General features: G+C 64.2%; 99 protein-coding genes, 1 tRNA gene, 2 pseudogenes and 1 riboswitch (1 of these 103 running past the window's edge). Of the genes and pseudogenes, 55 read left to right on the forward strand and 47 right to left on the reverse strand.

Annotation, left to right across the window (positions count from 1 at the left end; genetic code table 11):
- From MF134_RS17345 to MF134_RS17355, 3 genes are all read right to left on the reverse strand, one after another.
- On the reverse strand, positions 1-1035 hold a 1035-nt coding region (locus MF134_RS17345), incomplete at its 3' end, for a HAMP domain-containing protein (protein ID WP_255340743.1).
- A gap of 187 nt (positions 1036-1222) precedes the next feature.
- Positions 1223-1804, reverse strand: coding sequence for a hypothetical protein (locus tag MF134_RS17350; protein ID WP_255340744.1), 582 nt, complete (start codon positions 1802-1804; stop codon positions 1223-1225).
- A 279-nt stretch (positions 1805-2083) separates the two neighbouring features.
- Positions 2084-5887 carry a hydantoinase B/oxoprolinase family protein gene (locus tag MF134_RS17355; protein ID WP_255340745.1) on the reverse strand — a complete coding sequence of 1268 codons (3804 nt, stop codon included), beginning with the start codon at positions 5885-5887 and terminating at the stop codon, positions 2084-2086.
- A gap of 241 nt (positions 5888-6128) precedes the next feature.
- On the opposite strand from MF134_RS17355, the gene MF134_RS17360 reads away from it, so the two are divergent.
- From MF134_RS17360 to MF134_RS17370, 3 genes are all read left to right on the forward strand, one after another.
- Positions 6129-6275 carry a hypothetical protein gene (locus tag MF134_RS17360; protein ID WP_255340746.1) on the forward strand — a complete coding sequence of 49 codons (147 nt, stop codon included), beginning with the start codon at positions 6129-6131 and terminating at the stop codon, positions 6273-6275.
- Between the two features lie 100 nt (positions 6276-6375).
- The gene (locus MF134_RS17365; RefSeq protein WP_255340747.1) at positions 6376-7479 is read left to right on the forward strand and encodes a carboxynorspermidine decarboxylase; all 1104 of its coding nucleotides are present in this window, start codon (positions 6376-6378) and stop codon (positions 7477-7479) included.
- A gap of 34 nt (positions 7480-7513) precedes the next feature.
- Positions 7514-8758, forward strand: a complete 1245-nt coding sequence (locus MF134_RS17370) for a saccharopine dehydrogenase family protein (protein ID WP_255340748.1) — start codon at positions 7514-7516, stop codon at positions 8756-8758.
- 81 nt (positions 8759-8839) lie between these two features.
- On the opposite strand, the gene MF134_RS17375 is transcribed toward MF134_RS17370, so the two are convergent.
- Positions 8840-9226, reverse strand: a complete 387-nt coding sequence (locus MF134_RS17375; RefSeq protein ID WP_255340749.1) for a hypothetical protein — start codon at positions 9224-9226, stop codon at positions 8840-8842.
- A gap of 191 nt (positions 9227-9417) precedes the next feature.
- Between MF134_RS17375 and MF134_RS17380 the strand changes: the two genes are divergently transcribed.
- The 3 genes from MF134_RS17380 to folD all read left to right on the forward strand — a co-directional run bounded on the left by MF134_RS17380 (position 9418) and on the right by folD (position 13884).
- A complete protein-coding gene (locus MF134_RS17380) occupies positions 9418-11247 on the forward strand; it encodes a radical SAM protein (RefSeq protein ID WP_255340750.1) in 1830 nt (609 codons plus the stop codon).
- Positions 11248-11406: 159 nt separating this feature from the next.
- A complete protein-coding gene (locus MF134_RS17385; RefSeq protein WP_304363808.1) occupies positions 11407-12858 on the forward strand; it encodes an alanine/glycine:cation symporter family protein in 1452 nt (483 codons plus the stop codon).
- 120 nt (positions 12859-12978) lie between these two features.
- Positions 12979-13884, forward strand: a complete 906-nt coding sequence (gene folD, locus MF134_RS17390; RefSeq protein WP_255340751.1) for a bifunctional methylenetetrahydrofolate dehydrogenase/methenyltetrahydrofolate cyclohydrolase FolD — start codon at positions 12979-12981, stop codon at positions 13882-13884.
- Between the two features lie 256 nt (positions 13885-14140).
- Here folD and MF134_RS17395 read toward each other — a convergent pair whose 3' ends face one another.
- The 6 genes from MF134_RS17395 to MF134_RS17420 form a co-directional block, all read right to left on the reverse strand.
- Positions 14141-15433 (reverse strand): lytic murein transglycosylase, encoded by a 1293-nt coding sequence (locus tag MF134_RS17395; RefSeq protein WP_255340752.1) that lies wholly within the window; start codon positions 15431-15433, stop codon positions 14141-14143.
- Positions 15430-16212, reverse strand: coding sequence for an enoyl-CoA hydratase (locus MF134_RS17400; RefSeq protein ID WP_255340753.1), 783 nt, complete (start codon positions 16210-16212; stop codon positions 15430-15432). The genes MF134_RS17395 and MF134_RS17400 overlap by 4 nt, the downstream gene beginning before the upstream one ends.
- Positions 16213-16336: 124 nt before the next feature.
- Positions 16337-16963, reverse strand: a complete 627-nt coding sequence (locus tag MF134_RS17405) for a hypothetical protein (RefSeq protein WP_255340754.1) — start codon at positions 16961-16963, stop codon at positions 16337-16339.
- A gap of 305 nt (positions 16964-17268) precedes the next feature.
- The gene (locus tag MF134_RS17410) at positions 17269-17415 is read right to left on the reverse strand and encodes an ABC transporter (protein ID WP_255340755.1); all 147 of its coding nucleotides are present in this window, start codon (positions 17413-17415) and stop codon (positions 17269-17271) included.
- A 381-nt stretch (positions 17416-17796) separates the two neighbouring features.
- The gene (locus tag MF134_RS17415) at positions 17797-18396 is read right to left on the reverse strand and encodes a hypothetical protein (protein WP_255340756.1); all 600 of its coding nucleotides are present in this window, start codon (positions 18394-18396) and stop codon (positions 17797-17799) included.
- Positions 18397-18623: 227 nt separating this feature from the next.
- Positions 18624-19007: a hypothetical protein gene (locus MF134_RS17420; protein WP_255340757.1), complete on the reverse strand. Its 384-nt coding sequence runs from the start codon at positions 19005-19007 to the stop codon at positions 18624-18626.
- A 362-nt stretch (positions 19008-19369) separates the two neighbouring features.
- Between MF134_RS17420 and MF134_RS17425 the strand changes: the two genes are divergently transcribed.
- Entirely contained in the window at positions 19370-19717 is a 348-nt protein-coding gene (locus tag MF134_RS17425) for a hypothetical protein (RefSeq protein WP_255340758.1), read from the forward strand.
- Between the two features lie 170 nt (positions 19718-19887).
- Positions 19888-20526: a bifunctional nicotinamidase/pyrazinamidase gene (gene pncA / locus MF134_RS17430; protein ID WP_255340759.1), complete on the forward strand. Its 639-nt coding sequence runs from the start codon at positions 19888-19890 to the stop codon at positions 20524-20526.
- 22 nt (positions 20527-20548) lie between these two features.
- Here pncA and MF134_RS17435 read toward each other — a convergent pair whose 3' ends face one another.
- Entirely contained in the window at positions 20549-20731 is a 183-nt protein-coding gene (locus MF134_RS17435) for a hypothetical protein (RefSeq protein WP_255340760.1), read from the reverse strand.
- A gap of 396 nt (positions 20732-21127) precedes the next feature.
- Entirely contained in the window at positions 21128-22120 is a 993-nt protein-coding gene (gene cysK / locus MF134_RS17440) for a cysteine synthase A (RefSeq protein ID WP_255340761.1), read from the reverse strand.
- A gap of 431 nt (positions 22121-22551) precedes the next feature.
- On the opposite strand from cysK, the gene MF134_RS17445 reads away from it, so the two are divergent.
- Positions 22552-23361 (forward strand): GGDEF domain-containing protein, encoded by an 810-nt coding sequence (locus MF134_RS17445; RefSeq protein ID WP_255340762.1) that lies wholly within the window; start codon positions 22552-22554, stop codon positions 23359-23361.
- A 42-nt stretch (positions 23362-23403) separates the two neighbouring features.
- On the opposite strand, the gene dut is transcribed toward MF134_RS17445, so the two are convergent.
- The 4 genes from dut to ubiE form a co-directional block, all read right to left on the reverse strand.
- Positions 23404-23862, reverse strand: coding sequence for a dUTP diphosphatase (gene dut / locus MF134_RS17450; protein WP_255340763.1), 459 nt, complete (start codon positions 23860-23862; stop codon positions 23404-23406).
- The gene (coaBC, locus tag MF134_RS17455; RefSeq protein ID WP_255340764.1) at positions 23859-25079 is read right to left on the reverse strand and encodes a bifunctional phosphopantothenoylcysteine decarboxylase/phosphopantothenate--cysteine ligase CoaBC; all 1221 of its coding nucleotides are present in this window, start codon (positions 25077-25079) and stop codon (positions 23859-23861) included. Before coaBC ends, dut begins: the two co-directional genes overlap by 4 nt.
- Positions 25080-25358: 279 nt before the next feature.
- On the reverse strand, positions 25359-26942 hold the full coding sequence (gene ubiB, locus MF134_RS17460) for a 2-polyprenylphenol 6-hydroxylase (RefSeq protein WP_255340765.1): 1584 nt from the start codon (positions 26940-26942) through the stop codon (positions 25359-25361).
- Positions 26943-26983: 41 nt separating this feature from the next.
- Entirely contained in the window at positions 26984-27763 is a 780-nt protein-coding gene (ubiE, locus tag MF134_RS17465; RefSeq protein ID WP_255340766.1) for a bifunctional demethylmenaquinone methyltransferase/2-methoxy-6-polyprenyl-1,4-benzoquinol methylase UbiE, read from the reverse strand.
- 137 nt (positions 27764-27900) lie between these two features.
- On the opposite strand from ubiE, the gene mutM reads away from it, so the two are divergent.
- From mutM to MF134_RS17500, 7 genes are all read left to right on the forward strand, one after another.
- Positions 27901-28794, forward strand: coding sequence for a bifunctional DNA-formamidopyrimidine glycosylase/DNA-(apurinic or apyrimidinic site) lyase (gene mutM, locus MF134_RS17470; RefSeq protein WP_255340767.1), 894 nt, complete (start codon positions 27901-27903; stop codon positions 28792-28794).
- Positions 28795-28963: 169 nt separating this feature from the next.
- Entirely contained in the window at positions 28964-30733 is a 1770-nt protein-coding gene (locus MF134_RS17475; protein WP_255340768.1) for a putative bifunctional diguanylate cyclase/phosphodiesterase, read from the forward strand.
- Between the two features lie 336 nt (positions 30734-31069).
- Positions 31070-31843, forward strand: a complete 774-nt coding sequence (locus MF134_RS17480) for an enoyl-CoA hydratase (RefSeq protein ID WP_255340769.1) — start codon at positions 31070-31072, stop codon at positions 31841-31843.
- 201 nt (positions 31844-32044) lie between these two features.
- Positions 32045-32314 carry a 30S ribosomal protein S20 gene (gene rpsT, locus MF134_RS17485; protein ID WP_255340770.1) on the forward strand — a complete coding sequence of 90 codons (270 nt, stop codon included), beginning with the start codon at positions 32045-32047 and terminating at the stop codon, positions 32312-32314.
- A gap of 897 nt (positions 32315-33211) precedes the next feature.
- Positions 33212-33646 (forward strand): rhodanese-like domain-containing protein, encoded by a 435-nt coding sequence (locus tag MF134_RS17490; protein WP_255340771.1) that lies wholly within the window; start codon positions 33212-33214, stop codon positions 33644-33646.
- Between the two features lie 74 nt (positions 33647-33720).
- Entirely contained in the window at positions 33721-35205 is a 1485-nt protein-coding gene (gene dnaA, locus MF134_RS17495) for a chromosomal replication initiator protein DnaA (protein ID WP_457590023.1), read from the forward strand.
- Positions 35206-35238: 33 nt separating this feature from the next.
- Positions 35239-36519 carry an NAD(P)/FAD-dependent oxidoreductase gene (locus tag MF134_RS17500; RefSeq protein ID WP_255340773.1) on the forward strand — a complete coding sequence of 427 codons (1281 nt, stop codon included), beginning with the start codon at positions 35239-35241 and terminating at the stop codon, positions 36517-36519.
- 13 nt (positions 36520-36532) lie between these two features.
- On the opposite strand, the gene MF134_RS17505 is transcribed toward MF134_RS17500, so the two are convergent.
- From MF134_RS17505 to MF134_RS17525, 5 genes are all read right to left on the reverse strand, one after another.
- The gene (locus MF134_RS17505; RefSeq protein ID WP_255340774.1) at positions 36533-37477 is read right to left on the reverse strand and encodes an ABC transporter permease; all 945 of its coding nucleotides are present in this window, start codon (positions 37475-37477) and stop codon (positions 36533-36535) included.
- The gene (locus tag MF134_RS17510) at positions 37474-38523 is read right to left on the reverse strand and encodes an ABC transporter permease (protein WP_255340775.1); all 1050 of its coding nucleotides are present in this window, start codon (positions 38521-38523) and stop codon (positions 37474-37476) included. Before MF134_RS17510 ends, MF134_RS17505 begins: the two co-directional genes overlap by 4 nt.
- On the reverse strand, positions 38523-40064 hold the full coding sequence (locus tag MF134_RS17515; RefSeq protein ID WP_255340776.1) for an ABC transporter ATP-binding protein: 1542 nt from the start codon (positions 40062-40064) through the stop codon (positions 38523-38525). Before MF134_RS17515 ends, MF134_RS17510 begins: the two co-directional genes overlap by 1 nt.
- Before the next feature lie 290 nt (positions 40065-40354).
- Positions 40355-41347 carry a BMP family protein gene (locus MF134_RS17520; protein ID WP_255340777.1) on the reverse strand — a complete coding sequence of 331 codons (993 nt, stop codon included), beginning with the start codon at positions 41345-41347 and terminating at the stop codon, positions 40355-40357.
- 120 nt (positions 41348-41467) lie between these two features.
- Positions 41468-42763 carry an amidohydrolase family protein gene (locus MF134_RS17525; RefSeq protein ID WP_255340778.1) on the reverse strand — a complete coding sequence of 432 codons (1296 nt, stop codon included), beginning with the start codon at positions 42761-42763 and terminating at the stop codon, positions 41468-41470.
- A 238-nt stretch (positions 42764-43001) separates the two neighbouring features.
- On the opposite strand from MF134_RS17525, the gene MF134_RS17530 reads away from it, so the two are divergent.
- Positions 43002-46046, forward strand: coding sequence for a vWA domain-containing protein (locus tag MF134_RS17530; protein WP_255340779.1), 3045 nt, complete (start codon positions 43002-43004; stop codon positions 46044-46046).
- 105 nt (positions 46047-46151) lie between these two features.
- Here MF134_RS17530 and MF134_RS17535 read toward each other — a convergent pair whose 3' ends face one another.
- The gene (locus MF134_RS17535; protein WP_255340780.1) at positions 46152-48134 is read right to left on the reverse strand and encodes a putative bifunctional diguanylate cyclase/phosphodiesterase; all 1983 of its coding nucleotides are present in this window, start codon (positions 48132-48134) and stop codon (positions 46152-46154) included.
- Positions 48135-48626: 492 nt separating this feature from the next.
- Here MF134_RS17535 and MF134_RS17540 point away from each other — a divergent pair, with 492 nt between their 5' ends.
- The 3 genes from MF134_RS17540 (at position 48627) to MF134_RS17550 (ending at position 50409) form a co-directional block, all read left to right on the forward strand.
- Complete coding sequence (locus MF134_RS17540; protein WP_255340781.1) at positions 48627-48839, forward strand: hypothetical protein; 213 nt, start codon at positions 48627-48629, stop codon at positions 48837-48839.
- Positions 48840-49085: 246 nt separating this feature from the next.
- A complete protein-coding gene (locus tag MF134_RS17545; protein WP_255340782.1) occupies positions 49086-49649 on the forward strand; it encodes a DUF992 domain-containing protein in 564 nt (187 codons plus the stop codon).
- 142 nt (positions 49650-49791) lie between these two features.
- Complete coding sequence (locus tag MF134_RS17550; RefSeq protein WP_255340783.1) at positions 49792-50409, forward strand: ribonuclease D; 618 nt, start codon at positions 49792-49794, stop codon at positions 50407-50409.
- Positions 50410-51488: 1079 nt separating this feature from the next.
- Here the strand turns inward: MF134_RS17550 and MF134_RS17555 are convergent.
- Positions 51489-52316, reverse strand: coding sequence for a metallophosphoesterase family protein (locus tag MF134_RS17555; RefSeq protein ID WP_255340784.1), 828 nt, complete (start codon positions 52314-52316; stop codon positions 51489-51491).
- Positions 52313-53107: a 4'-phosphopantetheinyl transferase family protein gene (locus tag MF134_RS17560; RefSeq protein ID WP_255340785.1), complete on the reverse strand. Its 795-nt coding sequence runs from the start codon at positions 53105-53107 to the stop codon at positions 52313-52315. The genes MF134_RS17555 and MF134_RS17560 overlap by 4 nt, the downstream gene beginning before the upstream one ends.
- A 78-nt stretch (positions 53108-53185) precedes the next feature.
- Between MF134_RS17560 and MF134_RS17565 the strand changes: the two genes are divergently transcribed.
- On the forward strand, positions 53186-53386 hold the full coding sequence (locus tag MF134_RS17565) for a DUF2905 domain-containing protein (RefSeq protein ID WP_255340786.1): 201 nt from the start codon (positions 53186-53188) through the stop codon (positions 53384-53386).
- 20 nt (positions 53387-53406) lie between these two features.
- Here MF134_RS17565 and MF134_RS17570 read toward each other — a convergent pair whose 3' ends face one another.
- The 3 genes from MF134_RS17570 to MF134_RS17580 all read right to left on the reverse strand — a co-directional run bounded on the left by MF134_RS17570 (position 53407) and on the right by MF134_RS17580 (position 58177).
- Positions 53407-54414: a zinc-dependent alcohol dehydrogenase family protein gene (locus tag MF134_RS17570; protein WP_255340787.1), complete on the reverse strand. Its 1008-nt coding sequence runs from the start codon at positions 54412-54414 to the stop codon at positions 53407-53409.
- A 221-nt stretch (positions 54415-54635) separates the two neighbouring features.
- Positions 54636-56030 carry an ammonium transporter gene (locus tag MF134_RS17575; protein WP_255340788.1) on the reverse strand — a complete coding sequence of 465 codons (1395 nt, stop codon included), beginning with the start codon at positions 56028-56030 and terminating at the stop codon, positions 54636-54638.
- A 236-nt stretch (positions 56031-56266) separates the two neighbouring features.
- On the reverse strand, positions 56267-58177 hold the full coding sequence (locus MF134_RS17580) for a feruloyl-CoA synthase (protein ID WP_255340789.1): 1911 nt from the start codon (positions 58175-58177) through the stop codon (positions 56267-56269).
- A 167-nt stretch (positions 58178-58344) separates the two neighbouring features.
- On the opposite strand from MF134_RS17580, the gene MF134_RS17585 reads away from it, so the two are divergent.
- The 5 genes from MF134_RS17585 to MF134_RS17605 all read left to right on the forward strand — a co-directional run bounded on the left by MF134_RS17585 (position 58345) and on the right by MF134_RS17605 (position 61250).
- Positions 58345-59139: a crotonase/enoyl-CoA hydratase family protein gene (locus MF134_RS17585; protein ID WP_255340790.1), complete on the forward strand. Its 795-nt coding sequence runs from the start codon at positions 58345-58347 to the stop codon at positions 59137-59139.
- A 4-nt stretch (positions 59140-59143) separates the two neighbouring features.
- Entirely contained in the window at positions 59144-59671 is a 528-nt protein-coding gene (locus MF134_RS17590; protein ID WP_255340791.1) for a MarR family winged helix-turn-helix transcriptional regulator, read from the forward strand.
- A gap of 24 nt (positions 59672-59695) precedes the next feature.
- Complete coding sequence (locus MF134_RS17595; protein WP_255340792.1) at positions 59696-60562, forward strand: amidohydrolase family protein; 867 nt, start codon at positions 59696-59698, stop codon at positions 60560-60562.
- Positions 60563-60646: 84 nt separating this feature from the next.
- Entirely contained in the window at positions 60647-60937 is a 291-nt protein-coding gene (locus tag MF134_RS17600; protein WP_255340793.1) for a ribbon-helix-helix domain-containing protein, read from the forward strand.
- Positions 60924-61250 carry a type II toxin-antitoxin system RelE/ParE family toxin gene (locus MF134_RS17605; protein ID WP_255340794.1) on the forward strand — a complete coding sequence of 109 codons (327 nt, stop codon included), beginning with the start codon at positions 60924-60926 and terminating at the stop codon, positions 61248-61250. The genes MF134_RS17600 and MF134_RS17605 overlap by 14 nt, the downstream gene beginning before the upstream one ends.
- On the opposite strand, the gene MF134_RS17610 is transcribed toward MF134_RS17605, so the two are convergent.
- Positions 61180-61350 carry a hypothetical protein gene (locus MF134_RS17610; RefSeq protein ID WP_255340918.1) on the reverse strand — a complete coding sequence of 57 codons (171 nt, stop codon included), beginning with the start codon at positions 61348-61350 and terminating at the stop codon, positions 61180-61182. The two genes, MF134_RS17605 and MF134_RS17610, sit on opposite strands and share 71 nt — an antisense overlap.
- On the opposite strand from MF134_RS17610, the gene MF134_RS17615 reads away from it, so the two are divergent.
- The 8 genes from MF134_RS17615 to MF134_RS17650 all read left to right on the forward strand — a co-directional run bounded on the left by MF134_RS17615 (position 61349) and on the right by MF134_RS17650 (position 70875).
- On the forward strand, positions 61349-63232 hold the full coding sequence (locus MF134_RS17615; RefSeq protein WP_255340795.1) for a DNA polymerase III subunit gamma/tau: 1884 nt from the start codon (positions 61349-61351) through the stop codon (positions 63230-63232). The two genes, MF134_RS17610 and MF134_RS17615, sit on opposite strands and share 2 nt — an antisense overlap.
- 95 nt (positions 63233-63327) lie before the next feature.
- Positions 63328-63651 carry a YbaB/EbfC family nucleoid-associated protein gene (locus tag MF134_RS17620; protein WP_255340796.1) on the forward strand — a complete coding sequence of 108 codons (324 nt, stop codon included), beginning with the start codon at positions 63328-63330 and terminating at the stop codon, positions 63649-63651.
- A gap of 18 nt (positions 63652-63669) precedes the next feature.
- Complete coding sequence (gene recR / locus MF134_RS17625; protein WP_255340797.1) at positions 63670-64275, forward strand: recombination mediator RecR; 606 nt, start codon at positions 63670-63672, stop codon at positions 64273-64275.
- A gap of 167 nt (positions 64276-64442) precedes the next feature.
- A tRNA-Ala gene (locus MF134_RS17630) sits at positions 64443-64518 on the forward strand.
- 760 nt (positions 64519-65278) lie between these two features.
- A complete protein-coding gene (polA, locus tag MF134_RS17635) occupies positions 65279-68218 on the forward strand; it encodes a DNA polymerase I (RefSeq protein WP_255340798.1) in 2940 nt (979 codons plus the stop codon).
- A gap of 323 nt (positions 68219-68541) precedes the next feature.
- The gene (locus MF134_RS17640; RefSeq protein WP_255340799.1) at positions 68542-69804 is read left to right on the forward strand and encodes a PAS domain-containing protein; all 1263 of its coding nucleotides are present in this window, start codon (positions 68542-68544) and stop codon (positions 69802-69804) included.
- 49 nt (positions 69805-69853) lie between these two features.
- Entirely contained in the window at positions 69854-70558 is a 705-nt protein-coding gene (pyrF, locus tag MF134_RS17645; protein WP_255340800.1) for an orotidine-5'-phosphate decarboxylase, read from the forward strand.
- A gap of 23 nt (positions 70559-70581) precedes the next feature.
- Complete coding sequence (locus MF134_RS17650) at positions 70582-70875, forward strand: DUF1330 domain-containing protein (protein WP_255340801.1); 294 nt, start codon at positions 70582-70584, stop codon at positions 70873-70875.
- Positions 70876-71011: 136 nt separating this feature from the next.
- Here MF134_RS17650 and MF134_RS17655 read toward each other — a convergent pair whose 3' ends face one another.
- The 9 genes from MF134_RS17655 to glf all read right to left on the reverse strand — a co-directional run bounded on the left by MF134_RS17655 (position 71012) and on the right by glf (position 80798).
- A complete protein-coding gene (locus MF134_RS17655) occupies positions 71012-73165 on the reverse strand; it encodes a sodium-translocating pyrophosphatase (RefSeq protein ID WP_255340802.1) in 2154 nt (717 codons plus the stop codon).
- A gap of 162 nt (positions 73166-73327) precedes the next feature.
- Positions 73328-74575, reverse strand: a complete 1248-nt coding sequence (locus MF134_RS17660) for an MFS transporter (RefSeq protein ID WP_255340803.1) — start codon at positions 74573-74575, stop codon at positions 73328-73330.
- Positions 74572-75063, reverse strand: a complete 492-nt coding sequence (nusB, locus tag MF134_RS17665; RefSeq protein ID WP_255340804.1) for a transcription antitermination factor NusB — start codon at positions 75061-75063, stop codon at positions 74572-74574. The genes MF134_RS17660 and nusB overlap by 4 nt, the downstream gene beginning before the upstream one ends.
- Positions 75064-75065: 2 nt before the next feature.
- A complete protein-coding gene (locus tag MF134_RS17670; protein ID WP_255340805.1) occupies positions 75066-75515 on the reverse strand; it encodes a 6,7-dimethyl-8-ribityllumazine synthase in 450 nt (149 codons plus the stop codon).
- Between the two features lie 134 nt (positions 75516-75649).
- On the reverse strand, positions 75650-76261 hold the full coding sequence (locus MF134_RS17675) for a riboflavin synthase (protein WP_255340806.1): 612 nt from the start codon (positions 76259-76261) through the stop codon (positions 75650-75652).
- On the reverse strand, positions 76261-77406 hold the full coding sequence (gene ribD, locus MF134_RS17680; RefSeq protein WP_255340807.1) for a bifunctional diaminohydroxyphosphoribosylaminopyrimidine deaminase/5-amino-6-(5-phosphoribosylamino)uracil reductase RibD: 1146 nt from the start codon (positions 77404-77406) through the stop codon (positions 76261-76263). The genes MF134_RS17675 and ribD overlap by 1 nt, the downstream gene beginning before the upstream one ends.
- The gene (gene nrdR, locus MF134_RS17685) at positions 77396-77914 is read right to left on the reverse strand and encodes a transcriptional regulator NrdR (protein WP_255340808.1); all 519 of its coding nucleotides are present in this window, start codon (positions 77912-77914) and stop codon (positions 77396-77398) included. The genes ribD and nrdR overlap by 11 nt, the downstream gene beginning before the upstream one ends.
- Positions 77915-78108: 194 nt before the next feature.
- Positions 78109-79425, reverse strand: a complete 1317-nt coding sequence (glyA, locus tag MF134_RS17690; protein ID WP_255340809.1) for a serine hydroxymethyltransferase — start codon at positions 79423-79425, stop codon at positions 78109-78111.
- 251 nt (positions 79426-79676) lie between these two features.
- Positions 79677-80798 carry a UDP-galactopyranose mutase gene (glf, locus tag MF134_RS17695; RefSeq protein ID WP_255340810.1) on the reverse strand — a complete coding sequence of 374 codons (1122 nt, stop codon included), beginning with the start codon at positions 80796-80798 and terminating at the stop codon, positions 79677-79679.
- Between the two features lie 237 nt (positions 80799-81035).
- Between glf and MF134_RS17700 the strand changes: the two are divergent.
- Positions 81036-81849, forward strand: a pseudogene (locus MF134_RS17700) (IS5 family transposase).
- Positions 81850-82470: 621 nt separating this feature from the next.
- Here MF134_RS17700 and MF134_RS17705 read toward each other — a convergent pair.
- From MF134_RS17705 to MF134_RS17715, 3 genes are all read right to left on the reverse strand, one after another.
- Complete coding sequence (locus tag MF134_RS17705) at positions 82471-82719, reverse strand: hypothetical protein (RefSeq protein WP_255340811.1); 249 nt, start codon at positions 82717-82719, stop codon at positions 82471-82473.
- Positions 82720-82893: 174 nt separating this feature from the next.
- The gene (locus MF134_RS17710; protein WP_255340812.1) at positions 82894-84684 is read right to left on the reverse strand and encodes an SH3 domain-containing protein; all 1791 of its coding nucleotides are present in this window, start codon (positions 84682-84684) and stop codon (positions 82894-82896) included.
- Positions 84685-84785: 101 nt separating this feature from the next.
- Entirely contained in the window at positions 84786-85073 is a 288-nt protein-coding gene (locus MF134_RS17715; protein ID WP_255340813.1) for a hypothetical protein, read from the reverse strand.
- A 379-nt stretch (positions 85074-85452) separates the two neighbouring features.
- Between MF134_RS17715 and MF134_RS17720 the strand changes: the two genes are divergently transcribed.
- Positions 85453-86139, forward strand: coding sequence for a hypothetical protein (locus MF134_RS17720; RefSeq protein WP_255340814.1), 687 nt, complete (start codon positions 85453-85455; stop codon positions 86137-86139).
- A 19-nt stretch (positions 86140-86158) separates the two neighbouring features.
- Here MF134_RS17720 and MF134_RS17725 read toward each other — a convergent pair whose 3' ends face one another.
- The 3 genes from MF134_RS17725 to MF134_RS17735 all read right to left on the reverse strand — a co-directional run bounded on the left by MF134_RS17725 (position 86159) and on the right by MF134_RS17735 (position 88554).
- Positions 86159-86800 carry an MBL fold metallo-hydrolase gene (locus MF134_RS17725; protein ID WP_255340815.1) on the reverse strand — a complete coding sequence of 214 codons (642 nt, stop codon included), beginning with the start codon at positions 86798-86800 and terminating at the stop codon, positions 86159-86161.
- A 94-nt stretch (positions 86801-86894) separates the two neighbouring features.
- Positions 86895-87575, reverse strand: a complete 681-nt coding sequence (locus tag MF134_RS17730) for a spermine/spermidine synthase domain-containing protein (protein WP_255340816.1) — start codon at positions 87573-87575, stop codon at positions 86895-86897.
- Positions 87576-87663: 88 nt separating this feature from the next.
- Positions 87664-88554, reverse strand: a complete 891-nt coding sequence (locus MF134_RS17735; protein ID WP_255340817.1) for a branched-chain amino acid aminotransferase — start codon at positions 88552-88554, stop codon at positions 87664-87666.
- A gap of 199 nt (positions 88555-88753) precedes the next feature.
- Here MF134_RS17735 and MF134_RS17740 point away from each other — a divergent pair, with 199 nt between their 5' ends.
- From MF134_RS17740 to MF134_RS17750, 3 genes are all read left to right on the forward strand, one after another.
- The gene (locus MF134_RS17740) at positions 88754-89305 is read left to right on the forward strand and encodes a MarR family winged helix-turn-helix transcriptional regulator (protein ID WP_457590020.1); all 552 of its coding nucleotides are present in this window, start codon (positions 88754-88756) and stop codon (positions 89303-89305) included.
- On the forward strand, positions 89302-90027 hold the full coding sequence (locus MF134_RS17745; RefSeq protein ID WP_255340818.1) for a response regulator: 726 nt from the start codon (positions 89302-89304) through the stop codon (positions 90025-90027). Before MF134_RS17740 ends, MF134_RS17745 begins: the two co-directional genes overlap by 4 nt.
- 272 nt (positions 90028-90299) lie before the next feature.
- A complete protein-coding gene (locus tag MF134_RS17750) occupies positions 90300-91595 on the forward strand; it encodes an ATP-binding protein (protein ID WP_255340913.1) in 1296 nt (431 codons plus the stop codon).
- Positions 91596-91611: 16 nt separating this feature from the next.
- Here the strand turns inward: MF134_RS17750 and MF134_RS17755 are convergent, their stop codons facing one another.
- Entirely contained in the window at positions 91612-92727 is a 1116-nt protein-coding gene (locus tag MF134_RS17755; protein WP_255340819.1) for an FAD-dependent oxidoreductase, read from the reverse strand.
- A gap of 242 nt (positions 92728-92969) precedes the next feature.
- Between MF134_RS17755 and metH the strand changes: the two genes are divergently transcribed.
- From metH to MF134_RS17825, 14 genes and pseudogenes are all read left to right on the forward strand, one after another.
- Entirely contained in the window at positions 92970-96767 is a 3798-nt protein-coding gene (gene metH / locus MF134_RS17760; RefSeq protein ID WP_255340820.1) for a methionine synthase, read from the forward strand.
- Between the two features lie 254 nt (positions 96768-97021).
- The gene (locus tag MF134_RS17765) at positions 97022-97837 is read left to right on the forward strand and encodes a ferredoxin--NADP reductase (protein ID WP_255340821.1); all 816 of its coding nucleotides are present in this window, start codon (positions 97022-97024) and stop codon (positions 97835-97837) included.
- A 698-nt stretch (positions 97838-98535) separates the two neighbouring features.
- Positions 98536-99300, forward strand: coding sequence for a septum site-determining protein MinC (minC, locus tag MF134_RS17770; RefSeq protein WP_255340822.1), 765 nt, complete (start codon positions 98536-98538; stop codon positions 99298-99300).
- Between the two features lie 34 nt (positions 99301-99334).
- Positions 99335-100150, forward strand: coding sequence for a septum site-determining protein MinD (gene minD / locus MF134_RS17775; protein WP_255340823.1), 816 nt, complete (start codon positions 99335-99337; stop codon positions 100148-100150).
- Positions 100147-100410, forward strand: a complete 264-nt coding sequence (minE, locus tag MF134_RS17780) for a cell division topological specificity factor MinE (protein WP_255340824.1) — start codon at positions 100147-100149, stop codon at positions 100408-100410. Before minD ends, minE begins: the two co-directional genes overlap by 4 nt.
- Before the next feature lie 72 nt (positions 100411-100482).
- Positions 100483-100632, forward strand: coding sequence for a hypothetical protein (locus MF134_RS17785; protein WP_255340825.1), 150 nt, complete (start codon positions 100483-100485; stop codon positions 100630-100632).
- Between the two features lie 250 nt (positions 100633-100882).
- A riboswitch (cobalamin riboswitch) is annotated at positions 100883-101140 on the forward strand.
- Positions 101141-101170: 30 nt separating this feature from the next.
- Positions 101171-101347 carry a CbtB domain-containing protein gene (locus MF134_RS17790; RefSeq protein WP_255340826.1) on the forward strand — a complete coding sequence of 59 codons (177 nt, stop codon included), beginning with the start codon at positions 101171-101173 and terminating at the stop codon, positions 101345-101347.
- A gap of 77 nt (positions 101348-101424) precedes the next feature.
- The gene (locus MF134_RS17795) at positions 101425-102171 is read left to right on the forward strand and encodes a CbtA family protein (protein WP_255340827.1); all 747 of its coding nucleotides are present in this window, start codon (positions 101425-101427) and stop codon (positions 102169-102171) included.
- Positions 102168-102698: a bifunctional adenosylcobinamide kinase/adenosylcobinamide-phosphate guanylyltransferase gene (cobU, locus tag MF134_RS17800; RefSeq protein ID WP_255340828.1), complete on the forward strand. Its 531-nt coding sequence runs from the start codon at positions 102168-102170 to the stop codon at positions 102696-102698. The genes MF134_RS17795 and cobU overlap by 4 nt, the downstream gene beginning before the upstream one ends.
- A 35-nt stretch (positions 102699-102733) precedes the next feature.
- A complete protein-coding gene (cobW, locus tag MF134_RS17805) occupies positions 102734-103828 on the forward strand; it encodes a cobalamin biosynthesis protein CobW (RefSeq protein WP_255340829.1) in 1095 nt (364 codons plus the stop codon).
- A gap of 7 nt (positions 103829-103835) precedes the next feature.
- Entirely contained in the window at positions 103836-108089 is a 4254-nt protein-coding gene (gene cobN, locus MF134_RS17810; RefSeq protein WP_255340830.1) for a cobaltochelatase subunit CobN, read from the forward strand.
- 31 nt (positions 108090-108120) lie between these two features.
- Positions 108121-108573, forward strand: a complete 453-nt coding sequence (locus MF134_RS17815; protein WP_255340831.1) for a GNAT family N-acetyltransferase — start codon at positions 108121-108123, stop codon at positions 108571-108573.
- A 38-nt stretch (positions 108574-108611) separates the two neighbouring features.
- Positions 108612-109220 (forward strand): cob(I)yrinic acid a,c-diamide adenosyltransferase, encoded by a 609-nt coding sequence (cobO, locus tag MF134_RS17820; RefSeq protein ID WP_255340914.1) that lies wholly within the window; start codon positions 108612-108614, stop codon positions 109218-109220.
- A 188-nt stretch (positions 109221-109408) separates the two neighbouring features.
- A pseudogene (locus MF134_RS17825) lies at positions 109409-109540 on the forward strand (cob(I)yrinic acid a,c-diamide adenosyltransferase); the annotation flags it as partial.
- A gap of 174 nt (positions 109541-109714) precedes the next feature.
- On the opposite strand, the gene MF134_RS17830 reads toward MF134_RS17825, so the two are convergent.
- The 3 genes from MF134_RS17830 to rpsO form a co-directional block, all read right to left on the reverse strand.
- Positions 109715-110278, reverse strand: a complete 564-nt coding sequence (locus tag MF134_RS17830; protein ID WP_255340832.1) for a GNAT family N-acetyltransferase — start codon at positions 110276-110278, stop codon at positions 109715-109717.
- A gap of 265 nt (positions 110279-110543) precedes the next feature.
- Complete coding sequence (gene pnp / locus MF134_RS17835) at positions 110544-112682, reverse strand: polyribonucleotide nucleotidyltransferase (RefSeq protein WP_255340833.1); 2139 nt, start codon at positions 112680-112682, stop codon at positions 110544-110546.
- A gap of 295 nt (positions 112683-112977) precedes the next feature.
- Positions 112978-113247: a 30S ribosomal protein S15 gene (rpsO, locus tag MF134_RS17840; RefSeq protein WP_255340834.1), complete on the reverse strand. Its 270-nt coding sequence runs from the start codon at positions 113245-113247 to the stop codon at positions 112978-112980.
- Between the two features lie 300 nt (positions 113248-113547).
- Here rpsO and dnaN point away from each other — a divergent pair, with 300 nt between their 5' ends.
- Complete coding sequence (dnaN, locus tag MF134_RS17845; RefSeq protein WP_255340835.1) at positions 113548-114672, forward strand: DNA polymerase III subunit beta; 1125 nt, start codon at positions 113548-113550, stop codon at positions 114670-114672.
- Positions 114669-115343: the 5' portion of a DNA replication/repair protein RecF gene (gene recF, locus MF134_RS17850; RefSeq protein WP_255340836.1), read on the forward strand. 468 nt of this gene lie beyond the right edge of the window; 675 of the gene's 1143 nt are visible here — the first part of the coding sequence; its start codon is at positions 114669-114671; its stop codon lies off the right edge, out of view. Before dnaN ends, recF begins: the two co-directional genes overlap by 4 nt.

Here is a 115343-nt window from a genome sequence, read left to right on the forward strand (position 1 = left end):
GACGTTGATTTCCGAAAGGCCGGTGCGGATCGCCCCGATCGTGCCGACCACATGGCCGATCGCCCCTTCGAGCGCCTCCACCGAAGCGTTGAACTTCGCCCGGATCGGTTCGAATTCCGGCGCAATCTTGCCCGACATGCGAACCGTCAGGTCGCCGGAGGAGAGCCGGTCGAAGCCCGCCTCGACCATTCCGACGAAGACCCGCAGGTCTTCCGCCTTGGCGTTGTCGAGCGCCGCCTGACGCTGCTTGGCCTCTTCCTGGCTGATGCGGGAGGCTTCCGCCTCCTTCTCCAGACGCTCCTGCTCGATCGCCTGCGCCTTGAAGGTCTGCACCGCGGCAGCCATCGACCCGATCTCGTCGCCGCGCCCGAGATGGGGAACCGCGATCGTCTTGTCGCCGGCCGCCAGGGCGGACATGACTTCAGTCGTCTGACGGATCGGACCGGTGACGCTGCGTCGCAAGAAAAAGACGACGATCCCGACCACAAAGGCGGCGATGACCGCGCCGATTAAAGTGCCATGCACGATCTTCTGGTCCGCTGTCGCTTCCAGATGGGAGAAATCCCAGGCTGTCACGAGCGTACCGATCGGCTTTTCGGTTCCGCCGATAGGTGTGGCGACAATGAAATGCCCGTCGCTCCAGGTGGACCTCACATTCTCCACACCGTCCGAGACAACGGTGAGATCGCCAACGCTCGGCAGTTCCTCATGGGCGAAGCTCGTCAACGGCGCGCCATCGCGATCGAGTACGAGCACATCCGACAATCCGCTCGCCTTGTCAGCGGCCAGTTCTGCATAGACATTCTCGACGACTTCGGTCTTGCCCCATTTCACGCCGCCCGCCATCTGCTCGGCCATCTGGCCGACGATGATCCCCACCGATCCCTCGGCCTGTCCGTAGAGACTGCTTTTCAACTGCTGCAGCTCGAGAGCGACCAGAGCGGCAATCCCGACCAGGACCGGAATGACGGTCACGGCCGCCGCTTTCACGGTGAGCGAGCGCAGGCCGGATGAAGTGTTCGAAGTTTTCGACATGGGGTAACGCCTGTTGTCATAAGCACCGAGCCGTCCACACCGGCGGGACGACCCGACACCGGTGGCGGACGCGTATTACGGTTCGCGCGAAAATGAGGTGCGGCGCGGCTGGCCGCTCATGCGCCGACGCGCGTCCGGCTTTCTCGGCCTGCGCATCGGCGCTGTTCTATGCCCTCGAGGAGCCCGCTCAGAGGTCGAGCATGTCCAGATTGACGCCGACCGTCGCGGCGCCGATCGCCTCGCCCGTCTCTGGATCGAGGATGGTGAAGCTCGCCTGGGACTGCAGCATCTGCGTGGATTCGTCCTGTTCGATCTCGTCCACGAAGACAGCCTCGCCACCGGTGCCGAAAGTCTTCTGCCACTTGGCCTCGTCGCCCTGCCAGTAGTCCGAGGTCGGATCGCTCTGGCCGACATTGAGACCGCGCGCATCCATGACGAAGACCTCGGTCAGGAGGCCCTGTTCGTCGTCGCGCACCTTCTGGAGATATTTCGAGGCCGCCGACTGGAGCGTCTCGTCGATCAGCTCGCCGCCGCCGGCATCGACCTCGGCGCGCCATTTCTGGTCCAGCGCGTCGATATCGGCCTGGGAATAGGACACGGTCTTCGCGTTCTGCGCCTTGATCGCGGAAACCAGGACGGGATCGGTCAAGACGGCCTTGAGCTTGCCGTTCACCACATCGAGAACCGGCGCCTCATGCGGACCGGCGGCGAAGGCCGTCGTTGCGAAAGCCAGCGCGGCCACGGCGCCAAGCACAGATTTGCCATTCATCATTCAGTTTCCCCTCTCGGCATTTTCATGCAGATATCGTTCGTGAGATTTACTATCACCCGTATGTGGCGGGCAGAAGCAATCCGAGATTTGGGGAAAAGAATGAAGATTCTACTTCGATTTCATCGCGGAAATCTGCTTTGAAATTTTAATTTGATTGCAGTCGAAACTAGCATTCTGGCTGATGAAAGCTGGGACAGTCGAAGCTTCTCTTGGCGGAGCGAAAACTGCTCTTCGGCTCCGCTATTAGCCAAGCTCTCTGGCCCTTTTGGAGCGTTGCTACGCTCTCCCATAACCGCCAGACGTCGGCGTGGTGACGATCACCGCCTCACCGGCAGCAAGCGACGTCTGGTCGCAGGCGGCTAGCGCCTCCACGCGGCCGTCGCGCCGCCGCACCTCGGTGCGGCCCGTCGCGCCGTCCGCTCCTCCGGCGATTCCCCGCGGTGGCAAAGACCGGTGGGAGGACAGGATCGCGCAGTCCATCTCTTCGAGAAACCGGATCGTGCGCTTCGTGCCGTCGCCCCCGCGCTTGTCGCCGTCGCCGCCCGAACCTTTGCGGATGTGAAAGTCCTCGAGCACCACCGGATAGCGCATTTCGAGAATTTCCGGATCGGTGAGCCGGGAATTTGTCATGTGGACGTGGACACCGGCCGTTCCGGCGAACGTCCGGCCGTCATTCATCCGGCCCGCCGGTGAGCCGGAACAGATCGTCTCATAGTATTGGTAGCGGTCGTTTCCAAACGTCAGGTTGTTCATCGTCCCTTCGGAATTGGAAAGCGCGCCGAAGGCAGCGAACAGCGCATTGGTGACGTGCTGGGAGGTTTCGACATTGCCGGCGACGACGGCCGCCGGGTACTCGGGCTTCAGCATCGAGCCATCGGGCACGACGATCGTCACGGGCCTGAGGCAGCCGGCATTCATCGGGATCGGCTTTTCGACCATCACCCGGAAGACGTAGAGGACCGCGGCTCGGGTCACCGGTTCGGGGGCGTTGAAATTGTTCTCGCGGGATTCAGAAGTCCCGGTGAAATCCACCGTCGCTTCGCGCTTCGCCTTGTCGACCGAGACCTTCACCTTGATCACTTGGCCGGTGTCGGTCGGATATTCGAAGGCGCAGTCTTCGAGCGTGTCGATCAACTCGCGCACGGCTTCGGCCGCGTTGTCCTGGACAAAATCCATATAGGCCTGGACGACGTCGAGCCCGAAGGTCTCGACCATCTTGCCGAGTTCGGCGACGCCCTTTTCGTTCGCCGCGATCTGCGCCTTGAGATCGGCGATGTTCTGCTCGGGGTTGCGCGCGGGATAGGAATGGTTGGTGAGAACGCGGCGGAGTTTCTCTTCCTGGAATTCGCCTTGGTCGACGAGCTTCAGATTGTCGATCAGCACGCCTTCTTCATCGACCTTGGTGGCACGCGGGGTCATCGAGCCCGGTGCGACGCCGCCGACATCGGCGTGATGGCCGCGGGAGGCGACGTAGAAGAGGATGCGGGGTTGCCCACCCTTCCCCTTGTGGGGAGGGTCGGACCGTAGGTCCGGGGTGGGGGTCTCCTGCGCGGGCTCTCCCCCCACCCGCCGCTCCGCGGCGACCTCCCCACGAGGGGGAGGTGGGGTGCTTGCACTATCCGCCAAATCCGAAAACACCGGCGTCACCACCGTGATGTCCGGCAGATGCGTGCCGCCATTATAGGGCGCGTTCAGCGCGAAGACGTCGCCCGGCCGGATTTGCCCCTCGTTCTGGGCGATGATCGCTTCGACCGAGCGGTCCATGGAGCCGAGATGCACCGGCATGTGGGGCGCATTGGCGACGAGTGCGCCCTTGGCGTCGAAGACCGCGCAGGAGAAGTCGAGCCGTTCCTTGATGTTGACCGAGGACGCCGTGTTCTGGAGGGTCACGCCCATCTGCTCGGCGATCGACATGAAGAGATTGTTGAAGACTTCGAGGAGCACCGGATCGGCGCCCTTGCCTTCCTTGCCACCTCCCGTCCCGAGAGCTGCAAGGCGCGGCTTCGCCTCGACGCGGGTCAGGAGCACGTCGTTCGCCGGTGTCGCTTCCGCCGCCCAGCCCGGCTCGACGACGATGGTCTGGTTCGGCTCGACGATCAGCGCCGGGCCCTTCACCTTGGCTCCGGGACCGAAATGCTCGCGGCGGATGATGGTGGCTTCGCGCTCGCTTCCGTCGGTGAAGAAGGCGCCTGTTCCGGCCTCCGCCTCGTTCGAAGCTTCCTTGGTCAGGGCCGGCTCGCCGGTCTTGTCCTCGGGCGTTTCCGTGGTCTCGACAGACACGGTCTCGACCGTGATCGCGCGACCAGGATAGACGAAACCGAACTGCGCCTTGTGCGCCGCTTCGAAGCCCGCGCGGGCGTTTTCGATGGATCCGTCATAGGGGACGGGAAGCGTCGTGTCGGTGCCGTCATAGCGGAGTTGCAGGAGCACTTCCGTCGCATGGCCACCGGGCGCGACGCCTTGCGCTTCGATCTCCTGAGCCGTTTCACCCGCCAGACGCTCGGCCAGACGTTCGATCTCGGACTTCGCGTCGTCGGCAAGCGGCGTCACCAGCGCCTGGGAGCGGCTGGCGAAGAGCGATGACAAGCCAATGCCGTAGGCCGACAAGAGGCCCGACATCGGATGAACGAGCACGCTCTCCATCGACAGGGCGTCGGCGACGAGGCAGGCATGCTGGCCGCCGGCGCCGCCGAAGGAATTCAGAAGATATTTCGAGACGTCGTAGCCGCGCTGGACAGAGATCTTCTTGATGGCGTTCGCCATGTTCTCGACGGCGATGGTGAGGAACCCCTCGGCAATGTCCTCCGGGCTGCGCCCGTCCCCCAGCCGCTCGGCCAGTTCGCCGAATTTCTGGCGCACCACATCCACGTCGAGCGGCTGATCCTGGTTCGGCCCGAAGACAGCGGGAAAGAGTTCCGGCTTCAGCTTGCCGAGCATGACGTTGGCATCCGTTACCGTCAGCGGTCCGCCCTTGCCATAGGCGGCGGGACCGGGATGGGCGCCGGCCGAGGCCGGGCCGACCTGAAAGCGCCCCTGATCGACGGACAGGATCGAGCCGCCGCCTGCCGCGACCGTATGAATGCGCAGCATTGGCGCGCGGATGCGCACGCCGGCGACTTCGGAATCGAGCGCGCGCTCGTAGGAGCCGGCATAATGGGTGACGTCGGTCGAGGTGCCGCCCATGTCGAAGCCGATCACCTTGTCGAAGCCCGCGATCTTTGCGGTTTCCGCCATGCCGACGACGCCGCCGGCCGGGCCGGACAGGATCGCGTCCTTGCCCTGGAACATCTCGGCTGCCGTCAGCCCCCCCGATGACATCATGAACTGCAGTGAGGGGGCATCCTCGTCGCCCGTCTCGGCGCCGAGCGCGCTCGCGACCTTGTCCACATAGCGCCTCAGGATCGGCGTCAGATAGGCGTCGACCACCGTCGTGTCGCCGCGCCCGACGAGCTTCACCAAAGGCGAGACCTCGTGGCTCACGGAGATCTGCCGAAAACCGGCGCTTTCGGCGAGCGTCTTCGCCCGCCCCTCGTGCTCCGGATAGCGCCAGGAATGCATGAAGACGATGGCGACAGCGTCGATCCCGTCTGCCTTTGCGGCTTGCAATGCCTCGAGCGCTTGCGCCTCGTCGAGCGCCACCTCTACCGTCCCGTCCGCAAGCACGCGCTCCGGCACCTCGGCGACGCGCTCATAAAGCTGTTCGGGCAGGATGATTTCCTTGGCGAAGATGTCCGGTCGGGCCTGATAGGCGATGCGCAAGGCGTCGCGGAAGCCGCGCGTGATCAGGAGAAGCGTGCGGTCGCCCTTGCGCTCCAGCAGCGCGTTGGTCGCAACCGTGGTGCCCATGCGCACCGTGCCGATGCGCATGGGCGGAATGGCGGCACCGGTCATGACTCCGAGGGTCTGGCGAATGCCTTCCAGCGCCGCGTCGTCATAGGCACCGGGGTTTTCCGACAGCAGCTTGCGGGGGTGGAGAACACCTTCCGGATCGCGACCGATGACGTCGGTGAAGGTGCCCCCGCGATCGATGAAGAAATCCCAGCGCCCGGCCGCCGAACCGTTCTGACCTTCGCCCTGCATGGAGGCACCTCATCCTGATATATAATTCATCGATAATTTATCGGTATATTCTCACCGTGTCCATGAACTGTCCAGCGCGATCCACTTTCGCCTGCCTTCTCAGCGCCTTGGCGAGCCCAGCGCAAGCTCGCGCCCGTAATCTGCTCCCACTTCCAAAATCATCGCCGAGCCCCTTTGCCGAAACCGCTCTGGGCTTTGCACTCAGGCCTTCGAGAGATGATCTCCGGAGGAGGAAAGAAGCATGTTGTCTCAGATCGCAACCTATTCCGACCGCTCCCTGTTCGACCGAACCATTCTCGGCATCTCCCTGTCCGGCGCGGCCGTGATGGCGGCAGGCTGGAGTTGGCTGATCCTTTCGGTGATCTTCGGCGCGGTCGGGCTCATCTGAACACTTTCCACGCCATCTGCCTCCCGACCTTGCATCCCCGGGCCCCCTCGCCTAGACAGCGGCCCGGCTTCTGGACGAAGACAAGCGATGCGGGCGGGCGATGGCCGAGCTTCGGACACCCTATTATCTGATCGACAAGGCGCGGCTTGTTGAAAACATGCGCGTCATGGACCGCGTGCGAAAAGAGTCCGGCGCCAAGGTCCTGCTGGCGCTGAAATGCTTCGCCTCATGGGCGGTGTTCGACCTGATGTCCGAGCACATGGACGGCACCACCTCGTCCTCGCTGAACGAGGTGCGCCTCGGACAGACCCGGTTCGGCGGCGAGACCCACGCCTATTCGGTCGCCTATGCCGATCACGAGATCGACGAAGTCGTCTGCCATGCCGACAAGATCATCTTCAACTCGATTTCCCAGCTGACGCGCTTCGAGGCCCAGAGCGCTAACCTCATCCGCGGCCTGCGCCTCAATCCGGGCGTCAGCACCTCGGAATTCGATCTCGCCGACCCGGCTCGCCCCTTCTCGCGGCTCGGCGAATGGGACGCGGAGAAGGTCGCCGGCGTCATCGACAAGATTTCCGGCTTCATGGTCCACAACAACTGCGAGAACGCGGATTTCGCGCTGTTCGACCGCATGCTGGGCCAGATCGAGGAAAAGTTCGGTCATCTGTTTCACAAGGTGAACTGGGTGAGCCTCGGCGGCGGCATTCATTTCACCGGCAAGGATTATCCAGTCGAAGCCTTCAGCCGCCGGCTGAGGGCCTTCGCCGAGACCTATGGCGTCCAGGTCTATCTGGAGCCCGGGGAAGCGGCGATCACCAGGACGACGACGCTGGAAGTCACGGTGCTCGACCGGCTCTTCAACGGCAAGGAGCTGGCGATCGTCGATTCCTCGGTCGAAGCCCATATGCTCGACCTACTGATCTACCGCGAGAGCGCGAAGATGGGGCCGAACACCGGCGATCATCGCATCATGATCTGCGGCAAATCCTGCCTCGCCGGAGACGTGTTCGGCGAGTTTTCCTTCGAGCGCCCCTTGGAAATCGGCGATCGCATCTCCATTCAGGATGCAGCCGGTTACACCATGGTCAAGAAGAACTGGTTCAACGGCGTCGCCATGCCGGCGATCGCGGTGAAAGAACTCGACGGCACGGTTCGCGTGGCCCGCGAGTTTTCTTACGAAGACTACGAACGAAGCCTTTCATAGGCGAAACGAGCCTTTGCGGGGAGATCCAGGCCTCATGAAATCCAACGTCCTGATCATCGGCGCCGGCGGCGTGGCGCAGGTGGTGGCGCATAAATGCGCCCAGAACAACGACCGTTTCGGCGATCTTCACATCGCCTCGCGCACGGTCTCGAAATGCGAGGCGATCGTCCAGTCCGTGCGCGACAAGGGCGCCATGAAACAGGACGGCGTCTTCCAGCCGCATCAACTCGACGCCACGGATGTCGCAGCAACGGCGGCGCTTATCGAGAAGACCGGCGCGAAGATCGTCATCAATGTGGGTTCGGCCTTCGTCAACATGCCGGTGCTCTCGGCCTGTATCCAGACGGGCGCCGCCTATATCGACACGGCGATCCACGAGGATCCCCTGAAGATCTGCGAGACGCCGCCCTGGTACGGCAATTACGAATGGAAGCGGCGGGACGAGGTCGAGAAGGCCGGCATCACCGCGATCCTCGGCGCGGGGTTCGATCCGGGCGTCGTCAACGCCTATGCAAGGCTCGCCGAAGACGAGTATCTCGACGAGATCACCTCGATCGACATCGTCGACGTCAACGCCGGCACCCACGGCAAGTGGTTCGCGACGAATTTCGACCCGGAGATCAATTTCCGCGAGTTCACCGGTGTCGTCTATTCCTGGCAGAACGGCGCCTGGCAGACCAACCAGATGTTCGAGATCCCGCGCGAATGGGATCTGCCGGTGGTCGGCAAGCGGCCGACCTACATGACCGGGCATGACGAGATCCATTCGCTCTCGGCCCGCTATCCGCAGGCCGACGTCCGGTTCTGGATGGGCTTCGGCGAACGCTATGTGCAGGTGTTCACGGTTCTGAAGAACCTCGGCCTCTTGTCGGAGCAGCCGATCGAGACCGCCGAGGGCCAGCAGGTCGTCCCGCTGAAGGTCGTGAAGGCCTGCCTCCCCGACCCCGCCTCGCTGGCACCCGAATATGAGGGCAACACCTGCATCGGCGATCTCGTGAAGGGCAAGAGGGACGGCAAGGACGCCGAAGTCTTCATCTACAACGTCGCCGACCACAAGGTGGCCTATGAAGAAGTGGGCAGCCAGGGGATCAGCTACACCGCCGGCGTGCCGCCGGTGGCTGCGGCTCTTCTGATCGCCGACGGCACCTGGGACGTGAAGAAGATGGTCAATGTCGAGGACCTGCCGCCGAAGCCCTTCCTTGAGCTCCTCGGCAAGATGGGTCTGCCGACGCAGGTGAAGGTGAACGGCGAGGAGGTTGCCGCGGACCTCGCCGCATGAGGATTCAGATTCGGGCTGAAATACAAAAAAAGGGCGGGCCCGAACGTGGGTCCGCCTTTTTTTCAATTGGAATGCGTTTCTTCAGAACGGCTTGGCGAGCATGAGCCAGTAGGTGATGGCGACGAGGACGAGCATGAGCACTGACAGTCCTGCCGCCATGCCCTTGCTGCCGGCGGCAAGCGCCCGCCGGCTGCGGGCGCCGGCGATCGGATAGGCCACGAGCACGGCGATCCCGACCCAGGTGAAGACCGCGCCGAACCAGGCCGGCGCCATCAGCGCAAGGATCAGGCCGAGAAGCCCGACGAGGCTCGTGAGCGCGACCGCGCCGATATAGACGGCCTTCTTGACGCCGCCCATCGTCGCCTGCCCAGCGGATGGCGTGGCCAGCGCGACACCGCCCCATGCGAGCGTCAGGAGTAGCGCCAGCATTGCCAGGCCACCATGGGCCTTCACCAGAATCTCGTACATGGGTCTCCCCCTTCCCGCCTGCTTTCCCCCGAGCGTTAGGCGACTTGGCCTTTCAAGACAATGGCTCCCGACGCGCTCGAAAGATAGGATCGGGCTGGCGGCGGGTGCTGGGTGCGTCTCGCGATCCCGCGCCGCGTGACAGTGGCGCTTTCGCTTCGCGCCTCGCGCGGATGTCCTAAGGAGCCTTGCCTATGGCCTTTGCCGGCGAATTGATCTGCGATCCGGCCTTGACGGTGCCGGAGCTCGTCTCCATCGAACTCACCAATCGCTGCAACAAGGGGTGCCCGTTCTGCTACAATCACAGCACGCGCCACGGCGAAGTTTCCTGGACAGTCGAAGAACTGACCGCCTTCATCGCGGACTGCGCAGCCCATGGAACCAGGGCGGTCTCGTTCGGCGGCGGCGAACCGCTGCAGTTCGAAGGCCTGCTCGCCGTTCTGGACGCGACGCGGCACATGCTCTTTCGCTCACTGACCACGAACGGCCTGCTGCTCGATGCCGCCTGGATCCGGACCCTTGCAAAAGCCGGGATCGAGAAGATCCACGTCTCCATCCACTTTCCGCATGTGAGGCGCGAGGTGAGCCGTGTCATACGGCAGGTGAAAGCGCTGGAGGAAGCGGGGATTGCCTCCGGCATCAATCTTCTGGTTCCTCATGCCCATGTCGATGCCGCCCGAAGCGCAGCCGCGCTTGTCGAGGACGCCGGCATCGGCCGCGATCGCATCGTCCTCCTGCCGGAGCGCGGCGAGGCCTTCATGGCGCTCGAGACGATCGCGGAAATCGCCAAGGATCGCCCGTTCCAATCCATGAGTTGCCTGAAGTGCTGCCAGATGGATCCCCGCTTCGCCTCGGTCGGCTGGGACAAGCGTGTCGGCTGGTGCTCCTATACACCGTCGCGGCGCAAGCTGGAAACGCTGGATGCACATGGCCTCAGCGAGGCCCTTCGGCCGCTCGATCTCGCCTATTGCGGCCCTGCAACTCTCGACGCGCCGACTGCAAGAGACATCACGCTTCACCCCCATGATGATGCTGCCGCGTCTCGAACCGAGAGCAGAGGTCGGGTCGCACAGCCGGTCGGCGCAGCGCTGCCTGAAACCCATTGTCGTACTCGGGAAAGAGTCTCGCGCGCCGACTATCCCGCTGCCCACTCGCAGATGACCTATTGGTTCGGAGCCGATGCCGACGGTCAGATCGCGCTCTTCGATCCCTATGACCAGGCCCCGGTCCCCGGAGGGGCCGCGCAGTTCACGGACATCCCCCGCTTCTTCGACGGCCTGACGGCGGACGCTTCCGGCTGCCGCCCGCTTCATCTCGACGCCTCGCCGGCGCTCGACTTCTTCCGCGGCAAGCGACTCGAAATCCCCCGGACGGACACCGATCCTTCGGCGGGCTGGGAGTTCTACGAGAACGTCCTCATGTGGGTGGACGACATGGCCGCCTTCACGGCCGCCTTGCGCAATCCGCCCGTCGAACCTCTTCCCTTTCTTCCCGCACCTCCTCGAGAGGTGGATGCCGCCGCTCCGCCGCACGACCAGCCGATTGCGAACACCGCCTATCCGATCCGGTTTTCGGGCCAGCCGAGCTTGCTCCACTTCGCCGAACTGTCGCTGCGCGATCTCTGGCATCTTCGCGATCAGGGCGTCATCGATTCCTTCTTTTTCGATGGGGATTCCGCCAGGCGCGATCCATCATGGCGGCCATTCTTCGGCCTGGAACGGTTTCACGTCCCGACCATGGAGTGCGCCCCCTATGTGAGGAGCGATCGCCGACCCGTCGAAACCCTGACCCTGGAGGTGCTTGGACAGGATGGTTTCGCGCCGAGCGGACTGGTCCACTTTCCCGAGATCCGTTTCGCCGAGGCACAGGAGTTTCAGCCGGCCGTGCTCGTTCCCTGCTCGTCCTGGGGCAACGGCACCGTCCGCCTGATCGACGGGACGCGCGATCGCCTGGACAGGGTCGTCCTCCCGCAAAGTGCTCCAAGGCGTGCGGCCACCGCGTTGAAAACCAGGCCCGCTCCCTGAACCGAACCCGGCTTCAGTCGGGACCGGAGCAGGCGCGATGTCCTCACCGATTCCCGGAAAATTCGGCCGCGCGCATGGACTATTTAGCCGCCTGCACTCAATCTCATTCCTGTCACAATTGGAATCGGCCAGGGATCTGGCGGCAACGGAGACGCGTGGATGGCGTATATCGACCCCATTATCGATTTCATGAACAACATCTTCTGGGGCTACGTCCTGATCTACGGCCTGCTCGGGGTTGGCGTCTTCTTCACGCTGAGGCTCGGCTTTCTCCAGTTCCGCCATTTTCCCGAGTTCTTTCGCGTCGTGAAGGGCAGCAGCTCGACCGACAAGGCAGGCATCACGCCCATCCAGGCATTGACGGTCTCGCTGGCGAGCCGCGTCGGCACCGGCAATCTCGCCGGTGTCGCCGTCGCGCTGACCCTCGGCGGTCCGGGCGCGATCTTCTGGATGTGGATGGTGGCACTGGTCGGCATGGCGACGGCCTATGCGGAATCGACCCTCGCCCAGCTCTACAAGGTGCGCAATGCCGAAGGGCAGTATCGCGGCGGACCGGCCTTCTACATCTCGCACGGGCTTGGCCTGCCCTGGCTCGGCGGGGTGTTTTCGATCTGCCTGATCCTCTCCTTCGGCCTCGTCTTCAATGCGGTTCAGGCGAATTCGATTGCAGACGCTGTCGAAGCCGCCTTCGGGTTCGAGAAATACTGGATCGGCATCGTGCTTGCCGCTCTCGCCGGCATCGTGATCTTCGGCGGCATCCGGTCGATCGCTCGGGTGGCGGAAGTGATCGTCCCGTTCATGGCCGTCGCCTACCTCCTCGTCGCGATCTATGTCCTGGCGGTCCACATCACCGAAGTTCCCACCATGCTGTGGCTGATCGTGCGGGACGCCTTCGGCCTGGAGGAAGCCGTCGGCGGTGTCACGGGCGGCCTGGCCGCTGCCATGCTCAACGGCGTCAAGCGCGGCCTGTTCTCCAACGAAGCCGGCATGGGCTCGGCGCCGAACATCGCCGCGGTCGCGACGCCCGACCCGCACCACCCCTCCTCGCAGGGTCTGGTGCAGGGGCTTGGCGTCTTCATCGACACGCTTCTGATCTGTACCGCGACGGCGCTGATGATCCTCCTGTCGGGTGTCTACGAAGCCGGGCCCGACGCCGTCACCGGCACCGAACTGACCCAGACCGCCCTTTCCGCGCATACCGGCGAGTGGGGCACCTATTTCGTCGCGATCGCGATCTTCTTCTTCGCCTTCACCTCGATCATCGGCAACTACTCCTATTCGGAGAACGCGCTGACCTTTCTCGGTGCCGGCAACAAGGTGGGGCTCACGATCATGCGGATCGCCGTGCTCCTGATGGTGATCTGGGGCTCGGTCCAGTCGGTCAGGACGGTGTTCAACACCGCCGACGCCTCCATGGGCCTGATGGCGACGATCAACCTCATCGCGATCGTGGCGCTCTCCGGCACGGTCGCGAAGCTCACGAAGGATTATTTCCGCCAGAAGAAGAGCGGCATGGAGCCGATGTTCGACAATGACGACTATCCCGAACTGCGGGGCAAGATCGACGGCACGATCTGGACCCCGCACGGGGATATCGTGCGCAAGTCCTGACCTGCTCCATTTTCGGAGTTGAAGCGGGCGGACCCTCCGACCGGGTTCGCCCGCTTTTCATTCGCTCCTCCCCCCTCTATGACCGGGCTCATCGCAAACGGACAGACGAGGAGGCTCATCTTGGCAGAGGCAAAGCGGATCGACGGCAAGGCGGTATCGGCGCGCATCATCGAGACCGTCAAACAGGCCACCGCCTCCCTGACGGCAGAGACGGGCACCGTGCCCGGGCTCGCGGTCGTCATCGTCGGCGAGGATCCGGCAAGCCAGGTCTATGTCGGCTCGAAGGCTCGAACCGCCAATGAATGCGGCTTCAAGTCGATCAAGCACGAGCTTCCCGCCGAGACGAGCGAAGAGACGCTTCTGAAGATCGTCGGCGACCTCAACGCCGATCCGTCCGTCCACGGCATTCTCGTGCAATTGCCGCTGCCGGACCACATCGACGAAGCCAAGGTGATCCAGACGATCGACCCGGACAAGGATGTCGACGGCTTTCACCTGATCAATGTCGGCCGCCTGTCGACGGGCCAGCTCGACCAGGCCTTTGTGCCCTGTACGCCGGCGGGTTCGATGATCCTGATCCGCGAGGTTCTGGGCGATGATCTTTCGGGCAAGCATGCGGTTGTCGTCGGGCGCTCCAACATCGTCGGCAAGCCGATGGCGCAGCTTCTGCTTTCCGCCAATGCCACAGTGACCATCGCCCATTCGCGCACGAAGGATCTGCCGGCCATGTGCCGCAGCGCCGACATTCTGGTCGCGGCCGTGGGCCGCCCGGAGATGCTGACCGGCGAGTATGTGAAGGAGGGCGCGGTCGTCATCGATGTCGGCATCAACCGGATCCCGGCACCCGAAAAGGGCGAAGGCAAGACCCGCCTCGTCGGCGACGTGAACTATTCCGAAGCCGCCGAGAAGGCCAGCGCCATCACGCCCGTTCCGGGCGGTGTCGGACCGATGACCATCGGGCTCCTGATGGCAAATACGCTCCGCTCGGCCTGCCGTACGGCCGGCAAGGAACCACCGAAAATCTGAGAACGAAAAACTGCGCGAGGGCACTCGGGTCCAAGTGCTGGGGAAGGATGGACGGTCCGGTCTTGAGACCGAACCGTCCGAGTCGCCTCCCCGGCAACTCCCGCCGCGGCAACGCCAATGGAGTCGCTGCTCTCCTTGGGCTTTTCCACGTTCAATCCAATACCCCGGGTTCCCGCCCTGCGATAGAGACGGAAAAACGCACTCCAAAGCTTTTGGAAACTCTCGTTAAGAAAGTCCTACCAGCCGAGAGTTGGCCTCACAGTCGGTTCGCCAGCGCACGCGTCGGCCAGCAGGTCTCGGGCAGGCCAAGCCGCGCTTCCGCTTCGCCGATCGAACGGCGCGTCTTGAAGCCGGCGAGACCATCGGCTCCGCCGACATCGTGGCCGAGGGCGATCAGCTTCTTCTGCATGCGGTAGACATCGCCCCGGGTGAGACGATCCGTCCTCTGCCAGCCTGTCTTGAGCGGCCCTGCCCCGATGATGCGATCGGCGACATGCCCGACGAACAGGGCGTAGAGGTCGGAATTGTTGTATTCCTTGATCACGTAGAAATTCGGCGTCGCGATGAAGGCCGGGCCGAAACGCCCGGCCGGCATCATCAGATGCCCCTGCCTCGCGCGCTCGTGGTCGGGGAACGGACGTCCCGAGACTCGCTGCACGCCGGCCTCCACGAAACTCTCGATCGGAATGCCGCGATCCGGCCCCTCGTTTCGGCAGGAGACGTTCGGCGGAACGATCGCCTCGAAACCCCAGTCGCGCCCGGTCTGCCAGCCAGCCTCCTTCAGATAGTTCGCGATCGAGGCCAGGGTGTCGGGCACCGAACCCCAGATATCCTTGCGGCCGTCGCCGTCGAAATCGACGGCGCGCGCCAGGAACTTCGAGGGCATGAATTGCGGCTGACCCAGCGCCCCGGCCCAGGACGACTTCATCTCCCCCACCTTCAGATGGCCGTCGGCGACGATCTGGAGCGCGGCGAGAAGTTCCTCTCGAAACATGTCCTTGCGACGGGACAGATAGGCCTTGGTGCCCAGAACCTCGAACGCGTTCATCGGGATCTTGGCCCGACCAAACGCCGATTCCCGGCCCCAGATCGCCAGGATGATCGGCGCCGGCACGCCATAGCGCGCCTCGATCTGCTGTAGCAGCGTTCTGTTCTGCTGATAGAGCTTGCGCGCGATCGCCGCGTTGCCGGACACGGCGCCCTCGGAGAGATAATCTGCGCCATTCTTGAACTCGGCCTGGAAGTTGATCTCCTCGACCGTGTTCTTGCCGCCGGGCAGGACGAGATCGGGAAGCTTCAGGTTGGGCGAGACGTTGCGAAAGGCCGCCTCGAAGACCGGACGCGGAACGCCCCGCGCCCGGGCCGCCGGCCAGATGTCCCGCTCGAGAAACGTCCGGAAACCCGCGTTGAGCGATTGGGCGCGCGGCGACACGACTGCTGCGAGAATCACGAGAACGGCGAGGGTGAGGCGATAGAATTGCTTGGTCATGCCGCAGTGATAGCGGCGATCCCGAATCAGGAAAACCCGTTCTGCGGCAGCGGCGATCACCGTCCCTTGAAAGCCGGCCGGCGCTTCTCGAAAAAGGCTTCCACCGCCTCGCGGAAATCCTCGCTCATATAGGCTCTGAGTATCAGGTCGCGATCTTGAGCACCGCTCCCCTCCATGCGCAGTCGCAGAAGAGCGTCCTTGGTTGCGGCCAGCGTGACGGGGCTGAGCGTCTCGATCTGCCCGGCTAGGCGCTGCGCTTCCGCGATCAGCGCCTCGCGATCGGGACAAAGCCGGCTGACGAGCCCGGCAGCCAGTGCCGATTCGGCGTTCATCAGTTCGCTCGTGAGCAGCATGTCTCGCGCCCGTCCCTCCCCCACCAGGGCACAGAGGCGGGAAAGGTTGGCGATCGAAAGCGCATTGCCGAGGGTGCGAGCGATGGGAAAGCCGAAGCGCAGATCGGCTGTGGCAATCCGGATATCGGCTGCACAGGCGATCGCCGCTCCGCCGCCGGTCGCGGCTCCCGCCATCGCCGCGATGACGGGGACCGGACAGCGCTCGATCGCGCCGAACACCCGGTCCATGAGGGCTTCATAGGCCAGAACTGCAGCCTCGTCCCGCACCTGGCGAAAAACGTTGATGTCCGTGCCGGCTGCGAATGCCCGCTCCCCGGCGCCGGCGATCACCATGCAGCGGATATCCCCGCCCGCCTCGATCGCCTCGCAGTGCTCGGCGAGCCGCTCATACATGTCGAGCGTCAGCGCGTTCATCGCGTCCGGGCGGTTGAGCGTGAGCCAGGCCGTCCTGCCGCGAAGTTCGAAGAGGAGCGTGTCGTCGCTCATCCTTGTCCACCCTGCATCTTCAGCCTCTTTCCGCAACATCTCCGGACAAACGAAAGCCCGGCCGATCGGGCCGGGCTTCAGCAAACCTGACGGAGCCGCAGCGTGCTCGGCGCGGTCGCAGCAATCAGGTGTTCATTGCCTTAAGCTCTTCCACATAGGTCTGCGGGAAAAGCATGTGGTTCGGCACCCGGTAGCCCATGTGCTTGGCGATGTCGCCGACGAAGGAGCTGCAATTGTAGGCGACGGCATGCCAGAGCGGGCTCGACCCCTGAAGGTCGCGGATATGGGCGACGACGTCCTGATACTGTGAGGCCGTAAGCGGGACCGTCCATTCGGCGGTCATGTAGGCGCGTTCGGTGTCGCCGTCACTGGGGCCCGTCTCGGAGGGTACCGGCAGAACGTGGCCGATCGTGTAGGGCACGTTGCTGGTCGAGGCCGGATGGAGGCCCGCGACCTCGGTCATGCTGGGAATCAGCACGCCGTTCGCATCGTAGGGCACCCGTCCATTGGCATCGAGCTTGCCGAACACCACGAAGCTGTGGCCGTAGCTGAGCGCATTGCGGGCGCGGAAGGAGATGAAATAGGGCTTGTCGATGCGCGACTGGCCCGTCGCCTCCTCGACCGGAGCATAGGCGGTGCTGTGGACGAGGCCTGAATCGGCGCTGGTGGACCGCGAGGCGGTCGAGCTACATCCGGCAACCGCAAGGCACAGAAGAGCCGCACCCGCGACCCGGAGGGTGGAGGAAAGCATTGTTCCGCCTTTCTCAGTGAACGAAACGTCTTGCCCGTTCAACGACTTCAGTCCGAAATACGCAGCAGACGCCTTCCAATCCTACGACCCCATGGCGGTTCTGTGACCGCTTTTCTTCGGGATCGTTCTGCGACAAATCGCCCGTCTCGATCGGCGTGTCAGCCAAGAGTTTTCGCGTCGTCGTCGCAAGCTTCGCCGCAACTCGTGTGACATTGCGGCAGGGCGCGGAACCGTTGTTCGCTCGCCCGATCAGTCAGGCCGGGGAAGGCCGCGTGGCGACCTCCCCCGAAGCCTTGGAAGGGAAATTAGCCCTTCGTGACGTAGGCCGGCTCAGCGTAGACCGGCTCAGCGACCGGGGCCTTGCCCTTGCCCTTGCCGATGCCCTTGCCCATGCAGCCAGCGAAGGTTGCGAGAGCGAAGCACGCGACCGATGCGATAACGATTTTCTTCATGATAACTACCTATCAGTCCCTGACGGTTGATGCCGCAGTTTGGATTCCCGACGCGTTTGCGGCCGGTGCGTTCGGAACCTGTTGCCAAACGAGGCGTGCGGCAAGTGCGGAAAAGCCACAGTGGCCGCCGAACGTCTTGAACCTACCCGGCGATGGTTAACGATTTGTTTCGCGAGACTGATTCACTTCGCAAAAAGCCCGGAAAAGCAGGACATTCGCCTCTGCGATTCAATCGTTGGCCAGCCAGCGTCAAGCGTTGCCCAACCGCCTCAATTCGCGTGAATTCTTGAAAACATCCGGGAGCGTTGCAGAGAATTCGACGCAAAGATGACACACCTGTCGAAGCGTCAGCCCGCAGCGCCCCATCCCGAGCCTGTCGACTCAGAAATTGCCGGCGTTCCCGATCGCCGCGGGAGGGGTCGCGTCGAAGACCCCGGCGGGCTGCGTCTGCTGTCCCGGCACCTCGGTCACGGACACCGCCGCCCCCGGCGGTCCATTGATCACCTGCCGCGCCTCGCGAAGCGCTTCCCGGTTCTGCGCCAGAATTGTCGCTCGCTCGGAATTGGTCAGAACCTCGCCCGGCAGGCCTGTCGCCGAGGCGAACTCCTGGGCAAGCGCCGTGCGCGTGCTGAAACAGGCCTGATAGGCCTGCTCGACGATGACCTCCTCCGGAAGACCCTGTTGCACCAGTTTGACGCTTTCGTCGTAATTGCAGAAGGCGTCCGCGCGCAGGGCCACGTCGTAAGCCCCGGTGACCGGTCCATGTTGTTTCTGGATGGCCGCCTTCCGGGTGTTGTAGGCGTTGAGATAGGTCTTCCGCAGCGCCAGCCGGCATTGGGCATAGACCAGATCGCCAGGCTGCATCAGCAGGCTTCGGCAATGGGCGTCGTCTGCCGGTGCGTTGACGTCCAGCACCTCTTCGACACCGCCGCCACTGGTCACGCAACCGGACAGAGCGACGGAAATGGCTGCGACAGCCATGATGCGCATCATTGATTCGATCCCGAAAAGTGAGTTGGACGCCGCAGTCGACGTAGCCCGGCGGCCTGCCGGGATGTCGGGTGCGAAGTTCCGCAAGTCGTCGAACGGGGCAAGAGATCTTCGAGAAGTTCCCGCCCGGCCGCAGCGCACCTCCTGACAATCATTGCGGCGAAGGTGTGGCGCCGGCGAGATGAGGCCGACGCACTCTGCTCTCCGATTCCCCTGCGCTACTGACCGATCGCCCGGCGCACCTCTTCCTCCAGCGCCGAGGTCGCCTTCTTGGCTGCGCATGTCCGGCTCGGACTGACGACGACCTGCTGCTGCAGATCGGATGGATCCTGCGGACAGACCTCGCTGGCGATGTCCTGCGAGACCATCACGGTCAGCGGTATTTCGGAGACCTTTCGCGAAAGATGGTCCGCGAGAGTGGTCTTCACGTCCCAGTCCCCGAGCGAAACCTCGACGAGAGCGGCATCCGGATCTGTCAGGGTCGGGTCATCGGTCGCTTCGCCCGTCTCCTGCGCGCCGGCCGCTCCTGTCAGAAGAACGAACGTGAAAAGGGCAAGGCCGGCCCAGTGTGACGGCCTGCCCCGAACAATATTCCATGACATCCAATTACGTCTCCGAAAACGCGTCTCCAGACGGAAAGCACCAGAGCCGGTTCCGTTCCAGCCGAAGCGACCGAGATTCCTTGAGTGGCTCCGGCCGGAAGCATGGCAAGGGATCGCGACGCAATTGCGAACGGTCGCTGGGGAAGTGTGCGGCGCAGCATAACGGAGCCGGCACACAGTTCAGCTTACTGCCCCAGTAAAATTATCTTATTTCGCATGTATTTTGATAGGAATTACGCATCATCCAATAGAGAACAGCCGATCCACCGAAATATCATGGCTGCTATGCCATTGTGCGCCGCAGCATAATGCACTACCTCCTGGGCACGGAACAAACACAACCTGTCACGAGGATTGAAAAAATGAAAAAACTTGCGATCGCCAGTGCAGCCATTCTCGCGGCCGGCCTGACCAGCGTCGGCGCCCAGGAACTCCGCCCGGATGCAGCCCGCAGCATTGCCCTCGGCAATGTCACTGGCGCGGCCTACTACACCGTCGAGCCGGAAGGCTTCCGGGTCGTCGCCACGCTTCAGGCCGGCATGAGCGGTGAGCCGGTGCGTTTCGTCTCCACGCTCACCGATGGCCAGGTGATGACCATCGAGGTTCCGGCGGTTTCCAACCACGGCGCTTCCGATCTGACGATCCGCCGGGTCGGTGATCGGCTTGAAGTCCAGCCCGGCTCGAACCGCCGCGCCGAACTCGAGTTCTGAGTTCCCACTTCGGCTTTGAGCCGATGAAATGAAAGCATCCAAGACAAGACGGGCGGCATTCGGTTCGAATGCCGCCCGTCTTGTCTTGGCGCGCTGAATGGGCCGAAACGCCGCTCCCCGATTCAAGCTCGGGTCTTTTCCCACCACCTGATTGCTGGCATGGTCGGGCCATGAGCAAACAGGCCGTGGGCGCCGACGACGCCCTGATCATCGTCGATGTTCAGAACGATTTCTGTGCCGGAGGTGCGCTGGCCGTGCCGGATGGCGAAGCCGTGGTGCCCCTGATCAACGACCTGGCGAAGGCGTTTTCGATCGTGGTGCTGACCCAGGACTGGCACACACCGGGCCACATTTCCTTTGCCTCCACCCATCATCGCCAGGCCTTCGAGACGATCGAACTTGCCTATGGCAATCAGGTCCTCTGGCCGGACCACTGTGTCATGGATTCCCATGGTGCGGCGTTCCACGCAGGCCTTTCCGTGCCAAATGCCCAGATGATCGTCAGGAAGGGATTTCACCCCGACGTCGACAGCTATTCGGCCTTCGTCGAAGCCGATCATCGGACACCGACGGGTCTCGCCGGCTATCTGCAGGAACGCGGCGTCCGGCGCGTCTTCGCCTGCGGACTTGCGACAGATTTTTGCGTTGGCTGGACAGCGCTCGACGCTCGCAAGGCCGGGTTCGATGTAACCGTCATCGAGGATGCATGCCGTGCCATCGACCTTGATGGGTCCCTCGACAAGGCATGGGCCGACATGACAGCGGCGGGCGTGTCACGTCTGACCTCGAACGACCTGCGTCTTTCCTGAGACGACCGCCCCGAACAGCGCTTCAGCGCTCTTTTTTCGAAGGCCCGTCGGACGGGCCATCGATCCGGCTCGGGGCGATCGGGTCGGAAGCGGGGAAGGTCTCGTCCAGCGCTTCATCCAGCTCGTTCTCTTCGACCGATCCTTCCTCGCGGCGGGCCTTTTCCTCCTCGGGTTCAGTCGTCGGTTTGTGCTTGTCGTCAATCATGATCGAATTCCAAGTGCTCGTGGTGGCTGAAGTGTCGTCGAGAGGGCTTCACGAAGCGGCTTTGCGCAGGACGCCTTGGACGGGTTAGAGCCAGGTCTTGGTCCAACCCGGCTCGACAGCGCGGTTATCGACCGCTTTTGCCGAAGAGCAGGCGATGCCCTCCACGTCCATGATTAACGTCCAAGTCACCGCATTGTTCGGATCGCGGCAGGATTTAACGGAGACGGCAATCCATCGCTTCGCCACCATCTCCGCTGCCTTGCAGAAAGCAAAGCAGGGACGCTTCAGCCGAGCCAGCAGAAGAGCCGCCCCGACCATTTGTGCCGGGACGGCTGGCTGCTCGTCTGGTAAGGCCTCAAACAGCCCGGGTTCGTCCCGACGGACGAACAGGCTTGGTCAGCCCTCTTCTGCGAGACCTTCGAACAGGGCGGTCGACAGATAACGCTCGGCGAAGGACGGGATGATCACCACGAGGTTCTTGCCCGCCATCTCCTCACGCTGGCCGACCCGAATGGCGGCGCCGAGCGCGGCGCCGGACGAAATGCCGACCGGCACACCTTCCAGTCGCGCCACGAGCCGCGACAGTTCGAAGGATTCCTCGTTGGATATCTGGATCACCTCGTCATAAACTTCCTGATCGAGAATCGCCGGTGCGAAGCCTGCGCCGATACCCTGGATCTTGTGCGGCCCGGGATTGCCGCCGGACAGGACGGGAGAGGCTTCAGGCTCGACGGCGATGACCTTCATCGCCGGGTTCCGGCTTTTCAGCACCTGACCGGCACCGGTGATCGTCCCGCCTGTGCCGATCCCGGCGATGAACGCATCGACCTTGCCGCCGGTATCGTTCCAGATCTCTTCGGCGGTTGTGACGCGGTGAATCTGCGGATTGGCCGGGTTCTCGAACTGCTGGGGCATCACCGCGTCGGGATGCTGTGCGACCAGCTCCTCGGCCTTGGCGATCGCGCCCTTCATGCCCTTCGCGCCTTCGGTCAGGACCAGATCGGCGCCGAGCAGCCGCAGCATCTTGCGGCGCTCCATCGACATGGTCTCGGGCATGGTCAGGATCAGCTTGTAGCCCTTGGCAGCGGCTGCGAAGGCGAGCGCTATACCGGTGTTGCCCGAGGTCGGCTCGACCAGCGTCGTCTTGCCCGGCGTGATCTTGCCGTCGGCCTCGAGCTTTTCGAGCATCGCCACGCCGATGCGATCCTTGACGCTCGCGATCGGATTGAAGAATTCGAGCTTGGCGAGAAGGTTGGCTTTCATGCCCTTCTCGCGCGCCAGCTTGTCGAGCCGCACGAGCGGCGTGTCGCCGATCGTGTCGACGATGGAATCGTAGATGCGTCCGCGACCCTTGGTGCGAGCCTGAGACTGGTTGACGGCGTCGTCCATGATTTCCTCCGTTCGGTCGTTATAGCGTGTCTGTTGTTTCGTTCCGGCCATAAACCCGCTCAGCCCGGCGGCGCGGAGATCGACTGCGCCGCTTTGTCGCTCCTGCGGTGAATCCGCGTCCGGCCGCATGGCGTCAGACCGTCTCATCTTATCATCTAGGCCGCGCACCCCCGGCCTTGGAGGCCGGTTTTCCCAAAGCTTCGGCGCTGAGAAGAAAAACCTTTCTCTCGGCTCGCGCCGAGCCGCTCTTCCGTTTCGCCCGCTCCGCTCCTTAGCTTTTGAAATATTTTCGTAATTTTTCCTTCGAGGATTTCGCTTCAGATCGTTCGTCTGGAACAGCTCGCCACTGAACGGCGACGCTGACGAAGAAAATGCACCCATCGAGACAAGAAACAAAATGACGGGAAGAAACAGACAGCGAGGTCGACGCGATGCGCCAATCCTTTGAACACATGAAGACCTTTTGCGGGGAATTTCTGCTTCTCGTCACCGCCGTCACCCTGGCCTCGACGGCGGCAGCCTTCTGGTTCTTCAAACCCTACGGCCAGTCGGCCATGCTGGCGGCGGCCGGCTTCGTCGTCACGGTGACGCTTCTTTCGGCCGTGCCCTATCTCACCTATGTGGTGTTGCGCTTCTCGTCGCTGCTGGCCGACAATAACGGCCTGATGAAAGCGGCGACAACGGATCGGCTCACCGGCGTTCTCAACCGCCAGGGCTTCGACAAGAAGATGAAGGCGCATCTGCGTGCTTTGGTCGGACGTCCCGATCTCGGCCTGATGGTGCTGATCGTCGATGCCGACCATTTCAAGCAGATCAACGACAGTCTCGGTCATCCGGTCGGCGATCAGGCTCTGAAGAAGATCGCCGCCACCCTGATGCGCTCCGTTCGCGGCAGCGATGCCGTGGGGCGCCTCGGCGGCGAGGAATTCGTGATCTCGCTTCCCTGCTCCGATCCGCAGAAAGGCGCGATGGTGGCCGAGCGGCTGCGCATGGCCATCAACCGTCTCTATGTGGGATCCGGCACCCAGAGCACCCAGCTGTCGGTATCGCTCGGCGGCGTCTTCCTCAAGACTCCGCAGCCCTTCGACCGCATCTACGCGGCAGCGGACGCCAATCTCTACCAATCCAAGCAGAACGGCCGGAACCGCACGACGATCACCAGCATCGCCGCCCGCGGCCGCAACCGCTTCGGCCTCCCCGATACGCCACCGGCCCAGCCGGCACTCCAGGCCGCGCGGTAGGATGAACGACGCCGGTTTCGGAGATGGCGGCCGGCGTGGCCGTCAACTGCGTCCGGTCGACCCGAAGCCGCCCTCGCCGCGAGCCGATGAGGACAGGGTGGTTACCGCCTCGAAACGGCACCCAGCGACCGGCGCCACGACGATCTGAGCAATCCGGTCGCCCCGTGCAATCTCCACCGCCTCCTGCCCCAGATTGACGAGCAGGACCTTGATCTCCCCGCGATAGTCACTGTCGACCGTTCCCGGCGTATTGAGCACCGTCACCCCGTGACGCATGGCGAGCCCCGAACGCGGCCTGATCTGCATCTCGAAACCGGGCGGGATCTCCATGGCAAAGCCGGTGGGCACCAGGACACGCTCGCCGGGCGTGAGCATCAGAGGCTCGGCGACAGCGGCTCTGAGATCGGCACCGGCGGCGCCTGCCGTGGCAAAGCTCGGAAGCGGCAGGTCCTCGCCATGGTCGAGGCGCAGGACCCGCACGATCACCTCGGCAGCGCTCATGCTTCGCTCTTTCCGACAAGCCGGGCGGCGATCCAGTCCGCCAGACGCTCTGCCACTGCGGTCTTCTCCATCTTCGGCCAGCTTTCCACGTCGTCCGCCGTGACCAGCTCAACGGTGTTTTCCACCCCGCCCATGACACCACCGGCCGGCGAAACGTCATTGGCCACGATCGCGTCGGCGCCCTTTCTCTCGAGTTTGCCGCGCGCGTTCTTCAGGAGATCGTCGGTCTCGGCCGCGAATCCGATCACCAGGCGCGGCCTCTCGGCATGGTGCCCGATCGTGGCAAGGATATCCGGGTTTTCCGCGAGGACGAGCGCCGGCGGCCCCTCCGCGGTCTTCTTGATCTTGCCGCTGCTCAGGGCGGCGACCCGCCAGTCCGCGACGGCCGCCACGAACACGGCGACGTCGGCCGGAAGCGCCGCCTCGACCGCCGCCAGCATCTCCGCTGCAGTCTCCACCTTCTGCGTCGTGACGCCGGTGGGATCGGGCAGCGTGACCGGCCCGCTCACCAGCGTGACCTCCACTCCCAGCCTCTGGAGGGCCTCCGCGATGGCATGTCCCTGCCGGCCCGAGGAGCGATTGGCGATGTAGCGAACCGGATCGATCGGCTCATGGGTCGGTCCGGAGGTGACGATGGCCCGCAGCCCCGCCAGCGGACGGGCGGCAGGTGAAAGGATCGCATCGGCCGCCGCGACGATTTCGAGCGGCTCGGCCATCCGCCCGCGCCCGGCTTCGCCCTTCTCGGCCATCTCACCGACACCGGGTCCGACGAAACGAACGCCATCCGCCGTGAGCCGGGCCTGGTTCCTGCGGGTCGCAGGATGATCCCACATCGCCGGATTCATGGCCGGCGCCATCAGGATGGGCGCGCGTGTGGCAAGCAGGATCGCGGCCGCGAGATCGTCCGCCAGCCCGTTCGCCGCCTGGGCCATGCGATCGGCCGTCGCCGGCGCGACGATGACGAGATCATGCTCGCGGGCCAGCCGGATATGGCCGACATCCTGCTCGTCTTCGCGGTCGAACAGGTCGGAGAAGACCTTCGACGCTGCGAGTGCGCCGACCGACAGGGGCGTGACGAATTCTGCCGCCGCCCGCGTCATCACCGGCGTCACGGATGCGCCGCGCTCGCGCAGCCGCCGGATCAGATCAAGGCACTTGTAGGCCGCGATGCCGCCGCCGATGATCAGGAGAATGCGCTTTGTCGAAAGCGGGCTCATAACTTCAATGCCCCGTGCAACGGGTTTTCGCGTCTTCAGGTAACGTATGCCCCCCGCGGAATCGGTTGAAGAGGTTTGCGCGCGCCTCACCTTCGAGTGCACCGCTGTCATGGAGCGCCCAAGTCCGGAATCGAGCTGGGAAAACCTTATTCAGAACTTCCCTTGTTAGCCTCACCATGACTCGATCCGATGCTGCTTCGCGCTCGCAAGTTTTGTCTAGCGACCCTGCCTCGCTACGGCAACGCATCCCGCCGCATCTCCGTCCACCGGGCCTCGCCCTCAGAACACCACCGAAATCGCGATCGTGACCAGCGCGATGGCGATCACCCAGCGCTCCACATGCGCCAGGATGATGCTGGGCTTGGTGTCCTGGACAAGGTCGAGCAGCGTATCGTCGTTGAGGCGGACGCCGTTTTCGACCAGATCCGGCAGTTCGCGGCCGAGGATTTCGAGCCCGATCGCGAATTCGGGGGCTCGGCCCAAGAGCTTGAGGGCGGCGTTCAGGCCGTCCCGCGCCTCCTGCAACTTCGCCGCCGGGCCCAACTCGCGCATGATGTAGTCGGACACGACCGGCTCGGCGGTGACCCACATGTTGAACTTCGGGTCGAAGGAGCGCGCGACACCTTCGACGACCACCATGGTCTTTTGCAGGAGCACGAGTTCGGGCCGCGCCTTCATGTCGAAGAGCTCGGTCACTTCGAAGAGCAGCGACAGGAGGTGGCCCATGGAAATCGTCTCGGCAGGCTGCCCGTAGATCGGCTCGCCGATCGCCCGCAAGGCCTGGGCGAAGCTCGCCACGTCCTGGCTGCGCGGCACGTAGCCCGCCTCGAAATGGACCTCCGCCACGCGCCGATAGTCGCGCTGGATAAAGCCGTAGAGGATCTCGGCGAGGAAGCGCTTGGAATCGCGATTCAGCCGGCCGACAATGCCGAGATCGACGGCCACGATCGTGCTGTCCGGCGCGATGAACAGATTGCCCTGGTGCATGTCGGCATGGAAGAAGCCGTCGCGCATCGCCTGGCGCAGGAAGGATTGAACGACGGTGACGCCGATCTTCTTGGTGTCGTGGCCGGCGGCGATCACGCCGGCGACGTCGCTCAGCTTGATCCCGTCGATCCATTCCATGGTCAGGACGTCGCGGCCCGTGCGCTCCCAATCGATCGCGGGAACGCGGAAGCCTTTGTCGTCGGCGACGTTCTCGGCCATCTCGGAGGAAGCCGCCGCCTCCAGGCGCAGATCCATCTCGATGCGGGTCGACTGGGTGAGCGTGTCGATGACCGCTACCGGTCGCAGCCGGCGCGAGGAGGGGACGAACCGTTCAAGGAACCGGGCGATGAAGGCAAAAGCCTCGAGTTCGCGTCGAAAACGGCCGCGCACCCCGGGGCGGATGCACTTGACGGCGGCATACCGTTCGCTGCCGTCCGGGTTGCGGATCCGGGCCTTATAGACCTGCGCGATCGAAGCGGCCCCGACAACCTCGCCAAGGTCGATGAAGAGGTCGTCGATCGGGCGGCCCAGCGTGGCTTCGATTTCGGCCACGGCGAGCTTGCGCTCGAAGGGCGGAACCTTGTCCTGGAGTGCGCCCAGTTCGCCGGCGATGTCGGCACCGACGAGGTCGGGCCGTGTCGCCAGAAACTGGCCGAGCTTCACATAGGAGGGGCCCAGCCGGTTGAGCGCCCGCGACAGACGGTCGGAGCGCGCCTGTCCTTTGGTGGAGCGTCGCTGGATGAGCCGGGCAAGACGATGAAGCAGGGCGGGCCCCGGTGGCAGGCCTTCAGCGGGGAAGGCACCGACCACGCCTTCGCGGGCGAGCACGTAGGCGGCCCGCACCAATGCGATCGTACCGGAGATTGGATTTGCCACGGATTCAGCCGCTCAAGCCGTCGCGGACGCGCATCGCCCCATCAAAGTTTCCACCCGGAATGGATCGCCGCGATGCCGCCTGAAAGATTGCGATAGTCGACCCGCTCGAAGCCGGCCCGGCGGATCGCCGCGGCGAAATTCGTCTGGTTGGGGAAACGCCGGATCGATTCGACGAGATATTCATAGGATTCCCGATCCCGGGCGACCACTTCGCCGATTCGCGGGATCGCCTTGAACGACCACGCCTCATACACCCGATCGAGCATCGGCAGATCGACTTCGGAAAATTCAAGGCAGAGAAACCGCCCGCCGGGTTTCAGAACGCGATAGGCTTCCGAGAGAGCCGCGTCGATTTTCGGAACGTTGCGGATGCCGAAGGCGATCGTGTAGGCGTCGAAACTGTTATCGGGCAGAGGCAGCGATTCTGCGTTGCCCTCGACGAATTCCAGATTTCCGTCCAGCCGCCGCTTTGCTGCCCGTTCAGCGCCGACGCCAAGCATCGAGGCGTTGATGTCGAGGACCGTGCCATGCGCCCGGCGTCGTGTCGCTTCCACGATGCGAAAGGCGATGTCGCCGGTTCCGCCTGCAACGTCCAGGAAGCGATATTCCGGCCGGTGCGGCGGGCTGAGCCAGGCCACCATGGCGGCTTTCCAGGCCCTGTGCAGGCCGCCCGACATCAGGTCGTTCATCAGATCGTAGCGCTCGGCCACGCGATGGAAGACGCCGTTGACCCGCTCCTGCTTCTCGCCGCCGCCTTCGACCGTCCGGTAGCCATAGGCCGTCTCCATGGCATCGGTTGCGGTGACGCGGGGCTGCGACATGACGGTGTCCCTCATTGCATCGCATCGCCTTGATGCGGATATGTGACGGCGGCGCTACGGACGGTTCGGCTTGCCGGAAGCGGCAGCTTCGTTCATTCGCGATGCGCCATACCGCGATCGCAGGGACTTAATCAAACATGCCGGAATTGCCAGAGGTCGAGACGGTGCGCCGCGGTCTGGAACCGGTGATGGCGGGCGCGATGATCGAGCGCGTCACGCTCGCCAGGCCGGATCTGCGCTTTCCGCTGCCGGAGAATTTTGCCGAAAGGCTCGCCGGGCAGCGCATCGCGGCGCTCGGACGACGGGCGAAATATCTTCTCGCCGATCTGGAAGGCGGCACCGTGCTCGCCATGCATCTCGGCATGTCGGGATCGTTTCGGATCGAAAGCCGGAGCGGCACCAGCCTGCCGGGGCGGTTCGTCCACGCTCGCTCGACCGCGCGGTTGCACGACCACGTTCGCTTCGACCTCATGGAGCCGGGCGGAATGCCGGTCACGGTCATCTTCAACGACCCGCGCCGCTTCGGCTACATGTCGCTCGTCGAGAGGGCCGATTTCGGAGCGCATCCCCATTTTCGCAATCTCGGCATCGAGCCGACCGGCAACGAATTGTCGGGCGCAGCGCTGGCGCCGCTCTTTGCCGGGCGTCAGGCGCCCCTGAAGGCGGTCCTCCTCGACCAGAAAATCATTGCCGGTCTCGGCAACATCTATGTCTGCGAGGCGCTGTGGCGGGCCCGCCTTTCCCCACGCCGCGCCGCCGGGACGCTCGTGACCGCCAAGGGAGCTCCCAGCAAACGTCTCGATGATCTCGCCATCCATATTCGCGAAACCATCGCCGACGCGATTGCCGCAGGCGGGTCCTCCTTGCGCGATTACCGGCAGGCCGACGGCTCGCTCGGGTATTTCCAGCACTCCTTTGCCGTCTACGACCGCGAGGACGAGCCCTGCCCCCGCCCGACCTGCCGGGGGATCATCAGGAGGATCGTGCAAAGCGGGCGGTCGACCTTCTTCTGCCCCGTCTGCCAGCGCTGATCGGACGCCTGAACTGCCACAGCACCAGCCTGCGGGTCACAACTCATTTGCGACAGTTTCACACATGAAGTTCAGAGAATACCAATCTTTCTTTCCTAAAGTTGCGATCAGAACGACCTTTGCCGCCATTGTCGCGGCAAGAATATAAGCCAGGAATACGGATCGCGACATGTACGGAAATGGCCTCAACAGTATCCGTGTCCGATTCACGATCCTGGTCGCAGGCTTCACCGCACTCGGCGGCATCGCGATCATGTGGCTCGACGCTCATGTCGACCTCGAACATGCCAGCTTCGGCACATGGCTCCTGCTGGGAGTGGCGATCACAGCCGTCCCGGCCCTCGTCACCTATGCCCTTGCTGGCAGGCTCACCGGGGCGATCGGCCACCTGCGTGCCAGCACCGAAGCACTCGCCGCCGGCGCGACGGACGTGACGATCGATGTCGATTGCCCATGCGAGGTCGGCGGCCTGGCGGACAGTTTTCGCAAGATGGTCGCCCGGTTCAACGCCAACGTCGTGCGAATGAACGTGCTGGCCTATTCCGACGCCGTCACCACCCTCCCGAACCGCATGGCGCTCAATCAGACGCTCCGCCATGCGCTGGCCCCGAAGCAGAACACGAGCTTCGAAGCCGCGCTGCTCTTCATCGACATCGACAATTTCAAGCAGGTGAACGACACGTTCGGCCACGAGATCGGTGATCATGTCCTGCGGCAGGCGGCCGATCGCATTCTGGGCGAAACCTGTGGCACGAGCATCGCGAAGCTCGAACCCTGCGTGTCGCCGATCGGCGAACCCTGCCGGAAGGCGCCGGACAAGCCTTTTCTCGCCCGCTTCGCCGGCGACGAGTTCGTCGCCGTTCTGCCGGGTGCATTCGGCGAAAAAGAACTCGAGGAGATGGCGCAGGCCGTCATCGCCGCGCTGACGCGTCCCTTCGACGCGGACGGAGTCATGGTCAGCCTGGGCGCCTCCATCGGCATCACCCGCACGCCCCAGGACGCGCGCGATGCCGACATTCTCGTGCACTATGCCGATCTCGCCATGTATGCGGCCAAGCGGGCCGGACGTGGCGGCTATGCCTTCTTCACTCCGGCCCTTCAGATCGAGGCCGAGGCCAATCTCAAGATGGAGGCTACGGTGCGCGCAGCGATCGAGCGCGACGACCTGATCCTCTATTTCCAGCCGAAGCTCAGGGTCGACACTCTGGAGATCGTCGGCGTCGAAGCTCTGGTGCGCATGCGCGACGAGACCGGCAAACTCGTCCCACCGGGAGACTTCATCGCGATTTGCGAACGGTGCGGGCTGATCGAGCGCGTGGGCGAGATCGTGCTCGACAAGGCCGTGGCGCAGGCGCGCGCGTGGCTGAGCGGCGGGCTGCGTCTCCCGGTGGCGATCAACGTTTCCCCGGTCCAATTCGCGCGGCCGGGATTCGCCGATTCCGTTCTGGCCGTGATCGAAGCCGCCGGAATTCCCGGCGATCTTCTGGAGGTCGAGGTGACCGAGAGCACGATCATGAAGGACGCCGATTCGACAGAACGTCGGATAGGCCGGCTGCGATCGGGTGGCGTCAAGGTTTCCATCGACGATTTCGGGACGGGCTATTCGAACATCTCGCAGCTTTCGCGCCTATCCTTCGACACGCTCAAGATCGACCGTTCGCTGTTGCAGGCGGTGGACAGCGATCCTCGCGGCAGGACCATCCTTCTTTCGGTGATCGAACTCGCCGAGCGGTTGGGCAATGCCACGATCGTCGAAGGCGTCGAGACCGCGGAGCAGCTCGAGTTCCTGCGCCAGAGCGGCTGCCAGGAGGTGCAAGGCTTCTTCTTCGGCCGGCCGATGCCGGCCGAAGACCTTATTGTCTGGCTTGCCAAGCGAGCGACCGGCAGGCCCGAAACAATCAAGCCGCTCGTGGCAGGCGAGCCACGCAAGGTCGCGTGAGAAGCGCATTCTCCGACAGGCCCCGCGGAGGCGGCAGCCAGGGACAGGCGTGTCTGGCCTGAGGCTTTCCGGGGCCGAGATTCCCCTGCGGCCGGCAAAGGTCCAGTCGAGGAGCATTCCGGCGCATTATCCGAACGAAGGCTCGAAACACCACCGTCTCGCAGCCGCCAAATCGCGCTTGCATGGCTCCGAAAACGCCCGACATATCCGTCACCTATCCCGACAAGGATCCCGGGTTGCCTTTACCGCAGCGATCGGCCACTCATTGCGCATCGCATGAGACGGGCGGGCGCCCGACCTATCCGGCGCCCAGTCCCTTATTCCTGACGGAGCCCCATGAGCTACGAAACCATCAAGGTCGAGACCCGCGGACGTGTCGGGCTCATCACCTTTAATCGACCCAAAGCCATGAACGCGCTCAGCCAGCAGATGATGCGCGAGATCGTGCAGGCCCTCTCGGCCTTCGGCGGCGACGCCAAGATCGGCGCCGTCGTCCTCACCGGCTCGGAAAAGGCGTTTGCCGCCGGCGCGGACATCAAGGAAATGCAGGAAGTGGAGTTCACCGAGGCGTTCTTCTCCGACCTGTGGGGCGAATGGGAGGGCCTCGGCAATTTCCGCAAACCGACGATCGCCGCCGTGGCCGGCTACGCGCTCGGGGGCGGCTGCGAAGTGGCGCTGATGTGCGACTTCGTGATCGCCGCGGACAACGCCAAGTTCGGCCAGCCAGAGATCACCCTTGGTGTCATCCCGGGCATGGGCGGAACCCAGCGTCTCGCCCGTTCCATCGGCAAGGCCAAGGCCATGGATCTTTGTCTCACTGGCCGGATGATGGACGCGACCGAAGCCGAGCGTTGCGGTCTCGTCTCGCGGATCGTGCCCGCGTCGGAACTCATCGAGGAGGCGCTGCGCGCCGCCGACAAGATCGCCAATTTCTCCCTGCCCGCCGTCATGATGACGAAGGAGGCGGTGAACCGGGCCTTCGAGGTTCCGCTTTCGGAGGGTTTGCGCTTCGAACGGCGGCTCTTCCATTCGACCTTCGCCACGGAAGACCAGAGCGAAGGCATGGACGCCTTCATCCAGAAGCGGACCCCCCAGTTCCGCAACCGCTGACCGGCGAGCCATCGCGCACCCAAGACAAATTGCAGGGAACAAGGCGGAGCCCGTCGAAGCCATATTGACGGCGGGCAAGCCGCTCCTTATAAGGCGCGGCAAATGGCGGCGTCTTTCGGCGCCGCCCATTCTTTTGCGCCAGCGTGTTTGCTTTAAGAACGCTGCAGCGCCACGCAAAGCATAAGAGAAGAGAGTTCGAGAATGGCCAATACCCCTTCCGCCAAGAAGGCGACGCGGAAGATCGCGCGCCGGACTGAGATCAACACGGCACGCCGCTCCCGCGTCCGCACCTTCCTGCGCAAGGTGGAGGAGGCGATCGCTTCCGGAGACCAGGAAGCCGCGCTTGCCGCATTCCGGGTTGCCGAACCGGAAATGCGCCGCGCTGCCAGCAAGGGTGTGTTCCACCGCAATACCGTGTCGCGGAAGATCTCTCGCCTGTCGCACCGGGTGAAGGCGCTAGGCGGGGCCTGATCCGCCCAACTACGTATCGAGCGAGAGACGCATGAAGGAGCCCGGCCTTGCCGGGCTTTTTGATTCTGTGGTTCTACCGTGCACTGGAGCCGGCCAGTCCTGGATGTTCTTTGAATAACTACAAACGCGAGATCCATGATCGCGCGTTATTGCGAGACCTAGGGACAGGCTACTGGCCGAACGGCGGACGGCCCGGGGCCGGCCACCGACCGCTGCCGAAGTCAGGTGCGGGATTGGCCCGACAGCTCGGGACGGGCTTCCAGCCATGCCGAAACAGCCGCCCCGTCACCCTCATCAGCTCGCCTGGTGGGCAGAGAGACATGATTCGGCCATCAGAATGAGCAATTTTCGTGCCGCGAAGGTTCTGGACTCCCTCACCGCCTGACGTGATTAGAAATACGTTTTAAAATCAATATCTTACATGAGGTCACTGAACTCATGAAAATTGCCGGCTAAGCGATTTCCGGCAAGCCCTTGAGTCAAGTGGGCCGTCATAAATTTTGCAAATTTTATTCTTCTCCCGCGGCTCGCCGCGATGCGACCGACGTGAGAGTCCCACGCCCGCTGGGCTTTTCGGCAATGAGCAAGGGGGCCTGCGATGTCCATCCCGCAACAGCGTCGCGGCCTGTGGCACGGAATCTCTCAGAGTCGGCTTGCCCAGTCTCCCGCTGTCTCGTAATATTTGTGGATGACAAGAGCGGAGCAAGACGAAGTGTGGGGACAAGTGGGGTTATCCAGACATTCCAAGAATGACTCGGGGCCCCCACCGGAAAACTTCCGAATCAATCCTTCGTAGATTCCGCTTTCTATCAACAAGCCGCAAGACGTGAGCTGCCGGTACGGAACCATCCGGCCGACGCCTTTCGTCTTGCCTATCGTGAAGACGGAGACAACGCCATGGCTTCAGGTTATCGCGGCGACGTGACGGTTGGCGAGTGCTGGTCTGCGCTTTCCGAGGATCCGTCGGCCGTCCTCGTCGATGTCCGGACGGCGGCGGAGTGGACCTATGTCGGGATCCCCGATCTCAGTCGCCTGCGCCAGAACCCGCTTCTGATCGAGTGGCAGTCCTTCCCGTCCATGGAGGTCGATCCGGATTTCGCGGCGCGGGTCGTGGTGGCGGTCAAGGAGCGTGGTGGCGATCAGACCACGCCGATCTACTTCCTCTGCCGGTCGGGTGTGCGCTCGATCGCCAGCGCCAAGGCAGCGACGAGTGCCGGCTTCGAAAACTGTTTCAACGTGATCGATGGTTTCGAGGGCCCGCCCGACGAGGACGGGCACAGGGGTCGGAAAGCCGGCTGGAAGGCCGAAGACCTGCCATGGCTCCAGAGGTAAGCGGCCAAATGGCAGTACAGGCGGATCGAGTAATGCGTACGCACGGTATGGGCGACGACCGGGCGAATTCGAAAATGAGGCATGGGGCGGATATGCAAGGCGGCGAACGAGATCAGGCCGAGGTAATGGAGCGCGTGAAGGCGCGGCTCAAGGCACAGCTTGGTCAGGACATCTTCATGAGCTGGTTCCAGCGCATGAAGCTGGACAACCTCGGCAAAGGCATATGCCAGGTGTCGGTGCCGACGGCCTTTCTGCGGAGCTGGATTCAGTCGCACTATCAGGAACTGTTGACCGAGATTTTCGCGGACGAGGTGCCCGGCACTCTGCGCGTCGACATCGTCGTGCGCTCCGCCGTACGCGGTGGCGGCGTCACCATTCGTTCGAGCCGGATCGGCGGACGGACAGCTGCGGCCGCAGCCCTTCCCGCCTCGGAGCCGGAGGCCCTCGAAGTCGCCACCGTGCGCGATCTGGCGGCGCGGCAGGCCGAGCCCGAAGTGCTGGCCGCGAGCCAGCCGGAATTCGGTTCGCCGCTCGACCCGCGCTACGTCTTCGACAGTTTCATCGAGGGCGCGTCGAACCGCGTCGCACTCGCCGCCGGAAAAGCAGTGGCCGAAAGCGGGCCGGGCGCGCTGCGCTTCAACCCGCTTTTCATCCATGCCGCCGTCGGCCTCGGCAAGACCCATCTCTTGCAGGCGATCGCAAATGCGGCGGTCCGGCGCAAGGACCAACCGCGGGTGGTCTATCTGACCGCGGAATATTTCATGTGGCGCTTTGCCGCCGCGATCCGCGACAACCGGGCGCTCGACCTCAAGGAGACCCTGCGCGGCATCGACATCCTGATCATCGACGACACGCAGTTTCTTCAGGGCAAATCGATCCAGCAGGAGTTCTGCCACCTCCTCAACGCCCTGATCGATTCCGCCAAGCAGGTGATCTGCGCCGCCGACCGGCCGGCGAGCGAGCTGGAATCGCTTGATCCGCGGGTGCGCTCGCGGCTTTCCAACGGCATTACCCTGGAAATCGGCATTCCCGACTACGACATGCGCCGCGCGATACTGGAGAGCCGCGCCGAGGCCATGCGCACGGAAGATCCGTCCTTCTCGATGCCGGACCACATGATCGAGGCCATCGCCAAGCGCGTCATCGGCTCGGGCCGGGATCTGGAAGGCGCGTTCAACCAGATCGCCTTCCGCCATTCCCTCGGCCAGCCATTGTCGCAGGCTCATCTCGACGATCTGCTGAACCAGTTGACGCGGGCGAATGTCGAGCGGCGCGTGCGCATCGAGGACATCCTGAAGTTCGTCTCCCGGCACTACAATGTGACCCGGACGGACCTTTTGTCGTCACGCCGGACCAAGACGATCGTGAGGCCGCGCCAGATCGCCATGTATCTGGCCAAGACCATGACGCCGCGCTCGCTGCCCGAAATTGGCCGGCGCTTCGGCGGCCGCGATCACACGACCGTGCTTCATGCCGTCCGCAAGATCGAGAACGAACGCTCCGGTGACGAGCGCTTCTCCAACGAACTCGACATCATCCGCCGGATGATCGAGGAATAACCACCGCCCATTTTCCGGAGCCGCAACGCACGCATGTTCGACGATCCGCGTTCGCACGGGCTCTGGGAGAGAACTGCGCCGCCTGCTCCCGAGACCCACGTCCTCTCCCGCGAGACGACGGTCGACGTCGCGGTGATCGGCGCCGGATATACCGGCCTCTCCGCCGCCCTCCATCTGGCGGAGGCGGGTGCAAACGTCGCCGTGATCGAGGCGGCCGAGATCGGCTTTGGCGGGTCGGGCCGGAATGTCGGCCTGGTCAATGCCGGGCTTTGGGTGCGGCCCGACGACATGCCCGACATTCTCGGTCACCCTCATGGCGAGAGGCTGCTTTCGCTTCTGGCGGGAGCGCCGGACGCGGTCTTCGCGCTGATCGAGCAGCATCAGATCGCCTGCGAGGCCGAGCGACGAGGCACGCTTCATTGCGGCGTCGGCCGCGCCGGGGCGGATGAGTTGGCCGAGCGTGCCCGGCAATGGCAGACGCGCGGGGCGCCCGTGACGCTGCTCGGTGAAGCGGAGGCAGAGCGAGCGACCGGGTCGCCGGCCTTCTCCGCCGCCCTTCTCGATCGCCGTGCCGGCACGATCCAGCCGCTTGCCTATGCGCGCGGCCTCGCCGCCGCGGCAATTGCAGCCGGTGCGGAGATCTTCACCAACAGCCGCGTCAGGAGTGTTTCGCGACAAGGAGAAGCCTGGAGGGTGGCGACCGCCGCCGGTTCCATCACCGCCGACTGGATCATCGTCGCCACCAATGCCACCACGACGACGCCCTGGCCGGAACTGCGGGAGGAGATCGTCCACCTCCCCTATTTCAACATCGCGACGAAGCCCCTTTCGGCCAATCTCCTCGGCTCCATCCTGCCGGAGCGCCAGGGCTGCTGGGATACGAAATCGGTGCTCTCCTCCTTCCGCCTCGATCAGGCCGGGCGGCTGATCGTCGGCAGTGTCGGGGCGCTGAGCGGCACGGGCGCCGGCATCCACCGGCGCTGGGCGCGACGGCATCTGCAGCGGCTGTTTCCGCAGTTGGGCGATATCGCCTTCGAGAGCGAATGGTACGGCCAGATCGGCATGACGTCGGATGCCGTGCCGCGCTTCCACACGCTCGACGAGCGTGTCGTCTCGATCAGCGGCTATAATGGCCGGGGCATCGCGCCGGGCACGGTGTTCGGACGCGTGCTTGCCGAGTTCGTGCTGGGCAAGATCGGCGAGTCGGAGATGCCGCTGCCGGTCAGCGTCCCCGAAGCCCAGCGGTTTCGCGGGATGCGCGAAAGCAGCTACCGGATCGGCAGTCAGCTTGCCCATCTGAAACCCGGCTATTGAGCCGTTTCGCGTCTTACCGCTCGCCCCGCCGATAGGGCTGCATCAGGGCCTGCGGCACACGGGCGCGGCGCGACATGACGATCAACGCGACGATCGACAGGATATACGGCATCATCAGGAAGAGCTGATACGGCACGACACTGCCGTAAGCCGTCTGCAGGCGAAGCTGATAGGCGTCGAAGAAGGCGAACAGCAGCGCGCCGAAGAGCGCGCGCCCCGGCCGCCAGGCGGCAAAGACGACCAGCGCAATGCAGACCCAGCCGCGCCCCTGGATCATGGTCGGGAAGAAGCTGTTGAAGGCCGACAGCGTCAGGAACGCGCCGCCCAGTCCCATCAGGGCGCTGCCGCAAACGACGGCGCCGATCCGAACCGCGATCGGATCGATCCCCTGCGCTTCCGCGGCGTGGGGATTTTCACCGGTCATGCGCACGGCAAGCCCCAGCGGCGTGCGGGCGATGACATAGGCGATCAGGGCCGCGCACGCGATCGCCAGATAGGTGGGCGGTGTCTGGGCAAAGAGCGTCGGGCCGATGAAGGGCAGATCGGACAGGCCCGGAATGTCGATCGGCGCAAACGGCGTGATCGTCGGCGGCGTGCCCTGGACCGGCACGGCCAAACGAAAGACGTAATAGCCGAGGCTCGAGGCGAGCAGCGTGATGCCGAGCCCGGTCACGTGCTGGGACAGCCCCAGCGGCACGGTCATCACCGCGTGGAGGAGCCCGAAGGCCGCTCCGCCGATCGCGGCAGCGAGCAGACCCGTCCAGAGGTCGGCGCCCTGAAACACGGCCAGCCAGCCGAGCATCGCACCGAAGCTCATGATGCCTTCGATGCCGAGATTGAGAACGCCTGCGCGCTCGCAGATGAGGGCACCGAGCGTGCCGAAGATCAACGGCGTCGCAATGCGCAGGACCGCGGCCCACAGGCCGACCGAACCGAGAATCTCGAACGCCTCGCTCATCGCCGGATCCTGTAGCTCGAAAGAAGCAGCGCGACGAGCATGGTCAGAAGCGAGAACGCCACCGTCACATCGGCGATGAAGCTCGGCACGCCGAGCGCCCGGCTCATGGAATCGGAGCCGACGAACATGGTCGCCGCGAAGACCGCTGCCGCCGCGACGCCGAGCGGCTGCAGATTGGCGAGCATGGCAACGATGATGCCGGCATAGCCATAGCCCGGCGAGAGGTCGGTGGTGACGTAGCCCTTGACGCCGAGCACCTCGATGACGCCGGCAAGCCCGGCCAGACCGCCGGACAGGCAGGCGACCTTGAGAAGCGTGGCGCCCAGCGGAATCCCGGCGAAGCGGGAGGCTTCGGGATTCAGCCCGACGGAGCGAGATTCGAGGCCGAACACCGTCTTCGACTGCATGATCTGGAGAAGGATCGCGAGGAGAAGCGCGACCAGAAGGCCTACGTGCAGCCGCGAGCGCTCGGCGAGCTTCGGCAGTTCCGCCTCGGAGACGATCGGGACCGACTGGGGCCAGCCAAAGGCGAGCGGATCCTTGAGCGGGCCCTCGATCATCATGGAGACGAAGAGGAGCACGACGAAATTCAGAAGCAGCGTCGTCACCACCTCGTCGACGCCGAAGCGGAGGCGCAGTGCTACCGGCACCAGCAGAAGCACCATTCCCGCCACGGCACCCGCCGCCATCAGCGCCACGATCAGAAGCGGAGCCGGCAGATGCAGCCAGTTCTGCGAGCCGAGAGCGGCCGCCGTGATCGCGCCGAGATAGAATTGCCCCTCCCCACCGATATTCCAGACCTTGGCGCGAAAGGCGATCGCTGCGGCAAGGCCGGTCAGAATCAGCGGAGCGGTGCGGGTCAGCGTCTCGGTCCAGGCGAGGCGAGAGCCGAAGGCGCCGTCGAGGATCGCGAGATAGGCCTGGCCGACATTGGCGCCGGCGAGTGCGATCAGCCCGCCGGAGAGGATGAGCGCGGCCACCACGGCGCCCACGGGCGCAAGCAGGGTCAGGGCGGCGGAGCGCTCGGTGCGGCGTTCCAGACGCATCAGGCCGCCGCCTCCCATTCGCCGGACATCATCAGGCCGAGCTTTCGGGCATCGAGCCCATCGGCCGAAACGGGCGGCGAGAGCCGGCCGCCGACGATCGCCTGGACCCGGTCGCTCAAGGCCAACACCTCGTCGAGATCCTCCGAGATCAGGACGACGCCCGCGCCGGCATCCCGCGCGGCAAGGATCTCGCCGTGGACGGCGGCGATTGCGCCCTCGTCGAGCCCGCGCGTCGGCTGGGCGGCGAGCAGGATCTTCGGCGTCTCCACCAGATTGCGGCCGAAAATCAGCTTCTGCATGTTTCCGCCAGAGAGAAGCCGGGTGCGGCTTTCCGGCCCGCCGCCGCGCACGTCGAACCGCTTGACGATCCCGTCGGTGAACTGCCGTGCCGCGCCCTCGCGCACGAAGCCGTGGCGGGCAAATCGGGGATCGCGCAGCCGCTCCAGAATGGTGTTCTCCCAGAGCGACAGATCCCCGATCGCGCCCTCCGAATTGCGATCTTCCGGGATGCGGGCGACGCCGATCGCGACGAAATCCCGCGCGTCCAGCTGGCCCGCGTCCTGACCGAGGATGGTGAGCGTGCCGCTTGCCGGCCGGGCGAGACCGGAGAGGAGTTTCGCGAGCGTCGTCTGCCCATTGCCCGAGACACCCACGATGCCGAGCGTTTCGCCCGCACTCACCAGGAAGCACACATCCGAAAGCCGCCGGACACCGTTCTCGACGACATCGACGCCGGCGGCTTCCGCGACGATCTCGCCCGCCTCGCTTGCCTGTCGCACCGGCCGGGCGACACGCCGTCCGACCATCAGTTCGGCGAGTTCTTCCTTGCTCGTCTCGGTCGCGCGGCGTTCGGCCACGAGCTTCCCCGCCCGCAGCACCAGAACCCGGTCGGCCGCCGCCATCACCTCGTTCAGCTTGTGGGAGATGAAGATGATCGACAGCCCCTCCCCCGCCATCACCTTCAGCGTCTGGAACAGGCTGTCGCTCTCGGCTGGCGTCAGCACCGCCGTCGGCTCGTCGAGGATCAGGATGCGGGCGTCGTTGTAGAGGGCTTTCAGGATTTCCACCCGCTGGCGCTCACCGACGGAAAGATCGGCGACGAGAGCCTCCGGCTCGGCCTTCAGCCCGAAGCGCTCGGCAATACTCGCGAGCTTGGCGCGCGCCGCCTTCCGGTCGGAGCGCCAGGAAAGCAGGCTCTCCGTGCCGGTCATGACGTTGTCCAGCACCGAGAGATTGGGTGCCAGGGTGAAATGCTGATGCACCATGCCGACACCGGCGGCGATCGCCGCCTTCGGCCGGCCGAGCGGCAACTCCTTCCCCTCGACCGAGACGCGGCCCTCGTCCGGCATGTAATGGCCGAACAGAATATTCATCAGCGTCGTCTTGCCGGCGCCGTTCTCCCCCAGAAGTGCGACGATCTCGCCGCGCCTGAGCGTCAGCGACACGTCGTCATTCGCCGCGAAGGTGCCGAAGCGCTTGGTGATGTGTTCGAGGGCGAGGACGGTCGGGGTGGTGTCCGCAGTTTGCGGGGAAGCAATCATCAGCCTGAAGCCTCGTCAATGTCCGCAGGCGCGCCAACCGCTTCATAAGAGCGGGTCAATGCGGGAAGCCTGATCTCCCCCCTTGCGGGGGAGATGGGTGGGAACCCAGAGGGGGGTGCGGCGCCGGCCGTCGGAAGTTCTCCGCCAGGGACGCCCCCTCTGCCTGCCGGCATCTCCCCCGCAAGGGGGGAGATCGAAACTTGGCCGCTTGCACCTTGACTACGAGCGTTGCTCTGGCCAATGCGTTAGCGCCAGACTCATACAAGGTGAGAAAAGGCGCCCCTCCTCGATCACTTCGGCTCGTTAAAGTCGATCGGCACCTCGAATTCGCCGGCCTTGATCGCCGCGCGCTTCTCCTCCATCGCCTTCACGGCGTCGGCCGGCACCATGGATTCGGCGTAGACGATGTCGTTGCCGCCTTCCTTCATCAGGCTGTAGGGCGTGTAGTTCTTGCCGGTCGGGTTGCCAGCCCTGGTGTCGGCGACGGCAGCGTCGAGGATCGGGCGGAAGTACCACATGGCGTTGGCGAAGACCGTGTCCGGATAGCGCTCAGTATAGTCGATCAGCGAGCCGATCGCCTTGATGCCGCGTTCCTTGGCAGCGTCCGCCGTGCCGATGCGCTCGCCGAACAGGATGTCGGCGCCGGCGTCGATCTGGGCAAGCCCCGCCTCGCGGGCCTTGGGCGGATCGAAGAAGGTGCCGATGAAGCCGATCAGGTGCTTGGCATCGGGCCGCACCTCGTTGACGCCCATGCGGAAGCCGTTGATCAGCATGTTCACTTCGGGGATCGGAATCGCGCCGACCGCGCCGAAGGTGCCGCTTTCGCTCATCGGGCCGGCGAGCATGCCCGCGAGATAGGCCGCCTCGTGGTTCCAGGTGCCGAAGGTGCCGAAATTGTCGCCGGCCGGCTCGCCGGAGGAGCCCATGAGGAACATGGTCTCGGGATAGTCCGCCGCGACCTGGCGCGCCTCGCGCTCCACCGCATAAGCCTCACCGACGATCAGATCGGCGCCGCCCTCGGCATATTCACGCATCGCACGGGGATAGTCCGTGCCGCTCACGCCTTCGGAAAAGACGTATTCGATCGCGCCGTCGGCCGCCGCCTCCTGCATCGCCTTGTGAAGGCGCGAGTTCCAGGCGTTCTCGACCGGCGAAGCGTGGATGCCCGCCACCTTGAGCTTTGTGTCCTGGGCAAAGCCGGAGCGCATCGGCAGAGCCAGCGCGGCGCCGAGCCCGGCGCCCGCGACGAGAACCCGGCGCCGGTCGATCAGTGTCTTCTTCATGGTGTGGAACGCTCCCCAGCGATGTTGTCGATCGAACTCGTGATCACAGCGCAGTTTGGATATCTGCACAAAAGCTTGTCAACCGTAGCGATCGATTAGCAAGCGGTCATTCCCCGCCTTTCACCCTTCCCGGGGTGCGTAACTCGCGGGATCGATGATCGTCGCGTCCCGGTCTGGCAGGGTTAGGCGGCTCTGGCGCCGCTCACTCCGCGCAATCACGCGGCCGGCCTTCACCACGGCGAGGCGGTTCGCCTTCAACCGGATCGCTTCGATCGGGTCCCGAGCCTGGAGCACGACGAGATCGGCCGCCTTGCCGACTTCGAGCCCGTAATCGTCGAGGCCCATGGCCTTGGCGGAATTGACCGTCACGGCGTCGAAACAGCTTCGGATGGCATCGCGGGAGGTCATCTGCGCCACGTGAACCGCCATATGCGCCACCTCCAGCATGTCGCCGGAGCCGAGCGAATACCAGGGGTCCATCACGCAGTCATGGCCAAAGGCGACGTTGATTCCGGCCGCCATCAGCTCCGGCACGCGGGTCATGCCGCGGCGCTTCGGGTAGGTGTCGTGGCGGCCCTGTAGCGTGATGTTGATCAGCGGGTTCGGAATGACGTCAATTTCCGCCTCGGCGATCAGCGGGATCAGCTTCGAGACGTAGTAATTGTCCATGGAGTGCATGGAGGTGAGGTGCGAGCCCGCGACGCGGCCCTTGAGCCCATGGCGCACCGTCTCGGCGGCCAGCGTCTCCACATGGCGCGACATCGGATCGTCGGTCTCGTCGCAGTGCATGTCGACCCTGAGACCGCGCTCGGCGGCAATCCGGCACAAGGCCGCGACCGACTTCGCGCCATCTTCCATCGTGCGTTCGAAATGCGGGATGCCGCCGACGATGTCGACGCCCATGTCGAGCGCCCGTTCCAGCAACTCCGCCGCACCCGGCGACCGGAAATAACCGTCCTGGGGGAAGGCAACGAGCTGGAGGTCGATGTATCCGCGCACACGGTCGCGGACTTCGAGCAGCGCCTCGGCGGTGACGAGGCGCGGGTCGGAAACGTCCACATGGCTGCGGATGGCGAGCAGGCCCTGGCTTGCGGCGAGATCGCAATAACGAACCGCCCGCTCGACCAGGGCCTCGCGGGTGAGAAGCGGCTTCAGCTCACCCCAGAGCGCGATGCCTTCGAGAAGCGTGCCCGAGAGGTTCATGCGCGGCAGACCGAGCGAGAGCGTCGCGTCCATATGGAAATGCGGATCAATGAACGGTGGCGAAACGAACGAACCAGTGGCGTCGATCGTCTCGCCCGCTTCGGCCGAAATCCCCGTTTCGATCGCCGTGATGCGCCCACCCGAAAGGCCGATATCCATGTCGCGGCGCCCGTCGGGAAGATTGGCGTGTTTCACGACGAGATCGAAGCTCATGGGCCTGCCCTTTGAAAATTATCCGCTTGGCTCTCGCATGCCGAGAAGCCGCGGGGATTCTGCACGGAAGGCCGCCCTCCGCAATCGCCCCGCGCAACGACGGAACGCTTTGCATGTCGCGCAATATTCCGTTAGGTCACTTTGTTGTTGATTGACCTCAGAACGGGTCCGAACGGATTGAAAGGTCAGGAATCGCTCTCATGATGGCGCGGTCCTGACTGCAGAACGGGAGATGTCGATGCGGCCGCTTCTTTGGATCACCCTCATGATGATCGGGTTCCTGTCCGTTGGACAGGCTCGTGCAGCCGATGATGTGATGGTGGTGTTCGACGGCTCGAACTCCATGTGGGGACAGATTGAAGGCCGGCCCAAGATCGAGATCGCCCGCGAGGCCATCGCCAACCTTCTGGGCGACTGGACCGAAAGCACCCAGATCGGGCTCATGGCCTATGGCCACCGGCGCCAAGGCGACTGCAACGACATCGAGACCTTAGTCCCGCTTGGGAAGACCGATCGCGGTGCGTTTCTCGAGACGGCCCGCTCCATCGTCCCGCGCGGCAAGACCCCGCTGACCAGCGCCATCGAACAGGCAGCCAACGGTCTGTCCTATCGCGACCGCAATGCAACCGTGGTCGTGGTCACCGATGGCATCGAGAGTTGCAACCGCGACCCTTGCGCGCTTGCCGAAATGCTTGAGGAAACCGGCGTCGGCTTTACCGCCCATGTCATCGGCTTCGATGTCGGCGACGACGATCGGCGTTCGCTCGCCTGCATCGCCGAGAAGACTGGCGGGCAGTTCTTCGCGGCCGAGGATGCGGAACAGCTGAACGAGGCCCTGAGCTTCGTGAGCGAGACTGTCTCGGCCGAGACCGAGCCGGTGGAGGAAACGACGAGCGTCGAGTTCGCGGCCGAGGAAACGGCGGTTGCAGGCGAGGATATCGAGGTCACCTGGAGCCCCGTTCTCGACGAGCGCGACTATGTCACGCTCGTGCCGGCCGATGCGGAAGACGACACGATCGGCAATCACGTCCGGGCAGGATCGAGCCAGCCCGGCCGGATCACCGCGCCGAGCGAACCGGGCGCCTATCAGCTTCGCTATGTGCGCGACTCCGACCGGTCGGTTGTCTCGGCGAAACCGATCGAGGTCACCGGTCCGGCCATCACGCTCACCGTGCCCGAAAGCGCCACGGCGGGATCGAGCTTCAATGTCGCCTGGAGCGAACGCATCCAGCATCAGGACTACGTGGTCATCGTTCCCGCCGGCTCCGATCCCGGCACGTCGGGCAATTATCGGCGTGTACGCGACGACGAGTCCGGCGATCTCGTCGCCCCGGCCGATCCGGGTCTTTACGAAGTCCGCTACGTTCTGAACGAGGGCGGCAAGACCGTTGCTTCGGCGCCGATCGAGATCGTCGACGCCGCGATCACCCTTGCCGTGCCCGAAACGACCACGACCGGGTCGAGCTTCGACGTGAGATGGGGGCAGCGCATTCACCATCAGGACTATGTCGTCATCGTGCCGGCTGGCTCAGACCCCGGCACCTCGGGCAATTATCGCCGCGTGCGCGACGCCGAATCCGGTGATCTCATCGCGCCAGCCGATCCGGGCCTCTACGAAGTCCGCTATGTCCTGAACGAAGGCGGCAAGACCGTCGCCTCGGCGCCGATCGAAGTCACGAGCGCGGCGATCAGCCTCACCGTTCCGGAAACAGTGACGACCGGAGCACGGTTCGAGGTCGCCTGGAGCCAGAGCGTCCATTCGCAGGACTATGTCGTCATCGTGCCAGCTGGTTCGGACCCTGGTACATCGGGGAATTATCGCCGCGTGCGCGGCGCCCAGTCCGGCACTCTGGTCGCCCCTTCCGATCCGGGATTCTACGAGGTTCGCTATGTCCTGAACGAGGGCGGCAAGACCCTCGCATCCGAGCCGGTCGAGGTCACGAATGCAACCATCAGCCTCACCGTGCCGGAAGCCGTCACCACCGGAGCGCGGTTCGAGGTCGCCTGGAGCCAGGCAATCCACTCGCAGGACTATGTCGTCATCGTTCCGGCCGGTTCGAACCCCGGCACCTCCGGCAATTACCGGCGGGTCAAGGACGCACAGTCGGGCACTCTCGTCGCGCCCTCCGATCCCGGCCTTTACGAAGTTCGCTACATTCTCAACGAAGGTGACAAGACCCTCGCTTCCGCGCCGGTCGAGGTCACGGACGCAACCATCAGCCTGACCGTGCCGGAGACCGTCACCACCGGGCAGAGCTTCGAGGTCGCCTGGAGCCAGAGTGTCCACTCGCGGGACTATGTCGTCATCGTCCCGGCCGGCTCCGATCCGGGCACGTCCGGCAATTATCGCAGGGTCAAAGCCGCCGAGTCCGGCACTCTGATCGCCCCCTCCGATCCGGGTCTCTATGAAGTCCGCTATGTCCTCAACGAGGGCGGCAAGATCCTCGCGTCCGCTCCAGTCGAGGTAACGGGGGCGACCATCAGTCTGACCGTACCGGAAACAATCACCACCGGGCAGAGCTTCGAGGTCGCCTGGAACCAGACCATCCACTCACGGGACTATGTCATCATTGTTCCGGCCGGCTCCGATCCCGGCACCTCGGGCAATTATCGCAGGGTCAAGGCCGCTCAATCCGGCAATCTCGTCGCCCCCTCCGATCCGGGAATGTACGAGGTTCGCTATGTCCTGAACGAGGGCGGCAAGACTTTGGGATCCACGCCGGTCGAGGTCGTCAACGCGGCGATGGAGTTGACGGCGCCGGAGACGGTACGGGCGGGTGGCGAGATCGACGTCGCACTGAACGGTACGCCGCCACACCACCGGGATTATGTCGGGATCGCCCCTGCCGGCGCCGAAAAGCTCAGCGATTATCGCCGGGTCCGGGGTGCCGCAACCATCAGCTTCAAGGCGCCCGAGGAAAAGGGCCTGTACGAAATCCGCTACGTCCTGAACGAGGGCTCGAAGACCATCGCCACGACCATGATCGAGGTTGTGGACGAAAACGCTGCGATCGACACGGGCGGTTCGCTGGACGCCCCCGAAACCGCGGCGCCCGGTGCGTCCGTCACCGTCGACTGGACCAGTTCCTCCCAGAGCGAGCGCCAACGCATTTCGCTGGCCCGGCGCGACCAGGCAGACTTCACCTGGATCACGGCCCAGAAGCTCGGATCGGAAGCCTCCTTGAGCTTTGCCATGCCGCAGGAGCCGGGGTTTTACGAATTCCGACTTCTCGACCTTGCCGCAAGCAGCGTGCTCAGCCGCTCGATCATTGAGGTCAAGTGACACGCGGCGCTGAGGAGAGGCAGCCTGGCCCGCGTGGAGAGCGATCCTCGTGGCTCGCGCCCGGACGAAGGATGAAGTCGGGAAGGCGAAGCCGCCGGACCTTCGTCAGGCGACGTGGAAGAGCCGTTCGATGTCGTGTTCGTCGATGGGCTTCGGGCGACCAAGATGGAAGCCCTGCATCATGTCGACTTCCATGTCGCGCAGGAGCCTGGCCTGCTCCTCGGTCTCGACGCCTTCCACGAGCACGCGGAACCGGCGATTGCGCACGAGCGAGATGATGTCGCGCAGCATCGTATAGCCCTCGCGGGTCTCGCAATCATGGAGGAAGCTGCGGTCGATCTTGATCAGGTCGAACTGCCCCATCCGGAGAAGCTCCAGCCCTGAATAGCCGGTGCCGAAATCGTCGAGCCAGACCTGGATGCCGAGTTCGCGAATCCGCATCACATTGTTGAATGCCTGGGGCTCGCAGGAGAAGCGTACGCTTTCGGTGATCTCGAGGGCGAGATTTTGCGGCCGGATGCCGTGCCGGCCCAACGTTTCGGCGAGGCGCAAGGGAAATCCCGGTGCGCGCAACTGGACGGACGACACGTTCACAGAGACGATCGCGCCGAGTTTGCGCTCGGCCATGTCGGCGCACACCCGGTCGATCATCCACAGACCGAGCGGAATGATCGCCCCGGTTTTCTCGGCAAGCGGGATGAACACGGCGGGGCTGATCGCGCTGTGGTCGAGATCCTTGAGGCGCATGAGAGATTCGAAGCCGAGGCATTCATGGGACTCGGCATCGACCAGCGGCTGGTAAACGACCGAGACCAGGTTCTTTTCGATCGCCACGTCGAGGAGTTCCGAAAGGTTCTGTCTGGCCTGTTCCTCGATGATCGTCTCCGGGTCGAAGATCGTATAGGTCGCGCGGCCGGAAAATTTCGAAGCGTACAGCGCGCGGTCTGCCTCCTGGAGCAGGGTATTAAGGTCGGCCCCCATCGGCTGGCGCGTCATCGATGCGCCGACACTGATCGTGACCACACTCCCGCCATCGCTCCGGTCCGGATGATCGATGCCGAGCCCTTCGACGGCTTCACACAGCCGCTCCGCCAAGGCGCTGAGCTGTTCAGAATCCTCCACCCCGCACAGGACGACGAACTCCTCGCCGCCATAGCGTCCGGCGATGGAGCCATTGGCCTCTGCCGTCTCATGGATCGTGCGCGCGAGCTTGACGAGACAGTCGTCTCCAGCCTGGTGGCCGAGCCGGTCGTTGAAGCGCTTGAAATAGTCGACGTCGATCAGAAGCACCCCGATATTCGTCACGGATCGGTTGAGCCAGAGGCGGCGCATGAGATCGAATTCACGGGTGAAGGCCCGCCGGTTCTTCAGGCCGGTCAGCGGATCCGTATTGGCGATCTCGACGAGCTGACGGCCCTTCTCCTTGGCTTCGTTTTCCTGCATCTCCGCATGCAGACCATGCAGGAAGGTCTGATAGCGCTCGACGCCGAGACGCCAGGAAAGATAGAGCGACAGGGCGCACAGATTGATGAAATAGATCGACAGGATCGTGCGCGTCGTCAGGCCCACGTCGAGCCGGAAATAGACGATGCCGGCGTAGAAGCCGGTAATCAGCAACGACGAAATCGCCGAAAGCCAGAAGCGGAAATTGAAAAAGAGGTTGGAGCCGAGAATGAACACGGTTCCGAACACCACGAAGTCGGACAGCGCATTCTGGTGCTCGGTCTGGGTCGCAACGAGCAGCCAGCCCACGCCTCCCGCCACGAGGGCGGCGGCGGCAACCATTTGCAGGCGCGAAAGCGAACACTCAAAGCGGATGCAGCACTCGGTCAGCGTCAGAAAGAAGATGCCGAGTGCGAAACGCGTCGCGATGAGACTGCCGGCGACATCCGGAAACAGCCATGCGTCGAACAGTCCGTAAAGGAGATAGGTGAGGACAGCAGTCCAGAGGCCACCCCTGACCGCACGGCGGATCTGGGCTTCGTTCTTTTGTCGAAACGCGTCATGAAGGAGAGGATCGGCGATCTTCCATCTCGCCCGTCTCATCTCTTCGACGACGCGCGCCGCAAGATTGTCGCTCAGTTGCATCCGCCTGCATTCCCTTTTCCACCGCTGACGGGCGGGATGATCGGGACGAAGCACGAGCGCGATCCTCATGTCTCGCGCGGTACAAGCGATCCGTCACTATCGGTCCGAGAACACGGAAATGCGAGCGGGTCTCCCCCGACGCGCCATTTCCGACCTCCATGCGTTTGCCACCACGGCATATGATGCACGCACGACCACCGCATATGATAGGATCGAATTACTACTAAGCTTCCGTTAATAGACGGGCGAATGCGGTCAAGCGCATCGAATAAATTCACCTCGACAATTTCAGATTGCTATAGATGTATCCCGCAATCGTTAAGAAATACATTTGCCGTCAGCCAACTCGCCTGGCGCGATCGGATTTTTCATCAGGATATCAGTGATCTTGAAATGGGGAGGCGTTGTTTCCTCTCGGCCGCCGCCGCGGCCCGCATTTTTCACTCTGGGCTTTTCACTCACCGGGTATCGAACGAACCCGAGGAGAGCCCCATGATCCGCAACACCCTCATCGCTCTGGCCACCATCGTCGCCACCGCCTCCGTCTTCTCCGCCCCGGCCCAGGCCGGTGGCTGGCACAAGAAGCAGTACCACCACGTGAAGCACCACAAGGTCTGCCATATCAAGAAGAAGAAGGTCTTCGCCGGCTACGACGAGTGCGGCAACAAGCTCTGGGTCTGGAAGCGCATCCGCCACTGCCACTGAGCATTTCACCAGTCCCCCGCTGTCCGGCCCTCTCCCCCTCCCTCCCGAAGCCGGACAGTTTCCGAAGCCACCCCGTCCTCCCCGGGGTGGCTTCTTCGCGTCTCAGGATGCCCGTCTCAATCCATTGATATTTCGAAAGAACGTGGAATTTTTCTACGCCGACGCAAGGTCAATTTACGGAACCAGGCAGCGGCCTCGCAGTTTGGCACCTCGAAGCGGACAATCGCTCTCAAGAGGAATGATTCAATGAAAACCGCCAGAACAATCGCGGCCCTTGCCGCAGCATCCGCACTTGCTCTGCCACTCGCGACGACGCCCGCCTCGGCGGCCGTCAAGGTGGGCACGCTCGGCTGTCATAGCGACGGGGCAACCGGCTTCATCATCGGCTCGTCGGAAGATCTCGTCTGCGAATTCACGCCCGCCGGCGGCGGTGCGCGCGAAGTCTATGCCGGCACGCTCGACACGTTCGGACTCGATGTCGGCGTGACCGGACGCACGGTCATGACCTGGGCCGTGGTGATGCCGGACGGCAATGCCTATCGCGAGAGCGGGCTCGCCGGCACCTATGTCGGCGCCACCGCGGAAGCTTCGGCCCTCGTCGGCGGCGGGGCCAACGTGCTCGTCGGCGGTTCCAACGACAGCTACATGCTCCAGCCGATCAGCGTGCAGGCCCAGGAAGGGATCAACGCGGCTGTCGGCGTTTCGAAGTTCACCCTCGAGCCGGCGCAGGCTGTTCCGACCACCGAGCAGCCGGTCGCCGTTCCGGCCGAGCCGGTGACGCCCGACGGGTCTGTGGTTCGGCCCAAGTAAACCGGAACGACGCATGCGTTTCACTGATGGCGGTGCCCCAGGGTGCCGCCATTTTTTGTGAGCGCTCGACACTCCACCCCTTCCCGCGACTTCGACAAATCCGCTATCGGAAACGACGCATTTCGATTCGCAAAGGCAAACCATGACCATTCGCGTGCACAAGGGCGACATTCCCGATCTCTCCCGCTACACCGGCCCTGTCGCCATCGACACGGAAACCCTCGGCCTCAACACCCGGCGCGATCGTCTCTGCGTGGTCCAGCTTTCCCCCGGAGACGGAACGGCGGATGTGGTGCAGATCGCCAAGGGTCAGACCGAGGCGCCGAACATCGTGACGCTCCTCAAGGACCCTTCGAAAACGAAGATCTTCCACTATGCCCGGTTCGACGTGGCGGCGCTCTATCACGCCTTCGGCGCGATGACCGACGGCATCTTCTGCACCAAGATCGCCTCACGCCTGACGCGCACCTACACCGACCGGCATGGGCTGAAGGACCTCGCGCGCGAACTGATCGGCGTCGATCTCTCCAAGCAGCAGCAATCCTCCGACTGGGCGGCGGAAACCCTGTCACCGGCCCAGGTGGAGTATGCCGCCTCCGACGTTCTTTATCTGCACGACATCATGGGCGTGCTCTACAAGCGGCTCGATCGCGAAGACCGGATGGAACTCGCCAAGTCCTGCTTCGCCTTCCTGCCGACGCGCGTGAAGCTCGATCTCGCCGGCTGGGACGAGGAAGACATCTTCTCCCACTCGATCTGAGCGCAAGGATGCACTCTCGAACCGAGATGCCGCATCACAGCTTCGACGAACAGCGCTGGTGGGACACTTTTCCAGCGCGTTTCGGCAATCGGGGCGCAGAATAGCTCGGCGATCGCGTGTCTCGCGACAGGCCTGCGCGTCGAGACCGCTCTGCAAGCCGAGGCAAGAGGCAGCCTGCCTCTATCACGCCAGGTTCTCTCAGGGTCCATGCCCCCTCGAAGCGGGCCGAGGTCTCATCCCTGGTGCCAAGACGGAGCGCCAATGAGCCGGGGGGCGATATATTTACCTTTATTTAACGTTTCTTTCCCTGATCGCTCTCCTGTTCGCGGGGCGAGGCGCCGCCGGCCGCGCTACGCTCTACCGCGTTCCCGGCCCGTATTGCCAAGCCGAGCAGCGACGCAGGACGGATATCCCAAGCGTCGCAATCGGGACAAAGCGAGCCTCGAATGCGAGCCTTGCGTCGCGTTCAAGACCACCGATTTCTGCATAGATGTTATGCAAAATTGCCCCAGAAATGCACATCGCCGGTTCCCGGTCTCGGCAACGGTGCAATCCCTTGTTCGCGGGGTTCGCCGACGCTTCAAATACTCCGGATTTTCCGATTATTTTTCAGCTGTTTAATCGACAGAACGAGGAGGAGCATCGGGACACGCCAGCGAGGGATCGCTGCCCAATAAGCTTGCTCTGAGCTTACTGTTTTTTAGGCACGCTGACGAATGTTCGCGATCCGTCATTCCATGTCGCAAACAGACTGCCGAAGCAGGGCGAAAACCTCCAAATGCGGGTCACATGCAATCGCGGTTCAGAAAGGTCGCCGCCATGGTCCACAGCATCCTCCGCAACGAAGCCGTCCAGGCCGTCGCCGTCACCGCCCTCATCTCCGCCGCCCTGCTCCTGACGGTCGGTGTCCTCACTGTTGTGGCGTAAGACGAACGTCCTATCGGGCGCAGAAAATCCGGGCAATCTGCTCGTGAAACCAGACAAGACCGGAGACGAACAATGTATCGTCTCCGGTTTTCTTTTGGCCTGAACACATCTTTCAGCCGGCCGATTTGCCTCGGGCAATGGGTCGGGCGCAATCAGATCGTGATCCGGCGGAGGGCGGCATCGGGATGGCGCCGCCCTTTCCATTGTTTCGGATAGCCGAACGACACCTCCTCGAAGCGCACGCCGTCGATCACGTGGCTCGATGGCATATGGAGATGGCCCGAAACCACGGCCCTGGCGCGATAGCGCCGATGCCAGTCTCGCGTCGCCTGTGTCCCGCACCACAGGGAGAAGCGCGGAATGCGCGGCGGCTTCGCGAGTTCTTCGCGTAGCGGCCAGTGATTGACGAGAACGGTCGGCAGTCCATCGTCAACGCCGTCCAGCCGGGCCGCGGTCGTCTCGCAACGGATCCGGCACCAGTCCGCCCGACCCCCATGGGGATAGGGCGACAGGAACTGCTCGTCGGCGCAACGCACGCCGCCTTCCCGCGCCCAGGCCAGCGCATCGGCCTCCGCCACATGGTCCGGGCGGAAGCTGTAGTCGTAAAGCAGGAACATCGGCACCAACCGCGCACGGGTTCCTTCGATGTCGAGTACCGGATATTCGTCCTCGGGCGTCAGCACGCCGTAGCTGCGACAGAGTTCGACGAAGGCTTGGTAGCGCTCTTCGCCACGCAGCGCGGCCGTTCCCGGCTCCGCATCCTTGCCCGACACCGCCCAGAGTTCGTGATTGCCGGGCACCCAGACCAGACGGCGGAACTTGGGCAGAAGCGCGTCGAACGCCAGGCGCATATGGCGCTCGGTCTCGCCCACATCGCCGGCCAGGATCAACCAGTCGTCCTGCCGGGACGCGATATCGGCCAGAGCTTCGCGATTGGCGGCAAAGCCCAGATGCAAATCGGCGACTGCATAGAGTCTCACGAGACCGCCCGCCCCCGGGCGTCGAGCCTCGTCGAACCGATCTCCTCGATAGTCTCTTCCCTCATCGGGACCGCCTTCCTGAACCGAACGTCGACGAAGTCGGAAGCCGTTGAAACGGCGATCGCCAGCCGGTGCTCCGCGCCGACCTCGCGCCGCAGGAAACGCCAGCGCCCCGGATCGTCGGGACATGCATCGGTGAAGCCGATCGCGATCGGCTCGGCATCGATCGAATAGGAAAAGCCGTCGAGCGGCAGCGCCAGCCCCATTCCCCGCGCCTTGATATAGGCCTCCTTCAACGTCCAGAACGCAAAGAAGCGTTCCGTCAATTCGTCGTCGCTTCCGGCCGCTCGTGCATGAGCGGCCTCGTCCGGGGCGAAATAGCGGTCGGTCAGCCCGCGCAGGTCGCTGGAGCGCGCGATCCATTCGACATCGACGCCGAGATCGCAGTGGCGACCGACCGCGAGCGCCACGAGCCCCCGCGTGTGGGACAGGTTGAACACGAGGCCAGGCGCTGCGTCCGCCTGCTCCGGGGCCACCGCCGGCCGCCCATACCGGTTCGGCTGGAAGCGCCAGTCGCCGGGCGCGATATCGGCGTGGCGCGACAGCACCGTGCGCACAAGAGCGCGGCCGGCCAGATATTCGGTTCGCGCGCCCTCGACCTTGTAGCGGTCGTAGCGCTGCCGCTCCTCGGCATTCAGGATCGTGCGATAGGCGCTGAGTTCGGCCTCACCGATCGCCGGAAGCTCACTGAGCCATACGGTGATTTCGGCTGCCCCGTCCCGTTCGTTCAAGGGGTCCCTTTCATTGGCGGTCGAAAAGCTCTCAGGGGTTTCCCACATCCCGGGCAGCATGGAAACGAGGGAGCGCCGATGTCGAAGACACTGATCATCCTGGGCCTCGTCATCGTGGCGATCGGCCTCGCCTGGCCGTGGATCGGCCGCCTCGGCCTCGGGCAGTTGCCGGGCGACATCATCATCCGGCGCGGCGAGACCACCTTCTACCTGCCCATCGTCACCTGCCTGGTCCTCAGCATCGTCGCTTCGATCGTCCTCTGGCTGTTCGGCCGCTAAGATCGGGGACGCTGCGGTCCTCAGAATTCCAGGCAGATCTTGCCGAAATGGGCGCCGGATTCCTCATGGCGGAAGGCGTCGGCAATCTCGTCGAGCGCGAAGCTCCGGTCGATCTGCGGCTTGAGCCCCGTCGCTTCGAGGGCGCGGACGAAATCCATCTGGTGCTGCCGGCTGCCAACGATGAGGCCCTTGAGGCGCTGTTGCTTCGCCATCAGGGCGGCAGTGGGGATTTCGCCCGACCGCCCCGTCAGGACACCGATGAGAGCGATATGTCCCGCGATCCGGCAGGCCGTGATCGACTGTCCGAGCGTTGCCGGACCCCCCACCTCGACCACGTGATCGACGCCGCGACCGTTCGTCAATTCGAGGACGCGCTCGCCCCAGTTCTCGGTCGTCTTGTAATTGATCGTATGGGCTGCGCCGAGTGATTTCAGACGCTCGAGCTTTTCGTCCGAGGAGGAGGTGGAAATCACGGTCGCGCCCATAGCTCTGGCAAGTTCCATGGCAAAGATCGAGACGCCACCGGTGCCGAGGGTGAGAACGCTGTCGCCGGCCTTGAGCCCGCCATCGACCACGAGGGCGCGCCATGCGGTCAGCCCGGCCGTCGTCAACGTCGCCGCTTCGGCGTGGGTGTAGCCCTTGGGTGCGTGGGTGAACCAGCTTGCCGGTCGCACCACGAGTTCGCGCGCATAGCCGTCGACGCCGTCACCGGGTGTCGTCTTGAAGTCGGCGACGGCCGCTTCGCCGTTCTGCCATTTGGGAAAGAAGCACGAGACGACGTGATCGCCGGCCTTGAACTCCTCGACATCCGCGCCGACCGCTTCCACCACGCCGGCGCCATCCGACATCGGAATGCGCCCGTTCTCGCTCGGCATCCGCCCCGAGACCACGCCGTAGTCGTGGAAGTTGAGGGAACTTGCGTGGATGCGGACGCGGATTTCGCCGGAGCCCGGCTCACCCGGATCGCCGAGATCGACCAGCGAGAGCTTGTCGAGACCGCCCGGCTTGGCCAGCTTGATTGCCTTCATCGTCACACTCCGTCGCATCCCGCATTGCGTTCGCAAGCGGCTTTGGATTCAGATCGTTCGGGGTAACGAGCTAGGCGCAGCCAGGGTTCGGGCCAGGAAACGCTCCGTCCGAAGAGAGGAGACGGCAAGGCAAAGCCCCGGCCGATCAGGGAAATCGACCGAGGCTGTGCGAACAGGTCCAGCACCGAATGTTCGGATCGGCGCCAGGGATTGCGACAGGATCAGGAGTGGTAGGCCACCTCGCCGTGATAGGCGAGGTCGAGGCCCTCGCGCTCCTGTTCGGTCGTCGGACGCAGACCGACGATCAGGTCCACGATCTTGTAGATGATCGCCGAGAGGACACCGGACCAGACGATGGTGATCAGCACCGCAACGATCTGTGCCCAAGTCTGGCTCATCATGGTCACGCCCTCGCCATAGCCGACACCGCCGAGCGCCGAGGAGGTGAAGATGCCTGTGCCGACCGCGCCGATGATGCCGCCGATACCATGGACCCCGAACACGTCGAGGCTGTCATCGTATTTCAGGGCGTTCTTCACCACGGAGACGAAGAAGTAGCAGCCGGCGCTGGCGATCGCGCCGAGCACGATCGCGCCGACCGGGCCGATCGTGCCGCATGCAGGCGTGACGGCGACGAGGCCCGCGACGATGCCCGAGGCCCCGCCCAGCATTGAGGCCTTGCCGCGCATGGCCGCCTCGATCGCACACCAGGCGACGAGCGCGCCGGCCGTGGCGGTGAAGGTGTTGATCATCGCGAGCACGGCGGCGGCGGTCGATTCCAGATTCGAGCCGGCATTGAATCCGAACCAGCCGACCCACAGGATCGAGGCGCCCACCATGGTGAGCGTCATCGAGTGGGGCGCCATCATGTCCCGGCCGAGACCGGCGCGCTTGCCGACCATCACGCTGCCGACCAGGGCGGCGATGCCCGCATTGATGTGGACGACCGTGCCACCGGCGAAGTCGAGTGCTGCGACGCCGCCCGAGAGGACGCCGTTGAAGATCAGGCCCGCGCCGTCCCACACCATGTGGGCGACCGGGAAATAGACGAAGGTCGACCAGAGGATCGTGAACAGGACGACCGCCGAGAAACGGATTCGCTCGGCAAAGGCGCCGACGATCAGCGCCGGCGTGATCACCGCGAAGGTCATCTGGAAGGCGATGAAGAGATATTCGGGAATGACGACGCCGTCGGAGAAGGTGGCCGAGGTCGAGTCCACCGTGACGCCGGCAAGGAACAGCTTGCCGAGACCGCCCCAGAAATAGGAGGTACCGCCGCCGAAGGCGAAGGAATAGCCCCACAGCACCCAGACAATCATCATCACGCCGGCGATGATCGTGCACTGCATGAGGACGGACAGCATGTTCTTGGCCCGCACGAGCCCGCCGTAGAACAGGGCGAGGCCTGGCATGGTCATGAACAGGACGAGCAGCGTCGACGTCATCATCCAGGCGACGTCGCCCTTGTCGACGGTGGGCGCCACGGCCGTGGCGGCTTCACTCGCGGTGGCCTGGGCTTCCTGGGCGAGCGCGGCGGCCTGCGACAGGAGTAGCAGCGTGCAGGAGCCGAGGCCCGCGGCGAGACGATGCCGGGAGGGGAAGCGGGATTTCATCATGCAACGGAACTTTCGATCGCGAAACGACCCTGGAGGGATGGCGCCTGAAACAGCGGCCCGATCCCTCGCTATCAAGTGCCGTGCCAAGTCCCGACCGAACTCACGAAGCTTTGAGAGTCAGGCGGTTGCGGGGGAAGCCGACGAGCCGGATAGCTTAAAACTTGCGCGTTTGACCAATAAGTGGGCTTTCCCTGATCACATGGCAGGCAGACCGGTCCTGAGGCACGGCGATGCGATTATGCGAGGATCAGCCGCGGATCGTCATCCCGATAGAGAGCCGCCGCTAGATCGGGGCGGTTTGCGAGCACGGCCCTCTGGTTGAGCGAGCCTTTGTCTGTGACCTCGCCAGCATCGATCGAGGGCGGCGTCTCCATGAGTATCAAGCGACATACCCGATTGGCCGAGCCGGTCGCCTGAGCCGCGAATTCGGTCAGCCTCTCCTGCAAGATCTGCCGCAAATCAGGATGCGAGAGAACGCCGGCATCGTCCAACACCTCCGCCTTACGGCCGACCAGCCGGCGACATTCGGCGATGTCCGGCAGGCCGAGCGCCCCGATCTCGTCCTGCCCTTCCCCCACGATGACGGCATCACGGATCGCCGCGCCGAAATGGTCGACCAGCGCCGCCCGCAGCGGCCCCACGGCCACCCAGGTGCCGGTGTCCAGCTTGAAGTTCTCGGCCACACGGCCGTCGAAGAGAAAACCCTTCGAGGCATCACCCGGCACGGCGAAACGCAAGGCGTCGCCCAGCCGATAAAAACCCTCCTCGTCGAAGGCGGCTTCGCTCTGTTCGGGCCGGCGCCAATAGCCGGGCGTGATGTTCGGACCCTTGAGCCGGGCTTCGAGACGACCGGACGTCGGTACGAGCTTCAGGGTGCATTCGCGCGCCGGGATCCCGATATTGCCGGATTCGGGCTGCGGGTCGGTGCCGGCGATGGCGAAGGGGCCGGTCTCGGTCGACCCTAGCCCGCTGACCAGCCGCACACGCTGGCCGAGGGTCTCCAGCGCGAAGCGCTCCAGTTCGTCCCAGGTATGCTGAGCCATGCCGGCCCCGGCATACATCATCATCTTGAGGTCCTTGAAGAAGGCCCGGCGCAAGTCGTCGTCGTGGCGAAAGCGGCGGGTCAGCTCTTCGTAGCCCTTCGGCACGTTGAAGTACCAGGTGGGCGAAACCTCCTTCAGATTACGGCAGGTCTCGTCCATGCCCTGCGGGCTCGGTTTGCCCTCGTCGATATAGTAGCTGCCTCCGTTCCAGAAGGTCAGGTTGAACACCTTGTTGCCGGCCGCCGTGTGGTTCCAGGGCGCCCAGTCGACCAGAACCGGCGGCTCCTCGGTGAGGAAGCGGTAGCAATCCGCCACCATTGCCTGATTGGCGGCCAGCATCCCGTTCGACTGGATCACGCCCTTGGGCGAACCGGTCGAACCAGAAGTGAAGAGGAACTTGGCGATGGTGCCAGGGCCGATGCGATCGAACGCCGCCTCCACCGCTCTAGTGGGCTCGGTGTTCAGAAGATCGTCGAAGGCAAGACATTCACGGCCGGCAATTTCGCCTTTGCCGAGGACGACAGGCACGTTCTCGGGCAGTACCGCCGTTATCGCCTTAGCAAACGCATCGCCGTCCGCGGCGAAGACGAGTCCGGGCGTCAGGTCACGGACAATGTCCTTGAGCTTGCCGAAATCCTTCGAGACCAGCGAGTAGGCCGGAGAGATCGGCGCATAGGGAATACCGACATGCATCGCGGCGAGCGCCAGCGTCGCGTGTTCGAGGTCGTTGCCGGAGAGGATCATCACCGGCCGCTCGACCGAAGCCGGCCCGTCGAGGAGAGCCTGACCCAACGCACGGACCCGGGCGACCATCTCGCGATAGCTGATCCGGCGCCATCCTGGCGCGCCCAGGGCCCACCGCTGGGCAAACACCGTTCGGTCGGGAGCCCTTTCCGCCCATGTCAGCAAAGGCTCGGTAATCCGCTTCGGATAAGGGGGCAGTTTGCCTGTCTGGTAGATGACGATGCTACCGTCGGGGTGCTCTTCGGTCACCAATTCGGGCGACCACACTCGCGACGGACGCAGCGGCATCGTCTGCGAAACCAGCGCCTCGCCAACTCCGGTCGGCGTGCGTTCCCGCGCCGCCTCCTGTCGTTCGCTCACTGCAACCTCCCTGTCGCGGGCTTGCGACCTCCACCTCCCGCGAACCAAGCCATGGTGGCGAAGCGCGCCATTCTTGTCCACATGAAAACAATCCACACGGAAACAAAATTGACTCGCCCGGCCGATGCGTGCTCAATCCTGAGAGTGACGACGCAACAGGGCCAGCGATGAGCGACGCGGAGATTTCGAAGTTTCTGACCATCGAAGAGGATGGCCCCATCGCCCTGGTCGGCCTCAACCGCCCGGACAAGCGCAATGCCATCTCAGACCGTTTCGTCGAGGCGATCGGAGAGGCCGTCGCCCGAGTGGAACAGACGTCCAAAGCGGCTGTCCTTCATGGCCATGGGCCGCATTTCTGCGCGGGGCTGGATCTCGCCGAACATTCGGAAAAGTCCCCGATCGAAGGCATCCACGGTTCGCGCCGCTGGCATCGCATCTTCGCGACGATCGAGCGCGGCCAGATTCCCTGGGTCTCGGCACTGCATGGCGCAGTGGTTGGCGGCGGGCTGGAGCTCGCGGCCTCGACCCATATCCGGGTGGCGGACAAGTCCGCCTTCTTCGCGCTCCCCGAGGGCCAGCGGGGAATCTTCGTCGGCGGTGGCGGCTCGGTGCGGATCGCGCGGCTGATGGGGGCGGCCCGGATGGCCGATCTCATGCTGTCCGGCCGAGTGATCGACGCCGCCCTCGCGGAACAGTGGAACGTCGTTCAATATGTCGTCGACGAGGGCACGGCGCTCGACAGGGCCAAAGCCATCGCCAAGTCTGCCGCCGGCAACGCGCCCCTGTCGAACTACGCGGTGATCCAGGCACTGCCGCGCATCCAGGACATGAGCTCCGAGGACGGGCTGTTCGTGGAGAGCCTGATGGCCTCCTTCACCCAGACGAGCCCGGAGGCCAAGGAGCGTCTTCGCGCCTTTCTAGAGAAGCGCGCCGGCAAGGTCGCACTCGACAGGAAGGGCTGAGGCGGTGGACGGGTTCGACGACGCGGAAACGAAAGAGAGCGACGTCCTCACCCGGCCTGATCCCTCGCTCGGAACAGTAGGGGCCGACCAAGCCATCCGCCTTGGTCCGCTGGAGCGCAGTCTGGGTTTCCATCTGCGGCTGTCGCAAATGCGCGCCTTCACCGATTTCTTCGAAACCTTCGCTGGGGATGGTCTTCAGCCCGGCAGCCTCTCCGTCCTGATCCTGATCGGCGAAAACCCGGGCATCCGCCAAGGTGTGCTCGCCCAGACGCTGATGATCAAGCGCTCGCACATGGCCAAGATCGTGCAAGGCTTTGGCGAGAAAGGGCTGGTCGCGCGGCGCGTCCCGGCGGACGATCGGCGCTCGGTCGAATTGCGCCTGACGGACAAGGGCGAGAGCCTCGTGGCGAGCACCATGCCGAAGTTCCTTGCCCATGAGGCGGCGAGCGCCGACAGCCTGACCGCCGAGGAACGCCAAACACTTCTTGCGCTCTTGACCAAGTTTCATGGCGCCAAGGGCCCCGCGCGTTGAGAGCCAAGAGGAGAACCCGTCCCCATGAATGTCGACGAGTTGATCGCGATCGACGTCCACACCCATGCGGAAGAGCCCTGCGGCTGCCACCCGGACGACGGCTATGACGACTTCCAGGCCGCGATGGCGACCTATTTCAAGGCGCCCTACAAGCATCCGCCGACCATGCGGGAGACGACAGAATATTACCGCGAGAAGAAGATCGGCTGCGTCATCTTCCCGGTGGATGCCGAGCGCGAGACCGGCTTTCGCCGCTATGCGAACGAGGAAGTCGCCGAGATCGCGGCGGAAAATTCCGACATCATGACTCCTTTCGCCTCGATCGACCCCGCAAAAGGCAAAGCGGGTGCACGTGAGGCCCGTCGCCTGATCGAGGAATTCGGCATCAAGGGCTTCAAGTTCCACCCGACGATGCAGGGCTTCTATCCCAACGACCGCTCGGCCTATGTGCTTTACGAGGCGATCGCCGAAGCCGGCTGCATCGCCCTCTTCCACACCGGCCAGACCGGTGTCGGCTCGGGCATGCCCGGCGGCATGGGCATGCGGCTCAAATATTCGAACCCGATCCATCTCGACGACGTCGCCGTGGATTTTCCCGGCATGCCGATCATCATGGCGCACCCCTCCTTCCCCTGGCAGGAGGAAGCGCTCGCCGTCGCCCAGCACAAGCCGAACGTCTATATCGACATGTCCGGCTGGTCGCCGAAATACTTCCCGCCGATCCTGGTCAAATACGCCAACTCGATCCTCAAGCACAAAATGCTGTTCGGCTCCGACTGGCCGGTGATCAAGCCCGACCGCTGGCTCGCCGATTTCGAGAAGCTGGAGATGAAGGACGAGGTGCGCCCGCTGATTCTGAAGGAGAATGCGCGGCGGCTGCTGAAGATCTGAGGTCTCGGCGCACCATCAGGCCGCGGGTGCAAAAGGGGGGCGCCTCGATTATCTTCGTTGCGTGAGACCGAAAAGGAGCAGGCCATGGCAGTTGCAGAGAAGGTCAGTATCGAGTTGCCTTCGGACATGCTGCGCACCATCCGCCAGAGCGTCGAAGCGGGGGAGTTCGGCTCCGAAAGCGAAGCGCTACAGGACGCAGTGCGGGCCTGGCAGCGGGAGCGTCATGCCGAAGCGGAGCAATTGGAGGCGATCAGAGCAAAAATCGATCGCTCCATCAACGATCCACGGCCGAGCCTGACCTCGGAGGAGGCTCGTGCCGCCATCACGCGTTTCATCCGTGAGGAAGAAGAAGCCGCGCTCGATGAGACGCGTTGAGGTAACTTACCGACCAGAAGCAATCAGTGACATTCGGCAAATCTACCGGGCCGTCTTAGCAAAAAGTCGAAGCCGAAGAGTGGCGGCTCGCTACGCCCAACGAATTTATCAAAGATGCGAAAAGATCGGCGATGTACCACTCGGCGGACGTCCGCGCGATGATCTGAGACCCGGCCTGAGGTCCGTACCCTTCGAAAAGTCCGCCTTGATACTCTATCAGGTCGACGAGTCTGTATTGATCATCAACGTTTTCCCTCGGGGCCAGGATTACGAATCGCTTTTTCAAGATCGAACCGTTCCCTCATCGAAGTAGCCCAGTAGCCATACGAAAGCCCCTCGCCCTTGCGCCCGTCCGGCGATGCCGTCAGAACGAATGCGAAGCGAGCGAGCAGGATCGGCTGAAGCGGCACCATGAGCGAAACCGAGGGCACCGAGACGAGCGCCATGGCGGCGGGTAGCGGAAAGGCAGAGCCCTATCGCGTGCTCGCGCGCAAATACCGCCCCCTGTCGTTTGAGGATCTCATCGGCCAGGAACCGATGGTCCGAACGCTCACCAATGCCTTCGAGACCGGCCGCATTGCACAGGCCTGGATGCTGACCGGCGTGCGCGGGGTCGGCAAGACGACGACGGCGCGCATCCTCGCCCGCGCGCTGAACTACGAAACCGACACGATCCACGAACCGACGATCCATATGCAGGGCCATGGCATCCATTGCCAGGCGATCATGGAGGGCCGGCATGTGGACGTGGTCGAGATGGACGCGGCGTCCCATACCGGCATCGACGATGTGCGCGAGATCATCGCGCAGGTGCGCTATCGCCCGGTTTCGGCCAGGTACAAGGTCTACATCATCGATGAAGTGCACATGCTCTCGAACCAGGCTTTCAACGGCCTCTTGAAGACGCTCGAAGAGCCGCCGGAGCATGTGAAGTTCGTCTTCGCGACGACCGAGATCCGCAAGGTGCCGATCACGGTGCTGTCGCGCTGCCAGCGCTTCGATCTGCGCCGCGTCGAATCGGCAACGCTGATCGCGCATCTCAAGGGCATCGCCGAGAAGGAAGGCGTTTCGATCGAGGACGACGCCCTGCGGCTGATCGCCCGGGCGGCGGAAGGGTCGGTGCGCGATGCCCTCTCGCTGATGGATCAGGCGATCGCCCATGGCGCGGGCACCGTTCCGGCAACGGCGGTGCGCGACATGCTGGGCCTCGCCGATCGCGTCCGGATCATCGACCTGTTCGAGAAGCTGATGGCGGGGGACGCGTCAGGCGCGCTTGCCGAACTTCGCGATCAATATGCCTCCGGGGCCGACCCGGCGATCGTCATCGCCGAGCTCGCCGACTTCACCCATCTCGTCTCCACGCTGCGCTACGTGCCGGAAGCGGTGGAGGATGCCTCGCTATCGCCGGTGGAGGCCGAGCGCGGCCTCGAAATGTCGAAGACCCTGTCAATCCGCACGCTCGGCCAGGTCTGGCAGCTGCTGCTGAAAGCCAGCGAAGATCTGCGCGTGACGGCCACGCCGCGACAGGCGGCGGAGATGGCGCTGATTCGCATCGCCCATGCGGCCGATCTCCCTTCCCCCGACGATCTCCTGCGCATGCTGCGCGAGGGCGGGACAGAGGATTTACCCGTGCCCTCCGGCTCGCAGGGAGAAGCCGCTACGCCTGGCCGCAGAAGCGGACCCGGCCCGGGTTCTCACGGGACAGCAGCCACGCAGCCATCGGCCGAACCGCCGCGAATGGTCACTTCGCCCGACGCCGGCCGCCCGCGACTGATGGCGCAGCAGGGCGGCAGTGCGCCACGCGCGGAACAGCGCCCTCAGCCGCAGACCGCCGACGAGCCCATGATCGCCAGCATGGCCGATCTGGCGAAGCTTGCCGATGCCAGGCGCGATTCGCTGATGCGTGTGTCGGTGCGGCGCTATCTGCGCCCGGTAAAATTCCAGCCAGGCCGCATCGAGGTGGCGCTGGCGCCGGAAGCGCCCAAGACGCTGATCGGCGATCTCACCAAGCGCCTGCACGACTGGACCGGCCGGCGCTGGGTCGTTTCAGTCGCGTCGTCGGGCGGCGGCGAGACCCTGGACGAGATCGATGCCTCGAAACGCGCGGCCCTTCTCGACGACGCGGCGAGCGACCCCGAGGTTGCTGCGGTCCTCGCCGCCTTTCCGGGCGCCAAGATCACCAATGTGACGGTTCGCGGCGAAGCCGAGGATGCGGCCGAGACCGCGCCGGATACCGAACTCATCCCGGACGACGAGTTCGTCGCCGATCCGGACGAGGCCGACGACGAGGACTGAGGCTTTCGGCCATTTTCGCTCCATCGGTCGCAACCAGGGTGACCCCACCCCTATATTGCGAACACGACCCACGCCTTCTGACCAGGAGAATCGCGATGAAAGACCTGATGAACATGATGAAGCAGGCCAAGGCCATGCAGGAGAAGATGGGCGAGCTTCAGGAGGAGGTGAAGTCCGTCGAGGCGGCCGGCCAGTCCGGCGGCGGACTGGTGACCGTCACTCTCAAGGGCACGGGCGAAATGGCCAGCCTCGTCATCGATCTGTCGCTGATGAAGGAAGAGGAAAAGGACATCCTCGAAGACCTCGTCGTCGCGGCCCATGCCGATGCCCACACCAAGCTGCAGCTCGCCATCCAGGAAAAGACCCAGGAACTCACCGCCGGGCTCAACCTGCCGACCGGCATGAAGTTTCCCTTCTAAGACCGACACAAGCATCCCATGGCAAAGACCGTCGCCGGCCCGGAGATCGAGCGGCTGATCCAGCTTCTCGCCAAGCTTCCGGGCCTTGGACCCCGCTCGGCCCGCCGCGCGGCGCTGCATCTCGTCAAGCGCCGGGAACAGCTCCTGGCGCCGCTGGCCGCCGCCATGGCCGAGGCGCGCGACGGCATCGGCGTGTGTTCGACCTGCGGCAATATCGACACGCGCGACCCCTGCACGATCTGCGTCGACCCGACCCGCGACCATCGCACCGTTATCGTCGTGGAGGATGTCTCCGATCTCTGGGCGCTGGAGCGGGCCAAGGCGCTGAACGCGGCCTATCACGTACTGGGCGGCGTCTTGTCGCCGCTTGAGGGAATCGGGCCTGAGGATCTGACGATCCGCCAGTTGATCGACCGCGTCGAAAAGGGAGACGTCTCCGAGCTCGTCATTGCCGTCAACGCCACCGTCGAAGGGCAGACCACGGCCCATTACATCATGGACCGACTGGAGGGCTTCGAGATCAGAATCACCCGGCTTGCCCATGGCGTGCCTGTCGGCGGCGAACTCGACTATCTGGACGAGGGCACCCTTGCAGCGGCCATGCGCTCCCGCACGGCGCTTTGAGCCGGTTTTACGGGGTTCGGGCGAGGAATTGCGGCTTGGCAGGCTCGATTTGGCGGGCATGAAAATCGCCATGCGAAAATCGCTTGATCTTCAATGCGCTCTTTTATAAGAACCCGCCCACACGAGACGGACGCCCCAGCGTTCGTCCAGCCGCCAGCCGGCAGCGTGGGGCCATAGCTCAGCTGGGAGAGCGCTACAATGGCATTGTAGAGGTCAGCGGTTCGATCCCGCTTGGCTCCACCAACAAGTTTCCGAGGGCTTGGCGAGATATCGCTGGGCCCTTTTTCACGAGCCATACAGTTTCGGGTGGATAAGCATCGCTCCCGGGATTTCCCCCGAACCGCTCACGGCGTTCGGAAGAGCGCTTTCCGGATACCGCGACTGCGAGCGCGCCGGGCGCATGAGGCGCTCCTCGTAAGAAGCAGCGCTCTTCTGGCGCGAGAAACCTCAACCAAGGTGAAAACCTGTAGAGGATCCGAGGGGAGAAGGTTGCCCTCCGCAGCGTCCACTTGCTGGAAAACGTTCTCGAAGAACCCGCAAAAGAAAGAGAGCCGCCGCGGCCTGGAGGGGGATACACCGCGACGACTCTCGTTCACTTCCAGTGGCGCCGGTCCTGGAGAGGGGGGAAGAGGACCCTTGCGCCTGAATTTCGGCTCTAAAGCGGGGGACGTGCCTTGGCCGAATACGACGCATTGATCGCGCCGTCACAAGAGAGAATGCGACTCGCGGGCCAAGAAATCAAGATGAATGATGACGCGGGCCTCTCACATCGATGTGAAGGGCCGATACAATTGGAGAAAAGCACCTCCTGCCAATCATTGCAAACCCTTCATGGACAAGGAAAAGCGAATAGCGAAGGCGCGTGACTTTTGCGCAACGGAAATCTTCCGCTGGGGCAGGAAAGGTCGGCGATGGACAGCGTGCCGGGGTCGCGATACCAGTCCCTCACCATCCCATCGGCGGTTTCCGCGCGATCCTTCCTTCACGAGTCCACGGCCACGCGATGAAAAAAGGTGATCACCTCTTCCTGGTCGACGGGTCGGCCTACATCTTCCGCGCCTACCATGCGCTACCGCCCCTCACCCGCAAGTCGGACGGCCTGCCGGTCGGCGCGGTGTCCGGCTTCTGCAACATGCTGTGGAAGCTCATCGAGGAATCGCGCGACACCTCGGTCGGGGTCGCACCCACCCATTTCGCGGTGATCTTCGACCATTCCTCGACCACCTTCCGAAATGAGCTCTACGACCAGTACAAGGCCAACCGCACGGCGCCGCCGGAAGATCTGGTGCCGCAATTCGCACTGATCCGCGAGGCGGTGCGCGCCTTCGATCTCGCCTGCATCGAAAAGGAAGGCTACGAGGCCGACGATCTGATCGCGACCTACACGCGCCAGGCGGTCGCCGCCGGCGGCGACGTCACCATCGTCTCCTCGGACAAGGACCTAATGCAACTCGTCGGCCCCGGCGTCATCCTCTACGACCAGATGAAGGACAAGCGCCTCGGCGCGGAGGAAGTGAAGGAGAAGTTCGGCGTCTATCCCGAGAAGATGATCGATCTCCAGGCACTGGTGGGCGACACGTCCGACAATGTGCCGGGTGTCCCCGGAATCGGGCCGAAGACGGCAGCGCAGCTGCTCGACGAATATGGTGACCTCGACACGCTTCTCGAACGCGCCGAGGAGATCAAGCAGGCCAAGCGCCGGCAGAACCTGATCGAATTCGCCGAGCAGGCGCGGCTTTCGCGGAAGCTCGTGACGCTCGACTGCGAGACGCCGCTCGACACCCCGCTCGACGAGTTGTTCATCCACGAGCCGGATGGCGAGAAGCTGATCTCCTTCCTCAAGGCGATGGAGTTCACCACCCTTACCCGCCGCGTCTCCGCGACCCTCGGCACCGATGCGAGCGAGGTGGAAAAGGCCGACATCGCCGTGGAAGGCCCGGCCCGTGGCCCCGATCTCGATCCGGCCGAGGCCGGTCCCGCCCTTGTGCAGGATGCGGCGGACGGCGAAGCGCGGCTGCCGCTGACACCGAAGGCGCTTGCCGAGGCACGCCGGGCCAATGCCGGCGCAGTCCCGATCGATCGCAGCGCCTATCTGACGATCCGCGACGCCGAAGCTCTGGAAGCGTTCCTGACCGACGCCCGCGAAACCGGTCTGCTCGCCTTCGACACCGAGACCGCGACGCTTTCTGCGATGAATGGCGAACTGGTCGGCGTCTCCTTCGCGACCCGGCCCGGCCGCGCGGCCTATCTGCCGCTGGCGCATCTGCCGGCCGGAGGAGAGGCCGATCTGCTGTCGGAAAAGAGCGTCGAGGAGGAGATCGGACCGCAGCTCGCCCTCGATACGGCGCTCGCGATCCTCAAGCCTCTCCTCGAAGACCCGGCGATCCTGAAGATCGGTCAGAACTTCAAATACGACTATCTCGTCATGCTGCGGCACGGCGTCACCATCGCGCCTTTCGACGATACGATGCTGATCTCCTACGCGCTCGACGCCTCGGCCTCGCTCTCGGGCCACGGCATGGACGAATTGTCGGAGCGCTTCCTCGGCCACAAGCCGATCAGCTTCAAGGAGCTCTGCGGATCGGGCCGAACCGCCAAGCCGATTGCGTCCTGCGAGATCGAAAAGGTCACCGAATACGCCGCCGAGGACGCCGACGTTACCCTGCGGCTCTGGCAGGTGCTGAAGCCCCGCCTTGCCGCAGAGGGGCTTGCTTCGGTCTATGAGCGGCTGGAGCGGCCGCTTCTGCCAGTTCTCGCCCGCATGGAGCATCGTGGCATTCGCACCGACCGGCAGATCCTCTCGCGGCTCTCCGGGCGCTTTGCCCAGAAGCAGGCGGGGCTTGAAGCGGAGATCGCCGAAATGGCCGGCGAGGAGTTCAACCCCGGCTCGCCGAAGCAGCTCGGCGAGATCCTGTTCGGAAAGCTCGGCCTTCCCGGCGGCAAGAAGACCAAGAGCGGCCAGTGGTCGACGGACGTGAAGGTTCTGGAAGAGCTTGCGGCGGAAGGCCACGAGCTGCCCTCGAGGATCGTGGAGTGGCGCCAGCTGACCAAGCTCAAGGGCACCTACACCGACACGCTGCCGAACCACATGGATAGTGCCGGCCGCATCCACACATCCTATTCCATGGCTTCGACCACGACGGGCCGCCTCTCCTCCTCCGAGCCGAACCTTCAGAACATTCCCGTGCGCACCGAAGAGGGGCGCGCCATCCGCACGGCCTTCGTCGCGTCGGAAGGCACCAAGCTCGTCTCAGCCGACTACAGCCAGATCGAACTGCGCATTCTCGCCCATATCGCCGATATCCCGCAGCTCAAGCAGGCCTTCCAGGAAGGGCTCGACATCCATGCAATGACGGCGTCGGAAATGTTCGGCGTGCCGGTCGAGGGCATGGACCCGATGGTTCGTCGCCGGGCGAAGGCCATCAATTTCGGCATCATCTACGGCATTTCCGCCTTCGGCCTCGCCAACCAGCTGGCAATCCCGCGCGAGGAGGCGAGCCTCTACATCAAGCGCTATTTCGAGCGCTTCCCCGGCATTCGCGATTACATGGACGAGACCAAGGCCTTCGCCAAGCAGCACGGCTATGTCGAGACCCTGTTCGGCCGCCGCGCGCACTACCCCGACATCAAGGCCTCGAACCCCTCGCTCCGCGCCTTCAACGAGCGCGCCGCGATCAACGCGCCCATTCAGGGCACGGCGGCCGACATCATTCGCCGGGCGATGATCCGCATGGAGCCGGCGCTGGCCGAGGCCGGGCTTGCGGCGAAGATGCTGCTGCAGGTTCACGACGAACTGATCTTCGAAGTCCCCGAGGATGAGGTCGAGGCGACGCTGCCGGTGGTCCGAAAGGCGATGGAGGAGGCCGCCTTGCCGCGCGTGATTCTTTCCGTCCCGCTGGAGGTGGAGGCGAAGGCCGCGGAGAACTGGGAGGCCGCACATTGACGCGGCCATCCCTGGCCAATCGGACCAGGAAGCGGCGGCGTTCCGAGAGTGATCGATAGTTAGCTCTCGATCCAACACCTTGAAGCCTTACGCTTTCCGATGTTTCCTGATGATCTGCAGGTGAAATTCCTCATGCGTGAAGCATAGACGGCTTGAAGTCCGCGCTCGTGCACCAATCTTAGACCGCGGAAGGGCTTGCGCATCAGCAAGGCGCCTTGATTTCGAACCCCTGCCAGGGACAACAGCCGGCTCGACTTGTCGGAACGGCGCTATTTTGATTGCAGATTGCGCAAACCACGCACTTTGGAGATCGGTGAGAGCGTATGGACCAACGCGAGGGCGAGAATCCGGAGACGTTCGGCGTCCCATCCAACATCACGACCGCCGCGCTCGCCAAGCTGCCTCTGGCTTTGGTGCTGACCAACCCGCATCTTGATGGCAACCCGATCATCTACGCCAACCACGCCTTCGAGCGGATCACCGGCTACGCGGCACCAGCCACGATCGGTCGCAACTGCCGTTTCCTGCAAGGCGACGAGACCGATCCGGATCATTCAAGGCAGATCGGAGAAGCGCTTCGCGAAGAGCGCGACATCTCGCTGGACATTCTGAACTATCGGGCTGACGGCTCCAAATTCGTCAATCGCCTGATGATCACGCCTCTGTATGACGAGCAGGACCGGCTCCAGTGTTTCCTCGGCGTCCAGCGTGACATGAGCGATGGAGCCGACGCCGAAACGACTTCGACGGGCGGCCAGAATGCTCCCATCGACGCCGCACTCGGCGAAATTCAGCACCGGGTGAAGAATCACCTCTCGATGATCGTCGGCATGATCCGCATGCAGGCGCGCGCCAAGACCAGCGAAGAGAGCTTTTCGGCGCTCGCCCGCCGGATCGAGAGCCTGCAACTGCTCTATCAGGAAATGACCGAAGCCGGCGTCGGCTCGACGCGCTCGGAGCGGGTGCCGCTGGGCGCCTATATCAGCCGCGTCGCGGCGACGATCGGACATCTGGACGGGCGCCGCTCCGTGCGCATCAATGTCGATTGCGACGCGATCGAGGTAAAGGTCGATCAGGCCGCCCGGATCGGCCTGTTGTTTTCCGAGCTTCTGACCAATTCGCTCAAACACGCGTTCCAGGAGCGTGAGGAGGGTCTGGTCGAGACCCGGCTGAAGATGCTCTCCTCCGGCGTCATCCGCTTGACGGTGACCGACGACGGAATCGGCATGCCGGCCGAGAGCAATTGGCCGTATGGGGGCGCAAGGCCGGAACCGCTGTCGTCCGATGAGGTGGAAGACATCACGGAAGATGCCAGCGAAAAGGCGCAAGACCAAGCCAACGGCAAGGTCAACGAAGCGCGGGAAATCGCCGAATCCATGGGCATGTCGCGCAGAGCCCCTTCATCCTCCGGCAGCGAGATCGTGGAAAGCGGCGATCAGGCCGTGCGCCGCCAGAAGGCGCGTTCGCAGGAAGGCGGACTCGGCGGTCGCATCACGACCTCGCTCGTGCGTGGACTGAATGCCCGGCTCGACGTGAGCTCGCACACGACGGGCACGACGGTGATGGTCGACATCCCGCCGGAATGATGACAAAGACCGTCCCATCGAAGAAACGGTCGACGGGAACACAGGATCGATGGGGCGCGACGAGGCGAAAGACCGGCTGATCGTCGGCTTGGACGTGACCGGCCCGGCGGCCGCAGAAGAGATCGTCGCAACGCTCGGCGACGAAGTGACCTGGTACAAGATCGGTTATCAACTCGCCTTGAGCGGCGGCCTGCCGCTGGTCGGTGAACTGGCGGCATCCGGAAAGCGCGTCTTTCTGGATCTGAAACTCCTCGACATTTCCAACACGGTCGAAAAGGGTGTCGAGAGCGCCCTCGCCCTCGGCGCATCGATGTTGACGGTCCACGCCTATCCCCACGCCATGAAGGCGGCCGTGAAGGCCGCGGCCGGTTCGCCCCTGACGTTGCTCGGCGTTACTGTGCTGACCTCTCTCGATGATGAGGACCTGGAAGGGGCGGGCTATCGCTACAACGTCGCCGATCTTGCTGCCCTGCGGGTCGCGCAGGCTCGCGACATCGGCATGGGCGGTCTCGTCGCCTCGGCTGCCGAGGCGATGGCGATCCGCGAGATCGTCGGGCCCGACATGGCGCTGGTGACACCGGGGATCCGGCCGACGGGAAGCGCCTCTGGCGACCAGAAGCGCGTCGCGACACCCGCCGACGCCCTTCAGGCCGGCGCCTCGCATCTGGTGGTCGCCAGACCCATCATCGCGGCGGAAGATCCGAGAGCGGCAGCCGGCGCGATCCTCGACGAGATGGCTACTGCTGCCGTTTGAATTCATGAGGAGGAGTTGAAGATATGGCCAAAGGCTATTGGATCGCCCGAGTCGACGTGCGGGACCCGGAGGGCTACAAGGCCTATGTGGAGACGGCCAAGCCTGCCTTTGAAGCGCATGGGGCGAAGTTCCTCGTGCGCGGCGGCGCTGTCACGGAACTCGAAGGCTCGGCGCGTGCGCGCAATGTGGTGATCGAGTTCGACTCGGTCGAGACTGCCCTCGCCTGCTACAACAGCCCGGACTATCAGAAGGCCAAGGCCATTCGCGAGCAATACGCCACCGCCGACATGTACATTGTCGAGGGTTACGAGGGCTAAGCGCCACGGAGCGCGACCATGCCTTGATCAACAAAAAGAACCGCGTGAATGCCGATCATCCACGCGGTTCTTTTTGTTGATGGCCTGAGCGAGGAACGGGCCGGTCGTCCCGGCCCATCCTCTCGCCTTCTCGGCTCTATTGATGCGCGAGCACCGCCAGCAGCAGGAGCGCGACGATATTGGTGATCTTGATCGCCGGGTTCACGGCAGGGCCCGCCGTATCCTTGTAAGGATCGCCGACCGTATCGCCCGTGACCGAAGCCTTGTGGGCCTCGGAGCCCTTCAGGTGCCGGGTGCCTGCCGCATCGACGAAGCCGTCCTCGAAGGACTTCTTGGCGTTGTCCCAGGCGCCGCCGCCCGACGTCATGGAGATCGCAACGAAGATACCCGTCACGATGACTCCGAGAAGCATGGCGCCCACGGCCGAAAAGGCCTGGCTCTTGTCGGCGATCAGCAGCACGGCGAAGTAGACGACGATCGGTGCCAGAACCGGCAGGAGGGACGGGACGACCATCTCCTTGATCGCCGCGCGCGTGAGAAGATCGACGGCCCGTGCGTAGTTCGGCCGTTCGGTGCCGGCCATGATGCCCGGCTTCTCACGGAACTGACGGCGCACTTCGTCGACCACCGAACTGGCCGCACGTCCGACCGCCGTCATGGCGATGCCACCGAACAGGAACGGGATCAGGCCACCGAGAAGAAGCCCCACCACCACGAACGGGTTGGCCAGCGAGAAGTCGGGCTGAACACCCTGGAAGTAAGCGTATTCGCCACTGCCATTGGCGCTCTGTTCGATGAAGTACTGCAGATCGTAATTGTAGGCGGCGAACAGAACCAGCGCGCCGAGGCCCGCCGAGCCGATCGCATACCCCTTGGTGACTGCCTTGGTGGTGTTGCCAACCGCGTCGAGGGCGTCGGTCGAGCGACGCACATCCGCCGGCAGGCCCGCCATTTCCGCGATGCCGCCGGCATTGTCCGTCACCGGGCCGAAGGCATCGAGGGCAACGATCATGCCGGCAACGCCGAGCATGGCGGTCACCGCGATGCCGGTGCCGTAGAGGCCGGACAGCTGATAGGTCGAAATGATGCCGGCGACGATCACGATCGTTGGCAGCGCCGTCGCCTCGAGCGAGACGGCGAGACCCTGGATGACGTTCGTTCCATGCCCTGAGACCGAAGCCTCCGAGATCGAGCGGACCGGCCGGAAGCCGATGCCGGTGTAGTACTCCGTGATCCAGACGATGAGGCCGGTCACGGCAAGGCCGATGATGCCGCAGATGAACAGGTTGAGGCCGTTGATCATCACGCCTGCCGAGGACTCGCCCACGTCGCCGAAGCCGACGGTGAAGTAGTTGGCGATGGCGAGACCGACGATCGACAGGAGCGTCGTGACCCACAGACCCTTGTAGAGGGCGCCCATGATCGAGCCGTTGGCGCCGAGGCGCACGAAGAAGGTGCCGATGATCGAGGTGACGATGCAGGCGCCGCAGATCGCGAGCGGATAGATCATCACGCTTTCGATCACGTCGGAGCCGGCAAAGAAGATCGCGCCGAGCACCATGGTCGCGACGACCGTCACGGCGTAGGTCTCGAACAGGTCGGCCGCCATGCCAGCGCAGTCGCCGACATTGTCACCGACATTGTCGGCGATCGTGGCCGGGTTGCGAGGATCGTCCTCGGGAATGCCGGCTTCCACCTTGCCGACGAGATCGCCGCCGACATCGGCACCCTTGGTGAAGATGCCGCCGCCGAGACGGGCGAAGATCGAGATCAGCGAGGCGCCGAACCCGAGCGACACCAGCGCGTCGATGACCGTGCGGTCAGCCGGCGCGAAGCCGAAGGTGCTGGTGAGGACCAGAAAGTAGATGGTGACGCCGAGAAGCGCGAGGCCCGCGACGAGGAGGCCGGTGATCGCGCCGGACTTGAACGCCACGCCGAGACCGAGCCCCAGCGAACGGGCCGCCGCCTGGGCGGTGCGGATGTTGGCACGGACCGAGACATTCATGCCGATGAAGCCGGCAAGGCCGGACAGAATGGCGCCGATGGCAAAGCCCACCGCCGCATAGAGCGAGAGAAGCAGCCAGGTCAGTGCGAAGACGACGATGCCGACGATCGCGATGGTCGTGTATTGCCGGGTGAGATAGGCCTGTGCCCCTTCGCGGATCGCGCCTGCGATCTCCTGCATCCGGGCCGTGCCCTGATCCGCGGCCATGACCGATCGCGTCGCCCAGATGGCGTAAACGACGGCGAGCAGCCCACACAGGGCTACGACCAGTAGAATTGTCTGCATGCCGTTTCCTCAATTCCTCGCCAGACTGCAGCCGGCGATCTCCCGTTATTCGTTATGACCTCGCCGGCTTGCCCCCCACCGGGTCAGGCGGTCGCGAGGTTATATGAGGCGGGAACGGCGTCAAGCGTTCCGTCCGGCGCCTTCGGCGTCAGAACTGCTTTCTCAACGGGAATAAGGGGAAGCGGAGCGGGCGGACCGGCGCGCTTCGAGGAGAAGCGCCGCCAGACAGACGCCCACGATCGGCAGACCGATCAGATTCATCGTGTCCCAGCCGCTGGTCACGAAGACCCGGCCGGACAGAAACGAGGCGAACGCGACGGAGGAAAACAGGACGAGATCGTGGAACCCCTGCGTCTTGTTCTTCTCCGATGGGCGATGGGTCTCGGCGACCATGGCGGTGGCACCGATGAAGCCGAAATTCCAGCCGAAGCCGAGGAGGACGAGGCCCAGCCAGAACTGCCAGACCGCGATCCCGGACAGAAACACGAGGAAACTGGCGATCAGCGCCAGAAGGCCGATGCCGATGATTCGCTCCTTCCCGTATCGCGCGATCAGCCGCCCGGTGAAGAAGCTCGGGGCGAACATCGCCATCACATGCCACTGGATGCCCAGGAAGCTCGCCTCCTGCGGATGGCCGCAGGCGACGATGGCGAGCGGCGCGCCGGTCATCACGAAGCTCATCATCGCGAAGCTGCCGACACCGCACAGAAGCGCGGTCAGGAATCGCGGCTGGCTGACGATCTCTGCCAGCGGCCGCGCCTCTGCTTCACTCGTCGCGGCCGCATCGGCGGCTTCGTCTCGCTCGGGGACCCGCAGGCGGGACAGAACGGCAGATCCGAGGAGCCCGAGGATGCACACGCCGAAAAAGGCGCCAGCGAACTCGGCGGGGCGAAACAGGCCGGTGGTGAAGTTCACCATCTGCGGGCCGATGACGGCCGCAAACATGCCTCCCGCGAGCACGATGGCGATCGCCCGTGCCTGGTAGTCATGTGGAGCGCCATCGGTGGCGGCGAAGCGATATTGCTGGGTGAAGGCGTTGCCGCTGCCGATCACCATCATCGCAGCGACGAAGAACCAGAAATTCTGGGAAAACAGCGCAAAACCGGCGAGAAGCCCGCCGACCGACACCGCCAAAGCGCCTGAACACAGGCCGAGGCGGCGCCCGACCAGGCGCATGAACGCGGCCGCCGGCAGGGCGCCGATGGCAACCCCGACGTTGAATCCCGTCACCGGCAGCGTCGCGAGTGTCTTGTCCTCAAGGAGGAGCCAGGTCCCGGCGAGACCGCCGGTCGAAATCGCCACCGGCGCCGCTGCCCCGACCACCGCCTGCGCGGTTGCAAGCACGAAGGCGTTGCGCCGCGCAAAGGAGACGGTCGCAACGGGTGCGCCCGGAGACGAGATCGCGGTCATGACCGCCGGTCCGCTTCGCTGCGGCTTTGCCGGGCAATCCGGTCGAGCACGGCATTGACGAGAGCCGGTTCTTCTTCGGTGTAGAAGGCCCGGGCGACGTCGATATATTCGTTCACGATGACGGCGACCGGCACGTCCAGGCGCTGCTTGATCTCGAACACGCCGGCTCTCAGGATCGCGCGCAGGGTGGTGTCCAGCCGCGCCAGCGGCCAGTCGGTCGGAAGCGCGCCGTGGATCAGCGGGTCGATCGCCGTCTGCTGTCGCACGACCCCCGAGACGATGTCGCGAAACCAGGCGGCGTCGGCGGCGCGATACTGCTCGCCGTCGATCTCGCGACCGAGGCGGAAGGACTCGTATTCCGCCACCGTTTCGAGAAGGTTCGATCCGCCGACGTCCATCTGGTACAGCGCCTGCACCGCCGCCAGGCGGGCGGCGCCACGCTTGTTGGCGGATTTCATGGGTCGTTTCGGCTCAGACGGACCGGCCATGATCAGCCCCCGAACTGTTCGCGGAGCGCGATCATCGTCAGGGCGGTCTTGGCTGCCTCCCCGCCCTTGTCCTTGCGGGCGGGATCGGCGCGCACCAGCGCCTGCTCCTCGTTCTCGACGGTCAGGATTCCGTTGCCGATGGCGAGCCCCTCGTCGACGGCCAGCGACATGAGCGCGCGAGCCGACTCGTTAGCGACGATATCGAAATGGTGGGTCTCGCCCCGGATCACGCAGCCGAGCGCGACGAAACCGTCATAGTCGGTACCGCCGGCATCGGCGCCCGACAGCGCGAAACCGATCGCGGCCGGCACCTCCAGCGAGCCCGGCACGGTGACGACGTCGTAAGTGGCGCCGGCGCCGTCGAGGGCCGCCTTGACGCCGCCGAGGAGATGATCGGCGATATGCTCGTAATAGCGCGCCTCGACGATGAGGATGTGGGGCTTCGTCGCCATGTCGTTGGTCCTTTGCAGGCGGAGTCCGAATCACGGTCGGGCGGGTCGTGAGATCGAGCCCGGCCGGATCGGGCGGCCGGTTCGGCCGGGGAAAACGGGGACGGCGCGCCGTCGACCGAGCCGTCGAAACGCTCTCAGCCGTTCGCCGCGCCGAACAGGCGCTCGGCATAACGCGCAATCTGGTCGATCTCAAGATTGACGAGATCACCGACGTTGCGTTCACCCCAAGTCGTCACCTCCAGCGAGTGGCGGATCAGAAGCACGTCGAAGACGTCGTCGGCCACCGAATTGACGGTGAGCGAGGTCCCGTCGAGGGCGACGGAACCCTTGCGGGCGATGTAGCGCTTCAGATCTTCGGGCGCCTTCAAGCGAAAGCGGACCGCCTCCCCCTCCTCTTCGCGCGAGACGATTTCGGCAAGACCGTCGACATGACCGGAGACGAGATGTCCGCCGAGCTCGTCGCCGACTTTCAGGGAACGCTCCAGATTGATGCGCGAGCCCTCCTGCCAGGTGCCGGCGGTGGTCAGGCGCAGCGCTTCTTCCCAGGCTTCGACATCGAACCAGCGGCCGTTCGAGCCCGGCTCCGGCAGGGCGGTCACGGTCAGGCAGACGCCGGAACAGGCAATCGACGCGCCAAGAGCGATGTTCGCCGGATCATAGACGGTGGTGACACGAAAAGCCCGGCCCTTGTCGCGCGGCTGCGTCCCGGCGATCTGCCCCACATCCGTGACGATTCCCGTGAACATCAGGCGACCCCGCAATCAAACTCGTACCAATGGTCGTCGCCGAAGCGCTGGTCCCGAACCAATGGGAAGCGTTGCCGCGCCTCGGCCAGTCCGACCGGCGCCAGAATGCCGGCTTCGCCGATCTCGATCCCTCCTTGCACGAGGATCAGGCGGTCCACCAGCCCGTCGGCGAGAAAACTCGAGGCAAGCTCCGCCCCTCCCTCGACGAGGATGGAGGTGATGCCGGTTGCCCCCAGATCCTCCATCAGTTCCGGCAGGGCGACGCGGCCGGTTTCGGGGTCTGTGTCACAGGCGACGAAGGAAACGCCCGCTTCCGCCAGCGCCGCACGGCGCTCCGGATCGGCATCGGCAAAGGCGACGACGAAAGTGGGCGTGTCGCGTGCCGTCCGAACCACCGTCATGTCCGGTGAAAGCCGCAGGTTCGGATCGAGGATGATCCGGGCGGGCGAACGATCGGACATGCCCGGCAGCCGGCAGTCGAGACGCGGATCGTCCTCGAGAGCGGTGCCGGCCCCGATCATGATCGCATCGGTCTGGGCGCGGATCAGATGGGTCTGGGCGTTGGAAATCGGCCCGGTGATTTTGACCTGGCCCTCGCCGCGCAGCCCGATCCGCCCGTCCCTGGAAAGCGCCATTTTCAGGGTCACCCCCGGCCGGCCGCTCCGATGACGCGTGAGATAGCCGGCGATATTGCGCGCCGCTTCTTCGGCCAGCACCTTCGGCGTAACCTTCAGCCCGCCATCGAGCAGGATCCGGTGCCCCTTGCCGTCGACCCGCGGATCGGGATCGGACGCCGCCGAGACCACGCGGGTGATTCCGGCGGTGACGAGAGCTTCCGCGCAAGGGGGCGTACGACCGTGATGGGCACAGGGCTCCAGCGTGACATAGGCAGTCGCGCCGCGCGCGAGTTCTCCCGCTTCGGCCAGCGCGCCGGCTTCGGCATGCGGCCTCCCACCCAGCGCCGTCACGCCGCGCCCCACGATCCGCGGCGGCCGTCCGTCGCCCTCGTCTCGCACGATCAGGGTCGCGACGGACGGATTGGTGCCGGTACGCCCGACATTGCGTCTGGCGTAGCGAATGGCGGCCGCCATGAAACGGCGATCATAGGGCTGTTCGGGCGAAAAGACCGACGGGTCAGCGATCATCCGCGGCCTCGTCTTCGGTCTCGACACGCTCCGAACCGTCGACCGGCTCCGGCACCTGTGGACGCGCCAGTTCGCCGATCACGGATTCGAAGTCGCTCGCCTCGGCGAAATCGCGGTAGACCGAGGCAAAGCGCACATAGGCGACGTCGTCGAGACCGCGCAGCGCCTCCATCACCATGGCGCCGATCATGTCGGAACTGACTTCGCCCTCGCTGGTCTGTTCGAGACGGCGCACGATGCCGGAGATCATCCGTTCGACGCGCTCCGGATCGACCGGGCGCTTGCGCAGCGCCACCTGTACCGACCGTGCCAGCTTGTCCCGCTCGAACGGCACCTTCTTGCCCGATTTCTTGACGACGTGCAGTTCGCGGAGTTGGACGCGCTCGAAAGTGGTGAAGCGGCCGTTGCAGTCGGGGCAGACCCGACGCCGCCGGATCGCGGCTCCGTCCTCGGCCGGACGGGAGTCCTTCACCTGGCTGTCCTGCGAGCCGCAATAGGGACAGCGCATGTCGATTTCCCCTGCTTACCGATCTGAAACACGAAAGAGCCGCCTTCGCGCCGCGCATCGTCGCGAAATCCGTTTCCCGAGCGATCGGGAGATAAGGCGAATGGGAAGCAATGCGAAGGGCCAGAGCAGTCATGCGAACGGACCGCGCGGTTCGGTCGCACGGCCCGCCATTCGAAGTTGCGTCCGAGACCCGCTCAGATCGTCTGGTAGATCGGGAAACGGTCCGTCAGGGCCACGACCCGCTCCTTGACCGAAGCCTCGACCGCGGCGTTGCCTTCCTCGGAATTCGCCGCCCGCAGGCCATCGAGCACCTCGATGATCAGCTTGCCGACCTCGCGGAATTCGGCCGCGCCGAAGCCGCGGCTCGTCGCCGCCGGGGTGCCGAGACGAACGCCCGAGGTGATCGTCGGCTTTTCCGGATCGTTCGGCACGCCGTTCTTGTTGCAGGTGATGTTGGCCCGCCCGAGCGCCTGTTCCGACGCCTTTCCGGTCAGGTTCTTCGGACGCAGGTCGACCAGCATGAGATGCGTGTCGGTACCGCCGGAAACGATGTCGAGACCGCCCTCGCGAAGGGTTTCGGCAAGAACCTTGGCGTTCTCGGCGACCGCCGCAATGTAGGAGCGATAGGCCGGCGTCAGCGCCTCGCCGAAGGCCACGGCCTTGCCGGCGATGACATGCATCAGCGGACCGCCCTGGAGCCCCGGGAAGACCGCCGAATTGATCTTCTTGGCGATCGCCTCGTCATTGGTCAGCACGATGCCGCCGCGCGGACCGCGCAGGGTCTTGTGGGTCGTCGAGGTCGCAACATGGGCGTGCGGGAACGGGCTCGGATGATGGCCCGCGGCGACGAGACCGGCAAAATGCGCCATGTCCACCCACAGGATCGCCCCGACTTCGTCGGCGATCTTGCGGAAGCGGGCGAAATCGATCTGGCGCGAATAGGCCGAGCCACCCGCGATGATGACAGCTGGCTTGTGCTCCTTGGCGAGGCTCTCGACCTGATCGTAGTCGATCAGGCCGGTTTCGAGATCGAGGCCGTACTGGACCGGATTGAACCACTTGCCGGACAAATTGGGCTTGGCGCCGTGGGTCAGGTGACCGCCCGCATCGAGGCTCATGCCGAGAAGCGTATCGCCCGGCTTCGACAGCGCGAGCAGGACGGCCTGGTTGGCCTGACTGCCGGAGTTCGGCTGAACATTGGCGAATTCGCAACCGAAGAGCTGCTTCACCCGGTCGATCGCCAGATTTTCGACCACGTCGACATACTGGCAGCCGCCATAGTAGCGGCGGCCGGGATAGCCTTCGGCATATTTGTTGGTGAGGACGGAGCCCTGGGCCTCGAGAACCGCGCGGGAGACGATGTTCTCCGAAGCGATCAGCTCGATCTCATGGCGCTGACGCTCGAGTTCCTTGCCGACGGCGCCGAAGACATCAGCATCACGCTCGGAAAGCGAAGCCGTGAAGAAATCGGAGAAGTCGTTCTGTCCGGCGGTTGGGGAAACCTGGCTCATGCTTGCACTCTCCTTTGAGGCGTTGGGCCGCTGGCCGCGTTCGGCCTGCGAACACGCGCTGGCCGAAATACGCGCAGAAGCACGCGCGTGCGGAATTTCGTCGCGACTTACCATACGCCAGAAGCCGCGCCAAGCGCACCTCCACGCGGCCGTATGGCGCGGCCCACCCCGGTTTACCCACGGCGATGAGGACGCAGACAGATGTTGCCGGCACCCGAACGACAAGCCTAATGACTGCGTTTCGCCGGTCCTCAGGCGGCCCTCGCAAGCTGCTTCTCGAATAGCGACAGGGCGCGTCCGCTGGCCTGATCCATGTTGTAGTAGGAATAGTCGCCAAGGCGGCCGGCGAACCACACCTTGCCGGCGAGTTGGCGCGCTTCGTCCTTGTACTTTCGCAGCCTGACAGCCGTCTCTGGCGTCGGGACCGGGTAGTAAGGCTCATTTCGCCCGATCTCGTAGGCCTCCGGAAATTCCTTTACGAGAACCGCACTCTGTGTGGCCTGCCCGGTCAGATGGGACAGATCGGTGATGCGCGTATATCCTGGCGCATTGGGATAGCTGATCGTTCCGACGGGTTGAACCGGCCGATGATCGACGGTCCGCAACTGGAACTGAACGCTGCGATACGGCAAGGCGCCGAAACGATAATCGAAATAGGCGTCGATGGGGCCGGTGAAGACAATTTTTGCTGCGGGATGAGCGCGGCGGGCATCCACAAACTCGGTGTTGAGGGCAATTTCGATCCTCTCGTGCGCAAGCATGCGCTCGAACATCGGCACGTAACCGTTCGCCGGCATGGCCTGAAACCGATCTGGGAAATACCGGTCGTCATAACTGACGGAGACGGGAAGTCGCGCCAGAACCGATGCGTCCAGATCGAGCGGCTGCAGGCCCCAATGCTTCTTCACGTAGTTCTCGTAGACGTTCCGATAGACGAAACTCGCGAACTCGCGAATATCGGAGTCCTCGTGATCTATGAGTTTCAAGATCGTGATACGTGCGCCGTAGCCGAAGGTGTGGATCAGCTTCGCGGAAACCCGTTCGGCAAAAGAGGATGAGAAGGCGACCTTGATCGAATCGAGATTGAACGGCAGTGGCAGGAGCTTGTCTTCGACTGCCGCAAGAGTCTTGTGCACATAGGGCCGCCAAGAGGTGAACTGCGACAGATAATCCCGCACGTGCTCGCTGTTCGTATGAAAGATATGCGGACCATGCTTGTGGACGATGTTGCCCGCCTCATCCACATAGTCGTAGGCGTTGCCGGCGAGATGGCCGCGTCGGTCGACAAGCAGCACCTTCTTATGAAGGACGCTGGCAATCCGTTCGGCAACGATTGCGCCGGTGAAACCCGCGCCGACAACGATCCAATCCAAGTTTTCATTGCCCTCCAGAGACAGATGAGAGCGAAAACTCACTCTCCCTTACAGGATGACGTAAGGGAGTCGATTGCACAACCCTAGCCTGGCAATATCGACGGCGGGAGCACCTACAGCATCGGACCGCCCGTATATAGCAAACGCACCAAGCCAGTTAGAGGCCGTCCGGAAAGTGTTGAATGGCCGGGATGGCGATGATTCCAGAGGGCTTCTGAAGCCTGATCTGGAAGAGCCATTTGGACCCCGACCACTTGCGCGCAGCATAACCGCGAACATCTGCGCTACGAAACCGACCTGACCGATAGCGAATGGGCAGTCTTGGAGTCGGAACTGCCGAAACCGAAGGGGACGGGACGGCCGCCGGAAATGGCCAATGCGGGAGATCGTCAATGCGATTTTCTACGTCTTGCGCGGCGGCATTCCCTGGCGCCTGATCCCGAAAGACCTTCCACCCAAGAGCACGGTGTTCGATCATTTCAGCCGCTGGCGTGACGAAGGCGTATTCGCCGGCATCAATCATCGCCTGGTGATGGCCGACCGCGAGCAGCTGGGCCGTGATGCTTCGCCGAGCGCTGCCGTGCTCGACAGCCAGAGCGTCAAGACCACCGAAAGCGGCGGGCCCCGAGGTTATGACGCCGGCAAGAAAGTCAAAGGACGCAAACGCCAAGCGATGGTGGATACGGATGGCCGAGCCCTTGTTATTGATCCCCAGCCTGCCGACGTTCAGGATCGCAACGGGGCCGTTCCGGTCCTCAAAGTCTCGCGGAAATCCTATCCGTTCGTCGAGAAAGCCTTTGCCGACATGGCCTATTCTGGCGATCAACGAAAATGGCGACCCTGATCGATATCGAGATCGTCCGAAAACCGCCTGACCAGGTCGGCTTTGCCGTTCATCCCAGACGCTGGGTCGTCGAACGCTTCTTCGGATGGATCAGTCGGAATCGGCGGCTCTGGAAAGATGCCGAGGCCACCATCGCTTCTGCAAAAGCCTTCCTCTACGCCGGCCTCCGTCATGATCCTTATCCGAAGGCTCGCAAGGGCATCATGACCCTCGCCGGACGGACTCTTAGGCATCGTCACTCGAAATAGCCTTATTGACATCCGTTACGATGTACCCTTTTGGATTCGGATCATCGCCAAGATATTGGACATGCACATCAACGACGAAAGTGCTTGTCATTGGGTTTGCTTCCTTCGTCATCCTGTCCTTGAGATCCTGAAAATTCTTTCGGAAACAAACTGGAACAGGCTTTTCTGATATCTCCGAGATAACACCCTTATCCCCACTCCTGCCACTTCCCTTCCGAGGCCCTTGTTGGCCTGTTCCATAAATAACATTACTTCTTTTTCAATCCGATTTGGCTTGGCACTTTCAAGCGTAATCGGGGGTTGAGAGGAAATTATCGACATCGATTACCGCTCGATTTAGCTCATGCTCATCAAAGCTGTATTCGGCAACTATGGTCTTGGGCCCCGCTTGGGGGAGCTTGCCATTTGTAGCCTACCGCTGCCGCCTCACAAGCGAATAGAAACACGGCACCGCGCTCGTCCTTCGTCGTTTCTACCAAGGCAGATTGCGTCTGCCTGCGAAAGGCCGACCCAACACCATTCACCAGCGTCCTCCAATCGGTGCGGCCATCGTCAATTGCGTCCGCGATCTGAGCGATACTCATGGGCCTGATGCGTCCCTGAGAGCGCCAAGAATGAGCTTGCGCAGTTCGCCGCGCCTGAATACCCGATTATGCTTTTGGCGGGCTCTGAGGTCGGCCGGATTGCCGACAAAGCCCACGAGCAACAGTATATGGTCTACCGCTTTCAATTCGGCGTCGATTTCGCTGATCCGCTTCTCAAGGCAGGCGCATTCTGTAGCGAGGTCGCGGCGCTTTCGGACAAAGCCGTATATCGTGAGGGAAATCATACACCATTATCAGGCTATGCCACTGCTTAGCCTACCGGTTTGATGGTGCATCTGATACACAAGGGCGCATCGGAGCGAAAAGTGCGTACCGGTTTTCGGATAATCCGATGCGAAAACAAAGGACTGGTGCATGAAACCCGATTCGGGAATCGGGTCTCATGCCCGGGCGTCCTCTTAGCACCGGATATAGGGACGATACACCCAGCCGAGTTCGCGAACGCCGCCATTCGCCAGCGGTTCGGCGACATGCGCCCAGGGCCGCCCGTTCGGATATTCGCTCAGGACCACGACCACGTGCCCGTCGCGCAGCGTGTTGATGATCCGGCTCTTGTTGCCGGGCGCGGTGCGCACATTCAAGGGCGTGTTGGTCGGGTCGGCGACCACGCAGCGCGGGCGGCGGTCGCGGGCCGGCTGGGGCTCGCTCCAGGCGCGGCGATCGTTCGCCCTGGCCTCCGCCGCGCGGCGTTCGGCCTCTTCGCGCTGGCGCCGCTCAGCGTCGAGGCGCTCCTCGATCTCGGCCAGGCGGCGCTTGTATTCCTCTTCCAGCTTCTCGCGCAATTCCGCCTCGCGGCGCAGCCGGTCGGCTTCCGCATCCGCCTGCTTCTGGCGCAGAACGGCCCGGTCGCGCGCGGCATTGAGGGCGATCTCGTGGCGCAGGCTGCCGGAGAAATCGGCGGCGCACTGGTCGAGCATCGCGATGGCGACTTCCGGCTCTGCCGTCTCGGCCCTTGTCGCGCAGGTTGAGGCGGCGCTGTCGAGGACGAGCTCGGCCTGGCGCACCTCCGCCTGGCACATGGCGTTGCCGGCGATGAAATCGCGGAGCGCCGACACTGTGCCGGCCCCGCGCGCGACCTCGAACAGGGCCGCGCAGCCGGCCCCGGCGCGCCCCTCCTCTTCCATCGCGTCGTTGCTCGCCACCGTCTCGGGCAGGCAATTGCGCACCTCGCTGCGCGGCACCACCACGCGATAGCTGTAGCGGCCGATATTAGTGCCGTTGGCATGGCGCGCCGAGACGTCGAGCTTCAGGACTGCCGAACTCGCGGGCGACTCTCCCGCGCCGTCCAGGCGCTCTTCCGGCGCGGGCGCAACGGCGATGTCGAGAAACACGCCTTCGGCGGCCGGATCGCCCGACCCGTCCTCGCCCGCCGGCAATTGCCGCAGCAGAGGCCAGGCGGTGGCCCCGACAGTTTCATTGATACGCTGCTGCCGGCTGCCCGAGAGTTCGGTGTAGGCGCTGTTGAAGGTGTCGTCGATCGAGCGGGCAAGCTGGCATTCCGACGCGTCGACATCTGCGGTCACCCTATAGGCGAGCGGCATCGTCGTGTCCTTGAGCAGCCCATGCTGCTGCAGCCGCGCGATCGCCTTGAGCGAGGCTTCACGCAGAGCCCCGTCCACATCGTAGAACTCGCGGCTGGAGAAGGTGTCGGAGAGTTCCGCCACGCCGAGCCGGTTGAGGTCGAGGGTGAGCGTCGGGCCGGTCTCGGTGGCGCAGATGCGGCCGGTCTCGGGGTCGAGGATCGTCAGGCCCAGATAGAGCCTCAGGATTTCCGGCAGGCGGCGTTCGGGCTCCACGGTGAGGAACATGTCGGAGCCGAAGAAATCCTTCAGCGCCTGCGCGGTCGAAGCAGAACTCGCCCGCTGCGGCAGGATGCCCTCGACCATCTGGCGGTACGCACGGCCGAGCCGCGGCGTGTATTTGTCGGGGATCGCGGCCGCGATCAGGCTGTTCAGGTCGCGCCGCCGGCCGCTGCCGATACGCGGCTCGTCCTCGGCGATCCCGATGAAGGTGATCGCCCGGTTCTTCAGCCGGTCGACGCATTCGGCCGTCGCCGTGCGGCTTTCCAGACCGTAGAGCCAGCGTTCCACCGAAGCCTGCCATTCCTGGGCATAAGCCTGGGCTCGGGCGGCGTCACTTGACAGCGCAACGGCGCCCAAGGCGAAAAGGATGGCGAAAATCCAGCGCATGGCAGCCTCGTGCATCGGCGAACTCGAAACGTGCCATCCGTCATTACCGCCCCCTTGCCGCAAGGGCAATTCCGCTCACCCGATCCTGAAGGCGGGCTGGCTCAGCGGCCCCGCGCGAGGCAGCGGCGATAGGCCCGCCCTCCGTCGCGGCGGGCACTCTGTGCCTTGATCGCGCGGGCGCCGAAGGAATCTTCCGACCGGTCGACCCGCCCTTGATAGTCGTTGGCGGCCGTCTGGCGGGCGTATTCGCGACAATATCTGTCGGTTCCGGGCTGGTAGGGATTGGCCGACACGCGCGCGCCGGCGATCGGCGATCCATTCGGATAAGGCGTTGCGGTATTGCAGCCGGCGAGCGCTGCCAGCGGCAGTGCGACGATGATCCAACGCATGGGGATGACTCCTGAGATTGCGTTCACCCAATCGTCTGATCTGATGCAGGAATTCGAAAAGCCAACGCCATCAAGGCGATGTGTTCGCTGGTCGTCTCTCGCCAGAATGCCTCGTGCCAAGGACCAACCCCACGGCCAAGGGTGGGCTGCTGCCAAGGCCCTGACCGCAGCGACCAATCCGCTGCCAAGCTGGTTGAGGGGTCATTTCCGCACAGGCGTCCTATATCGTTACGAAATCGTTAACGGCGCAGTCCGGGCGCGCTTCTGAAGCGGCCGGACTGTGCCAGATCGGCACGGAAATTCTGGCATGAAAGCTGCTGCGAGCCGCTGGAACGCAGACATTCGAAGCCAATAGGAGTATCGCATGTCCCGTAGCCTCTTGCTCGCCGCCACGACCGCGCTCGGCGTGTTCGGCCTCGCGAACCCTTTCCTGGCCGGCCCCACAGCGGCGCAGGATTCCGGCGATCCGATCAGCGGGAGCGAAGAGTTCCTGCGCGATGGGGGCAGTATCCGCCTCACCCCCGAGATCGCCCGCCCCCGTGACGATGGCGAGTTCCTCGAAGACGGCGGCGAGATCCGCAGCGGCATCGATCGCCTCAATGGCGTCGTGCCGGTAGACGAGGACGCGGTCGGCACCGATCCCGACATCTATTCCGACGGCGGGCGCGAGGAGTTCCTCGAAGACGGCGGCTCCATCACCGTGACGCCGACGCCGCGTCCGGTATTTCTCCGCGAGCGCAGCGCGAAGCGTCACTGGCGGCATGACAAGCCCGCGCCGGCCCGCTGGCGTGACCATGGCTCCATCACCTACGTCACGGTCGATTTTGACGACGATGACGGGCGCTCGTCGTTTCAGTCTCTGCCGACCAAGAGAGGTCTGGATAACGCCAGTTCCGTTCCGCTACCGGTGGAAGCTCGCTTGATCCATGTCGAGAGCGAGCGCCTCGACCGACGGCCGATGCCGGCCTCGGGGATCGAAGTCCTTTGGCGCGGTGGCGCCAAGATCATCCGGATCGCAGAGGGCTACAGCTACAGCGCCGACAACCAGACGGTGTCGCAGAAATAACCGGTCGCCGCGCGCCGGGTCAGCGAATGAACGGATTGGTGCGGCGCTCGTCGCCGATCCGGCTGCCCGGGCCGTGGCCGGAGAGAAAGCCGACATCGTCGCCGAGCGGCAGGACTTTCTCGTGGATCGAGCGGATCAGCGTGTCGTGGTCGCCGCCGGGCAGATCCGTGCGGCCGATCGAGCCTGAGAACAACACGTCGCCCAGATGGGCGAAGCGCAGTTCGCGATTGAAGAAGATCACATGGCCCGGCGCATGGCCCGGCGTGTGATAGACTTCGAACTTGTGCTCGCCGAAGCCGACCGTCTCGCCCTCTTCCAGCCAGCGGTCCGGCGTGCAGTTCTTCATGCCGGAACCGACGCCGAACATCCGGCATTGCTCCTCGATCGAGTTCAGAAGCAATTCGTCGTCGCGATGGGGTCCGACGATCTCCGCTCCCGTGAGAGCTTTCAGATCCATCGCCCCGCCGGCATGGTCGAGATGGCCATGCGTGAGCCAGATCGCTTCGAGCGAAATACCCAGTTCCTTCACGGCGGCCGCGATCTGATCGGCATCGCCGCCCGGATCGACGACGACGCCGACCTTGTCGTCGGCATCGAACAGGATGCAGCAATTCTGCTGGAACACGGTGACGGGAACGATCTGAGCGTTGAGTCGGGTCAATCAGGCCTCCGGGCGGATGATCAGGCTGGATGGGCCTCCAGCATAGGACAGGTGGCGCCGCCTGCCACCGCCCGCAACCGAGACGCGGCCGGAATCAGCGTTCCGCCTTCTTCGCCGTCCAGATCACGTGCTTGGCCCCGCGTCCCTTACGACTCGCGCGAACCTTGTGCTCCTCGACGGCGAAACCGGCCTGTGCGAGCCGCGCCGTGAAGCCGCGATCGGGATGGGCCGACCAGATGGCTAGCACGCCGCCGTCCTTCAGGGCCTGCCGCGCCTGACCTAGTCCCGGGACGTCGTAGAGCCGGTCATTGGCCTCGGTGGTGAGCCCCTCCGGACCGTTGTCGACGTCGAGGAGGATTGCGTCGAATTCCCTGTCAGCCGCCGCAATGATGTCCGCGATGTCGGCGTTTCGGATGTAGACGCGGGGATCGTCGAGCCCGCCCGCAAAGATCGCGGCCATCTCGCCGCGCGCCCAGTCGATCACCTCGGGCACCAGTTCGGCCACCACGATGCGCGCCTTCGCAGAAGCCTGCTCGACCAAGGCGCGGAGCGTGAACCCCATGCCGAGCCCGCCGATCAGGATGCCGGGCCGGTCACGATCCGGGATCAGCTCGAGCGCCAGGCGCGCCAGTGCCTCTTCCGAGCCGCTGAGCCGAGAGTTCATCAGCTCGTTGGCGCCGAGCATGATGGAGAACTCCGAGCCTCGGCGCATAAGCCGAAGTTCGCCTTCTTCGCCAGGAATCCGTGCCGTGCCGAGATGCTCCCAAGGGATCATGGATCAGCCGCTCGATCGTCTTGTTGGAAAGCAAAGGCGGGCGCCCGGAAAGGACCTTCTCGGGCGCAGCCGCGTGACAGACCCGGCCCTACTCGGCCGCGGCACGCTTCGGCGTCACCTCGGCCACGTAATCCTCGACGAGGCACTTGGAGATCTCGCCCGGCGTGAAGCGCCAGTCGGCAATCTCCGATACCGGCGTCACTTCGGCCGCCGTACCGGTCAGGAAGCACTCGGAAAAGCCGGAGAGTTCGTCCGGCATGATCGCCCGCTCCACGACTTCGATGCCGCGGCGCTTCGCCAGATCGATCACCGTGCGGCGGGTGATGCCGTCGAGGAAACAGTCGGGCTTCGGCGTGTGGATGACCCCGTCCTGGATGAAGAAGACGTTGGCGCCCGTCGCCTCGGCGACCTGGCCGCGCCAGTCGAGCATGAGGGCGTCGGCGTAACCCTTCGCCTCGGCCGCGTGCTTCGAGATCGTGCAGATCATGTAGAGCCCGGCGGCCTTCGACTTCGACGGCGCGGTCCGCGGATCGGGACGCCGGTACTCGGCGAGGTCGAGGCGGATGCCCTTCATCTTCTGCTCGGGATCGAAATAGCTCGGCCACTGCCAGATGGCGATCGCTACGTTGATGCGGTTCTGCTGGGCCGAAACGCCCATCATCTCCGAACCGCGCCATGCGATCGGGCGGACATAGGCGTCCGCGAAGCCTTGGCGGCGCAGGAGTTCCTCCGTCGCCGCGTCGATCTCGTCGGCGGAATAGGGAACCTTGAAACCGAGGATGCGGCCGGACTCGATCAGCCGGTCGGTGTGCTCGCGCAGCTTGAACACCGCGCCGCCGTAGGCGCGCTCGCCTTCGAAGACGGCGCTCGCATAATGCAAGCCATGGGTCAGCACATGGATCTTGGCGTCCGCCCAGGCGACAAACTCGCCATTGAACCAGATTTCGCCGTCTCGCTGATCGAAAGGAACCGCGCTCATCGTCTCACTCGCGCCACTTGCCGGGCGCTCTCCCTAGATTTGGTCCTGGATGCTGCACCACACTTAACGCAAAACAGCCACGAATCGCGTGGTCGGACGAGGGAAACTTATTGCCAGCGCTCGGCGAGCGCCTGTTTCCACTTCCTGAAAGCCTGTGTAACAATAAACGCAAATTACGTCAATGGTGCTGACCTATCTCATGGATACCACCGCCGTCCGAGCCGAGTCGACCAAGGAGGAGACGGACGTCGCAGTCGTTCGCGATCCGCTTCCAACGCTCGGCGCGCTCGACTTCCGCATGATCGAATTGTTGTTCTTCGCCTATCGCGAATTCACGGCGGACGCCGATTCCATCCTGGTGCGCTACGGCTTCGGACGCGCCCATCACCGCGTCTTGCATTTCGTCAATCGCGAGCCGGGCCTGACGATCGCAGAGCTCCTGGAAATCCTCCAGATCACCAAGCAGTCGCTGTCGCGCGTGCTGCGACAGTTGATCGACGAGGATTTCATTCGCCAGATCCCCGGCGACGAGGATCGGCGGCAGCGGCGTCTCTACCCCACCATGAAGGGCCGAGAACTCGCCGTCGAGCTCTCCTGCGCCCAGGTTCGGCGGATCGACCAGGCGCTGGCGGAAACCGGCGCCGAGGATCTCGGACCGATCGCGACCTTTCTGGCCTCGATGGCCAATGATCGCGAGTCCGCGCGCGAATGGTTCCTTCGCAAGGACATCAGCTGGAAAGACCCTGCATGAGCGAAACCGCGACCGATCTCGAGAACGTTCCCGTCGCGCTGGGGGATGACGCGCCCCACATTCTCGTCGTCGACGACGATCGACGCATCCGCTCACTCCTGTCGCGTTTTCTTGCCGAGAAGCACTTCCGCGTCTCCATGGCGGCCGACGCGGCCGAGGCCCGGCGCATCCTGGGCGGCCTCGACTTCGACCTCATCATCGTCGACGTCATGATGCCGGGCGAGAACGGCGTCGAGCTCGTCCGCGCCATCCGCAAGACCCGCGAGGCGCCGATCCTCATGCTCACCGCGCGCTCCGAAACCGAGCACCGGATCGAAGGGCTGGAGGCCGGCGCCGACGACTATCTGCCCAAGCCGTTCGACCCGCGGGAACTCCTCCTCCGCGTCAACAACATCCTGAAGCGCGGCACTTCGCAGCCGGTCGCCAAGCTGGAGCATGTGCGTTTCGGGCCCTTCACCTTCTTCCTGTCGCGGCGCGAGTTGAAGCGGGGGTCCGAAGTGATCCGGCTGACCGAACGCGAACAGGAGATCATGAGCCAGTTCGCCGCCAAGGCCGGCGAGACGATCCCCCGGCTCGAGCTTCTGGGCGACGAAAGCGAAGTGGGCGAGCGCACCGTCGACGTCCAGATCAACCGGCTGCGACGCAAGATCGAATCCGACCCGACCAATCCGCTCTGGCTTCAGACGGTGCGCGGCATCGGCTACCGGCTGAACATCGACTGAGGATCGGTAACGTCTCCTTCCCGGATTTAAACGGGAGAGGCGGACGACGGGGTGCGGATCGTGCTAAGCGTCGAGCCATGTCCCTGATCGAGCGAATATTCAGCCCGAAGAGTTGGCCAGAGCCGCCGGCGCGCCTGAAGGCGCTGACGGATCGGCTCCAGGGGACGCGATTCCAGAAATTCTCGAGAAAGCTGCGCGGCACAAGATGGCCGAGCCGGCTCGACATCTGGCGCGGACCCTTGCGCCCGGTCCCGCGCATCGTCCAGCGGGTGATGCCGAAGGGGCTCTACGCCCGCTCGCTGATCATCATCATTGCCCCCGTCGTGCTTCTGCAGTGCGTGGTGACCGTCGTATTCATGGAACGCCACTGGCAGCTCGTGACCCAGAGGCTGTCGGAAGCGGTGGTCCAGGACATCGCGGCCGTCGTCGATCTCGTCAATCTCCACGCAGGAGAGGACGACCTCGACGATGTTCTGCGGATCGCCCAGCGACGACTCGACCTCAATGTCGCGCTTCTGCCCGCCGAGCCCCTGCCGGCGCCCGCCCCGAAGCCATTCTTCAACATCCTCGACGGCATCCTGTCGCGCGAGATCACCGACAAGATCGGCCGTCCCTTCTGGATCGACACGGTCGGCAACTCCAAGATCGTCGAGATCCGCATCCTTCTCGACCAGGGGGTGCTGCGCGTCTTCGCGCCACGCAATTCCGCCTACGCCTCGAATACCCATATTTTCCTGGTCTGGATGGTCGGCACGTCGCTTGTCCTTCTGGTGATCGCGATTCTGTTTCTGCGCAATCAGATCCGCCCGATCCAGGCGCTTGCCGCCGCCGCCGAAGGGTTCGGGCGCGGCAAGCCGATGCCGCCCGACTTCCGTCCCCGCGGGGCTTCGGAGGTTCGCCGAGCCTCCCTCGCCTTCATCCAGATGCGCGACCGCATCGAGCGTCAGATGGAGCAGCGTACGCAGATGCTGAACGGCGTCAGCCACGATCTGCGCACGGTGCTCACCCGGTTCCGGCTCCAGCTCGCCCTTCTCGGCGAGGGGGAGGACCAGGACGAACTCAACTCCGATATCGACGAGATGCAGCGGATGCTCGAAGGCTATCTCGCCTTCGCCAAGGGCGAGGTCGGGGAGGATGTGAGCGAAATCGATCTGGAGGTCCTGTTCCAGAGATTTCGCAGCGAAGCCAGACTGAAAGGCAAGTCGCTCGACTACGAGCTGAGCGGCGATCCGCGGGTCACGGTACGCCCCGACGCCTTCACGCGCATGGTCACCAACCTCGTCGCCAATGCGCTGCGCCACGGCGATACGGTGCGGATCACCGCCAATCATGACTCGCGATGGCTGAGCATCGCCATCGAAGACGACGGGCCCGGCGTTGCACCGGACAAGCGCGAGGAGGTGTTCAAGCCCTTCGTGCGGCTCGACGTCGCCCGCAACATCGATGTCGGCGGTACCGGTCTCGGTCTTGCCATCGCCCGCGATACGGCCCGCGCCCATGGCGGCGACATCCTCTTGTCGGAAAGCCGGCTGGGCGGCTTGCGGGCCCTGATCCGACTGCCGGCCTAGACGAAGTGCTGGGCCCTCACCCGATCGCGGCAAAGCGGTCGACGAAGCGCCGGTCGATGCGGTCCTTGAGACGGAAGGCATAGGAGGACCGCACCGCCAGACCGTTTCGCGCTCCGATCGCCTCTCCGTTCCACAGCGCGAGCAGCATCAGATATTCGCGCTGGGCGTCGTAGCGCCGAAGCACCCCTCCCAATGCGGCAAGGCGAAGGTTATCGGCCAGCACCGGACCTTCGCGCACGGCGAAGACACCCGCCTTCGGTCGCTCCTGACCGATCAACGCAACACAGTCGCCCCCGCCGAAGATCCGGTCGTCGTTTTCCGCCTGCAGCGTGGGATGAACCCGCATGAAGCCGCGCTCGTCGACCGAGAGACCCGAGGCGCCGAGAAACTGCGGCGCCTTGGCGCCTGTCGTCACCAGCACAGCGTCCGCCGGGATGGCTTGACGACCCTCCAGGATCACCTCGTCCGGTTCGATGCGCGTGGCTCGGAGTTTGTCGTAAAGCGTGATGTCGGCTTCGGCGAGAGAGCGGCGGGCGAGTTTGCGGCCGTGTTCCGGCAATCCGGCCAGGAACCTCCGACCGGCGACGAGCGCAATCGCGATGTCCCCGATAGCACCACATTCACGAAAGCGGCGACGCAGGGCGTGGGCAAGCTCGAAACCGGCCGGTCCCCCGCCGACCACGACGAGATGGCGCAATTTTCCCTCCCGCGCACCATCGAGAAGCGCCTCCCACTTCGACCGGAAGACCGAAATCGGCTTGACGATCAACCCATGGTCCTCGGCACCAGGGATGTTCGACACATCCGGGACGATGCCGACATCGAGCGAAAGCAGCGAATAGCCGATGGGGTCATGGCCGGCCAGTTGGATTGTCCGGTTCGCACGGTCGATTCCGGTGGCGGGCGCGTGGATGAAACGTGCGCCCGCTCCCTTGGCGAGGCGCGCCAGGTCGATCTCGCCGGAATCGATCGGATACTGCCCCGATACCCGCCCGGGCAGCATGCCGGAATAGGGCGCCATAGCTTCCTTCGCGACGAGCGTGAGGTGCACGTCGGCAAGCGGCCGGCGCGCAAAGGCCTCGAGCACGAAGAGGTGGGCGTGGCCGCCGCCGATCAGCACGATGTCCTTCATCGTATTGATCCTATGAGCAATTGTTTCGATTGATACAAGCAGGGGTTATTCCCTGTTTTGCGTCCTGAGTGCGCTCTCCCGAAGCCACCGCAGGGAACGAATACCCGGATCTCGAGAGCTGCCGCATCGCTCGACAGCCCTCTAAATCGGGCCCGCCGCGACGCCACAAGACCAGCCGATTTGTTGACATAAGCATATCTTTATGTGATTGAGGCCGGCAGCCAGAAGGATATGCGATCAACATGACCTCTTCGACCGACCAGCTTTTCGGACCGATTACCGATGGACGTCATCCGGCCGAAGCAGCCGAAGCGCTGAAGAAGGCCGCGTCCGAGCGGATCCTGGTGCTCGACGGCGCGATGGGCACGGAAATCCAGCTCCTCGGCCTCAGCGAGGACGATTTTCGCGGCCACCGTTTCGGCGCCTGCGAGTGCCATCTCCAGGGCAATAACGATCTCCTCAATCTGACCCAGCCCAAGGCGATCGAGGACATCCACTACGCCTATGCGATGGCCGGCGCGGATATCCTCGAAACCAACACCTTCTCCTCCACGACGATCGCGCAGGCCGATTACCAGATGGAGGATCAGGTCTATGAATTGAACCGCGACGGGGCCCGTTTGGCTCGTCGTGCGGCAATTCGCGCCGAACAGACCGACGGCCGCCGCCGCTTTGTCGCGGGCGCTCTCGGCCCGACGAACCGCACCGCCTCGATCTCGCCGGACGTCAACAATCCCGGCTTTCGCGCCGTCACCTTCGATGATCTGCGCGAGGCCTATGGCGGCCAGCTGCGCGGTCTGATCGACGGCGGCGCCGATATCATCCTGATCGAGACGATCTTCGACACGCTGAACGCCAAGGCGGCGATCTTCGCATGTGAGGAGATCTTCGCCGAAAAGGGCGTGCGCCTGCCGATCATGATCTCGGGCACGATCACCGATCTTTCCGGCCGCACCCTGTCCGGCCAGACGCCGACCGGCTTCTGGCATTCGGTGCGCCACGCCAAGCCTTTCACCATCGGCCTCAACTGCGCGCTCGGCGCGGCCGCGATGCGCGATCACCTGGCCGAGATTTCCGGCGTCGCCGACACCTTCGTCTGCGCCTATCCGAATGCCGGCCTGCCGAACGAATTCGGCGAATATGACCAGAGCCCCGAGGCGATGGCCAAGGAGGTCGAGATCTTCGCCAAGGAAGGCCTCGTCAACGTCATCGGCGGCTGCTGCGGCTCGACGCCCGACCACATCCAGGCGCTTGCCAGGATGCTCGAGGGCTACAAGCCGCGCCAGATCCCCAAGATCGAACCCAAAATGCGGCTTTCGGGCCTCGAGCCCTTCACGCTGACCAAGGACATTCCCTTCGTCAATGTGGGCGAGCGTACCAACGTCACCGGGTCGGCGCGCTTCCGCAAGCTGATCAAGGAGAACGACTACCCGACCGCGCTCGAGGTCGCGCGGCAGCAGGTGGAAAACGGCGCCCAGGTCATCGACGTCAACATGGACGAGGGCCTGATCGACTCCAAGCAGGCGATGGTCGACTACCTCAACCTCGTCGCCGCCGAGCCGGACATCGCCAAGGTGCCGATCATGATCGACTCCTCCAAATGGGAGGTGATCGAGGCCGGCCTGAAATGCGTCCAGGGCAAGGCGATCGTCAATTCGATCTCCATGAAGGAGGGCGAGGAAGCCTTCCTCGAACAGGCGCGTCTGGTGAAGAACTACGGCGCGGCGGTGGTTGTCATGGCCTTCGACGAAAAGGGCCAGGCGGACAGCTACGAGCGCAAGGTGGAGATCTGCACCCGCGCCTACAAACTTCTGACCGAGAAAGCGGGAGTGGCGCCCGAGGATATCATCTTCGACCCCAACATCTTCGCCGTCGCGACCGGCATCGAAGAGCACAACCCCTACGGCGTCGCCTTCATCGAAGCGACCCGGACGATCCGTGAGACCCTGCCCCACTGCCACATCTCGGGCGGCGTCTCGAACCTGTCCTTCTCGTTCCGCGGCAACGAGGCCGTGCGTGAGGCGATGCACGCCGTGTTCCTCTACCACGCCATCCAGGCGGGCATGGACATGGGCATCGTCAATGCCGGCCAGCTCGCGGTCTACGATACGATCGATCCGGAACTCCGGGAAGCCTGCGAGGACGTGGTCCTGAACCGCACCCGCGAAGACGGCATCGACCCGACCGAGCGGCTTCTGGATCTGGCCGAACGCTACAAGGGCCAGGGCGGCGGCAAGGCCAAGGAAAAGGACCTCTCCTGGCGCGAGAAGCCGGTGAACGAGCGCCTCGCCCATGCCCTCGTCAACGGTATCACCGACTATATCGAAGACGACACCGAGGAAGCCCGCGCCGCTGCCGAGCGCCCGCTCCACGTCATCGAAGGGCCGCTGATGGACGGCATGAACATCGTCGGCGACCTGTTCGGGTCCGGCAAGATGTTCCTGCCGCAGGTGGTGAAGTCCGCCCGCGTGATGAAACAGGCGGTCGCCTATCTGATGCCGTATATGGAGGAGGAGAAGCGGCTTGCCGGCGGCGAGGCCCGCAAGAACGCCGGCAAGGTGCTGATGGCGACCGTGAAGGGCGATGTCCACGACATCGGCAAGAACATCGTCGGTGTCGTGCTGGCCTGCAACAATTACGAGGTCGTCGATCTCGGCGTCATGGTGCCCGCGGCCAAGATCCTCGAAACGGCGAAGAAGGAAGAGGTCGACATCATCGGCCTCTCCGGCCTGATCACGCCGTCGCTGGACGAGATGGTCCATGTGGCGTCGGAACTCGAGCGCGAGGGCTTCGACATCCCACTCCTGATCGGCGGCGCGACGACGAGCCGCGTCCACACGGCGGTGAAGATCCATCCGCAATATCAGAAGGGCCAGTCGGTCTATGTGACCGACGCATCGCGCGCTGTTGGCGTCGTCTCGCATCTCCTGTCGGAGGAAACCCGCGACAAGACGATCGAGGGCATCCGCGAGGAGTACAAGAAGGTCGCAGAGGCCCATGAGAAGTCCGAGCGCGACAAGAAGCGCCTGACGCTGGCGGCCGCGCGCGCCAACGCCTTCAAGACGGACTGGTCGGCTTTCGAGGCCAAGGCGCCATCCTTCTTCGGTACCCGCGTGTTCAAGGATTTCGACCTCGCCGATCTCGCCAGCCACATCGACTGGACGCCCTTCTTCCAGACCTGGGAGATGAAAGGGCGTTATCCGGCGATCCTCGAGGACGAGCGTCAGGGCGAAGCTGCGCGCGCGCTGTTCAACGACGCCCAGGCAATGCTGAAGCAGATCGTCGAGGAAAAGTGGTTCAAGCCGCAGGCGGTCGTCGGCTTCTGGCCGGCCAACGCGGTTGGCGACGACATCCGTCTCTTCACCGACGAGAGCCGCAAGGACGAACTCGCCACCTTCTTCACGCTGCGCCAGCAGCTGACCAAGCGCGGCGACCGGCCGAACCTCGCCATGTCCGACTTCGTCGCGCCCGAGGATTCCGGCAAGCCCGACTATGTCGGCGGCTTCTGCGTGACGGCCGGCATCGAGGAGGAGGCGATCGCCAACCGCTTCGCCAAGGCCAATGACGACTACGCCTCGATCATGGTCAAGGCGCTGGCCGACCGCTTCGCCGAGGCCTTTGCCGAGCGCATGCACGAGATCGTCCGCAAGGAGCTCTGGGGCTATGCGCCCGACGAGGACTATTCGCCGGAAGAGCTGATCACCGAGCCCTATCGCGGCATCCGCCCGGCCCCCGGCTATCCCGCTCAGCCCGACCACACCGAGAAGCTCACCCTGTTCGAACTTCTCGATGCGGAAAAGGAGATCGGCGTGAAGCTGACCGAAAGCCTCGCCATGTGGCCTGGCTCGTCGGTCTCGGGGCTCTATATCGGCCATCCGGATGCGCACTATTTCGGCGTCGCCAAGGTGGAGCGCGATCAGGTCGAGGACTACGCCACGCGCAAATCCATGTCGGTGGAAGAGGTCGAGCGCTGGCTCGCTCCGGTCCTGAACTACATTCCGAAGCCGAAGGACGAAGCCCGGATCGACGCCGCGGCCTGACAGCAATCATTGCCGCCATGCCGGATTTCTCTGGCATGGCGGCGCTTTTCGACAAGAATTATCCCGCAAGCCCCATTTTTTGGAACATCGAATGCTGCGATCCCGCATTGCAGCAACTATGTTTCTCTTAAACGCGAAGCCGTCGTCTGCCGCGTGCAGCCCTCGGCATGTGCGCCCCGCCAGTGTCGCGGGGCTTTTCATGGGAGCGGCCCGTTTCCGCCGGCCGCAACTGCAGGCATGGGAAAGGAAGTTCGATGAGTTCTGTCGCCGAAGCAAAGCCGGAGACCGCGTTTCCGATCCCGGCCGGCGTCTTCGCCGAGACGGTCACCTCGGTCACGCATTACACCGACCGGCTCTTCGCCTTTCGAATGACCCGGCCCCAGAGCTTCCGCTTCCGCTCCGGCGAGTTCGTCATGATCGGCCTGCCCAATGCCGAAAAGCCGGTCTACCGCGCCTATTCGATTGCCAGCCCCTCCTGGGACGAGGAACTCGAATTCTTCTCGATCAAGGTGCCGGGCGGCCCGCTGACCGAGCATCTCCAGAAGATCCAGCCGGGCGACACCGTGCTCATGCGCAAGAAGCCGACGGGCACGCTCGTGCTCGACGCGCTGAAGCCCGGCAAGCGGCTGTTCCTGTTCTCCACCGGCACCGGCATCGCGCCCTTCGCCTCGGTGATCCGCGATCCCGAGACCTACGAGAAGTTCGATCAGGTCATCCTCACCCAGACCTGCCGGCTCGACGCGGAGCTGAAATACGGCCGCGAACTCGTCGAAAACACGAAGACCGACGAGTTGATGAGCGAATTCGTCGGCGACAAGCTGCTCTTCCATGCCAGCGCGACCCGCGAGGGCGAGCCCAAGGGCGAACGCGTCACCAAGCTGATCGAAAGCGGCAAGCTCTGTTCCGATCTCGGCATCGAGGCGCTGAACCCGGAAACCGACCGCGCGATGATCTGCGGGTCGATGGCCATGTTGCGTGAGATCGAGGGCCTGTTGCAGGATCGCGGCTTCGAGGAAGGGGCGAACAACAAGCCCGGCACTTACGTGGTGGAACGCGCTTTCGTGGATTGATGCGGGGGCGCCCAGGACAATTGGTGCGCTCTGGAGCCCTCGTGGTTCGACAGGCTCACCATGAGGGTGTTGGGGATGGGACGATATTGACGGCCGCCCCCATTCAGCCGCGCGGCGATCTGAACCGACCTAGCTGTAGCCCTCACCCTGAGCCTGTCGAAGGGCGAGGGCGCTCCGGCGCGGGCAACAAGAGCAAAGACAGTTCCGTTCGCTCCCCTTGCGAAGCGAAGTGATCGCTTGGGGCCATAGCCCCATCTCACAATATTGCTCCTGGAAATCTCTTCAGCTCACAAATCAACAACTTGTACCGGTCGCCTATCGCGCTCGATGCCCATCCCCCGGGAATGTTCTCAAACAGTCGACGAGATCTCCTGATCTGACCGGATAGAGCCGTCTGGCGTCTTCGACGGAAACCGGACGGCGGCCGACTTTCGATCCTGAATGATAATCCACGGCTCGCCGTTTGCTGCGGCCTCGATCAACGCCGACAATTCGGATTTCGCCCGATCACATCTATCGTCCTGATCATCGGCACCGTCCTTCGCCCCCACGCGCCCCACAGCGACGCGTATATCCGTTGACTGGCAACGGCTTCCCGCCCACCGGAGAGCCCTCTCCAGTCAGCCCGGCGCAGGCTCCAGCCGTTAACCATTGTTAACCGGCTGATCAGAGCCCCTCGAACACCAATTCGCTGGACGATGACGAAGACCCTAACAGACACCCGCCCCATCCGCCTGAAAGGACGATCCTTCCTTGCGATCGTGCTGTCGCCGGAACTGCCTTTCAACAACTGGCTCGAACGCCTCGACGATCTCGCCGCGCGTTCGACCGGCTTCTTTCTCGGCCGGCCGATCGTGCTCGACGTCGACGGGCTCGACCTCACCCAGGACGATCTGAAGGATCTGCTCGGCGAACTCGGCGAGCGCGGCGTTCGTGTCATGGGCATCGAGGGCGCACGTCCCTCGATCCTCGGCACCAACATGCCGCCGGCGATGAAGGGCGGCCGCCCGGCCGGCGACATCGAGCCCGAAGCGGCCGCACCGGCTGAGCAGAAGGCCGCGCCGTCGGAAGCGTCGGATGAGCCCAAGGCAGCGCCGAAAGCAGCCGAGCGCACCGAGGTGACGAACCGTGTCGTTTCCTCGATCGTCATCGAAGAACCGGTTCGCTCCGGCCAGTCGATCATCTTCCCGGAAGGCGACGTAACCATCCTCGGCTCCGTCGCTTCGGGGGCCGAGATCGTGGCGGGCGGCTCGATCCACGTCTACGGCACGCTGCGCGGCCGGGCGATGGCGGGCTCGGTCGGCAATGCGTCGGCCCGGATCTTCTGCCGCAAGCTCGAGGCCGAGCTTCTGGCGATCGACGGGCTCTACAAGATGCCCGACGACATGGACCCCAAATATCGCGGTCAGGCCGTCACGGTCTGGCTCGAAGGCGACACCATCAAAGCGGAGAAACTGGCCTGAGGCCGCTTGGCCGGCCAGCAGGCAGGAGACGAAAATGGCGAAAGTAATCGTTGTGACCTCCGGCAAGGGAGGCGTCGGCAAGACCACTTCCACGGCCGCGCTCGGCGCAGCGCTCGCCCAGCGGGGCGAAAAGACGGTGGTCGTCGATTTCGACGTCGGCCTGCGGAATCTCGACCTCGTCATGGGCGCCGAACGCCGCGTGGTCTATGACCTGATCAATGTCGTCCAGGGCGACGCCAAGCTCTCCCAGGCGCTGATCCGCGACAAGCGTCTGGAGACGCTGCATCTCCTGCCCGCCTCGCAGACCCGCGACAAGGACAATCTGACGGCCGAGGGCGTCGAGAAGGTCATCGACGAGCTGCGCAAGAGCTTCGACTGGATCATCTGCGACTCGCCGGCCGGCATCGAGCGCGGCGCCACGCTCGCCATGCGCCATGCCGACATCGCCGTCGTCGTCACCAACCCGGAAGTCTCCTCGGTGCGCGATTCCGACCGCATCATCGGCCTGCTCGACGCCAAGACCAAGAAGGCCGAGGACGGCGAGCGGATCGAGAAGCACCTGCTGCTGACCCGCTACGACCCCAACCGGGCCGAGCGCGGCGATATGCTGAAGGTCGACGATGTTCTCGAAATCCTGTCGATCCCGCTTCTCGGCATCATCCCCGAATCGATGGACGTGCTGCGCGCCTCGAACCTCGGTGCGCCGGTGACGCTGAACGACACCAATTGTGCTCCCGCACTTGCCTATCGCGATGCGGCCCGCCGGCTCGCCGGCGAGCAGGTGGCGATGACCATTCCGGGCGAACGCCGCGGTTTCATCAACAAGCTTTTCGGTCGGAGGGCCGCATGAGCCTATTCAGCTTCCTGAACAGGCGAAACACGGCACCGATGGCGCGCGAGCGTCTGCAGGTGCTGCTCGCCCACGAACGCGCGACGGTGGGTCATTCCGATCTCGTCGGCCTGCTTCGCGAAGAGATCCTCGCTGTCATTGCCAAGCATGTGCAGATCGATGGCGAGAAGGTCAACGTCACGATGGAACGGGGCGAGAACGTCTCGACCCTCGAGGTCGATATCGAGATTCCCGTGACCGCAAGCGTCCGCGCGGCCTGACCCAAGGCCCACGGTAATGGCCGCCTGCGGACGCCACGGCGTCCGGGCGGTATCCTTCAAAAGGAGATGATGATGAGCCGAGCCCAATTGATCTCCCGGCTTCAGGAACTGCAGAAGATGCCGAAATTCCAGAAGCGCGACATCCGCTCCATCGCCGGCTTCCTGCCGACCGATGCACTCGCCAAGCATGTCGAGGCCTGCGAAGAGGCCGCCGCGCGTTAAGCCGGAATGAAACGAGGAGCCCCGGCAGCGGACCGTGCGGCGGCAGCGCGGCCGGGACTTCAGACAAGGGCGTTCACCGTGGATCCGGTGGGCGCCCTTTCCTTTTGCGTTGAAAAGTTCGAACGGGGCGAGCGATCGCCGAAGCAGCCGCCGCCACCTTATCCCGCACGATTGCCCTGAGCGCGCCCCGAAACCGCTTGCACTCCGGGCATCACCTGCTAGTTTCGCCGCCAACCGGAGCGATGGAATGTCGCACCGGCCGAAGGACGGTTCCCGAGCTGCGAAGCGGCGAGGGCGAAGAGGGAATGCGAAGGGCCGACCCAAGCCGGGGACCTTTATCGCAGCCGACCCCGCGACTGTAGAGCGGCGAGGTCTTGCCACCGAATTCGAACCCACGGCCAGCTGGCCGAGGCTCGAGACGGAAAGCCACTGGAGCATCGCTTCGGGAAGGCGAGGCAAGGACCGACGACCCGCGAGCCAGGAGACCTGCCGACCTTCTGATCAAACCAGCCGTAAGGCTGTCGTCACGGAGGTTGATATGACGACTGAAACCCGTTCCATTGCCGGTCTTCATTCCGGCACGCGCCTTGCCACCGGCGTGTTCGCTCTCGTTCTCGGCGCCTTCTTCGTCTGGGGTGCGGGCTTTGCCCACTCCGACGCCCTGCATGCCACGACCCACGACGTGCGCCATGCCAACGGTTTTCCCTGCCACTGAGATCGGCACGGCCGCATCAGCGGCCTTCGTTCGATTCGAAACGGCCGGCTGCCGACAGCCGGGCAAGGGGGTAAACCATGCTCGTTCGTTTTCTGCTCGCCACGCTTGTGGCCGGGCTCTTCGTCGGCGTCGTCATGACGCCCATCCAGTATATGCGGGTCGTGCCACTGATCCTGCACGCCGAAGCCTATGAGAATGGCGGACCCGGCATCGAGCCGGCGCATCATCATGACGCGGGGCTCGTCTCCTCGGCCTCGGCGCATGGGGTCGACGGAAAGGTGATCCTGGCCCACGTGCCGGCCGGCGGAGCAGAAGCCAACCCTGCCCTCTTCGAGAGCCGCCTTCTCGGCACGCTGGCCGCCAACATCGTCACCGGCGCGGGCTTTGCGCTGATGCTGGCAGCGGTCGCGATGCTGACCGGGCGGCGGATCACGGCTCAAAACGGAGCGCTCTGGGGCCTTGCCGGCTTTGGCGCGGTGGCGCTTGCGCCGGCCCTCGGCCTGCCGCCGGAACTGCCGGCCATGCCGGCTGCCGATCTCACGCTGCGCCAGACCTGGTGGATCATGACCGTCGGACTGACGGCGATCGGGCTCTATTGCCTGATCCTCCGGCGCGAAACGGCGCTGCGGGTTGCGGGTGTTGCGCTCCTCGTTGTCCCGCATCTCTTCGCCGCGCCCCATCCGGCCGACCTGTCCAGTCCGATTCCGCCGACGCTCGCGGCCGAATTCGCCGTGGCCTCGCTTGCCACGGGCGCATTGTTCTGGGTTCTGATCGGGCTTTCCGTCGGTTTCGCCCAGGACCGGATGTTGCGGGCAGAGGGATGAGCACGGGCGCGCCGACGGACGTCACCCTGATCCTGGGCGGCGCCCGCTCGGGCAAGAGCGCGTTCGCCGAACGGCTCGTCGAAGACAGCGGCTTGTCGCCGGTCTACCTCGCGACCGGCCGCGCCTACGACGCGGAAATGGAAGCGCGGATCACGGATCACCGCGGCCGGCGCGGAGACGCCTGGTGGACGGTGGAAGAACCGCTGGCCCTCCCCGAAGCGCTTGGGCGAGAGGCGCGAGCGGACCGGATTATCCTCGTCGATTGTCTCACCCTCTGGGTGACCAATCTGATGCTTGAGGATCGCGACATCGCGGTCGAATCCGCTCGGCTTGCCGAAACGCTGGATGGTGATCTAGCCGGGCCGGTCGTGCTGGTCTCGAATGAAGTCGGCCTCGGCATCGTGCCGGACAACCGAATGGCCCGCGAGTTTCGCGATCACGCCGGTCGACTGCACCAGACGATCGCGGCACTGGCCTCGACCGTGTGGTTCGTCGCCGCCGGCCTGCCCCTCAAGATGAAAGGCTGAGCCTCGCCGCTCGCCAACCACAAACGGAGGCATTCATGCCCAACCAGAAAATCCCCGCCACCGTCATCACCGGCTTTCTCGGTGCCGGCAAGACGACCCTGATCCGCAATCTCCTTGAAAATGCGGGCGGGCGGAAGATCGCGCTGATCATCAACGAATTTGGCGATCTCGGCGTCGACGGCGACATTCTGAAAGGCTGCGGAATCGAGACCTGCAGCGAGGACGACGTGGTCGAACTGACCAATGGCTGCATCTGCTGTACCGTCGCCGACGATTTCATCCCGACCATGACCAAGCTCCTGGAACGCGATGCGCTGCCGGACCACATCGTCATCGAAACCTCGGGTCTTGCCCTGCCCCAGCCTCTGGTCGCCGCCTTCAACTGGCCGGAGGTGAAGACCCGGATGACCGTCGACGGCGTCGTGACGGTGATCGATGCAGCGGCCGTTGCCGCCGGCCGCTTCGCCGACGACGAGGAAAAGGTCGCCGCCCAGCGCCTTGCCGACGAAAGCCTTGATCACGAGAACCCGCTGGAAGAACTCTTCGAGGACCAGATCCGCGCCGCCGATCTCATCGTCCTCAACAAGGCCGATCTGATCGATCGCGACACGCTGGAGAGGGTGCGCCAGGAAACGAGCAAGGCGAGCGCCCGCCCGGTGAAGACCATCGCCGCCGAGAACGGCAAGCTCCCGGCAGACGTGCTTCTCGGGATTGCCGCCGGCACGGAAGACCTGATCGCGTCACGAAAGTCGCATCACGAGATGGAGCACGAGGACGGCGACCACGACCATGATCACGACGAGTTCGAAAGCTTCGTCGCGACGGCCGGCCCTGTCCAGCAAACCGAGAGCTTCCTGGCCGGCCTGCGCGAGTTGATCGCCAGCCACGACGTCCTTCGCCTCAAGGGCTTTGCCGCCGTTCCCGGCAAGCCGATGCGCCTCGTTGTCCAGGCCGTCGGCCAGCGGATCGAGACCTATTACGACCGCCCCTGGCGCCCTGAGGAGACCAGGGAGACGCGGCTGGTGGTGATCGGCCTTCATGACGGGCTCGACGCTGAGACGCGGGATGCGATCGCAGATCAGATCGCGGCCCTGGCATCCGGCGAGGCGGCAGCGACGGCGGCCGAATAGGCCCCCCATGCATCTCCTGCTTGCCCAGAAAGGCACGATCGACGACGGCGGCGAGGCGGTCGATCTCGGCCAGTCGCCTGGCGAGATCGTCTTTCTCTCCGCCGCCGATACGGAGATCGCGAGCCTTTCGGCCGCCGCGCACCGGCTCGGTTTCGGGCCGGGTGAGTTGCGGCTCGCCAATCTCCTGCGGCTGAAGCACCCGATGTCGGTCGACGCCTATGTCGGCTGCACCTTGCGGCATGCAAAGCTCGTCGTCGTCCGGCTCCTCGGCGGCGCGGCGTACTGGCCCTATGGTCTCGACGCCCTGCTCGCCAATGCGCAGGCCTCCGGCGGCCGGCTTGCGGTCATTCCGGGCGACGACAAGCCCGATCCCGGCCTCGACGCCTATACGACGATCCCGCTCGAACAACGCGACCGGCTCTGGCGGATGCTGATCGAGGGTGGCCCGGCGAATGCGGAAGCGTTTCTGGCAGGCTGCCGAGCCGTCTTGGGCGTCGGTAGTTGGCCGGGCGAAGCACAGCCGCTGCTGAAGGCTGGGGTGCTGGAGCGGGACAAGGCTGCGGCCGCACGCCCCCCTCTTTCCTGCCGGACATCTCCCCTGCAAGGGGGGAGATCGGATGAGACGAGCGACGGCAGCAAATCTCAAGAGCATTGGGCCGCCGCGGAAGTCGCAGACAAGAGCACTGCAGCCGGACAAGGTCCTTTCTCCCCCCTTGCAGGGGAGATGCCCGGCAGGGCAGAGGGGGGTGAGCAGCCGCAGCATCTCCGTCATCCCGGCCTTGAGCCGGGATCCACGCCAAGCCAGACAGACCCTCGCGACGTTTCGGGCAAACCACCGACTGTCCCGGACCGCAGCAAAGGGCGAGATGCCGAGGCATGGATCCCGGCTCAAGGCCGGGATGACGCAAAGGGTGAGAGGCCGCTCGTCGCCATCGTTTTCTATCGTGCCCTCGTCCAGAGCGGACAGACCGAGCCCGTGGAAGCGCTCGCCAGCGCCCTCCGCAACCAAGGCCTGGACGCCCTCCCCGTCTACATCTCCAGTCTCAAGGACCCCGTCTCGGTCGAAACGCTCCGCGCGCTCTTCGGCAAGCGCCAGCCCGATGTGGTGATCAATCTCACCGGATTCGCGGTCTCCTCGCCCGGCGGCGAACGCCAGCCGACGGTGCTGGAAGAAAATGGCGCGGTCGTCATCCAGGCGGTGCTTGCCAGCGGCTCGGAAGAGGCGTGGCATGAGTCGAGCCAGGGCCTGACCGCCCGCGATCTGGCCATGAGTGTCGCCCTGCCGGAGATCGACGGTCGTCTGCTGTCCCGCGCCATCGCGTTCAAGTCGGCAGGCGAATGGGACGACCTGACCCAGACCGACATCGTCGCTCACCGCAGCGTTGCCGATCGCGTGGCGTTCGTCGCCGAACTCGCCGCCAGATGGGCACGACTGCGGAGAAAACCGAACGGCCACAAGCGGGTTGCGGTCATGCTCGCCAACTATCCGAACCGGGACGGACGACTGGGGAACGGCGTCGGCCTCGACACCCCGGCCGGCACGATCGAAGTGCTGACGGCGATGCACGCGGCGGGCTATCCGATCGCGAACATTCCCGCCGACGGCAACGCCCTGATCGACCATCTGATGGCCGGCCCGACGAATGCCGGCACGAAAGCCCGTGAAATCCGGGAGGTGATGCCGCTTGCCGCCTATCGTCGGTTCTTCGAGCGCCTGCCGGAGCCGGTGCGCGCGGCGGTGACGGAGCGCTGGGGCGAGCCCGAGCGCGACCCCTTCTGTCTCGCCGATGAGGGCGGCTTCGCCCTGCCGCTCGCCCATTTCGGCGAGACCCTGGTCGGCATCCAGCCGGCCCGCGGCTACAATATCGATCCGAAGGAAACCTACCACTCGCCGGACCTCGTGCCGCCGCACAATTATCTGGCGCTCTACGCCTATCTCCGCGACGTCTACGGGGCCGACGCGGTGATCCACATGGGCAAGCACGGCAATCTGGAATGGCTGCCCGGCAAGGCACTGGCCCTCTCCGAGACCTGTTTTCCTGAAACGGTCTTCGGCCCGCTGCCGCATCTCTATCCGTTCATCGTCAATGATCCCGGCGAAGGCACGCAGGCCAAACGCCGCAATTCGGCAGTGATCATCGATCATCTGACGCCGCCCCTGACCCGCGCCGAAAGCTACGGGCCGCTGAAGGATCTCGAAGGCCTCGTCGACGAATATTACGAAGCGGCGGGGGCGGACCAGCGCCGGCTGACGCTGCTCAAGACGCAGATCCTCGATCTCGTGCGCGACATCGGCCTCGATCAGGATGCCGGGATCGGCGATGGCGACGCCGAAGACAGCGCGCTCGAAAAGCTCGACGCCTATCTCTGCGATCTGAAGGAGATGCAGATCCGCGACGGACTGCACATTTTCGGCGTCGCACCGGAAGGCCGGCTGCTCACCGACCTCGTCGTGGCGCTGGCACGCCTACCGCGCGGGAGCGAGCCGGGCGAGGCCTCACTACATCGGGCGCTGGCGGATGATCTGGGTCTTGCCTTGAATCACCCCACGCTCAACTCTCGGCGTCATCCCGGCCTTGAGCCGGGATCCATGCCAAACCTTTTGAGCCGCGACGACCATCCGGGGAAATCGCCCCCTGTTCTGGACCGTAGCGGAAGTGGCGACGCGGAGGCATGGATCCCGGCTCAAGGCCGGGATGACGCCGACGGCGCGGCTGTCGACGCCACCGTTCGCGAGTTCGACGAAGCGCCTCCCTTCGACCCGCTCGACTGCGACATGGCCGCCCCCTGGAACGGTCCATTCCCGGATCTTCTCCACAACCTCTCCACAGAGCCGTGGCGCACGGTGGGCGACACCGTGGAGCGGCTCGAACTCCTCGCGGCGCAGCTTGTCTCAGGCGAAATTGCCCTCCCTGCCGACATGCCGCAGACCACCGCTATCCTCGATCATATCCACGCGCGCCTTAAACCCTCTGTGGAATCCTGTGGAAACGCCGAGATCGCGGGGCTCCTGTCTGGCCTCGCCGGCCGCTTCGTGCCCCCCGGTCCGTCCGGCGCGCCGACGCGGGGGCGACCGGACGTCCTGCCGACGGGGCGGAACTTCTTCTCCGTCGATACGCGCGCCGTGCCCACCGAAACGGCCTACACGCTCGGCAAGAAATCCGCCGAGCTTCTCGTCACCCGCCATCTGCAGGACCAGGGCGAATGGCCGACATCCTTCGGCCTCACCGCCTGGGGCACGTCCAACATGCGCACGGGCGGCGACGATATTGCCCAAGCGCTGGCCCTGATCGGGGCGAAACCGATCTGGGATCGCGCCTCGCGTCGGGTGACCGGCTATGAGATCGTCACGCTTGCCGAGCTCGGCCGCCCGCGTGTCGACGTGACCTTGCGCATTTCCGGCTTCTTCCGCGATGCCTTTCCCGATCAGATCGCGCTGTTCGACAAGGCAATCCGGGCCGTCGGCGCGCTCGACGAGGACGAGGCGGACAACCCCATCGCCGCGCGCATGGCGCAGGAGCGGAAAGCGCTCGTCGAACAGGGCCACACGGATGAGGAAGCGCAGAAGCGCAGCGGTTTCCGCGTCTTCGGTTCCAAACCCGGTGCGTACGGCGCGGGGCTTCAGGCGCTGATCGACGAGAAGGGCTGGGACGACACCGCCGATCTCGCCGAAAGCTACCTCGTCTGGGGCTCCTATGCCTATGGCGCGGACGTCGAAGGCGAGGCCGAGCGCGAGAGCTTCGAGACGCGGCTTTCCGGCATCGAGGCGGTGGTTCAGAACCAGGACAATCGCGAGCACGATCTCCTCGATTCCGACGACTACTACCAGTTCGAAGGCGGCATGACGGCTGCGGCCCAGCATGTCTCGGGTGCGCGGCCGGTGATCTATCACAACGACCATTCGCGGCCTGAGCGGCCGGTGATCCGGACGCTGGAGGAGGAAATCGGCCGGGTCATACGCGCCCGTGTGGTCAATCCGAAATGGATCGCCGGCGTCATGCGCCATGGCTACAAGGGCGCCTTCGAGATCGCCGCGACCATCGACTACATGTTCGCCTTTGCCGCGACGACGGGCGCCGTGCGCGACCATCATTTCGAGGCCGCCTACAACGCCTTTCTGATGGACGAGTCCGTGCGGGAGTTCATGAACGAAAACAATCCGGCTGCGCTCGCGGAAATCCGCGATCGGTTTGCAGAGGCAATCGATCGCGGTTTGTGGACGCCGCGATCGAATTCCGCCATGGCCGAACTTCGGTCTTGAACCGGAGCCGGCTTCGGATCATGACAGCTCCATGACACCGACCATTCAGCTGATCGATCTGCCCGAAAACGACCTGCGCCAGCGCATCGTCGCGCCGCTCGCGGAATATTCGACGCGCAAGAATTTCGCGTTCGCTCCCCGTTTCGTCACGCTCGCCCTGAATGACGGGCAAGGCATCGATGGCGGTCTGATCGCCCAGATCTATTGGGACTGGATGTATATCGAAATTCTTGCCGTGCCGGAGCGCTGGCGCGGACAGGGTCTCGGCCGCGCGCTGATCGAAAACGCCGAGGCGATCGCGCGCGAAAACGGCTGCACCGGCGTTTGGGTCGACACCTATTCCTTCCAGTCGCCGGGCTTTTACGAAGCGATGGGCTACAAGCCGTTCGGCGAGCTGCCGGACTATCCGAAGGGCGAGGAGCGGCTGTTCTTCGCCAAGCTGTTTCAGACCGGCGAGGCGCCGGAATCCGGGAGAGCCGCATGAGCGAGGAAACGCCCGAACGCCGCAAGGCGACCGATGGCATGAGCGAAGCGGAACTCGACGCCCGCCATGCCGAGAAGATGAAGAAGAAGAAGGCCGCGCGCGACAAGATCATCGCGACGAAGACGATCGAGAAGGGTCTCCTCATCGTCCACACCGGCAAGGGCAAGGGCAAGTCCACCGCCGCCTTCGGCCTCGTGTTTCGCGCCCTCGGCAATGGCATGAAGGTGGGCGTCGTCCAGTTCGTCAAAGGGAAGTGGGAGACGGGCGAGCGCAAGATCCTCGAACATTTCCCCGACCAGGTGACGATGACCGCCATGGGCGACGGCTTCACCTGGGAGACCCAGGACCGCCAGCGCGACATCCAGGCCGCCAGGGCCGCATGGGAGCGGGCGAAGACGATGATCATGGATGACGAACACGACATGGTGCTGCTCGACGAAATGAACATCGTCCTGCGCTACGACTATCTCGACATTGCCGAAGTGCTGGAATTCCTGAAGCAGAAGCCCGAGAAGAAGCACGTCGTCATCACCGGGCGGAACGCCAAGGACGAGTTGATCGAACTCGCCGATCTCGTCACCGAGATGGAGATGGTGAAACACCCCTTCCGCTCCGGCGTGAAGGCGCAGAAGGGCATCGAGTTCTGACGCCGACCCAGCGCGGCAATTGAGTAGACCCTCATCCTGAGCCTGTCGAAGGGCGAGGGTCGCTTGGCGCCGGCGTTGCCTCTTCCCTCGTCCTTCGACAGGCTCAGGATGAGGGAAGAGGCGGGCGCGGCGAGTCTCTGGCGTTGGTTTGATTCTTTGGAAGGGCGCCGCGCTTCAGGGAAGGGAAGAAGCACGTCGTCATCACCGGGCGGAACACCAAGGACGAGTTGATCGAACTCGCCGATCTCGTCACCGAGATGGAGATGGTGAAACACCCCTTCCGCTCCGGCGTGAAGGCGCAGAAGGGCATCGAGTTCTGACGCCGACCCAGCGCGGCAATTGAGTAGACCCTCATCCTGAGCCTGTCGAAGGGCGAGGGTCGCTTGGCGCCGGCGTTGCCTCTTCCCTCGCCCTTCGACAGGCTCAGGATGAGGGAAGAGGCGGGCGCGGCAAGTCTTTGGCGTTGGTTTGATCCGTTGGGAGGGGGCCGCGCTTCAGGGAAGGATCGTGCCTGGATAGGTCTGCGGATCGGGGATCGTTCCGGTTCCCTCTCCCAGCGCGCGCTGCATCAAGACCGTATCGATCCAGCGGCCGAACTTGAGCCCAGTCGCCGGCATCGTCCCGATCATCTGGAAGCCGGCCTTCTCGTGCAGCCGGATCGAGCCGCGGTTTTCCGCGCCACCGATGACAGCGAGCATCTGGCGAAAGCCAAGATGCGTGCAGTCCTCGATCAGCCGCTCGATGAGTTCCCATCCGATCCCCTTCCCCCGCGCTTCGGGCGCGAGATAGATCGAATCCTCCACCAGCCAGTTGTAGGCCGGCCGCGTCCGATAGCCCCCGGCATAGGCATAGCCGAGGATCGTGCCATCGCCGGCCTCGGCCACCAGATAGGGATAGCCCTTGCCCGTCACCGCCCGAAACCGCTGCCGCATCTCCGCCTCGTCGGGCGGCACCAGTTCATAGGTCGCCGTACCGTGGAGCACCTGTTCGGCATAGATCGCCGTGATGGCCGCAAGATCGGCCTCTTCGGCCGGACGAAGCAAATGAGCGCCGAGCACGTAAAATCCCTCCAGCCGACAAATGGGGCAAGAGCCGCAAGCGAGAGCGATTCCCGCATACTGCTACGGTTGCCGAAGAAATCGCAGCCACAGCTCCATTGCAAGAAGCAGAGATGAACATCCTCTGGACGGGTCGAAATGTGTGGGGAAGCGCACGAGCCTCAGACCTTCTGGCTCCTGAGCGACGCCGGAAGTCCACACGCAAAGAGGCGCGCCCGATACCGGACGCGCCTCTCTTTATACACCGAAATCTAAGGGTCGCAGCTTACGCCGCGTCTTCCTCGGCCTTGTCCTTCTTGATCTCCTGGCCGGTCGTCTGGTCGACGACCTTCATCGACAGGCGAACCTTGCCGCGCTCGTCAAAGCCCATGAGCTTGACCCAGACCTTGTCGCCTTCCTTGACGACGTCGGTGGTCTTGCCGACGCGCTCCGAGGCGAGCTGGGAGATGTGGACGAGGCCGTCGCGCGAGCCGAAGAAGTTGACGAAGGCGCCGAACTCGACGGTCTTCACCACCGTGCCCTCGTAGACCTCGCCGACTTCCGGCTCGGCCACGATGGAGTGGATCCACTTCTTGGCCGCCTCGATCTCCTTGCCGGAGGAAGAGGCGATCTTCACCGTGCCGTCGTCCTCGATGTTGATCTTGGCACCGGTCTTTTCCACGATCTCGCGGATCACCTTGCCGCCGGAGCCGATCACGTCGCGGATCTTGTCGGTCGGAACGTGCATGACCTCGATGCGCGGCGCGAACTCGCCGAGCTCGGCGCGGCTCTCCGACAGGGCCTTGGACATCTCGCCGAGGATGTGGACACGTCCGCCCTTGGCCTGCTCGAGGGCGATCTTCATGATCTCCTCGGTGATGCCGTCGATCTTGATGTCCATCTGGAGCGAGGTGATGCCCTCGCCCGTGCCGGCCACCTTGAAGTCCATGTCGCCGAGGTGATCCTCGTCGCCGAGAATGTCGGAAAGGACAGCGAAGCGCTCGTCTTCCTTGATCAGGCCCATGGCGATGCCGGCCACCGGACGGGTCAGCGGAACGCCCGCATCCATCAGCGCCAGCGAGGTGCCGCAGACGGTCGCCATCGAGGAAGAGCCGTTCGATTCGGTGATCTCGGAGACGACGCGCAGCGTGTAGGGGAACTGGTCCGGACGCGGCAGCATCGGATGGATCGCGCGCCAGGCGAGCTTGCCATGACCGATCTCGCGGCGGCCGGGCGAGCCCATGCGGCCGGTCTCACCCACCGAATAGGGCGGGAAGTTGTAGTGGAGAAGGAAATTCTCCTTGTAGGTCCCGGTCAGCGCGTCGACGAACTGCTCGTCCTCGCCGGTGCCAAGGGTCGCCACGACCAGCGCCTGGGTCTCGCCGCGGGTGAACACCGCCGAGCCGTGGGTGCGCGGCAGGACGCCGACTTCGGCGACGATGTTGCGCACCGTCGAGAGATCGCGGCCGTCGATGCGGCTCTTGGTGTCGAGAATGTTCCAGCGGACGATCTTGGCCTGGAGCGACTTGAAGACCGCGCCGACCTCTTCCTTGGAATATTTCGTCTCTTCCGCACCCTCGGGCAGGAAGTGCCCGGTCACCTTCGCCTTGGCGGCGTCGACAGCGGCATAGCGTGCCTGCTTGTCGGTGATCTTGTAGGCCTCGCGCAGGTCGTTCTCGACCAGCTGAAGCATCTCGCCTTCGAGCGCCGAGTGATCCGGCGCGACGTGCTCGCGCGGTTCCTTGGCGGCGACTTCGGCGAGCTTGATGATCGCGTCGATCACCGGCTGGAAGCCCTTGTGACCCGCCATCACGGCGCCAAGCATGACCTCTTCGGAGAGTTCCTGCGCTTCCGACTCGACCATCAGGACCGCGGCGTCGGTGCCGGCGACCACGAGATCGAGGGAGGACTCGGCCATCTCGTCGACATGCGGGTTGATCTTGTATTCGCCGCCGATGTAGCCGACGCGCGCGCCGCCGATCGGACCCATGAAGGGGACGCCCGAGAGCGTCAGCGCCGCGGAAACGGCGACCATGGCGACGATGTCCGGATCGTTCTCGAGATCATGCTGGAGAACCGTCGCGACGACCTGGGTGTCGTTCTTGTAGCCCTCGGCGAAGAGCGGACGGATCGGACGGTCGATGAGACGCGAGGTCAGCGTCTCCTTTTCGCTCGGCCGGCCTTCGCGCTTGAAGAAGCCGCCCGGGATCTTGCCGGCCGCGAAGGTCTTTTCCTGATAGTTGACCGTCAGCGGGAAGAAGTCGAAGCCGGCCTTGGGCTGCTTCTCGGAGACGACGGTCGCGAGAACCACGGTCTCGCCATAGGTCGCGAGCACGGCACCGTCCGCCTGACGGGCGATCTTGCCGGTCTCGAGGGTCAGCGGACGTCCCGCCCAGTCGATTTCCACCTTGTGGGAATTGAACATGTACTTGCCTTTCTCATGCACCCCGCCTGGCTGGAGGGGCACTCAACGTTCTCGGTGTTTTCAAACGCGTCACGGGCAAGACGACAGGAGGCTTCGCGAAACCTCTTTTCGAGGCGATCGGGCCGCTACGGGCTCGATAGAAGCATCCGGCAATCCTGCCCCATGACCGTTCAGCGGTTCGAAGCGGCTGCGCCGGACGCGCGGCCCGCTTCAACGGGGCTCGGCCACGGCCTCGGCCGTGCCCGATAGAGATCGGCGGGCCGCCGGCAAGTGCCGGGGTCCGCCGAAAGTGTCGTTAGCGGCGCAGGCCCAGACGCTCGATCAGCGACTGGTAGCGGCTGACTTCGCGCGACTTCAGATAGTCGAGCAGACGACGACGCTGGGAAACCAGCTTCAGAAGCCCGCGGCGCGAATGGTTGTCCTTCTTGTGCGACTTGAAATGTTCGGTCAGGTTGGTGATCCGTTCAGTGAGGATCGCGACCTGGACTTCCGGCGAACCGGTGTCGCCTTCCTTCGTCGCATATTCCGTCATGAGCTCAGCCTTGCGCTCAGCCGTGATCGACATCGCGTTACCCTTTCTGTTCGTCTTGTTGGGGTCGGGACGCCCGGCGCCGGGATGTCGTCCAGCACGGGCCGTTTCCAAGAGGCGGCAACCGACATGGGATGCTGCCTGCCGCGCATATAGGGGAAAAATCCCGGCAATAATAGGGGGAGAAAGCGGCTGCAGGCCCGAAAGCCCGAAAATCCGCCCGTTGCCAACCCCTAGCGGCTGCACAAGCCCGCTTTGGCCTTTCCAAGGGCGGTGCTAGTCTCTAAGAACGTCAGTCCCAAAGCCGTCCCGGCTCGAACTCAACGGCCTCCGTCCATGCGTATCATCATCGAACGTTCGAACCTTCTGAAGTCGCTGTCCCACGTCCACCGGGTCGTGGAACGGCGCAACACGATTCCCATCCTGTCGAACGTCCTGGTGCGCACCGAGGACGAGGCGCTGCGGCTGAAGGCCACCGATCTCGACATCGAGATCACCGAAAGCGTCAAGGCGGCGGGCGAACAGCCCGGCGGCACCACGGTGCCGGCCCATCTTCTCTACGACATCGTGCGCAAGCTGCCGGACGGCTCGGAGGTCAAGCTCGCCACCAATGGCGAAGGCACGCAGATGACGGTCTCGTCGGGCCGGTCGAACTTCCGCCTGCAATGCCTGCCGGAAGCCGATTTTCCCGATATCACCGCCGGCGATCTCAGCCATCATTTCACGATGGAGGCCGGCCAGCTCCTGCGGCTGATCGAGCGCACGCAGTTCGCGATCTCGACCGAGGAGACGCGCTATTATCTGAACGGCATCTATCTCCACACGGTGGAGGCCGACGGCGATCTCACCCTCAGAGCCGTGGCGACCGACGGCCATCGCCTCGCCCGCGCCGAGATGAAGGCGCCTTCCGGTTCGGAAGGCATGCCGGGCATCATCGTGCCGCGCAAGACCGTCGGCGAAGTGCAGAAGCTTCTCGGCGATTGCGACGCCGACGACGAGATCACCGTCGATCTGTCCGATTCGAAGATCCGTTTCGTGATCGGCAACGTGGTGATGACCTCCAAACTGATCGACGGCACCTTCCCGGATTACCAACGCGTGATCCCGCAGAACAACGACAAGGCGCTGACACTGGACCGGCAGAGCTTTTCGGCCGCCGTCGACCGCGTCTCGACCATATCGTCCGAGCGAGGCCGTGCGGTGAAGCTCTCGCTCAGCCCCGCGCAGCTCGTTCTGACCGTCAATTCGCCCGACAGCGGCACGGCGACCGAGGAACTTGCCGTCGAATATGATTCGGACGAGATCGAGATCGGCTTCAACGCCCGTTACCTCCTCGACATCACCGCCCAGCTTTCCGGCGAGAGCGCGGTCTTCATGCTGGCCGATCCCGGCTCGCCGACGCTGATCCGGGACGGCGGCGACGAGACGACGCTCTACGTTCTGATGCCGATGCGGGTGTGAGCCAGACGGGTTCGAACGCACAGGCTTCGACGCGGATCACCCGGCTGCGGCTGGGCGACTTCCGCAACTACGAGACCCTCACGCTCGGTTTCGACAGCCCCTTCGTTGTCTTTTTCGGCAATAACGGCGTCGGCAAGACCAATCTCCTCGAAGCCCTGTCGCTGATGTCGCCCGGCCGGGGCCTGCGGCGTGCGACCTATGGCGAGATGGCGCGCCAGGCGGGAAGCGGCGGCTTTCTGGTGAGGAGCGAGGTGGTTTCGTCCGATGCGGCGACGACAGTCGAAAGCCGCCTCTCGCCGGATGGCTCGGGCCGTGCCCTCAAGATCGACGAGACGGCGGTGAAGACCGCCGACGAGCTGCTCGACATTCTCCGCGTCCTGTGGCTGACGCCGGCGATGGATGGGCTCTTCACCGGGCCCGCCGGCGATCGACGCCGCTTCCTCGACCGGATGGTGCTTGCAGTCGACCCCGCCCATGGCCGGCGCGCCAGCGATTATGAACGGGCCATGCGCTCGCGCAACCGGCTGCTGTCTGAAGACCGCATGGACGACAGCTGGCTTTCGGGCTTGGAGACGCAGATGGCCGAACTCGGCGTCGCCATGGCGATCGCGCGGGCCGACCTCGTGCGCATGCTGTCGGACAAGATCGCGGCGGCGGCCGCTGCGAGCCCC

The sequence above is a fragment of the Jiella marina genome (assembly GCF_024359545.1).
Lineage (GTDB): Bacteria > Pseudomonadota > Alphaproteobacteria > Rhizobiales > Rhizobiaceae > Jiella.

Coding starts and splice junctions, on each gene's coding strand:
- MF134_RS17755 (WP_255340819.1), bottom strand. CDS start 92,727: ATGAAGGACATCGTGCTGATCGGCGGCGGCCACGCCCACCTCTTCGTG.
- MF134_RS17745 (WP_255340818.1), top strand. CDS start 89,302: ATGAGCGAAACCGCGACCGATCTCGAGAACGTTCCCGTCGCGCTGGGG.
- MF134_RS17435 (WP_255340760.1), bottom strand. CDS start 20,731: ATGATTGACGACAAGCACAAACCGACGACTGAACCCGAGGAGGAAAAG.
- MF134_RS17370 (WP_255340748.1), top strand. CDS start 7,514: ATGAAATCCAACGTCCTGATCATCGGCGCCGGCGGCGTGGCGCAGGTG.
- MF134_RS17480 (WP_255340769.1), top strand. CDS start 31,070: ATGAGCTACGAAACCATCAAGGTCGAGACCCGCGGACGTGTCGGGCTC.
- MF134_RS17610 (WP_255340918.1), bottom strand. CDS start 61,350: ATGGTGCCGCTTCAGCCGATCCTGCTCGCTCGCTTCGCATTCGTTCTG.
- nusB (WP_255340804.1), bottom strand. CDS start 75,063: ATGGCCGGTCCGTCTGAGCCGAAACGACCCATGAAATCCGCCAACAAG.
- MF134_RS17550 (WP_255340783.1), top strand. CDS start 49,792: ATGACCATTCGCGTGCACAAGGGCGACATTCCCGATCTCTCCCGCTAC.
- MF134_RS17400 (WP_255340753.1), bottom strand. CDS start 16,212: ATGAGCGACGACACGCTCCTCTTCGAACTTCGCGGCAGGACGGCCTGG.
- pncA (WP_255340759.1), top strand. CDS start 19,888: ATGAGCAAACAGGCCGTGGGCGCCGACGACGCCCTGATCATCGTCGAT.
- minD (WP_255340823.1), top strand. CDS start 99,335: ATGGCGAAAGTAATCGTTGTGACCTCCGGCAAGGGAGGCGTCGGCAAG.
- cobU (WP_255340828.1), top strand. CDS start 102,168: ATGAGCACGGGCGCGCCGACGGACGTCACCCTGATCCTGGGCGGCGCC.
- MF134_RS17490 (WP_255340771.1), top strand. CDS start 33,212: ATGGCTTCAGGTTATCGCGGCGACGTGACGGTTGGCGAGTGCTGGTCT.
- dut (WP_255340763.1), bottom strand. CDS start 23,862: ATGAGCGCTGCCGAGGTGATCGTGCGGGTCCTGCGCCTCGACCATGGC.
- MF134_RS17425 (WP_255340758.1), top strand. CDS start 19,370: ATGAAAAAACTTGCGATCGCCAGTGCAGCCATTCTCGCGGCCGGCCTG.
- mutM (WP_255340767.1), top strand. CDS start 27,901: ATGCCGGAATTGCCAGAGGTCGAGACGGTGCGCCGCGGTCTGGAACCG.
- MF134_RS17525 (WP_255340778.1), bottom strand. CDS start 42,763: ATGAGCTTCGATCTCGTCGTGAAACACGCCAATCTTCCCGACGGGCGC.
- MF134_RS17790 (WP_255340826.1), top strand. CDS start 101,171: ATGACGACTGAAACCCGTTCCATTGCCGGTCTTCATTCCGGCACGCGC.
- minE (WP_255340824.1), top strand. CDS start 100,147: ATGAGCCTATTCAGCTTCCTGAACAGGCGAAACACGGCACCGATGGCG.
- cobO (WP_255340914.1), top strand. CDS start 108,612: ATGAGCGAAGCGGAACTCGACGCCCGCCATGCCGAGAAGATGAAGAAG.
- pyrF (WP_255340800.1), top strand. CDS start 69,854: ATGGGGCGCGACGAGGCGAAAGACCGGCTGATCGTCGGCTTGGACGTG.
- MF134_RS17815 (WP_255340831.1), top strand. CDS start 108,121: ATGACACCGACCATTCAGCTGATCGATCTGCCCGAAAACGACCTGCGC.
- glyA (WP_255340809.1), bottom strand. CDS start 79,425: ATGAGCCAGGTTTCCCCAACCGCCGGACAGAACGACTTCTCCGATTTC.
- ubiE (WP_255340766.1), bottom strand. CDS start 27,763: ATGTCGCAGCCCCGCGTCACCGCAACCGATGCCATGGAGACGGCCTAT.
- rpsO (WP_255340834.1), bottom strand. CDS start 113,247: ATGTCGATCACGGCTGAGCGCAAGGCTGAGCTCATGACGGAATATGCG.
- MF134_RS17500 (WP_255340773.1), top strand. CDS start 35,239: ATGTTCGACGATCCGCGTTCGCACGGGCTCTGGGAGAGAACTGCGCCG.
- MF134_RS17705 (WP_255340811.1), bottom strand. CDS start 82,719: ATGATTTCCCTCACGATATACGGCTTTGTCCGAAAGCGCCGCGACCTC.
- MF134_RS17375 (WP_255340749.1), bottom strand. CDS start 9,226: ATGTACGAGATTCTGGTGAAGGCCCATGGTGGCCTGGCAATGCTGGCG.
- MF134_RS17355 (WP_255340745.1), bottom strand. CDS start 5,887: ATGCAGGGCGAAGGTCAGAACGGTTCGGCGGCCGGGCGCTGGGATTTC.
- MF134_RS17675 (WP_255340806.1), bottom strand. CDS start 76,261: ATGTTCACGGGAATCGTCACGGATGTGGGGCAGATCGCCGGGACGCAG.
- MF134_RS17575 (WP_255340788.1), bottom strand. CDS start 56,030: ATGATGAAATCCCGCTTCCCCTCCCGGCATCGTCTCGCCGCGGGCCTC.
- MF134_RS17795 (WP_255340827.1), top strand. CDS start 101,425: ATGCTCGTTCGTTTTCTGCTCGCCACGCTTGTGGCCGGGCTCTTCGTC.
- MF134_RS17785 (WP_255340825.1), top strand. CDS start 100,483: ATGAGCCGAGCCCAATTGATCTCCCGGCTTCAGGAACTGCAGAAGATG.
- MF134_RS17505 (WP_255340774.1), bottom strand. CDS start 37,477: ATGAGCGAGGCGTTCGAGATTCTCGGTTCGGTCGGCCTGTGGGCCGCG.
- cobW (WP_255340829.1), top strand. CDS start 102,734: ATGCCCAACCAGAAAATCCCCGCCACCGTCATCACCGGCTTTCTCGGT.
- MF134_RS17620 (WP_255340796.1), top strand. CDS start 63,328: ATGAAAGACCTGATGAACATGATGAAGCAGGCCAAGGCCATGCAGGAG.
- MF134_RS17420 (WP_255340757.1), bottom strand. CDS start 19,007: ATGTCATGGAATATTGTTCGGGGCAGGCCGTCACACTGGGCCGGCCTT.
- recR (WP_255340797.1), top strand. CDS start 63,670: ATGGCAAAGACCGTCGCCGGCCCGGAGATCGAGCGGCTGATCCAGCTT.
- MF134_RS17380 (WP_255340750.1), top strand. CDS start 9,418: ATGGCCTTTGCCGGCGAATTGATCTGCGATCCGGCCTTGACGGTGCCG.
- MF134_RS17520 (WP_255340777.1), bottom strand. CDS start 41,347: ATGAAGAAGACACTGATCGACCGGCGCCGGGTTCTCGTCGCGGGCGCC.
- MF134_RS17585 (WP_255340790.1), top strand. CDS start 58,345: ATGAGCGACGCGGAGATTTCGAAGTTTCTGACCATCGAAGAGGATGGC.
- MF134_RS17570 (WP_255340787.1), bottom strand. CDS start 54,414: ATGAAGGCAATCAAGCTGGCCAAGCCGGGCGGTCTCGACAAGCTCTCG.
- MF134_RS17660 (WP_255340803.1), bottom strand. CDS start 74,575: ATGACCGCGATCTCGTCTCCGGGCGCACCCGTTGCGACCGTCTCCTTT.
- MF134_RS17475 (WP_255340768.1), top strand. CDS start 28,964: ATGTACGGAAATGGCCTCAACAGTATCCGTGTCCGATTCACGATCCTG.
- metH (WP_255340820.1), top strand. CDS start 92,970: ATGACCTCTTCGACCGACCAGCTTTTCGGACCGATTACCGATGGACGT.
- MF134_RS17360 (WP_255340746.1), top strand. CDS start 6,129: ATGTTGTCTCAGATCGCAACCTATTCCGACCGCTCCCTGTTCGACCGA.
- MF134_RS17545 (WP_255340782.1), top strand. CDS start 49,086: ATGAAAACCGCCAGAACAATCGCGGCCCTTGCCGCAGCATCCGCACTT.
- MF134_RS17765 (WP_255340821.1), top strand. CDS start 97,022: ATGAGTTCTGTCGCCGAAGCAAAGCCGGAGACCGCGTTTCCGATCCCG.
- MF134_RS17735 (WP_255340817.1), bottom strand. CDS start 88,554: ATGAGCGCGGTTCCTTTCGATCAGCGAGACGGCGAAATCTGGTTCAAT.
- MF134_RS17565 (WP_255340786.1), top strand. CDS start 53,186: ATGTCGAAGACACTGATCATCCTGGGCCTCGTCATCGTGGCGATCGGC.
- pnp (WP_255340833.1), bottom strand. CDS start 112,682: ATGTTCAATTCCCACAAGGTGGAAATCGACTGGGCGGGACGTCCGCTG.
- MF134_RS17615 (WP_255340795.1), top strand. CDS start 61,349: ATGAGCGAAACCGAGGGCACCGAGACGAGCGCCATGGCGGCGGGTAGC.
- MF134_RS17710 (WP_255340812.1), bottom strand. CDS start 84,684: ATGCGCTGGATTTTCGCCATCCTTTTCGCCTTGGGCGCCGTTGCGCTG.
- dnaA (WP_457590023.1), top strand. CDS start 33,721: ATGAGGCATGGGGCGGATATGCAAGGCGGCGAACGAGATCAGGCCGAG.
- nrdR (WP_255340808.1), bottom strand. CDS start 77,914: ATGCGCTGTCCCTATTGCGGCTCGCAGGACAGCCAGGTGAAGGACTCC.
- MF134_RS17415 (WP_255340756.1), bottom strand. CDS start 18,396: ATGGCTGTCGCAGCCATTTCCGTCGCTCTGTCCGGTTGCGTGACCAGT.
- ribD (WP_255340807.1), bottom strand. CDS start 77,406: ATGATCGCTGACCCGTCGGTCTTTTCGCCCGAACAGCCCTATGATCGC.
- MF134_RS17715 (WP_255340813.1), bottom strand. CDS start 85,073: ATGCGTTGGATCATCGTCGCACTGCCGCTGGCAGCGCTCGCCGGCTGC.
- polA (WP_255340798.1), top strand. CDS start 65,279: ATGAAAAAAGGTGATCACCTCTTCCTGGTCGACGGGTCGGCCTACATC.
- MF134_RS17515 (WP_255340776.1), bottom strand. CDS start 40,064: ATGATTGCTTCCCCGCAAACTGCGGACACCACCCCGACCGTCCTCGCC.
- cysK (WP_255340761.1), bottom strand. CDS start 22,120: ATGGACGACGCCGTCAACCAGTCTCAGGCTCGCACCAAGGGTCGCGGA.
- dnaN (WP_255340835.1), top strand. CDS start 113,548: ATGCGTATCATCATCGAACGTTCGAACCTTCTGAAGTCGCTGTCCCAC.
- MF134_RS17530 (WP_255340779.1), top strand. CDS start 43,002: ATGCGGCCGCTTCTTTGGATCACCCTCATGATGATCGGGTTCCTGTCC.
- MF134_RS17535 (WP_255340780.1), bottom strand. CDS start 48,134: ATGCAACTGAGCGACAATCTTGCGGCGCGCGTCGTCGAAGAGATGAGA.
- MF134_RS17655 (WP_255340802.1), bottom strand. CDS start 73,165: ATGCAGACAATTCTACTGGTCGTAGCCCTGTGTGGGCTGCTCGCCGTC.
- MF134_RS17405 (WP_255340754.1), bottom strand. CDS start 16,963: ATGCTTTCCTCCACCCTCCGGGTCGCGGGTGCGGCTCTTCTGTGCCTT.
- MF134_RS17650 (WP_255340801.1), top strand. CDS start 70,582: ATGGCCAAAGGCTATTGGATCGCCCGAGTCGACGTGCGGGACCCGGAG.
- MF134_RS17605 (WP_255340794.1), top strand. CDS start 60,924: ATGAGACGCGTTGAGGTAACTTACCGACCAGAAGCAATCAGTGACATT.
- minC (WP_255340822.1), top strand. CDS start 98,536: ATGACGAAGACCCTAACAGACACCCGCCCCATCCGCCTGAAAGGACGA.
- cobN (WP_255340830.1), top strand. CDS start 103,836: ATGCATCTCCTGCTTGCCCAGAAAGGCACGATCGACGACGGCGGCGAG.
- MF134_RS17365 (WP_255340747.1), top strand. CDS start 6,376: ATGGCCGAGCTTCGGACACCCTATTATCTGATCGACAAGGCGCGGCTT.
- MF134_RS17600 (WP_255340793.1), top strand. CDS start 60,647: ATGGCAGTTGCAGAGAAGGTCAGTATCGAGTTGCCTTCGGACATGCTG.
- MF134_RS17670 (WP_255340805.1), bottom strand. CDS start 75,515: ATGGCGACGAAGCCCCACATCCTCATCGTCGAGGCGCGCTATTACGAG.
- MF134_RS17640 (WP_255340799.1), top strand. CDS start 68,542: ATGGACCAACGCGAGGGCGAGAATCCGGAGACGTTCGGCGTCCCATCC.
- MF134_RS17740 (WP_457590020.1), top strand. CDS start 88,754: ATGGATACCACCGCCGTCCGAGCCGAGTCGACCAAGGAGGAGACGGAC.
- MF134_RS17730 (WP_255340816.1), bottom strand. CDS start 87,575: ATGATCCCTTGGGAGCATCTCGGCACGGCACGGATTCCTGGCGAAGAA.
- MF134_RS17595 (WP_255340792.1), top strand. CDS start 59,696: ATGAATGTCGACGAGTTGATCGCGATCGACGTCCACACCCATGCGGAA.
- MF134_RS17510 (WP_255340775.1), bottom strand. CDS start 38,523: ATGCGTCTGGAACGCCGCACCGAGCGCTCCGCCGCCCTGACCCTGCTT.
- rpsT (WP_255340770.1), top strand. CDS start 32,045: ATGGCCAATACCCCTTCCGCCAAGAAGGCGACGCGGAAGATCGCGCGC.
- MF134_RS17445 (WP_255340762.1), top strand. CDS start 22,552: ATGCGCCAATCCTTTGAACACATGAAGACCTTTTGCGGGGAATTTCTG.
- coaBC (WP_255340764.1), bottom strand. CDS start 25,079: ATGAGCCCGCTTTCGACAAAGCGCATTCTCCTGATCATCGGCGGCGGC.
- MF134_RS17540 (WP_255340781.1), top strand. CDS start 48,627: ATGATCCGCAACACCCTCATCGCTCTGGCCACCATCGTCGCCACCGCC.
- MF134_RS17750 (WP_255340913.1), top strand. CDS start 90,300: ATGCCGAAGGGGCTCTACGCCCGCTCGCTGATCATCATCATTGCCCCC.
- MF134_RS17350 (WP_255340744.1), bottom strand. CDS start 1,804: ATGAATGGCAAATCTGTGCTTGGCGCCGTGGCCGCGCTGGCTTTCGCA.
- MF134_RS17410 (WP_255340755.1), bottom strand. CDS start 17,415: ATGAAGAAAATCGTTATCGCATCGGTCGCGTGCTTCGCTCTCGCAACC.
- MF134_RS17385 (WP_304363808.1), top strand. CDS start 11,407: ATGGCGTATATCGACCCCATTATCGATTTCATGAACAACATCTTCTGG.